This is a genomic window from Neorhizobium petrolearium (genome assembly GCF_017873175.1).
GTDB classification, from domain to species: Bacteria; Pseudomonadota; Alphaproteobacteria; order Rhizobiales; family Rhizobiaceae; genus Neorhizobium; species Neorhizobium petrolearium.
In genome coordinates, this window is the sequence record NZ_JAGGJW010000006.1 from 227924 (window position 1) to 339214 (window position 111291).

The following is a 111291-nucleotide window of genomic DNA, read 5'->3' on the forward strand; positions in this document are numbered from 1 at the left end:
GCCAATCTGGTGGCATACGAGACGCCGGAATTGCTTGGCGACGAGTGGACCGATTCCGCCGCGATGCTCGACGATCTCGAAAAGGGTGCAGCGGAATGAGAGATACGGTTCTTGCCGCTGCGGGGCCTTGCCCATGAACCGCTACCTGGCAGTCAAGCTCGGAGAAGCGCTGCTCGCCATCTGGGGTGTGGTGACCATCGTGTTCTTCGTCAGCCGCGTGCTGGGCGACCCTGCGGTGCTGCTGCTTCCGGTCGGAGCCGACCAGCAGGAGATCGACGCGCTAAGGATCTCCCTCGGCCTCGATCGGCCGATCCTCGAACAATATGCCGTTTCCATGTTCGCGATGCTGCGCGGAGATTTCGGCATCTCCTTCCAGCATACCCGCCCGGCGATGGATGTCGTCCTCGAACGCATGCCGGCGACCGTCGAGCTTGCCGGGACCGCGTTGCTGTTCGGTACGCTGATCGGTGGCGCCGCCGGCGCGGTTGCCGCCTTGAAGCGCGGCACCATCTCCGAATTCATCGTCATGATCGCGGCCCTGCTGGGGCAGGCGACACCCGTTTTCTGGCTCGGCATCATGCTGATCCTCGTCTTTTCGGTCGATCTCGGCTGGCTGCCGACCGGCGGCTCGGGCACGATCGCCCATCTGGTCCTGCCGGGGCTGACGCTTGCGGTCTTCGTCTCCGCCTCCATTGCCCGGCTTTTGCGGTCGTCGCTGCTCGACATCATGCGCGAGGACTACGTCCGCACCGCCCGCGCCAAGGGCCTCATGCCGCGCACGGTATTTTTCTGGCATATCGCCCGCAACGCGCTGATCCCGGTCGTGACGATGATCGGCATCATCGCCGGTGAATTGCTCGGCGGTTCGGTAGTCATCGAGACGGTGTTTGCCTGGCCGGGCGTCGGACGCATCATCATGCAGGCGATCCAGGCCCAGGATTTCCCGGTCATTCAGGCGGGTGTCGCTCTCGTCGCCGCTATCTTCATCCTCATCAATCTGCTGGTCGACCTGCTCTATGGCGTGCTCGATCCGCGTATCAGCCGACAATAAGGGGGGCGGTCCATGAAGTCCTTCTTCCTCGCCCTCCTGAAAAGCCGCGCCGGACTGTTCGGCTTCGTTCTCGTCGCGGTCTTCGTCCTGGCCGCGCTGCTTGCACCCTATCTCGGCCTGCCGGTCCCGACGCGCTCGAACCTCGTCGCCCGCATGGCGGCCCCTACCTGGACGGGGCTTTTTTCGCCGGGCGCCCATCCGCTCGGCACCGACGAGCTCGGTCGCGACATCCTTTCGCGCATCGTCTACGGGAGCCGGGTGACGCTGACGATCGCCACGGCCGCCGTCGTTCTCGGCGGCATCGTCGGCACGCTTCTCGGCATCGTCGCGGGCTATTATCGCGGCATGGTCGATCGTCTGCTGATGCGCATCGTCGATATCCAGCTCGCCCTGCCTCTCATGCTGCTCGCGCTTCTGGTGATCGCGGCGCTGGGGCCGTCCACCACCAACCTCGTCGTCGTGCTCGCGCTGACGAGCTGGTTGCGTTACGCGCGCATAATCCGCGGTCAGGTTCTGGCACTGCGGGAGAGGGAGTTCGTGCTCTCCGCGCATGCGATCGGGGCAGGGACCTGGCGCATCATGATCAAGCATCTCTTGCCGAACGTCCTGACGCCGGCGCTCGTGATTGCGACCCTGGAGCTCGCCCGCATCATCATCATGGATGCGGCTCTATCCTTCCTCGGCCTCGGCGTCCAGCCGCCGAACCCGAGCTGGGGCCGCATGCTGGCCGATGGCCGCGTCTACATCTCGACGGCCTGGTGGATCGTCACCTTCCCGGGCGTCGCGATCCTTTTGACCGTGCTCAGCGTCAACCTCTTGGGGGATTGGCTGCGCGACTATTTCGATCCGAAATTGAGGACCATGCGATGAACAAGATATCCCCATCCAGTCTGCCGCCTCGCGTCGGACGCCTCAAGGCGGGCATGGCGAAACAGGACGTCGATGTCATCATTTCATTCAAGCCGGAAAACAGCTTCTATTTCACTGGTTTCAACCCGATCATCTATTCGCATCCGGTGATTGCCATCCTCACGCGTGACCATGATCCGATCATGCTCGTGCATGCGCTGCGCGACGATCATGGCCGGGCGAGCGCCTGGGTACCGGACATTCGCCTTTATGGCGTATGGTCCACCAAGGTGACGATGGGGCCGAACTGGCAGGATGCGCTTGCCTCCATCCTCGGCGATCTCGGCGTTGCCGCAAAGACGGTCGGCATCGAGGAAGAGTTCGTCTCGATCCAGCGGCTCGGCCAGCTTCACAAGGCCTTGCCGGACGCGAAGTTCACCGATGTCAGCCATCTCATCGACCATTGCCGACTGATCAAGGATCCCGACGAGATCGCCCAGGCACGCATTGCCGCGAAGATCGCCGACCTTGGCATGGATACTGCGGTCGAAACGCTGGCGGCGGGCGGAACGGAGCGGGACGTCGCGGTCGCCTCGATGCACGCGATGAACAGGCTCTGGGCGGAAAACTATCCCGATGTGGAAGTCTGTGATTTCGGCTCACTGGAGGGTGGCGTTCAGAACGGCCTCTGGACCTGGGTGCTCTCCGGCCCGCGCATGTTCTTCAATTGCGACAACCCCACCCAGCGCAAGCCGCAGCGCGGCGAGGCGGTCTCTGTTCTCATCTGGACGATCGCCAACGGCATCCATGCGGAAAACGAGCGGACAGTGGCCATGGGGCCGCTGCCGGAGGTCAACAGGCGGGCGCTCGACGCCATCCTCGAGATCCGCGAGGAGGTCGATGCGATCATCAGGCCCGGGACACCCTACAGGGACCTGTTCGAGAAGACCCGTGAGGGCCTGAAGAAGCGCGGCTACGGTGCCAACATTCCCGGTCGCATCGGCCACGGAATCGGGCTCGGCGCCCATGAGCATTCCTCGCTCGACGCCAATTCTTCGTTGGTGCTGGAGCCGGGCATGATCTTCACCTTCGAGCCCAATATCCGTGTGCCCGGCGTTTGCGCCACACAGATTTCCGACACGGTTCTCATGACCGAAACCGGCCGCGAATACCTGACCCGCTCCGCCGGCGGCTACCTGGAGGTCTGAACGTCCGATGGCTCCGCTGCTCGAGGTCCGCAATCTTACCGTCGCGTTCGACACGCCATCCGGCACGGTGCATGCCGTCAACGACGTGTGCTACACCCTTGAGGAGGGCGAGACCCTTGGCATCGTCGGCGAATCCGGTTCGGGCAAGAGCGTGCATGCGCTTTCGATGGTCGGGCTGATCGCCACCCCACCGGGCCGCGTCGTCAGCGGCGAGGTGATCTTTAACGGTCGCGACCTGCTGAGACTCTCGCAACGTGAGCTTTTCGAGGTGCGCGGCAAGGAGATCGGCTTCGTCTTCCAGGACCCGATGACCTCGCTCAACCCGGTGCTGACGATCGAGCGGCAGATCGCCGAGCCGCTGCGCCGGCACTTCGGCATGACGAAGAGCCAGGCACGGGCGCGGGTGATCGAACTTCTTGAACTGGTCGGCATTCCCGATGCCGCCCGCCGCGCCCGGCAATATCCGCATGAATTTTCCGGCGGCATGCGCCAGCGGGTGATGATCGCCATCGGCATTTCCTGCAACCCGAAGCTCCTGATCGCCGACGAGGCGACGACGGCGCTCGACGTCACCGTCCAGGCGCAGATCCTCGATCTCGTCCGCGATCTGAAACGCAAGATCGGCACGACTGTCATCTGGATCACCCACGACATGGGCGTGGTCGCCGGGTTGGCCGATACAGTGCAGGTCATGTATGGCGGCCGCATCATGGAGCGTGGCCCGGTTCGTTCCGTTTTCCATGATCCGCGCAGCGCCTATACCTGGGGTCTCCTGAAATCGCTTCCCCATGGCGGCCGGCGCGGTGTCAACCGGCTCTATCAGATTCCCGGCAATCCACCCGATCTGACGAAGGAGCCGGTCGGCGATCCTTTCGCACCGCGCAATCCCTTCGCCACGGAGCGGTGCAGGTTGGAAACGCCGCCGCTTGTCGATGCTGCCGACAGCACTCCCGGCCATCAGGTGGCGGCCTGGTACGACCTGCGTGCCGAGCTTGCGCGCATGGAGGTACAGGCATGACCGAACCTCACGCCACCCCTCTCGTTTCCGTCAACCGGCTTTGCAAGACCTATGGCGGCGAAGGAAGGCTGTTTGGGGGCCGAACGGTTGCGCTCAAGGCCGTCAACAATGTCAGCTTCGACATTGCGGCCGGCGAGACGCTCGGCCTCGTTGGCGAATCCGGCTCCGGCAAGAGTACGACCGGACGCGTGCTACTTCAGCTCGAGGCACCGACAAGCGGCGACATTCTCTTCAGGAACAAGAACATCACCGGTCTTTCCAAGGCGATGCTCAAGCCCTACCGGCGCGACATGCAGATCATCTTCCAGGATCCCTATGCCTCGCTCAATCCGCGCATGACGGTCGGCGAATTCGTCGCCGAACCGCTCGACGTGCACGGGCTTGCCGGGGCGCGGTCGGAGCGGCAGGACCGGGTCGCATCGCTCTTCAAGAAGGTCGGCCTCGACCCCTCGTTCATGAAGCGCTATCCGCACGAGTTTTCCGGTGGGCAGAGGCAGCGCGTCAACATCGCCCGGGCGATTGCGCTCAATCCGGCCTTCATCGTCGCAGACGAGCCGATCACTGCGCTCGACGTGTCGATCCAGGCGCAGATCGTCAACCTGTTCCAGGACCTGCAGGACGAGCTGGGGCTGACCTACCTCTTCATCGCGCACGACTTGTCGATGATCCGCTACCTCTGCCATCGGGTCGCGGTGATGCTGCGCGGCCGTATCGTCGAGATCGGACCCTGCGAGGCGATCTTCGAGAATCCGCAGCATCCCTATACGAAGGCGCTCCTTTCGGCGATCCCGGTTCCCGATCCGGATATCGAGCGCAACCGCCGACCCATCGCTTTTGATGTCAATGCCAACCTGTCGCCCGAGGAAGCCTCGCTACGGGCGGTCGGGGATCGGCACTTCGTCCTGGGAGGTTAGCGCCATGCACCTGTTCGCGACCCATTTCGGAACCTATGAGGTCGGCTGTGACGCGAACGGGAAACCGCGGCTCCTGCCTTTCCGGCATGATCCCGATCCTTCGGAAATAGGGCTTGGCTATCTCGATCTTGCCGATCATCCCGAGCGCATCCGTGCACCCATGGTGCGGCGTTCCTGGTTGGAGAATGGCCCGCTTGCCGGCACGGGCGTTGGTCGGGGCAGGGAGGGATTCGTCGCGGTAAGCTGGGACGAAGTCGCAAGCCTGATCGCCGATGAATTGCGGCGTGTTCGCTCCACCCACGGGAACCAGGCGATCTTCGGCGGCTCCTACGGTTGGGCGAGCGCCGGCCGTTTCCATCATGCGCAAAGCCAGCTCAAGCGGCTTCTCAATCTCGCCGGCGGCTTCGCCTCTTCGGTCAACAGCTATTCCTACGGCGCGGCCGGTGTACTGCTGCCGCATATCCTGGGGAGCGACTATAAGGACGCTTGCGATACATCACCCTCCTGGAGCGACATTGCGGAGAATTGTGAATTGCTCGTCGGCTTCGGCGGCTTCCGGTTGACCAATGCGCAGGTCGAGGCGGGCGGCACCGGCAGCCACCGTGCAGTCGAATGGCTGCGCCGCTGCCAGGAAAGGGGCGTTCGCATCGTCGTGTTCAGCCCGGCGGCAAGCGATGCGCCCTTGGGCCCGAATGTCCGGCACGTCCCGATCCGCCCGAACACGGACGCGGCCGTCATGCTCGGCATGTGCCACAGGCTGTTGACCGAGGGATTGTTCGATTGCGAGTTCCTGAAGCGCTGCACCACGGGCTTCGGAGAGTTCGAAAGCTATCTGGTCGGGGAGAGGGACGGCATTGCCAAGGACGCGGCCTGGGCGTCGGCAATTTCCGGCGTACCGGCCGAGACGATCATCGAAATCGCCGAAGACCTGCACGACCATCGCAGCCTGATCAACGTTGCCTGGTCGCTGCAACGCGCCCGTTTCGGTGAACAGCCGTTCTGGGCGGCGATCACGCTTGCTTCCATGGCCGGCCATGTGGGCAGGAAGGGCTGCGGTTTCGCCTTTGGCCTGACCGCTGTCAATGCCGTCGGCCAGCCGGTACGCCGGCTGAAGGGGCCGGCGTTCGAGCAGGGAATGAATCCCGTTCGCCATTTCATCCCGGTCGCGCGCATCACCGAGCTTCTTGAAAATCCGGGCGGGCGGATCGACTACGACGGCCAGGCCCTCGAACTGCCCGATATCCGGCTTGTCTGGTGGGCAGGCGGCAATCCGTTCCATCACCATCAGGACCTCAATCGTCTTGCGGAAGCCTTCCGGCGCCCGGAAACGGTGATCGTCACCGAGAACATGTGGACTGCGACGGCGAAGATGGCGGACATCGTGCTTCCTTCGGCCTTTCCATTTGAGCGCGATGACGTCGCGGCCTCTTCGCGCGACAACTGGCTGGTCTACAGCCGGCGCGTCATGGAACCGCCGGAAGGGGTGCTCGCAGATCATGAGGCTTACTGTCTGATCGCCGATAGGCTCGGCTGCCGCGAGGCGTTTGATGAAAACCGCTGCGTCGACGACTGGCTGGCACATATCTATGAAGGTTACCGCGAGCGCTATCCCGAACTGCCCGACTTCCAGTCCTTCCGCTTGCGGGCCTTTGCGGCCCTGGACGAAGGGGAGGAGGCACCGGCGCCCGCCGATCATTTCCGCCGCTTCCGGAACAACCCCGAAGGGTCGCCGCTGAAGACGCCGAGCGGCCGCATCGAGATCGCCTCCGGCACGATCGGCAAATTCGGCTATCCCGATATCGGCTCGCATCCCGCCTGGAGGGAGCCGGAGGAATGGCTCGGTGCGCCGCTTGCGTCGCAACACCGGTTCCATCTTCTTTCGCCGCAGCCAGCGCACCGCCTGCATGGGCAGCTTGAATATGGTCCCGCCAGCCAAAGCGCCAAGCTGAAGGGGTACGAACGGTTCACGTTGAGCGCCGTGGATGCAAGGGGGCTCGCCGTCGAGGATGGCGATCTTTGCGAACTCTACAACGACCGGGGCCGCACGATCGCAGCCGTGACGATCGACGAGGGCCTGATGCCGGGCGTCGCCGTACTGCCGACCGGCGGCTGGTTCCACCCGAATGGTGACGGCGTCGATCATGGCGGCAATCCGAATACGCTGACGCCGATCACGGCCGCTTCCCGCCTGTCTCAGGCGACCGCACCGAATTCCTGCCTGGTTTCGATCCGCGCATGGCACGGACCGGGATCGGAACAACAGCATGAGGACTGAATGCATGGATCAGATTGATATCCTGTCGGGGATAAAGCCGGGTTCCGAACTGTACCGGATCCGCCGTAAGCGGCCGGACTATGTGGAAGGGACGGAACTGTGCCGTCAGACGGTGCTGGAGCCCGGCCACGGATTCGGCATCGGCCATGCCATGCGCGCAGCACTCGCCGCTCGCATGGCGCGGCTGATCGGCCGGAATGATCTGGCGCGGACCTACGACCTGATGGTGGAGGAGGCCGGTGGCGACGAGACGCTGGCGGCGATCGCTTCCGCCGCCGGACTTCCGGCGGATGCGGATATCTTCACACAGGCGCTTGTCCGCCATGCCGATCTCGTCACCAAAACGCCGCGTAACAACACCAGGGCCGATATCGAGCGTCTCGAAGCCGCCGGACTTTCGAACCCGCAGATTATCGCGCTCTCCGAGCTGATCGCCTTCGTCAATTTCGAGGCGCGGGTGATCGTCGCCCTGGAAGCGTTGGAGCCGGTGGCATGAGTGCGTCGCGTTTCAAGGTCAAGGCGCTCGCCTGGGCGCCCTATATCGAGCCGGTCGATGTGGCGACCGCCACGCAGGAGCAGCTTGCGGCCATGCAGGTGACGCCTTCCAACACCAAGGTGTCGCCCTACGTGCGCACGCTCGCGCACGACCCGGAATCCTATGTGGCACGGACGAAACTCTTCAATGCCATCATGTACGCCAAGGGAGGACTCGACCGGGCCGAACGGGAACTCGGCGCACTGGTCGCTTCCGCCGTCAACCGCTGCGTCTATTGCGCCTCCGTTCACGCGCGCCGCTACGTGGAGCTTTCCGACCGTTCCGACGTGGTCGAGGAAATCTACATGCGCGGACTCGACGGTCCGTTCGAACCGAAGATCCAGGCAATCGTCGATTTCTGCAGGACGCTGTCGGAGACGCCCTCGCATGTCGGCCAGGATCAGGTGCAGGCGCTACGCGACCACGGCCTCTCGAAAGCCGAGATCGTTGACCTCATCCATTCCGCAGCGATCTTCGGCTGGGCCAACCGCCTGATGCACACGCTTGGCCATTCCACGCCGGTTGACGGCCGATAACTTGAACAAGGAGAGTACCATGAACGCCATATCGACCGAAAATGCTCCAGCCGCGATCGGGCCCTATTCGCAGGCTGTCCGGCATGGAGATCTGCTGTTCGTCTCGGGGCAGCTTCCGATCGATCCGTCGACCGGTAATTTCAATTCTGACGATGCCGTCGAGCAGATGAAGCAATGCCTGAAGAATATTGCAGCGATTGCCGAAGCGGCCGGCACCGATCTGTCGAAGACGATCAAGACCACGATCCTGCTGACCGACCTTTCCGGATTTGCGGCGATCAACGAGGCCTATGGCGCCGCGTTCTCCGCGCCCTATCCGGCGCGTGCGACCTTCGAGGTCTCGGCCCTGCCGAAGGGCGCCAAGGTCGAGGTCGAAGCCGTCATCGCCATTCCTGCAAAGGCCTGACCCATGTCGGAGACGCAATCCTGCCCGTCCTGCCCGCCGGTGATGCGGTTGCCCGAAAGCGAGGATCGCGACTGGGCGCGGCACGCGATCGGGATATTGCAGGGCGATGGCCGCCGCTCGGCCGACACCCATCTGGTCAACCCGGTCTTCAAGGGTTTGAAGGGCATCTCGATCTACCTGAAGGATGAGTCGACCCATCCGACCGGCAGCCTGAAACACCGGCTCGCCCGTTCGCTCTTCCTCTATGGCATCTGCAATGGCCGGATCCGGAAGGGCACGACGCTGGTGGAAGCCTCGTCCGGCTCGACCGCGGTCAGTGAGGCCTATTTCGCGCATCTTCTCGAACTCCCCTTTATCGCGGTGATGCCGCGCTCGACGAGCCGCCAGAAGATCGAGGCGATCGAGCGCTTCGGCGGGCGCTGCCATTTCGTCGAAAGCCCCGGCGAGGTCTATCACGTCGCCCAGCGCCTGGCTGAGGAGGCAGGGGGCTACTATCTCGACCAGTTCACCTATGCGGAGCGGGCGACCGACTGGCGCGGCAACAACAACATCGCCGAGAGTATCTTCGAGCAGATGCAGGCGGAGCGTCATCCACAGCCGGCCTGGGTGGTGATGAGTGCTGGCACCGGTGGCACCTCGGCGACGATTGGACGCTATATCCGCTACCGGAACTTCCCGACGAGGCTTTGCGTCGTGGATGTCGAATATTCCGCCTTCTACGATGCGTATTGCTCCGGCGACGTGAACGTTACCTGCGAGAGGCCCTCGCGCATCGAGGGGATCGGACGGCCGCGGGTCGAACCGTCCTTCATTCCGGGCGTCATCGACCACATGATCAAGATCCCGGATGCGGCGTCGATTGCGGCCATGCACGTCCTGTCGGAGCGGCTGTTCCGGCGGGTTGGTGGTTCGACCGGCACCAATTTCTTCGGGTTGTGCTGGATCGCGGGCTGCATGATGGCGGCCGGGGAGGAAGGCTCGCTGGTCTCGCTGATCTGCGACAGCGGCGACCGCTACACTTCCACCTACTACAACCCCGACTGGCTGAAGGAAAACGGCATCGACATCGAGCCGCACAGGCAGATGATCGAGACCTTCCTCGATACCGGAAAATTCGATCCGCTTATTCTCAAGGATACGCGATAGAGGAAAGTCCGTTCCTTGCGAATAAGAATAAGTGAATGAAAAATAATAATATTTTTGAAACCAGAAGGAGACGGAACATGGATAGGAAACTGATATCTGCGGCGGTCGCCGCCTTTTCGCTGAGCGCCCTGATGTCGACCACGGCGCTGGCCGAGGGCAAGACGCTGACGATCGGCATCACCAATACGATCAACACTTTCGATCCGCACATGACGGCGTCGGTCGGCACCGACCTGAGCCTGCTCAGCCATATCTATCCGTCGCTCGTGCTGCGCGCGCCGGACATGAAGATCGTGCCCTCGCTGGCCACCGAATGGAAGAGCGTCGATGACCTGACCTGGCGGATCACGCTGCGTTCCGACGCGACGTTCAACGATGGGGAGAAGATCGATGCGGAAGCGGTGAAGTGGAATTTCGACCGCGTCCGCGACCCGGCGCTCAACGCCCGCATCAAGGCGTGGTTTGCGCTGATCTCCGACGTCAAGGTCGTCAGCCCGACGGAGCTGGAGATCAAGACCAGCGCGCCCTATCCGGCGATGATCGAGCAGCTCTCGATGTTCTTCCTGCTTCCGCCGAAATGGGCGGTGGCGCACAAACCGGCAACCGAGACGGCGTCGGGAGGTCCTTACGTGCTGAGTTCCGTCAAGCCGGGCGAAAGCTTCACGCTTGATGCCAATCCGAAATACTGGGGCGGGAAGCCTGACTTCGACCAGGTTGTCATCCGCGTCATCCCCGAACCGGCGAGCCGCGTCGCGGCCCTTCTTGCCGGTGAAGTCGATTTCGTGAACTCTATCCCCACCACCGAAATCCAGCGCATCAAGGACAATGGCAGCGCCCAGGCCGGCGCCGTGCCGAGCACACGCACCGTATTCATCAAGTTCAACACGACAAAGCCGCCGCTCGACAACAAACTGTTCCGCCAGGCCCTCAACTATGCGGTCGACAAGGAAGGTATCGTCAAGGCCATCTTCAACGACCAGGCCGAGATCGCCCGCTGCGAGGTGATGTCGAAGACATATTTCGGCTTCAACCCTGATCTGAAACCTTATCCCTATGACCCGGACAAGGCCGCCGAACTGCTGGAGCAGGCGGGCGGCGCCCCTTCCGAACCGATCGAGTTCGACGTTCCGAGCGGAACCTATCTCAATGGCGGGGAAGTGGTGCAGGCCGTCGCAAGCCAGCTCGAGGAGATCGGCGTCAAGACAAAGATCGTCGAGATGCAGTTCAGCGCCTACATGGACAAGTATCTGAAGACGAAGCAGCTTGCCCCTTTGAGCCTGCTCAGCCAGGCCTGGCCGACGATCGACGCCGACGGTCTCCTGACCTTGTTCGCACCGGGCAACATCTACGCCTATTGGGACAATGCCGATTTCGGCAAGGCACTGGCGGATGGCCGTTCGACCATGGACAAGCCCAAACGCCAGGAGGCCTACAAGAAGGCGACCGAGGTGATGTGCGACGAGGCGCCCGCGCTTTTCCTCTACACGCAGCCGGCAACCTTCGGGCTTTCCAAGCGCATCACCTGGACGCCGCGCGGCGACGACTGGGTCCGCGCCTTCGACATGAAGCCTGCCAATTGATGATCCCGCATCCCGCGCTCCTATGGCGCGGGATGCCTACCAGATCGAGGACAATCCATGCCGACAGTGACCCTGAACAACGCCGCCTTCGTTTACGACGATATCGGCGATCCGGATGCGGAAACCATCATCGCGCTACATGGGGGAAGGGGCATCGGCGACCGCCGCGGCGAATTCAACGCCTACAAGCCGCTGTCGGATAAGTATCGCCTGATTGCCTACGACCAGCGCGGATGCGGCGAGACCAGCATGACGCCGCCCTATACGTTCGAGCAATTGGCGGATGACGTCGAAGCCTTTCGCGTGAACCTGTGCGGCGGCCGCAAGATCATCCTGGAGGGAGGTTCTTTCGGCGGCATGATCGCACTGACCTATGCCGTCAAATATGGGCATAACCTTTCCCGGCTGATCCTGCGCGGCACGGCGGCGAGCTATCATCACGAGAACGACGCGATGGTGGTGTTCAAGGAGCGTCTCCACAAGGCGACGAGCGCCTCGCTGTCGATGCTCGACAAGATGTTTTCCGACAAGGTGAAGGACGATACGGAGCTTCGTCTCATCTGGCTCGCCCTGCAGCCGCTCTATTATGAGAAGTTCGATCCGGATGCCGCGCTGGAACGGACCCGCACCATGCACCTGCATGCGGAAACTCATAATGCGCTCTTCAAGGAACGGCTCTACGACCTGCGTGATCGCCTCAAGGACATCCCTGTGCCGACGCTGGTTATCTGCGGTGCGGAAGACTGGATCTGCCCTCCCAACCATTCCCGGTTGATCGCCGAGCGGACCCCCAGGGGCGAGCTTCTCGAAGTGCCGGGGGCGAACCATGCGGTGCATGCTGAGGCAAATGGCGTTGTCGTTGCGGCAATACGGGAGTTTCTAGAACGGACCGCAGCCTGAAGGGGGCAAGTTGATGGCCTCCCATCCATGGTGTGAAGCGGCAAGCGGCGGTATCGCCGCCAGCTGCGACCTTACTCAGGATCGCCTACATCATGTCAGCTGAGAGACGACGAAGTTAAAACTGGACAGAAGCGAGCTCCGCACCGCTCTTGACGATATTCCATTGACTTTATCCATATATCGAGTAATCTGGATACATGGAACAGGAAAAAGCCATTCTCGCTCTTGCGGCGCTGGCCCAGCCGACGCGGCTTCAGGCCTTCAATCTGCTCGTTCAGCACGAACCGGTTGGGATTCCTGCCGGCGACGTCGCGAAAATGCTGGCCGTGCCGCAGAACACCATGTCCTCGCATCTGAGCGTCCTTGCCCGTGCGGGCCTCATCCATGCCGAGCGAAGGAGCCGGTTGATGGTCTACAGGGCCGACATCGCCGCGCTGCGCGATCTGACCTTGTACCTTGTCAAGGACTGCTGCGGCGGCAGGGCTGAACTCTGCGAACCGCTGATTGCCGAACTTTCCCCCTGTTGCCCTCCGCAGAAGGTGTCATCATGACCAAGACCACATTCAACGTGCTTTTCCTTTGCACCGGAAACTCCGCCCGTTCGATCATCGCTGAAAGCATCCTGAAGAAGGATGGTGCGGGAAAGTTCAACGCGTACTCGGCAGGAAGCTATCCGAAGGGGCAGGTTCACCCGCTCGCAATCGAGACGCTTCAGGGGCATGGCTATCCGATCGAAGGCCTTCGCTCCAAGAGCTGGGATGAATTCGCAGCCCCCGGTGCGCCGGAACTCGATTTCGTCTTCACCGTCTGCGACAACGCTGCAGGCGAGGCGTGCCCGGTATGGCCTGGCCAGCCGATGACCGCTCATTGGGGGCTCGAAGATCCGGCCGCCGTGGAAGGGACGGAGGCGGAAAAGCGCGTCGCCTTCGGCCAGACCCTCCGTTACATGAAACTCCGTATCGCAGCCTTTGCCGCGCTTCCGGTCGAGAGCCTGGAGCGCATGAGCCTGAGCACGAAGCTCCGCGAGATCGGCCAGATGGAAGGCTCCACGTCGAAGAGAGCTGACGTCGCATGACCGAACCGATCGACATCGTCATCTATCACAACCCTGATTGCGGGACGTCACGAAACACACTCGCAATGATCCGGAACGCCGGCATCGAACCGCACGTCGTCGAATATCTGAAGACGCCGCCGAGCCGGGCATTGCTGATGCAGTTGATCGCGCGAATGGGGATCCCTGTCCGTAATCTTCTGCGCGAAAAGGGCACACCTTACGCCGAACTGGGGCTCCAGGATGAAACCCTGACCGACGAGCAACTCCTCGACGCGATGATGGAGCATCCCATCCTGATCAACCGCCCGATCGTGGTATCGCCGATGGGCGTCAAGCTCTGCCGTCCTTCGGAAGCGGTGCTGGACATTCTTCCGATGCCTCAAAAGGGGGCATTTTCCAAGGAGGACGGCGAAGCTGTCATCGACGCGGAAGGCCGCAGGGCTTCCTGACCCGGCTCCCGCCGCCGTCACCCCGCACGTTTCACAAAGAGGCTTTGCCATGCAGCCCGCTCGCCCTACGCTACGTCTTTCCTTCCTCGACCGCTATCTGACGGTCTGGATATTCGCCGCCATGGCTCTCGGGCTGATCCTCGGCACGGTGTTCGAAGGCCTGCCAGCCTGGCTGAACAGCATGTCCATGGGCACGACCAATATTCCGATCGCGATCGGCCTTATCCTGATGATGTATCCGCCGCTCGCAAAGGTTCGATATGAGGAACTGCACCAGATCTTTGCCGACAAGCGGATCCTGCTTCTTTCGCTCGTCCAGAACTGGATCATCGGTCCGGTCCTCATGTTCATTTTGGCCGTGGTGTTCCTGCGCGGCTACCCGGAATACATGACCGGACTGATCCTGATCGGTCTTGCGCGCTGCATCGCCATGGTGCTCGTCTGGAACCAGCTCGCGCGCGGCAACAACCAGTATGTCGCGGGTCTGGTCGCCTTTAATTCTATCTTCCAGATCCTGTTCTTCAGCGTCTACGCGTGGTTCTTCCTCTCTTTCCTTCCGCCATTGTTCGGATTGGAGGGCAGCGTGATCGACGTCTCGTTCTGGACGATCGCAGAAGCCGTCCTCATCTATCTCGGCATCCCTTTCCTGGCGGGGTACCTGTCGAGACGCATCCTGACAGCTGTCAGGGGCCGGGAGTGGTACGAGAAGGCGTTCCTTCCGAAGATCAGCCCGATCACGCTGGCCGCGCTTCTTTTCACGATCGTAGCGATGTTCAGCCTGAAAGGCGGTGACGTGGTCCGGCTGCCGTTCGACGTCGCGCTGATCGCCATCCCGCTGACCATCTATTTTCTGGTCATGTTCACGGTCAGCTTCTTCATGGCGAAGACGATCAATACGGATTACCCGCGGACCACCGCAGTCGCATTCACCGCAGCCGGAAACAACTTCGAACTGGCGATCGCCGTCGCCATCGCGGCCTTCGGTCTCGCGTCGCCGGTGGCCTTCGCCGCTGTTATCGGTCCACTGGTGGAAGTGCCGGTCCTGATCATCCTCGTTCAGTTCGCGCTCTGGTTGGGCAGGCGCTACTACGGCTCTCAGATGGATCGTGTCCCCGCCGAGTGACATCGTGGCATTCAGGCGGGACCTCTGCATTCGATTGACAAGGGCGGGCAAAATTCTCACCATCCCGACATGCCGTGCCGACAATGTGAACTTATCAAATACGCGACCAGTTCCTCGCCTTTTGCAAACATAGCAGGACCGTTCATTTACGTACTGTTTTCCGAATGCGTGGCCCGCAAGGCTCATGCTCTCGACCCTGCGGCATATGTCTTCAAACTCGGGTTCTCCGGTGGCGGGCAGGACCGGTTTCGTTCTCTGATCGAGGGATGGCGCTACAAGGGCGGGAGCACTGCACCGCTTGGCAACTGTAGGAACTGGGTGTCTATCGGCGTCTGGAAGATGAAGACGGCTGAGGCATTCGAGCGCAAGTTCATCAAGGTCGCAGTCGAGCGCCACCGGATTCTCCAACCTCACGTCTATCTTGATGGGGAAAGACCGATCGAACAGCCCCGCTCCAATGGCGAGACCGAAATCTACTGGTTCAACGACCAGGATTTCGTGGACCTGCCGCTCTATCAGGACCGGGTATGCACCGAGGAGCGGGGAAATTTCGCCGCGCTCCAAGGCATGTTCGATGCCATCAGGGAGCGCGGCGACAAATTCAGGGCGGAACTGGCCGTCCCGAAGAAATAGGCTTCTATTTCACCTTCCCGACGCCGGAATAGGTGAAGCCGTGGGCTTCGACTTCCGGACGGCGATAGACATTGCGCAGGTCGACAAGGATCGGGGTCTTCATGACGGACTTGAGGCGCTCAAGGTCGAGCGCGCGCAACTCGTTCCATTCGGTGACGAGAACCGCGACATCGGCGCCTTCGGCGGCCTGGTACGGGCCGCTCGCAAACTCGATCTCCATGAGCTGTTTGGCGTTTTCCATGCCCTCAGGATCGTAGCCGGAGACGATGGCGCCCGCATCCTTGAGTGTCTGCACGACGGCGATTGCCGGGCTGTCGCGCATGTCGTCCGTATTGGGCTTGAAGGTCAGTCCCAGCACGGCCACCTTCTTGCCCCGAACGTCGCCGCCGGCAGCGGCGATCACCTTGCGGCCCATGGCGCGCTTGCGGTTGTCGTTGATGGCAATCGTTGTCTCGATCAGGCGGACCGGGCTGTCATAGTCCTGCGCCGTCTTGGCAAGCGCCAGCGTATCCTTCGGGAAGCATGAGCCGCCATAGCCAGGGCCAGCATGCAGGAATTTCGAGCCGATGCGGCCGTCGAGGCCGATCCCGCGGGAGACATCCTGCACGTCGGCGCCGACACGCTCGCAGAGATCTGCCATCTCGTTGATGAAGGTGATCTTCATCGCCAGGAACCCGTTCGCGGCATATTTGATGAGCTCCGAGGTACGGCGGCTGGTGAAGAGTAGCGGCGACTGGTTGAGGTAGAGCGGCCGGTAGACTTCCGTCATCACCCCACGGGCGCGCTCGTCGGAAAGGCCGACGACGATACGGTCCGGACGCTTGAAGTCCTCGATGGCGGCTCCTTCGCGCAGGAATTCCGGATTGGAGACGACGGCGAAATCCGCATCCGGATTGGTTTCCCGGATGATCCGTTCGACCTCGTCGCCGGTGCCGACCGGTACTGTGGATTTCGTGACGACGACGGTGAAACCTCTCATCGCTGCGGCGATCTCGCGCGCTGCGGCATAGACGTAACCAAGGTCGGCATGGCCGTCGCCGCGGCGGGATGGGGTACCGACCGCGATGAAGACGACGTCGGCGTCGGCGACTGCCTGACCGAGATCGGTGGTGAAGGAAAGGCGCCCCGCCTTGACGTTCGATTCGACCAGCGCGTCCAATCCAGGCTCGAAGATCGGGATGACGCCCTTCTTGAGCGCCTCGATTTTTTCCACGGCTTTGTCGACGCAAACCACATCATGTCCGAAGTCCGCAAAGCAGGCTCCCGAAACCAGCCCGACATAACCCGAACCAACCATCACAATACGCATTCGCAATCCTCATCATGGTCGAGCAGAACATCTGCCCTGATTTTCAGTTTTTCCTACCGCATCCAGCTTTTATTGCAACGCATCATTCAGAGCAGGATTAATTCCACTTGGATTCCTGCCGATCAACTGAAACTGCATTTGCCGGCGCGGCGATGTCCTGCGCCGGAACATCGACCGGCTAGCAGGGTTTTTGACGTTTGCCCCAGGCGATGAAATCAGGATTGGCAAAATCCACGACGCCGGGCTCTCCGGTCTTGCCGTAGCGCAGCGGCTCGCCATTAAGGTCCATGGTCGATCCGCCGGCTGCACGCAGCACCGCATCGCCGGCTGCCGTATCCCATTCCATGGTTCGTCCAAAGCGGGGATAGAGATCGGCAGCCCCTTCCGCAAGCAGGCAGAATTTCAGTGAAGAGCCGATACAGCGGATATCCGATGCGCCGGACTGCTTGAGGAAAGTCTCGGTTTCGACGGAACTGTGGGAGCGGCTCGCGACGCAGATGGGGGGCGTTTCGACGGGCCGGGCCGAAATCTGTTCCCGGCTGCTGATTGTCAAGTCATCGCCGACGATGAGTTTCATGGCGCTCCCGTGTCCGCCGAGATAGGCGACATGCAGGGCGGGAGCATAGACCACTCCGAGCACAGGCCTGTCTTCTTCGATGAGGGCGATGTTGACGGTGAAATCCTCGTGCCTGTTGATGAATTCCTTTGTTCCATCAAGCGGATCGACCAGGATGAAAGAGCGCCCTTCGATCGAAGGCACGCGACCTGCGGCAACTGATTCCTCCGCGATCACCGGAATGTCGGGACAATCCCTGGCGAGTTCGGCGAGGATGATCCTTTCGGCTTCCTCGTCCGCCTCGGTGACCGGTGACCGGTCGGCCTTGTAACGGGTATTCGGCCCCGCCCTGTAGATATCCAGGATGGCTTTTCCCGCAAGAAACGCGGCTTTTTCGAACGTAGCCAGCATGGACATCACGATGCCCTCGAATCGCTTGAAACATTCAGGGACAGTCGGACGAGGTGCTGGCGTGTGGCATAAAGGGCGATCGCTGCAGCATTGGAGACGTTCAGTGATTTGATTGCGCCGGGCATGTCGAGCCTAGCGAGCGCCGACACGGTCTCGCGGGTCTTCTGGCGCAATCCCTTGCCTTCCGAGCCAAGCACAAGTGCAATACGGTCGCCGACAAATGTGTCTTCAAGCGGAGCCGGGCCTTCCGAATCGAGCCCAATCGTCCGGAAGCCGATCTGGTGCAGCTCGCCGATCGCATCGGCAAGGTTGGTCACCTGTATATAAGGTATGAGTTCAAGCGCGCCGGACGCCGATTTGGCGAGGACGCCGGATTCGGTCGGGCTATGTCTCTGGGTGGTGATCACCGCGCCAGCACCGAAGGCTACGGCCGAACGCATGATCGCGCCGACGTTGTGCGGGTCGGTCACCTGGTCGAGAACGAGAAGCAGCGGGCTATCCTTCAGCGCCTCCAGCCGGCGAAGCGGCAGAGGCCGGGTTTCCAGCATGACGCCCTGATGGATGGCCTCCGGGCCAAGGATCCTGTCGATATCCTGCGGCGAGACGAATTCGACCGGGAAGGGAAGGGCCGGCGCTTCGCCGATGTCGAGACGAGCGAACGCGTTCTGTGTTACCGACAGCTTGATCAGTTCACGCTCGGGGTTGTCGAGCGCGGCGCGCACGGTATGCAGGCCGTAAAGAAAGACCTGATCCGCCTGAAGCTGCGGCGGCTTCCAGTCCTTGTTGGATTTCTGCCGCCTCTGCGGCGGCGTCGGGATTTCGCCGCGTTCGCGCTTGGCGTCGCGCACGGCGCGCCTCAGCGTGGCGTAATGGCTGTCGCGGCCGGATTTGTCTTGTTTATTGTCCTTGCTCATGGTGCTTTATAGCGACGCCGATCCGTCCGGCAAAGCCCCCACGTGGTCGAGGTCCCTGTGCACAGCGGTGTATTTTTTTCGTCATTTTTCCAAAAACCTCGTGTTGACAGACGGGAGCGGGGCAGTCATATACGCGGCGCAGATCGCGGGGCACCGAAAGCACCTCGATCTGACGAGCTTGGTCAGTAGATCCAGACGGAAAACTGGAGGGATGCCCGAGTGGTTAAAGGGGACGGACTGTAAATCCGTTGGCTCAGCCTACGTTGGTTCAAATCCAACTCCCTCCACCATTCTGTCGCCGGATCGGACCACCCCGCGGGTATAGCTCAATGGTAGAGCAGCAGCCTTCCAAGCTGAATACGCGGGTTCGATTCCCGCTACCCGCTCCATATTTTCTCCCATGCCTCCTTTTAGGTGCGGTTGTTTTGTCAGGCCATGACGCCCGCTTTTCCGGGCGGCAATGTCGGTTGTCATGTGGCATCCTGAACGACGTTGCGGTATCGCCAGATCCTGAGGCAGTTCTGCCGGGATTTTTCGTGTTCCCCTTGTCCGGCCGTGCGTCGCAATTATGTCTTGCGCATTCTTATGGAAAGCCTTAAACGGCGACACCAAACCCGGGCGCCGGGTTCACCTCTTATGTTCACAGGAAGCATTCAATGGCAAAGAGCAAGTTTGAGCGGAATAAGCCGCACGTCAACATTGGCACGATTGGTCACGTTGACCATGGTAAGACGTCGTTGACGGCAGCGATTACGAAGTATTTCGGCGAGTTCAAGGCTTATGACCAGATCGACGCCGCGCCGGAAGAGAAGGCGCGCGGGATCACGATCTCGACGGCGCACGTTGAATACGAGACGCCTGCCCGCCACTATGCGCACGTCGACTGCCCCGGCCACGCCGACTATGTGAAGAACATGATCACCGGTGCTGCGCAGATGGACGGCGCGATCCTGGTTGTTTCGGCTGCCGACGGCCCGATGCCGCAGACGCGCGAACACATCCTGCTGGCCCGCCAGGTTGGCGTACCGGCGATCGTTGTGTTCCTGAACAAGGTGGACCAGGTTGACGACGCCGAGCTCCTCGAGCTGGTCGAGCTGGAAGTTCGCGAACTTCTGTCGTCTTACGACTTCCCGGGCGACGACATCCCGATCATCAAGGGTTCGGCGCTTGCCGCGCTTGAAGACAGCGACAAGAAGATCGGCGAAGACGCGATCCGCGAGCTGATGGCTGCGGTTGACTCATACATCCCGACGCCGGAGCGTCCGATCGACCAGCCGTTCCTGATGCCGATCGAAGACGTGTTCTCGATCTCGGGCCGCGGTACGGTTGTGACGGGCCGCGTCGAGCGTGGCATCATCAAGGTCGGCGAGGAAGTCGAGATCGTCGGCATCCGTCCGACGACGAAGACGACCTGCACGGGCGTCGAGATGTTCCGCAAGCTGCTCGACCAGGGCCAGGCCGGCGACAACATCGGTGCGCTGCTGCGCGGTGTCGACCGCAACGGCGTCGAGCGCGGCCAGATTCTGTGCAAGCCGGGTTCTGTGAAGCCGCACAAGAAGTTCAAGGCGGAAGCCTACATCCTGACGAAGGAAGAGGGTGGCCGTCATACGCCGTTCTTCACCAACTACCGTCCGCAGTTCTACTTCCGCACGACGGACGTGACGGGCATCGTGACGCTGCCGGAAGGCACGGAAATGGTGATGCCGGGCGACAACGTGACGGTCGACGTGGAGCTGATCGTGCCGATCGCGATGGAAGAGAAGCTGCGCTTCGCCATCCGCGAAGGCGGCCGCACCGTCGGCGCCGGCATCGTCGCATCCATCGTCGAGTGATCTTGGATCAGCTTGAATTTAAAGGCCCTGCCGGCAACGGCAGGGCCTTTTGCGTTTGAGGCTGCACCGCGATCAATCCGTTGGTTTACCCTGTGTCAGGCGGTTGTGAAGAGTTCGCTCTCATAACGGAAGCGGGCGACGTCGCGCGGCTTGCGGAAGGCGAGGGGAAGCCTGTCCTCGGTCTCCATCAGCCGGCTCGCCACATTCTCGACGCCGGCACGGATCGCCTGCCTGCCGATGAAGCCGCCGCGAACCTGTGTGGTCGCAGCAAGGGCTCGGGTGAATGCGTCGAATAGCTCCGGGTCCGGCGGCGACGGCCTTTGCCAGAAGGCGGCAAGGCTGTCCTGAAAGGTCAGGCCCGGCACGTCGTAGATCGCCGAGCCCAGCGCGATAACCGGCTTTCCCGCCGAAAGTGCCGTCAGCCCCACGGTGGAATTGACTGTCACGACGCCGGTGGATTTTTTGATCAGCGCATCCGTATCTCCGCCGTCCGCGACGAACACGCGCCCGGCCACACCGTGTCGCTCGGCGGTCATGCCGATCCGATCGGGCCAGCGCGACAGGCCGTTGTCGATCGGATGAACCTTGAACAGCAACCGGCTTCCGGCTGGCGCATGTCGCGCGAAGGACAGGATGGCCGCGTCGACGAGCCTGAAGAGGTCGCCGCCCGGTGCATGCCGGCGGATCTGGTAATCGCCGGGCAGTTGCAACGGAAACAGGAAGAAGCTTGTACCCCCATCGGTACCGGGAGCCAGGCAAGCCGCGATTGTCTTTTCCGCTTCCTGCCTGCGTGTGCGGCCGGTCAAGGCCTTCAGGATCCAGCCGCTATATTCGACCAGCGGATGGACAGGCCCATGCGTCCGGTAATGGGGGTGAACCAGCCAGCCCAGAACGACGTTCGGGATATGGAAGGCAAGGTCGTAAAGAGCATAGGTGAGGAAGCTCGATCTGTAGAGGCCTCCTGGTGAAACGGCAGGCTCGTTCGCAGCCAGCGCCTCGATTTCGCGCGGCTCTCGCGGAAATCGCGAATGGGCCGACATGCCGTCCGGTTCGATCGTCAGCCAATCGGGCCTGAGATAGCCGTGTTCGAGAATATGGACGCGAAGCCCCTCTCTTGTGCCAATCTCCGCGGCAACCGCATGGGCGGGCCGCCCGTCGCCGAGCATCACGAGGTCCGTGACATCATGATCGCGGATGTAGCAATTAAGATACACTGGCCATTCGGTTGCCCGTCCGCGAAAGAAGTTACTTTCCTTTGGCCACCAAAACACCACATCCCCGAGGCAGAAGCTGATCTTTCGGACGGAAGCGCCTTGTTTTTCAATCGCTTCCGCCAGCAGGTGGAGGAACGGCGAGGCGGGTCCCTGCAGGAACAGGAAAGTGCGTGGCGTCATGTTGCGCAACCTGTGGAAGCGATCGGGGACTTTCGGTATGGCATTGACGGAGGAACTGCCTTGGTCAAAATAGCCTTTGCATTCTTATCGACAAATTCCGCAATTGAAATTGCTTATAAACGAGTCCTGCGCGTAATGGAGTCTCCAGCAGCAATGGCTACCGAATGACCAAAGTTCTCTTTCTGCAGGGGCCTCCATCGATTTTCTGGCGCGAGCTGGCTGATGGGTTCGAGGCGCAGGGCATTGAAACGAAGCGGGTGAACTTTTCGGCCGGCGACCAGCTTTACTGGCGCAAGCGGGGCGCGATCAATTATCGCGGGACCTTGCGGGCCTGGCCGCGCTATCTCGCGGATATGATTCGCCGTGAAGGGATTACCGACATCCTCTACTACGCCGATCGGCTTCCCTATCATCGCCTGGCGGCGCGTATCGGCCGCAAGCTCGGTATCCGTTGTCATGCGGTGGAATTCGGCTATCTGAGGCCAGACTGGATCACGGTCGAGCGGAATGGCATGGGGCGATTCTCTCATTTCCCGAATGATCCAGATCATATCAGGCGCATCGCGGCGCAAGTGGATACACCAGATCTGCATGCCCTTTACGGCCACACCTTCGGTCAGGAGGCGACCAACGAAGTCGTCTATAACCTTGCGGCCTATTTCGGTCGGCTGATGTTTCCGTTCTACCGCGCAGACAAATATTATGATCCGATTTTCGACTACCTCTCGTGGGTGCCGCGCATGTTCAGGGCACGCCACGACCTGCCGGAAGGTTTCTTCGAAGACAAATTGAAGAAGAACTATCTTCTCGCCCTGCAGCTCCAGAGCGATTACCAGATCCGCGCAAATTCGCCTTACCGGCACCTGTCACAGATGCTGGAACAGGTCATTCAATCCTTCGCGCGTCATGCACCCGAAAATGGCCGGCTGGTCGTCAAGCAGCATCCTCTGGATAACGATCTGGAGGGGTGGCGTAAGGTCGTTGCCCGTCTTGCGGAACGTCACCGCGTGCAGGGCAGGGTGACCTTCATCGAGAAGGGCAATCTGTCGACGATCCTTCGGGATAGTCACGGTGTGGTCGTCGTCAATTCCACGACGGGCTTGCACAGCCTGCGGGCGGGCATTCCGACCATTGCGCTCGGCGCCGCCGTCTATGACGTACCTGGCCTGACCCACCAGGGAGGTCTTGACAGTTTCTGGCGCCACCCGGAGCCGATCGATAAGCGGCTTCTTGCCGATTTCATCAAGGCCCTGGCCGGCAGTGTGCAGGTGAAGGGCAATTTCTATCACAAGGCCGGCCGCAAGCTGGCTATCGAGGCAATCATCGCCCGCGTTTCCGGCGGACTGGTCAATCAGCCCGACGCTTATGTGGAAAGGCCGCCGCGTCTTTCCTGGCGGCGTCTCCCGCTGCTGCCCGAAAGGGGGGCGCAATCATCAGTGACAGGGTCGAGCGGCTACGATCTGCCGGGCAAGGAAATTCTCGCGGCCGGGGGAGGGCAGGCGCTTTCTCTTGCGCGATTTACCGAAGCTTCCGACGTCAGCAACAGAAAGCTGAGATAGAGCGCAGGGATATTCAAAAACGCTCTTGCAAAGCGTGACGCATCCCCTTAAAGGGAGCGCCGGGCCTGCTGGCGGGAACCGGACCTTGAAATTCCGCGATCCGTCCTGGCTGAAGGGGTATAGCTCAGTTGGTAGAGCGGCGGTCTCCAAAACCGCAGGTCGGGGGTTCGAGCCCCTCTGCCCCTGCCATTTCCAAGGCGATTGGCGCGGAACATCCGCAGCGGGATTGTTTGGAAATGGTTGCCGCCCAAAGCGGCAAAATTTCATCGGGCACTGTTTTCCCTCTTGTGTAAAGGGGAAGGGGTGTTTATGTAGGGTTCAAAACAGACACGCGGTGCGTGGGGCTGAGCGAGGTCAGCTTTACGCGCCGTAATTGCGTGGGCAATCGATGGCATCCAAAACCAATCCTGTCACGTTTCTGCGCCAAGTGCGCTCCGAGGCGTCGAAAATCCATTGGCCGTCTCGTCGCGAGACTATGATCTCCACGGCTATGGTGCTGGTTATGGTCATTTTCGCTGCGCTGTTTTTCTTCGCTGCAGATCAGCTGATGGGCTGGTTGTTACGTTTGATCCTGAACGTCAGCGTTTGATTCTTGGAGAGTGAAGATGGCGGCGCGTTGGTACATCGTCCACGCATATTCGAATTTTGAGAAGAAGGTTGCCGAGGATATCGAGAACAAGGCTCGCCAGAAGGGGCTTGAGCATCTGTTCGAAAAGATCCTTGTGCCGACCGAGAAGGTCGTGGAAGTTCGCCGCGGCCGCAAGGTCGATTCCGAGCGCAAGTTCTTCCCTGGCTATGTTTTGGTCCGTGCGAACCTGACCGACGAGGCTTATCACCTCATCAAGAATACGCCAAAGGTTACCGGCTTCCTGGGTTCTGACAACAAGCCGGTTCCGATTCCGGATTTCGAGGCTGAGCGCATCCTGGGCCAGGTACAGGAAGGCGTCGAGCGGCCGAAGTCCTCTATCAGCTTCGAGATCGGCGAGCAGGTTCGCGTCTCGGATGGTCCATTCGCATCGTTCAATGGCATCGTTCAGGATGTCGACGAGGAGCGTTCCCGCCTTAAGGTGGAGGTCTCGATCTTTGGTCGCGCGACCCCGGTCGAGCTGGAATACGGTCAGGTCGAAAAGGTCTGATGAGTTTCGAATTGGGGCTTGCCATTTGCGTGGCGGGCTTCGAGCGGCGTGTGCCGTAAGCGCGTGGGAGGGGTGGCGCCTTTAGCCGGGTGCCTCGACCGAACCACGCAACCGCAGCCGCCGGGCGAGCCCGGCATGTCGGGCCGGGCAACTGGCCCATAACGAAAGGCAGAGAGAAATGGCTAAGAAAGTAGCGGGCCAGCTCAAGCTGCAGGTCAAGGCAGGATCGGCAAACCCGTCCCCGCCAATCGGCCCGGCGCTTGGTCAGCGTGGCATCAACATCATGGAATTCTGCAAGGCGTTCAATGCCGCCACGCAGGAAATGGAAAAGGGTATGCCGATCCCGGTCGTCATCACCTATTACCAGGACAAGTCCTTCACCTTCGCAATGAAGCAGCCGCCGGTCACCTACTGGCTGAAGAAGGAAGCAAAGATCACCTCTGGCTCGAAGACTCCGGGCAAGGGTGCGAAGGTCGGTACGATCACCAAGGCGCAGGTCCGCGCAATTGCCGAAGGCAAGATGAAGGATCTGAATGCGGCCGACGTCGAAGGCGCAATGGCAATGGTCGAGGGCTCTGCCCGCTCCATGGGCCTGGAAGTGGTGGCTTAACATGGCAAAGCTTGCAAAGCGTATTCAGAAGATCCGCGAAGGCGTTGATCCGACCAAGCTCGTTGCCCTGACCGACGCCATCAAGATGGTGAAGGACCGTGCCACTGCAAAGTTCGACGAGACCGTTGAAATCGCCATGAATCTCGGCGTCGACCCGCGTCATGCCGACCAGATGGTTCGCGGCGTGGTCAATCTGCCGAACGGCACCGGCCGTGACGTTCGCGTTGCCGTCTTTGCCCGTGGCGCCAAGGCTGACGAAGCCAAGGCTGCCGGCGCTGACGTCGTCGGTGCCGAAGACCTCGTTGAAATCGTCCAGGGCGGCAAGATCGACTTCGATCGCTGCATCGCGACCCCGGATATGATGCCGCTCGTCGGTCGTCTGGGTAAGGTGCTCGGCCCCCGTGGCATGATGCCGAACCCGAAGGTCGGCACGGTTACGATGGACGTCACTGGTGCCGTCAAGGCGTCCAAGGGTGGTGCTGTCGAGTTCCGCGTCGAGAAGGCTGGTATCATCCATGCCGGCGTCGGCAAGGCTTCGTTCGACGCCAAGGCTCTGGAAGAGAACATCAAGGCTTTCGCCGATGCGGTCATCAAGGCGAAGCCGGCTGGCGCGAAGGGCAACTACGTCAAGCGCGTGGCGATTTCCTCGACCATGGGGCCAGGCGTCAAGATCGACCCGTCGACGGTAACGGTCTAAAGCATTCGCCGGGGCTTCGGTCTCGGCTACATGAATTCCCGGCCCTTCGGGGCCGGGAATTTCCGGAGAAATCCGGAATTCCTGTCCGAGATTGCAGGTGGTTTCGACCTTAATCACTTTGCCTGCATGAGACGGGTAAGAACACGAGTTTTGGAAGGGCGCCTGGGCGCCTTTCGAGTTCGGTTCGAGCCTAGTGTGCCTTGTGCCTGGAACCCGAAAGGGGACAGTGCGAGGGGACAGGATCCTCAAGCGCCCTTGGGGTCCGAGAAGAAGGATCCCTTGAGGCAAAGGCAAACCCGGTGGGGCCTGCAGGATTGCGGTCCTACCTACTGGAGACAGACAGTGGAAAGAGCGGAAAAACGCGAATTCGTCACGGAGCTGAACGAAGTCTTCAAGGCTTCCGGTTCGGTTGTCGTGGCCCACTATGCTGGTGTCACAGTTGCGCAGATGAACGACTTCCGTTCGAAGATGCGCGCTGCTGGCGGCACCGTCAAAGTCGCGAAGAACCGCCTGGCCAAGATCGCTCTTCAGGGCACGGAGTCGGAAGGGATGTCGGACCTGTTCAAGGGTCAGACGCTCATTGCTTACAGCAATGACCCGGTCGTCGCTCCGAAGGTCGTCTCGGATTTCGCCAAGACCAACGACAAGCTCGTTGTTCTCGGCGGTGCCATGGGATCGGCCACGCTCAACGCGGAAGGTGTCAAGTCGCTTGCGACCCTGCCTTCGCTGGACGAGCTGCGTGCGAAGCTGCTGGGCATGATCCAGACCCCGGCTACCCGCATCGCAGGCGTCGTTCAGGCACCGGCAGCTCAGCTTGCCCGCGTGCTTTCGGCGTATGCCAAGAAGGACGAAGCCGCTTGAGGCGGTTTTTCGCTGTTCATATCAAACCAGTTCGAACCGAACAAAAGGAACTAGAAAATGGCTGATCTCGCAAAGATCGTAGAAGACCTCTCCTCTCTCACCGTCCTGGAAGCTGCTGAGCTTTCCAAGATGCTCGAAGAAAAGTGGGGCGTTTCCGCTGCAGCTCCCGTAGCGGTTGCTGCTGCTGGCGGCGCTGCCGGCGGTGCTGCTGCTCCGGCTGAAGAAGAAAAGACCGAGTTCGACGTCATCCTCACGGATGCCGGCGCCAACAAGATCAACGTCATCAAGGAAGTCCGCGCTATCACCGGCCTCGGCCTGAAGGAAGCCAAGGACCTCGTCGAAGGCGCTCCGAAGGCTGTCAAGGAAGCCGTCTCCAAGGCTGAAGCCGCAGACCTCAAGAAGAAGCTTGAGGATGCCGGCGCCAAGGTCGACGTCAAGTAATACCGGAATGCGGCGGGAGAGGGGACCTCTCCTCTCCCGCCGATTTCCTCCGAACTGATTACCCAAGAGCCGCGAAAACGGTTCTTGGGTAATGGGTTCTCAAGAGGATGGTCCCGAACCGAACCGAGAAGGCAATCCGGCCTGGCGTGTTCGGGAAGTGGGACGAGATTGGGAATACCCATTGATCGACGGGATCGACTGGCCAGCGAACCCCGTCCGTTGCAGGCCCGGATGCAATTTTGAAGGAGCGACGATGGCTCAGACCCTTTCGTTTAATGGTCGCAGGCGCGTACGCAAGTTTTTTGGAAAAATCCCCGAAGTCACAGAGATGCCGAACCTCATCGAGGTTCAGAAGGCATCCTATGACCAGTTCCTCATGGTCGACGAACCGAAGGGCGGCCGCCCGGACGAAGGTCTGAACGCCGTCTTCAGGTCGGTCTTTCCGATCACCGATTTTTCCGGTGCCTCCATGCTGGAATTCGTGTCCTACGAATTCGAACCGCCGAAGTTCGACGTGGAAGAATGCCGCCAGCGCGACCTGACCTATGCTGCGCCTCTCAAGGTGACGCTGCGTCTCATCGTGTTCGATATCGACGAGGATACCGGCGCGAAGTCCATCAAGGACATCAAGGAACAGTCCGTCTACATGGGCGACATGCCGCTGATGACCGACAACGGTACGTTCATCGTCAACGGCACCGAACGCGTGATTGTGTCGCAGATGCACCGCTCGCCGGGCGTCTTCTTCGACCACGACAAGGGCAAGAGCCATTCTTCCGGCAAGCTGCTCTTTGCTGCCCGCGTTATCCCCTATCGCGGTTCCTGGCTCGACATCGAGTTCGACGCCAAGGACATCGTGTTCGCCCGTATCGACCGCCGCCGCAAGATCCCCGTGACGTCGCTCTTGATGGCGCTCGGCATGGACGGTGAAGACATTCTGTCAACCTTCTACACGAAGTCCTCCTATGAGCGCGACGGCGAGGGCTGGCGGATTCCGTTCCATCCGGACACCTTGAAGGGCGCGAAGGCTCTTTCCGACATGATCGACGCCGACACCGGCGAAGTGGTTGTCGAGGCCGGCAAAAAGCTCACCCCGCGTCTGCTCCGTCAGCTCTCCGAAAAGGGCCTGAAGGCGCTGAAGGCGACCAATGACGATCTCTATGGCACCTATCTTGCCGAAGACATTGTCAACCTGGAAACCGGTGAGATCTACCTGGAAGCTGGCGACGAGATCGACGAGAAGACGCTGCCGGTCATCCTGAACGCAGGTTTCGACGAGATCCCGATCCTCGGCATCGACCACATCAATGTCGGAGCCTATATCCGCAATACGCTCGCCGCCGACAAGAACGAGAACCGCCAGGACGCTCTGTTCGATATTTACCGCGTCATGCGTCCGGGTGAGCCGCCGACCATGGAATCGGCGGAAGCCATGTTCAACTCGCTGTTCTTCGATGCGGAGCGTTACGACCTCTCCGCCGTCGGCCGCGTGAAGATGAACATGCGTCTTGACCTCGAAGTCGAGGACACGGTCCGCACGCTGCGCAAGGAAGACATCCTGGCCGTGGTCAAGATGCTGGTCGAACTGCGCGACGGCAAGGGCGAGATCGACGACATCGACAACCTCGGCAACCGCCGTGTCCGTTCGGTCGGCGAGCTCATGGAGAACCAGTATCGCCTGGGTCTGCTGCGCATGGAGCGCGCCATCAAGGAGCGCATGTCGTCGATCGAGATCGATACCGTCATGCCGCAGGATCTGATCAATGCGAAGCCTGCGGCGGCTGCCGTTCGCGAATTCTTCGGTTCCTCGCAGCTGTCGCAGTTCATGGACCAGGTGAACCCGTTGTCGGAAATCACCCACAAGCGCCGTCTCTCGGCCCTTGGCCCGGGTGGTCTGACCCGTGAGCGCGCAGGCTTCGAAGTCCGCGACGTTCACCCGACCCACTACGGCCGCATTTGCCCGATCGAGACGCCGGAAGGCCCGAACATCGGTCTGATCAACTCGCTGGCCACCTTCGCCCGCGTCAACAAGTACGGATTCATCGAAAGCCCGTATCGCAAGATCGTCGACGGCAAGGTCACCAACGACGTGCTTTACCTCTCCGCCATGGAAGAGGCGAAGTATTACGTCGCGCAGGCGAACGCGCCGATGAACGATGACGGCACCTTTGCTGAAGAGTTCGTCGTTTGCCGTCATGCCGGCGAAGTGATGCTGGCTCCGCGCGACAACATCAACCTGATGGACGTTTCGCCGAAGCAGCTCGTTTCGGTGGCTGCCGCACTGATTCCGTTCCTGGAAAACGACGACGCCAACCGCGCTCTCATGGGTTCGAACATGCAGCGTCAGGCCGTGCCGCTGGTACGCGCCGAAGCTCCGTTTGTCGGCACCGGTATGGAGCCGGTCGTCGCCCGCGATTCCGGCGCTGCGATCGCCGCCCGTCGTGGCGGCGTGGTCGACCAGGTCGATGCGACCCGTATCGTTATCCGTGCCACCGAGGACCTCGATCCATCGAAGTCCGGTGTCGATATCTACCGTCTGCAGAAGTTCCAGCGTTCGAACCAGAACACCTGCGTCAACCAGCGTCCGCTGGTCGCCGTCGGCGACGTTCTGAACAAGGGTGACATCATTGCCGACGGTCCGTCGACCGATCTTGGTGACTTGGCTCTCGGTCGTAACGCGCTCGTCGCGTTCATGCCGTGGAACGGCTACAACTACGAAGACTCGATCCTGATGTCGGAACGCATCGTTGCCGACGATGTGTTCACGTCCATCCACATCGAGGAATTCGAGGTGATGGCCCGTGACACCAAGCTTGGTCCTGAAGAAATCACGCGCGACATTCCGAATGTTTCGGAAGAAGCGCTGAAGAATCTCGACGAAGCGGGAATCGTCTATATCGGCGCCGAAGTCCAGCCGGGCGACATTCTCGTCGGCAAGATCACCCCGAAGGGCGAAAGCCCGATGACGCCGGAAGAAAAGCTTCTGCGCGCCATCTTCGGCGAAAAGGCCTCTGACGTTCGTGACACCTCCATGCGCATGCCGCCGGGCACGTTCGGTACGGTCGTCGAAGTTCGCGTCTTCAACCGCCACGGCGTGGAGAAGGACGAACGTGCGATGGCGATCGAGCGCGAGGAGATCGAGCGTCTCGCCAAGGACCGGGACGACGAACAGGCGATCCTGGACCGCAACGTCTATGGTCGTCTGACAGACATGCTGCGTGGGCAGATGTCGGTTGCCGGCCCGAAGGGCTTCAAGAAGGGCGTCGAGCTTTCGAATGCCGTGATCTCGGAGTACCCGCGCTCGCAGTGGTGGATGTTCGCCGTCGAGGACGAAAAGGTCCAGGGCGAGATCGAAGCGCTGCGCGCTCAGTACGACGAATCCAAGTCGCGCCTTGAACAGCGCTTCATGGACAAGGTCGAGAAGGTCCAGCGCGGCGACGAAATGCCTCCGGGTGTCATGAAGATGGTCAAGGTCTTCGTCGCGGTGAAGCGCAAGATCCAGCCGGGCGACAAGATGGCCGGCCGTCACGGAAACAAGGGCGTTGTGTCGCGTATTGTGCCGGTCGAGGATATGCCATTCCTCGAAGACGGTACGCATGTCGACATCTGCTTGAACCCGCTTGGCGTGCCTTCGCGCATGAACGTCGGTCAGATCCTTGAAACCCATCTCGCATGGGCATGCGCAGGCATGGGCAAGAAGATCGGCGAGCTGCTCGAAGAATATCGCAAGACGATGGATATCACCGACCTGAAGCGCGAGCTGACGGACGTGTATGCCAGCGAAGCCAAGAACGAAGTCGCCAATTTTGACGACGAGTCGCTGGTAAAGCTTGCCGAGCAGTCGAAGCGCGGCGTTTCGATCGCGACGCCGGTCTTCGACGGCGCGCATGAACCGGACGTTGCTGCCATGCTGACCAAGGCCGGTCTGCATTCGTCGGGTCAGTCGGTCCTGTACGACGGCCGCACGGGCGAAGCTTTCGACCGCAAGGTCACCGTCGGCTACATGTACATGATCAAGCTGAACCACCTTGTGGACGACAAGATCCACGCGCGTTCGATCGGTCCGTACTCGCTCGTCACCCAGCAGCCGCTGGGCGGTAAGGCGCAGTTCGGTGGCCAGCGCTTCGGGGAAATGGAAGTCTGGGCTCTGGAAGCCTACGGCGCCGCCTACACCCTGCAGGAAATGCTGACCGTGAAGTCGGACGACGTGGCGGGTCGTACCAAGGTCTACGAAGCGATCGTCCGTGGCGACGACACGTTCGAGGCGGGCATTCCGGAGAGCTTCAACGTTCTCGTCAAGGAAATGCGCTCGCTGGGCCTGTCCGTGGAGCTCGAGAATTCGAAGGTCGAGCAGGCGGATGGCGGCCAGCAACTGCCCGACGCAGCCGAGTAACAACAAGAGAAGGCGCGCGCTTGAATTGGCGCGCGCCGCTCCCGCCGCTGGTCCCCGCCGGCAGGATCGGGAAACTTTCGCCGCATTCAGCGGCTACGACTACTTAAAGCATCGGACTGCCATCCCCGGAAATAGGGCCTGGGAGTTTGGACAGACCCGATCGCAAGCCGAGGGCTTCGGCCCCTAAAGGAGATAGGCATGAACCAAGAGGTCATGAATCTTTTCAATCCGCAGGTGCCTGCGCAGCACTTCGACTCGATCCGTATCTCGATCGCGTCGCCGGAGAAGATTCTCTCCTGGTCCTACGGCGAAATCAAAAAGCCGGAGACCATCAACTACCGTACGTTCAAGCCGGAACGCGACGGTCTTTTCTGCGCCCGCATCTTCGGGCCGATCAAGGACTACGAGTGCCTGTGCGGCAAGTACAAGCGCATGAAGTACAAGGGTATCATCTGCGAAAAGTGCGGCGTCGAAGTCACGCTGTCGCGCGTTCGCCGCGAGCGCATGGGCCATATCGAACTCGCCGCTCCCGTTGCCCATATCTGGTTCCTGAAGTCGCTGCCGTCTCGCATCGCCACCCTTCTCGACATGACTCTGAAGGATGTCGAGCGCGTTCTCTATTTCGAGAACTACATCGTGACGGAGCCGGGCCTTACTGCGCTGAAGGAAAACCAGCTTCTTTCCGAAGAAGAATACATGATCGCCGTCGACGAATATGGCGAGGATCAGTTCACGGCGATGATCGGCGCCGAGGCCATCTATGAAATGCTGGCTTCGATGAATCTTGAGAAGATCGCCGGCGACCTGCGTTCGGAGCTTGCCGACACCACGTCGGACCTCAAGCAGAAGAAGCTGATGAAGCGTCTGAAGATCGTCGAGAACTTCATCGAATCCGGCAATCGCCCGGAATGGATGATCATGAAGGTCGTTCCGGTGATCCCGCCGGATCTGCGCCCGCTCGTGCCCCTCGACGGCGGTCGTTTCGCAACGTCCGACTTGAACGATCTCTATCGCCGCGTCATCAACCGTAACAACCGTCTGAAGCGCCTGATCGAACTGCGCGCTCCGGGCATCATCATCCGCAACGAAAAGCGCATGCTGCAGGAATCTGTCGATGCGCTGTTCGACAACGGCCGTCGTGGCCGCGTCATCACCGGCGCCAACAAGCGTCCGCTGAAATCGCTGTCCGACATGCTGAAGGGCAAGCAGGGCCGCTTCCGCCAGAACCTGCTCGGCAAGCGCGTCGACTATTCCGGCCGTTCGGTCATCGTGACCGGTCCGGAACTGAAGCTGCACCAGTGCGGCCTGCCGAAGAAGATGGCGCTCGAACTGTTCAAGCCGTTCATCTATGCCCGCCTCGACGCCAAGGGTTACTCCTCGACCGTCAAGCAGGCGAAGAAGCTGGTCGAAAAGGAAAAGCCGGAAGTCTGGGATATCCTCGACGAGGTCATCCGCGAGCATCCGGTCCTGTTGAACCGTGCGCCGACGCTGCACCGCCTGGGCATTCAGGCCTTCGAACCGATCCTGGTTGAAGGCAAGGCGATCCAGTTGCACCCGCTCGTCTGCACGGCCTTCAACGCCGACTTCGACGGTGACCAGATGGCCGTCCACGTGCCGCTGTCGCTCGAAGCCCAGCTTGAAGCCCGCGTGCTGATGATGTCGACGAACAACATCCTGCATCCGGCGAACGGCGCCCCGATCATCGTGCCGTCGCAGGACATGGTTCTCGGCCTCTACTATCTCTCGATCATGAACCAGAACGAGCCGGGCGAGGGCATGGCCTTCTCCGACATGGGTGAACTTCACCACGCTCTGGAAAACAAGGTCGTCACGTTGCATGCCAAGATCAAAGGCCGCTTCAAGACCGTCGACGCCGAGGGCAAGCCGGTTTCGAAGATCTATGAAACGACGCCCGGCCGTATGATCATCGGTGAGCTCCTGCCGAAGAACGTCAACGTGCCGTTCGACATCTGCAACCAGGAAATGACCAAGAAGAACATCTCCAGGATGATCGACACGGTCTATCGCCACTGCGGCCAGAAGGACACGGTTATCTTCTGCGACCGCATCATGCAGCTCGGCTTCACCCATGCCTGCCGCGCCGGCATCTCCTTCGGCAAGGACGACATGATCATTCCGGATACCAAGGAGAAGATCGTCGGCGACACCGAAGCGCTGGTCAAGGAATACGAGCAGCAGTACAATGACGGCCTGATCACCCAGGGCGAGAAGTACAACAAGGTCGTCGATGCCTGGGGCAAGGCCACCGAGAAGGTCGCAGAGGACATGATGGCCCGCATCAAGGCCGTCGAGTTCGACGCCGAGACCGGTCGCCAGAAGCCGATGAACGCGATCTACATGATGTCCCACTCGGGTGCCCGCGGTTCTCCGAACCAGATGCGCCAGCTGGGCGGCATGCGCGGCCTGATGGCCAAGCCGTCGGGCGAGATCATCGAAACGCCGATCATCTCGAACTTCAAGGAAGGCCTGACCGTGAACGAGTATTTCAACTCGACCCACGGCGCCCGTAAGGGTCTCGCAGACACCGCCTTGAAGACCGCGAACTCCGGTTACCTGACCCGCCGTCTCGTCGACGTCGCGCAGGACTGCATCGTCAACATGGTCGATTGCGGCACCGAAAGCGGCCTCACCATGACGGCGATCGTTGATGCCGGCCAGGTCGTAGCTTCGCTTGGCGCCCGCATCCTGGGTCGTACCGCGTTGGACGATATCGATCATCCGGTCACGGGCGAGCGCATCGTCGATGCGGGCAAGATGATCCTTGAGCCGGATGTCATCGAGATCGAAAAGGCTGGTATCCAGTCGATCCGCATTCGCTCCGCACTGACCTGCGAAGTCCAGACGGGCGTCTGCTCGGTCTGCTACGGCCGTGACCTTGCGCGCGGTACGCCGGTCAACATGGGCGAAGCGGTCGGCGTCATCGCCGCTCAGTCGATCGGCGAGCCGGGCACACAGCTCACCATGCGTACCTTCCACCTGGGCGGTACGGCGAACGTGGTCGACCAGTCGTTCCTGGAAGCGTCTTACGAAGGCACGATCCAGATCAAGAACCGCAACATGTTGCGCAACTCCGAAGGCGTACTCGTCGCGATGGGCCGCAACATGGCGATCACCATCCTCGACGAACGTGGCGTCGAACGGTCTTCGCAGCGCGTCGCCTATGGTTCGAAGCTGTTCGTGGATGACGGCGACAAGGTCCGCCGCGGCCAGCGTCTCGCCGAATGGGATCCTTATACCCGCCCGATGATGACGGAAGTCGAAGGCACGGTTCAGTTCGAAGATGTCGTCGACGGCATCTCCGTTTCGGAATCCACCGACGAATCCACCGGCATCACCAAGCGCCAGGTCATCGACTGGCGTTCGACGCCGCGCGGCTCGGACTTGAAGCCCGCGATCGTCATCAAGGACGCTTCCGGTGCGATCGCCAAGCTGTCGCGTGGCGGCGAAGCCCGCTTCCAGCTTTCGGTCGACGCGATCCTGTCCGTCGAGCCGGGCCAGAAGGTCTCCCAGGGTGACGTTCTTGCCCGTATCCCGATGGAAAGCGCCAAGACCAAGGACATCACCGGTGGTCTGCCGCGCGTCGCCGAGCTCTTCGAAGCGCGCCGTCCGAAGGATCACGCCATCATCGCTGAGATCGATGGTACGATCCGCCTCGGTCGCGACTACAAGAACAAGCGTCGCGTTATGATCGAGCCGGCGGAAGACGGTGTCGAGCCGGTCGAATACCTGATCCCGAAAGGCAAGCCCTTCCATCTTCAGGACGGCGACTACATCGAGAAGGGCGACTACATCCTCGACGGCAACCCGGCGCCGCACGACATCCTGGCGATCAAGGGCGTGGAAGCGCTTGCTTCCTACCTCGTCAACGAAATCCAGGAAGTCTACCGGTTGCAGGGCGTTGTCATCAACGACAAGCACATCGAAGTCATCGTCCGTCAGATGCTGCAGAAGGTCGAGATCACCGATGCCGGCGACAGCCAGTACATCGTTGGCGACAATGTCGACCGGATCGAACTCGACGACGTCAACGAGCGCTTGGCGGAGGAAGGCAAGAAGCCTGCTTCGGGCGATCCGGTCCTGCTCGGCATCACCAAGGCGTCGCTGCAGACCCCGTCCTTCATCTCGGCCGCATCCTTCCAGGAAACCACCAAGGTTCTCACGGAAGCTGCGATCGCCGGCAAGATGGACACGCTGCAGGGGCTCAAGGAGAACGTCATCGTCGGCCGTCTCATCCCGGCCGGTACGGGCGGCACCATGACCCAGATCCGCCGCATCGCCACCTCGCGCGACGACCTTATCCTCGAGGAGCGCAAGAAGGGGTCGGGAGCAGCTTCGGCAACTCCGATGCTGCAGGACATGGCTGGAGAAAACACCCCGGCCGAGTGATAGGCCGGAGTGCCGATCTGTCGCACCCCATGGAATTGACGAAAGAAAGAACGCCCGGAGAAATCCGGGCGTTTTCGCGTTTTCGGGAATAGGTGAGGTTTAAAGGGTTGATCAGGGGCAAACGGGCATTATTGGAAGGTTTCTAATCTGGCCTCCGTTCGATCACGAATGGAGGCTCAAATGAATAAGTTACTGTCCTCGGTCGCCGTCTGCGTTTTGCTTGCAACGATGGCGCATGCGGCGGGTCCGTCGGTCCCCGCCGATCTTCGCGAGACGGCGCTTGAGGTGTTCAAGCCCCTGCCGTCGACCATTCCCGCGGTGAAGGACAACAGGATCACCGCGGACAAGATCGCGCTTGGCAAGGCGCTGTTCTTCGACCCGCGCGTGTCCGCCTCGGGTGTCTTTTCCTGCAACTCCTGTCACAATCTCGCGACCGGTGGCGACGATAATCTCGAAACGTCGATCGGCCACGGATGGCAGAAGGGACCGCGCAACGCGCCGACCGCACTCAACGCCGTCTTCAATATCGCGCAGTTCTGGGATGGGCGCGCCGAAGACCTGAAGGCCCAGGCCAAGGGGCCGGTCCAGGCCGGCGTCGAGATGGCCAACACACCCGATCAGGTTGTCGCGGCGCTGAAGTCGATGCCGCAATATGTCGAGTGGTTCAAGGCCGCCTTTCCGGGAGAGGCCGATCCGGTCACTTTCGACAATTTTGCCAAGGCGATCGAAGCCTTCGAGGCGACGTTGATCACACCGGCGCCTTTCGACGCCTGGCTGAACGGTGACGACGATGCCATGACCGTCGAGGCGAAGCAGGGCCTGTCGCTCTTCATGGACAAGGGCTGCGCCTCTTGCCATGCGGGCATCAACGTCGGCGGGGAGGGGTATTATCCCTTCGGACTGATCGAGAAGCCCGGGGCCGAGGTCCTGCCGGAAAACGACAAGGGGCGTTTTGCCGTCACCAATACGGCGGATGATTCCTACGTCTTTCGCGCCGCACCGCTGCGCAATATCGCGCTGACGGCACCCTATTTCCATTCAGGGAAAGTATGGGACCTGAAACAGGCGGTCGCGATCATGGGAACGGCGCAGCTTGGCGAGGAACTGAAGGGCAACGAGGTCGATCTGATCGTCGCCTTCCTGGACTCTCTGACCGGCAAGGTGCCGGAAGTGACCTATCCAATCCTTCCGCCCGAAACCGACCTAACACCGCGGCCGGTCAGCATCATACCGACTTCCAAATAAACAAGACCGGCGTTGGAGCATGCCGCCCGAAGGGGGACCGGTTCGGGACAGCATGCGCAAAATAAGCCGGCGAGGGGGGCACCCGCTGGTCCACCGCACCAGCGGGTGCCATCCATTCGGACTTCTCTATTCGAAGCGGATGATCGAGACTTCGCCTTCGAGCGCACCCTGATAGGCGGATGCATGCGGTTCTTCCGTCGGTTCGTCGGTCAAGACGCCGATCTGGTCGAGATCGGCTTCGAGGAAACCTTCCTCCGAAAGCGCGTTGAGCGCTCCGCGCACGGCGGAATCGTCGTCCGGTGCCTGCAGCATGATGTGGAGGTCGACGCCCTCGCCATCCTTTACTTCATATCCCTTGCCGATGATGATAAAGACCATCGGCCCGTCGAGATTGTTGTCGTTGTCAGCGGCCGCCATCATCATTGTCTCCAGATAAGGGAAAGACCTTTTGCCCCGAAGCGGAAGCGGGATGAAAGGTTTCCGTCCTCTTTAGTTCCATTGACTGCGATTCCCAAATACAAATGCCTGCGTAGGGCGAAAACTCACGAAACCTTGTCGGAAAACCTGCCCTTTACCCGGTAAGCCAGGGGTTTGAGGCATTATTTTCGGCGCGGCTCTTGACGGGCGGGGGGGAAAACAGTAAACGCCCCGCATCGGAAGCGATGTGAGGCTTGCCCGTTCGGGACGACTCGTTCCGGAGTACGCCTCAGACACGGTTCCATACGCACGTTGACGACACGAATGTTGCACGCATGACGCATGAGGAATGCGTCCTCTGCCTTTTGTGGTCCATCCGGAAAGCGGATCGGGCCACGTTTTGCGCATGAGGAAATGTGTGTGTCGCCGCCGGAAACGGCATCAGATTGGCCCTGACAAGGGCTTTGGAAGAAGATTTTGCAAGGGATGGTTATATGCCTACCGTAAACCAGCTGATCCGCAAGCCGCGTCAGGCACAGGTAAAGCGCAACAAGGTTCCTGCCCTGCAGGAAAACCCGCAGAAGCGCGGCGTTTGCACCCGCGTCTATACGACGACCCCGAAGAAGCCGAACTCGGCTCTGCGTAAGGTTGCCAAGATCCGCCTGACCAACGGCTTCGAAGTCATCGGCTATATCCCGGGTGAAGGTCACAACCTGCAGGAACACTCCGTCGTCATGATCCGTGGCGGCCGCGTCAAGGACTTGCCGGGCGTTCGCTATCACATCATTCGCGGCGTTCTCGATACCCAGGGTGTCAAGAACCGCAAGCAGCGCCGTTCCAAGTACGGTGCAAAGCGTCCGAAGTAGTTCGGTTTTGGTTATCCCGGCGCTGCGCGAGGTTCTCCGCGTGGTAAAGCGCCTTAACAGTTGAAGAGACGAGAAGAAGAATGTCCCGACGCCATCGTGCAGAAAAGCGTGAGATCAACCCGGATCCGAAATTCGGTGATCTCGTCGTCACGAAGTTCATGAATGCGATCATGCTTCACGGCAAGAAGTCCGTGGCTGAAAACATCGTTTACGGTGCGTTCGACGCCGTACAGGGTAAGTCCAAGGCCGATCCGCTCGGTGTTTTCCATCAGGCGCTCGATAACGTCGCGCCGCATGTTGAAGTCCGTTCGCGCCGCGTTGGTGGTGCAACCTACCAGGTTCCGGTCGATGTGCGTCCGGAGCGCCGCCAGGCCCTCGCGATCCGCTGGGTGATCGCCGCTGCCCGCAAGCGCAACGAAACCACCATGGTCGATCGTCTTTCCGGTGAACTCATGGATGCCGCCAACAACCGTGGCAGCGCCGTCAAGAAGCGTGAAGACACGCACAAGATGGCCGACGCCAACCGCGCATTCTCGCACTACCGTTGGTAATCTTCATCCGATCGAATTTCGAAAGGCAGTCCTATGGCTCGCGAGTATAAAATCGAAGACTACCGAAATTTCGGTATCATGGCGCATATCGACGCCGGCAAGACCACGACCACCGAGCGTATCCTCTATTACACCGGCAAGTCGCACAAGATCGGCGAAGTTCACGACGGCGCGGCCACGATGGACTGGATGGAGCAGGAGCAGGAGCGTGGCATCACGATCACCTCTGCCGCCACCACGACCTTCTGGAAGGGCCGTGACGGCAAGATGCGCCGCTTCAACATCATCGACACCCCCGGCCACGTCGACTTCACCATCGAAGTCGAGCGTTCGCTGCGCGTGCTCGACGGTGCGGTTGCTCTTCTCGACGCCAATGCTGGCGTTGAGCCGCAGACGGAAACCGTCTGGCGCCAGGCCGACAAGTACAACGTCCCGCGGATGATCTTCTGCAACAAGATGGACAAGACCGGCGCGGACTTCTACCGCTCCGTCGAGATGATCAAGACCCGTCTTGGTGCGACCGCCGTCGTCTGCCAGCTTCCGATCGGCGCTGAAACCGAGTTCAAGGGCGTCATCGACCTGATCGAGATGAACGCTCTCGTGTGGCGCGATGAGTCTCTCGGCGCCCAGTGGGACGTCGTTGAGATCCCGGCCGACCTGAAGGAGAAGGCTGAAGAATATCGCGAAAAGCTGATCGAGACGGTTGTCGAAATCGATGAAGCCGCGATGGAAGCCTATCTCGAAGGTGAAATGCCGGACAACGACAAGATCCGCGCACTGATCCGCCGCGGCACGATCGACGTCAAGTTCTTCCCGATGTTCTGCGGTTCCGCCTTCAAGAACAAGGGTGTTCAGCCGTTGCTCGATGCTGTCGTCGATTTCCTGCCGTCGCCGGCCGACATCCCGTCGATCAAGGGTATCGATGTCAAGACCGAAGCCGAGATCGAGCGTCATGCGGACGACAGCGAGCCGCTCTCCATGCTCGCCTTCAAGATCATGAACGACCCCTTCGTCGGTTCGCTCACCTTCTGCCGCATCTATTCAGGCAAGCTCGAAAAGGGCTCGTCGCTGATGAACACGGTGAAGGAAAAGCGTGAGCGCGTCGGCCGCATGCTGCAGATGCACTCCAACTCCCGTGAAGACATCGAAGAAGCCTTCGCAGGCGACATCGTCGCTCTCGCAGGCCTCAAGGAAACCACCACGGGCGACACGCTTTGCGATCCGTTGAAGCCGGTCATCCTGGAGCGCATGGAATTCCCCGAGCCGGTGATCCAGATCGCCATCGAGCCGAAGTCCAAGGGCGACCAGGAAAAGATGGGCCTCGCGCTCAATCGCCTTGCTGCCGAAGATCCGTCCTTCCGTGTGAAGTCGGATGAGGAATCCGGTCAGACGATCATTGCCGGCATGGGCGAACTTCACCTCGACATCATCGTCGACCGCATGCGTCGCGAGTTCAAGGTCGAAGCCAACGTCGGTGCTCCGCAGGTTGCCTATCGTGAGACGATCACGAAGCAGCACGAAGAGGACTACACGCACAAGAAGCAGTCCGGCGGTTCGGGCCAGTTCGCACGCGTCAAGATCCTGTTCGAGCCGAATCCAGAAGGCGAAGACTTCAAGTTCGAGTCGAAGATCGTCGGCGGTACGGTTCCGAAGGAATACATCCCGGGCGTCCAGAAGGGTATCGAAAGCGTGCTCTCCTCCGGTCCGCTCGCGGGCTTCCCGATGCTCGGCGTCAAGGCGACGCTTCTCGACGGTGCATACCATGACGTCGACTCGTCGGTTCTCGCCTTCGAAATCGCCTCTCGCGCCTGCTTCCGTGAAGCGGCCAAGAAGGCCGGTGCGCAGCTCCTCGAGCCGATCATGAAGGTCGAGGTGGTGACGCCGGAAGATTACGTCGGTGACGTGATCGGCGACCTGAACTCCCGCCGTGGCCAGATCCAGGGCCAGGAAGCGCGTGGCATTGCGATCGTGGTTGATGCGCATGTGCCGCTGGCGAACATGTTCAAATACGTCGACAACCTGCGCTCCATGTCGCAGGGCCGCGCTCAGTATTCGATGGTCTTCGACCATTACGCGCCGGTCCCGACCAACGTCGCTCAGGAAATCCAGGCAAAGTATTCCGGTCAGAAGTGACCGGAATAACAGGCTGAAACAGTAGAGATTTTTATCCCCGGAAGGGGACAAGAACGGAGAGCCGGAAATGGCAAAGAGCAAGTTTGAGCGGAATAAGCCGCACGTCAACATTGGCACGATTGGTCACGTTGACCATGGTAAGACGTCGTTGACGGCAGCGATTACGAAGTATTTCGGCGAGTTCAAGGCTTATGACCAGATCGACGCCGCGCCGGAAGAGAAGGCGCGCGGGATCACGATCTCGACGGCGCACGTTGAATACGAGACGCCTGCCCGCCACTATGCGCACGTCGACTGCCCCGGCCACGCCGACTATGTGAAGAACATGATCACCGGTGCTGCGCAGATGGACGGCGCGATCCTGGTTGTTTCGGCTGCCGACGGCCCGATGCCGCAGACGCGCGAACACATCCTGCTGGCCCGCCAGGTTGGCGTACCGGCGATCGTTGTGTTCCTGAACAAGGTGGACCAGGTTGACGACGCCGAGCTCCTCGAGCTGGTCGAGCTGGAAGTTCGCGAACTTCTGTCGTCTTACGACTTCCCGGGCGACGACATCCCGATCATCAAGGGTTCGGCGCTTGCCGCGCTTGAAGACAGCGACAAGAAGATCGGCGAAGACGCGATCCGCGAGCTGATGGCTGCGGTTGACTCATACATCCCGACGCCGGAGCGTCCGATCGACCAGCCGTTCCTGATGCCGATCGAAGACGTGTTCTCGATCTCGGGCCGCGGTACGGTTGTGACGGGCCGCGTCGAGCGTGGCATCATCAAGGTCGGCGAGGAAGTCGAGATCGTCGGCATCCGTCCGACGACGAAGACGACCTGCACGGGCGTCGAGATGTTCCGCAAGCTGCTCGACCAGGGCCAGGCCGGCGACAACATCGGTGCGCTGCTGCGCGGTGTCGACCGCAACGGCGTCGAGCGCGGCCAGATTCTGTGCAAGCCGGGTTCTGTGAAGCCGCACAAGAAGTTCAAGGCGGAAGCCTACATCCTGACGAAGGAAGAGGGTGGCCGTCATACGCCGTTCTTCACCAACTACCGTCCGCAGTTCTACTTCCGCACGACGGACGTGACGGGCATCGTGACGCTGCCGGAAGGCACGGAAATGGTGATGCCGGGCGACAACGTGACGGTCGACGTGGAGCTGATCGTGCCGATCGCGATGGAAGAGAAGCTGCGCTTCGCCATCCGCGAAGGCGGCCGCACCGTCGGCGCCGGCATCGTCGCATCCATCGTCGAGTGATCTTTTTAAGCAAGCGGCGGATAGCCGCTTGCTTATGACATAAAAATGTAGCAAATGGCGCGCCAGCGCGATTTGCTCCTGCTTCGCCTAGAGGCAGAAATCAAACACATAAGGTGGGCCTTAAGGGCCTGGAGACTGGAAAGGGATGCCGGTTGCGGTGTCCCCTTCGATCTTTGAAACCGGTGGTCCGCCTTAGGAAAAAGAACAACCCGTGCCGTTTCGTTTGGGCACGTGGATAACAGACAACAAGGATAACGTCGAATGAACGGCCAAAATATCCGCATTCGCCTGAAGGCGTTCGATCACCGGATTCTCGATGCTTCCACGCGCGAGATCGTGTCGACGGCGAAGCGCACCGGTGCTAGTGTCCGGGGCCCCGTTCCGCTTCCGACCCGCATCGAGAAGTTTACGGTTAACCGGTCCCCCCACATCGACAAGAAGAGCCGCGAGCAGTTCGAGATGCGCACCCACAAGCGCCTTCTCGATATCGTTGACCCGACGCCGCAGACGGTGGACGCGCTGATGAAGCTCGACCTCGCCGCCGGTGTCGATGTTGAGATCAAGCTCTGAGACCTTGGTTTCGGCCAGGGTTTCGGACTGAGTGAGAAGGATTGAACCGATGCGTTCGGGTGTAATTGCACAGAAGGTGGGAATGACCCGCGTCTATAACGACGCCGGCGAGCATATCCCGGTAACCGTATTGCGGCTGGACAACTGCCAGGTCGTCGCGCAGCGCACCGTCGAGAAGAATGGCTATACGGCTGTTCAGCTGGGCGCCGGCACGGCCAAGGTAAAGAACACCTCCAAGGCGATGCGCGGCAACTTTGCCGTCGCCAATGTCGAGCCGAAGGCGAAGCTCGTCGAGTTTCGCGTTTCCGAAGACAACATGATTGATGTCGGCACCGAACTGACGGCCGCCCATTTCCAGGCCGGCCAGTTGGTGGACGTCACCGGCACCTCGATCGGTAAGGGTTTTGCCGGTGCCATGAAGCGCCACAATTTCGGCGGTCTGCGCGCCACGCACGGTGTGTCCGTTTCGCACCGCTCGCATGGTTCGACCGGTAACAACCAGGATCCGGGCAAGGTCTGGAAGGGCAAGCGCATGGCTGGTCACATGGGCCAGACGCGTGTCACCACCCAGAACCTTGAAATCGTCTCCACCGACGAAAACCGTGGCCTGATCCTCGTCAAGGGTGCCGTTCCCGGCTCCAAGGGCTCGTGGATTGTCGTTCGCGACGCCGTCAAGTCGGCCGCGAAGTAAGGGAGCCAGCTACAATGGAATATAACGTCAAGACCCTCGAGGGAAAAGACGCCGGCAAGGTCTCCCTGTCGGATGAGATTTTCGGCCTCGATCCCCGCGAAGACATTCTGGCCCGCATGATTCGTTGGCAGCTCGCCAAGAAGCAGCAGGGCACCCACAAGTCGAAGGGCCGTTCGGAAATCGCCCGCACCGGTTCGAAGATGTACAAGCAGAAGGGTACGGGCCGCGCTCGTCACCATTCCGCTCGCGCTCCGCAGTTCCGCGGCGGCGGCAAGGCCCACGGTCCGGTCGTCCGCAGCCACGAGCATGATCTTCCGAAGAAGGTCCGTGCGCTGGCTCTGCGTCACGCTCTCTCTGCCAAGATGAAGGCTGAAGATCTGATCATCGTCGACAACCTGGTCGCCGCTGAAGCCAAGACCAAGGCTCTTGCCGGCTCCTTCGAGACGCTCGGCCTGACCAATGCGCTGTTCATCGGCGGTGCCGAACTCGACAGCAACTTCAAGCTCGCTGCCCAGAACATCCCGAATGTCGATGTTCTGCCGGTTCAGGGCATCAATGTTTACGACATCCTGCGCCGCGGCAAGCTCGTGCTTTCCAAGGCTGCTGTGGAAGCTCTAGAGGAGCGTTTCAAGTGACCGATCTTCGCCACTATGATGTGATCGTTTCTCCTGCGATCACCGAAAAGTCGACGCTGGCATCCGAACAGAACCAGGTCGTCTTCAACGTTGCCAAGACTGCTTCCAAGCCAGAGATCAAGGCTGCCGTCGAGGCGCTGTTCGGCGTGAAGGTCACGGCTGTCAACACGCTTGTCCGCAAGGGCAAGGTGAAACGGTTCCGCGGCTTCATCGGCAAGCAGAAGGACGTCAAGAAGGCTGTCGTCACCCTGGCCGAAGGTCAGACGATCGACGTCTCCACCGGTCTCTGAGGTATAAGACAATGGCATTGAAAAGCTACAATCCGACGACCCCGAGCCAGCGCCAGCTGGTCATCGTCGACCGCTCGGGCCTCTGGAAGGGCAAGCCGGTCAAGACGCTGACGGAAGGTCTTTCCAAGAGCGGTGGCCGCAACAACAACGGTCGCATCACCGCTCGCTTTATCGGCGGCGGTCACAAGCGTACCTATCGCCTGATCGACTTCAAGCGTCGTAAGTTCGACGTCGAAGGCACGGTCGAGCGTCTGGAATACGATCCGAACCGTACGGCGTTCATCGCGCTCGTGACCTACACCGACGGCGAGCAGGCCTACATTCTCGCTCCGCAGCGTCTGGCTGCCGGCGACAAGGTGATCGCTTCCAACAAGGCTGTCGATGTCAAGCCGGGCAATACCATGCCCCTGCAGTACATCCCGGTCGGCTCCATCGTTCACAACGTCGAAATGAAGCCGGGCAAGGGTGGCCAGATCGCCCGCTCTGCAGGCACCTATGTTCAGCTCGTCGGCCGTGACCAGGGCATGGCGATCCTGCGCCTCAACTCGGGCGAGCAGCGCCTGGTGCACGGCTCTTGCCTTGCATCGATCGGTGCTGTATCGAACCCCGATCATGGCAACATCAATGACGGCAAGGCCGGTCGTACCGTCTGGCGGGGCAAGCGTCCGCATAACCGCGGCGTCGTCATGAACCCGGTCGACCACCCGCACGGCGGTGGTGAAGGCCGTACCTCGGGTGGTCGCCACCCGGTGACCCCGTGGGGCAAGCCGACGAAGGGCAAGCGCACCCGTTCGAACAAGTCGACAGACAAGTTCATCATGCGCTCGCGCCACGTGAAGAAGTAAGAGAGGAAGTCGTTCAATGGCTCGTTCAGTTTGGAAAGGTCCGTTTGTTGACGGCTATCTTCTCAAGAAGGCTGAGAAGGTACGTGAAGGCGGACGCAGTGAAGTGATCAAGATGTGGAGCCGTCGCTCCACCATCCTGCCGCAGTTCGTTGGTTTGACCTTTGGCGTCTACAATGGCTCGAAGCACATCCCGGTCAGCGTCAACGAAGACATGGTCGGGCACAAGTTCGGTGAATTCGCTCCCACCCGGACCTATTATGGTCACGGCGCGGACAAGAAGGCGAAGAGGAAGTAATCATGGCGAAGGCTAAGACCGAACGCCGGCTGAAGGATAACGAGGCGCAGGCAGTTGCGCGCACGCTCCGTGTCAGCCCCCAGAAGCTGAACCTCGTTGCCGCCATGATTCGCGGCAAGAAGGTCGATCGCGCGCTCGCCGAGCTTGAGTTCTCGCGCAAGCGTATTGCCGGCACGGTGAAGAAGACGCTCGAGTCTGCGATCGCCAATGCCGAAAACAACCATGACCTCGACGTCGACTCGCTGATCGTCTCCGAAGCCTATGTCGGCAAGTCGATCGTGATGAAGCGCTTCCACGCCCGTGGCCGCGGTCGCGCCTCGCGGATCGAAAAGCCGTTTGCGCACCTGACGATCGTCGTTCGCGAAGTCGAGGAAAAAGGGGAGGCCGCATAATGGGCCAGAAAATCAATCCGATCGGTTTCCGCCTCGGCATCAACCGTACCTGGGACAGCCGCTGGTTCGCCGATAACGCCGAATACGGCCAGCTGCTCCACGAGGACCTGAAGATCCGCGCCTACCTGATGCAGGAGCTGAAGCAGGCCGGCATCGCAAAGGTTGTCATCGAGCGTCCGCACAAGAAGTGCCGCGTCACGATCCACTCGGCTCGTCCGGGCCTGATCATCGGCAAGAAGGGTGCAGACATCGAGAAGCTCCGCAAGAAGCTTTCCACGATGACCAACTCGGAAACGCACCTCAACATTGTCGAAGTGCGCAAGCCGGAAATCGACTCGACGCTGGTCGCTCAGTCGATCGCCCAGCAGCTCGAGCGCCGTGTGGCTTTCCGCCGTGCGATGAAGCGTGCTGTTCAATCGGCCATGCGTCTCGGCGCCGAAGGCATCAAAATCACCTGCGCCGGCCGTCTCGGTGGTGCGGAAATCGCCCGTACCGAATGGTATCGCGAAGGTCGCGTCCCGCTGCACACGCTGCGCGCCGACATCGATTACGGTACGGCAGAGGCCGAAACCGCATTCGGTATTTGCGGCATCAAGGTCTGGATCTTCAAGGGTGAAATCCTTGAGCACGACCCGATGGCTTCCGAACGTCGCGCGCTGGAAGGCGATGCGCAGGGTCCGGCAAGCCGTGACCGCGATCGTGGCGATCGTCGCCGCGAACGCGAAAACGCTTGATAAGCGCTGGCGAAAGATAAGCTCGGAGAAGTAAGAAAATGTTGCAGCCAAAGCGTACCAAGTACCGCAAGCAGTTCAAGGGGCGCATCAAGGGTGTGGCCAAGGGCGGCTTCGATCTGGCCTTCGGCGAATTCGGCCTGAAGTCGCAGGAGCCCAACCGCGTCAACGCCCGCGAGATCGAAGCGGCCCGCCGCGCGATCACCCGCCACATGAAGCGCGCCGGCCGCGTCTGGATCCGCGTGTTCCCGGATGTTCCGGTCACCGCCAAGCCGACCGAAGTGCGTATGGGTAAGGGCAAGGGTTCGGTCGAATACTGGGCCTGCAAGGTCAAGCCCGGCCGTATCATGTTCGAGATCGATGGTGTTCCGGAAGACACGGCGCGTGAAGCGCTTCGCCTCGGTGCCGCCAAGCTCTCGGTCAAGACGCGCTTCGTACAGCGCATCGCAGAGTAAGGAGAAGGCACGATGAAAGCCGAAGACGTACGCGGCCTCACGGCCGACCAGCTCAAGGACAAGCTTGCGGACCTCAAGAAGGAGCAGTTCAATCTGCGCTTCCAGAAGGCGACCGGCCAGCTCGAGAAGTCCTCGCGCATCAACGAAGTCCGCAAGGATATCGCCCGCGTGAAAACCATTGCCCGCCAGAAGGCGGCAGAAGCCAAGGCTTAAGGAAGAACAATATGCCGAAACGCATTCTGCAGGGCGTAGTCGTTTCCGACAAGAACGAGAAGACCGTTGTTGTCCGGGTAGAGCGCCGATTCGCGCATCCGTTGCTTCAGAAGACGGTCCGCCGTTCCAAGAAGTACAAGGCGCATGACGAGAACAACCAGTACAAGGTTGGCGACGTGGTTTCCATCGAGGAATGCGCGCCGATCTCCAAGGACAAGCGCTGGACGGTCGTTTCCGCCCAGGCTTAATTTGCAGAGAATGCAGCCAGGCCCTTGCGTCTGGCTGAAATATCTGTATGAAGCAGCGCATTGGCGCAGGACGCTCGGCAACGGGCGTTCTTTTGCTTTGAGCGCAGGGAAGGTCCCTTTCAGGGAAACCACCTTGGCAAGACCCATCCCGCGCACATCGAAATTCTGTCCATAAGCCGAAACAGGGCGTCTTTGCGCCCTTTGGTTCGGTCATTAGAAAAAGGCGACCTGACATGATTCAGATGCAAACAAACCTCGACGTGGCGGATAATTCCGGCGCACGTCGTGTCATGTGCATCAAGGTGCTGGGCGGCTCCAAGCGCAAGTACGCTTCGATCGGCGACATCATCGTCGTTTCGATCAAGGAAGCGATCCCGCGCGGCCGCGTCAAGAAGGGTGATGTGATGAAGGCGGTTGTTGTGCGTACCGCCAAGGATATCCGTCGTCCGGACGGCAGCGTCATCCGCTTCGACAACAACGCAGCGGTCCTTATCGACAACAAGAAAGAGCCGATCGGCACTCGTATCTTCGGACCGGTTCCGCGCGAACTTCGCGCCAAGAACCATATGAAGATCATCTCGCTGGCTCCGGAAGTTCTGTAAGAGGGAGCGGGACAAATGCAGAAGATTAAGAAGGGCGACAACGTCGTCGTATTGACCGGCAAGGACAAGGGTCGCACGGGCGAAGTTGTCCAGGTCCTGCCGAAGGAAGATCGTGCCGTTGTGCGTGGCGTCAACATGGTGAAGCGTCACCAGCGCCAGACCCAGACGCAGGAAGCCGGCATCATCAACAAGGAAGCATCCATTCACCTGTCGAACATTGCGATCGTCGCCAAGGACGGCAAGCCGACCCGCGTCGGTTTCCAGGTCGTCGACGGCAAGAAGGTGCGTGTGGCCAAGCGTACGGGAGATGTGATCGATGGCTGAGGCAAAGTACGAGCCGCGGCTCAAGAAGGAATACGTTTCCCGCATCCGCGCCGCGATGAAGGAACAGTTCTCTTACAAGAACGACATGATGATCCCCAGGCTGGACAAGATCGTCATCAACATGGGTGTGGGCGAGGCGACCGCTGATTCGAAGAAGCCCACCGTGGCTGCTGCCGACCTGGCGGCGATCGCCGGCCAGAAGCCGGTCATCACCAAGGCACGCAATTCGATCGCTGGCTTCAAGGTCCGCGAGAACATGCCGATCGGCGCAAAGGTCACCCTGCGCGGCGCCCGCATGTACGAATTCATGGACCGTCTGATCAACATCGCGCTGCCGCGCGTTCGCGACTTCCGCGGCCTGAACCCGAAGAGCTTTGACGGCCGTGGCAACTTCGCCATGGGCCTCAAGGAACACATTGTGTTCCCGGAGATCAACTACGACAAGGTTGATCAGATGTGGGGCATGGACATCATCGTTTGCACGACGGCGACCAACGACGACGAAGCGCGGGCTCTTCTGAAAGAGTTCAACTTCCCGTTCCGTCAGTAACCGTAACGACGAGCGTTAAAAAGGAACTCCGATATGGCGAAAACCAGCGCAGTTGAAAAGAACAAGCGCCGCCGCAAGACCGTTGCCCAGCACGCCGCCAAGCGCGCTGTCCTGAAGGCGACCATCATGAACCAGGAACTGCCGATCGAAGAGCGGTTCAAGGCCACCCTGAAGCTGGCCGAACTGCCGCGCGATGGCTCGAAGACACGTATCCGCAACCGTTGCGAAGTCACCGGTCGCCCGCGCGCTTTCTATCGCAAGCTCAAGATGTCGCGTATCGCGCTCCGTGAGCTGGGTAACCTCGGCAAGGTGCCGGGCATCGTCAAGTCGAGCTGGTAAGGAGATCGTTAGATGACCATGACTGATCCCTTGGGCGATATGCTCACCCGTATCCGCAACGGCGCTTCCCGCCGCAAGTCGACCGTGACGACGCCTGCTTCCAAGCTGCGCGCCCGCGTTTTGGACGTCCTGCAGGCTGAAGGCTACATCCGCGGTTATTCGGAAATCGATTACGGCAACGGCAAGTCCGAGCTGGAAATCGAGCTCAAGTATTACGAAGGCGCGTCGGTGATCCGTGAGATCGGCCGCGTGTCGAAGCCGGGCCGCCGGGTTTATGTCTCGGTAAAGTCCATTCCGCAGGTCGCGAACGGCCTCGGCATCACCATCCTTTCGACCCCGAAGGGCGTGATGGCCGATCACCAGGCTCGCGAACAGAACGTTGGTGGCGAGGTTCTCTGCTCGGTCTTCTAAGGCCAGGCAGGGGAACTCCATAACGAACAGACAGGATTGAAACATGTCTCGTATCGGTAAGAAGCCCGTTCAGGTTCCTGCAGGTGTTACGGCCTCTGTTGATGGCCAGAAGGTGACTGCGAAGGGCCCGAAGGGCGAGCTGTTCTTTGTCGCGAACGACGAGATCAAGCTGAAGCTCGAAGACAATGCGGTTTCGGTGACCCCGGTCAACGAAAGCAAGGATGCTCGTTCGAAGTGGGGCATGTCCCGCACGATGATCGAGAACATCTTCAAGGGTGTTAAGGACGGCTACGAGCGCAAGCTCGAAATCAACGGCGTTGGTTACCGCGCCGCGATGCAGGGCAAGAACCTGCAGCTCGCGCTCGGCTTCTCCCACGACGTTGTCTACGAGCCGCCGCAGGGCATTACCATTGCCGTGCCGAAGCCGACGGAAATCGTCGTCTCGGGCATCAATAAGCAGCAGGTCGGTCAGGTTGCCGCGGAGATCCGCGAGTACCGCGGTCCGGAGCCCTACAAGGGCAAAGGCGTCAAGTACGCTGAGGAACGGATCGTCCGCAAGGAAGGCAAGAAGAAGTAAGGATCACGCGATATGGCTAGCAGGAAAGAAGCACTTGCAAAGCGCGCGAGCCGCGTGCGCCGCCAGCTCAAGGCGGTCGCCAACGGCCGTCCGCGCCTGTCGGTTCATCGCTCGTCGAAGAACATCTATGCTCAGGTCATCGATGATGTGGCCGGCCGCACGCTTGCTGCCGCTTCCACGCTCGATGCGGGTTTGCGCTCGTCTTTGAAGACCGGCGCTGACGTTGCGGCCGCTGCCGCTGTCGGCAAGCTGGTGGCCGAGCGCGCCTCCGAAGCCGGCGTGAAGGAAGTCGTGTTCGATCGCGGCGCCTTCATTTATCACGGTCGCATCAAGGCGCTTGCCGATGCTGCCCGCGAAGGCGGTCTGAGCTTCTAAGAGTTTTCGCCCGGGCTCCTGAAATGGGGAGGCCGGGCGAAATGCGGTTTGCCGCAACCTCCGGAATATCCTTCCGGATCCAGGGCAATTCCAGGAAAGGCGCCAGGCGGCTTTCCGTCCCGAATTGCGAGGACGTAAATTGTAATCTGCCGATTGCACCCGGAAAAGAAAAAGGAAAAGGACAATGGCACAGGAAAGAAGGGGCTCGCGCGAAGATCGCCAGAGCCGTGAAGAGCGCGATAGCGAATTCGTCGACAAGCTGGTCGCGATCAACCGCGTCGCCAAGGTCGTCAAGGGCGGCCGTCGTTTCGGTTTTGCAGCTCTCGTCGTCGTCGGCGACCAGAAGGGCCGCGTCGGCTTCGGCCATGGCAAGGCGCGCGAAGTGCCGGAAGCCATCCGCAAGGCGACCGAGAGCGCGAAGCGTGATCTGATCTTCGTACCGCTGCGTGACGGCCGTACGCTGCATCATGACGTCAATGGTCGTCACGGCGCCGGCAAGGTTCTGCTGCGTGCGGCCAAGGCTGGTACCGGTATCATCGCCGGCGGTCCGATGCGCGCCGTTTTCGAGACCCTCGGCGTTCATGACGTCGTCGCCAAGTCGACCGGCTCGTCGAACCCGTACAACATGGTTCGCGCCACGTTCGACGCCCTGAAGCACCAGGTTCACCCGAAGGACATCGCAGCCCAGCGCGGCATCAAGTATGCAACGCTTCAGGCCCGCCGTGCTTCTTCCGGTGTCACCTCGGAAGAATAAGGAGAGCGGATTATGGCCAAGAAGGCAGAAGCCGCCAATAAGACGATCACGATCGAGCAGATCGGTTCGCCTATCCGCCGCCCGGAAGTCCAGCGCAAGACGCTGATCGGGCTCGGCCTCAACAAGATGCACCGGACCCGCACCCTGGAAGATACGCCTTCCGTTCGTGGCATGATCCGGGCTGTCCAGCATCTCGTCCGCATCGTCGACGAGAAGTGAGACGGAGGAATTGACCATGAAACTGAATGAGATCAAGGATAACGAAGGCGCCTCCAAGGAGCGTATCCGCGTTGGTCGCGGCATCGGCTCCGGTAAGGGCAAGACCGGCGGCCGCGGCGTGAAGGGTCAGAAGGCCCGTTCCGGCGTTGCGATCAAGGGCTTCGAAGGCGGCCAGATGCCGATCTATCGTCGCCTGCCGAAGCGCGGCTTCACCAACATCTTCGCTTCCGAATACGTTACCGTTTCGCTCGGCCGTATCCAGACCGCGATCGATGCCAAGAAGCTCGATCCCAAGGCAACGATCGATGCCGCAGCGCTCAAGGCTGCCGGCGTCATCCGCCGCCCGAAGGATGGCGTTCGCATCCTCGCGGACGGTGAACTGAAGGCAAAGGTTTCGATCGAAGTCGCCGGCGCTTCCAAGGCTGCCGTAGAGAAGATCGAAAAGGCCGGCGGTTCTGTGAAGCTGCTCGCCGCAGTCGAAGCTGCCGCGGAATAAATCGTTTGAGAATCGCCCGGTTTGAGCTTCACACCGGGCGATTTTATCTCCATATGTGAGCCTCACGATCCCGATGCGATCTGCCGGTCGCTGGGCCGGGATCACACGGAAAACAGGGTGAGGCATCCGATTGCGCCCGCAATCTCCGCGCCCGGTTTTTTGAACCAGAATTTGAGAGACTGCTTTCCGGGTCCGGCACTCTTCCCGCCGCCGGAGAATTGGTCAGGCGGAGAATTGCATGGCTTCTGCAGCGGAACAACTTGCCTCCAATCTGAATTTTTCCACCTTCGCCAAGGCGGAGGACCTCAAGAAGCGGCTGTGGTTCACCCTCGCAGCATTGCTCGTTTATCGCCTCGGCACCCATATTCCGCTTCCGGGCCTCAACCCCGAAGCCTATGCGCAGGCCTTCCGCGGCCAGGCGGGCGGCATCCTCGGCCTCTTCAACATGTTTTCGGGCGGCGCCGTGGAGCGCATGGCGATCTTCGCGCTCGGCATCATGCCCTATATCTCCGCATCGATCATCGTGCAGCTCATGACCTCTGTCGTGCCTTCGCTGGAAGCCTTGAAGAAGGAAGGCGAGCAGGGCCGCAAGATCATCAACCAGTACACCCGCTATGGAACCGTCATCCTCGGCGCGCTGCAGGCCTATGGCATTGCCGCCGGTCTTGAAAGCGGGCAGGGGATCGTGACCGAGCCAGGCTGGTTCTTCCGGCTGTCCACCGTTGTGACGCTGCTCGGCGGCACCATGTTCCTGATGTGGCTCGGTGAACAGATCACGTCTCGCGGCATCGGCAACGGCATTTCGCTGATCATCTTCTCGGGCATTGCCGCCGGTCTGCCGACTGCGCTCGCCGGCACACTCGAACTCGGCCGCACCGGTGCGCTTCCGACGGCGCTGATCCTGACCGTCATCGTGGTGGCGATCGCAGTCATTACCCTGATCGTCTTCGTCGAGCGGGCACAGCGTCGACTGCTGATCCAGTATCCGAAGCGTCAGGTCGGCAACCGCATGTTCCAGGGCGATACGTCGCACCTGCCGCTGAAGCTCAACACCTCCGGCGTCATTCCTGCGATCTTTGCCTCGTCGCTCCTGCTTCTGCCGGCGACGGCCGCAGGCTTTGCCGGCACGAGCGAGCTTCCGAACTGGGCGACCATGATCATCTCGTCGCTTGGCCATGGCCAGCCGCTGTTCATGCTGTTTTACGGCCTGCTGATCGCGTTCTTCGCCTTCTTCTACACGGCGATCGTCTTCAATCCGAAGGATACCGCCGACAATCTGAAGAAGCATGGAGGGTTCATCCCGGGCATCCGTCCGGGCGAGCGGACTGCCGAATACATCGATTATGTGCTGACCCGCATCACGGTCATCGGCGCGATTTACCTCGTTTTCGTCTGTATCCTGCCGGAATTCCTGGTGGCTCGTACAGGCGTGCCATTAGCCCTTGGTGGTACTTCGCTTTTGATCGTTGTCAGTGTAACCCTCGATACGGTTGCACAGATTCAGGGACACCTCATCGCACAGCAGTATGAGGGTCTGATCAAGAAGTCGAAATTGCGCGGAGGAAAGAGGGGACGATGAGATTGATTCTTTTGGGGCCGCCGGGCGCGGGCAAGGGGACCCAGGCCCAGCGGATCGTGGAGAAGCACGGCATACCGCAGCTCTCCACCGGAGACATGTTGCGCGCGGCGGTGGCCGCCCAGACGGAAATAGGCAAGCGCGCCAAGGCCGTCATGGATGCCGGCAACCTCGTCTCCGACGAAATCGTCAACGCGATCGTTTCCGAGCGTATCGACCAGCCGGATGCCGCGAACGGCTTCATCCTTGACGGTTTTCCGCGCACCCTGGTTCAGGCGGACGCGACCGAGCAGATGCTGGCGGCCAAGGGGTTGGATCTCTCGGTCGTCGTTGAGCTTCGTGTCGACGACCAGGAACTCATCCGCCGTGTCTCGGGCCGCTATTCCTGTGCCCAGTGCGGGACGGTCTATCACGACACGGACAAGAAGCCGGCCAAGGAAGGCGTCTGTGACAAGTGCGGATCGACGCATTTCAAGCGCCGTCCGGACGACAATGCCGAGACCATGGCCAAGCGCCTCGAGGTCTACTACAAGGAAACCTCGCCGCTGATCGGCTATTACTACGCCAAGGGCAAGCTCAAGGTGGTGGACGGAATGGCAGAGATGGACAAGGTCACTGCCGATATCGAAGAAATCCTGGCGGCGCTCTAGCGCATGTCTCCCAGAAGCGGGAACCGGTTTTGGGACAAAGACATGCGTAAAAGCCAACTGTCATCGATCTGTTAAAGAATCTTGGGCGGAGCGGTTGCATTTCAGCGCCGATTCCGCTAAAGACCGCGCCAACTCGCGACAGCTTTAAGCGATCGGCGCGGATTTCCCGAAAGGACATCCGGGACCGGTCGTTTTGACCTGTTCCGGATGACGTTTGAACTGGCGGCTGGTGAGCCGCTTTCATGGAAGAAAGTACCACTTGCCGGATGGCAACTGGAACCAAGGAGAATAGGCGTGGCACGTATCGCTGGCGTCAACATCCCGACTGCGAAGCGCGTTGTCATCGCGCTGACCTACATTCACGGGATCGGCTCGAAATTCGCTCAGGAGATCATGGACAAGGTCGGTCTCCCGGCTGACAAGCGCGTCCATCAGCTGACGGACTCCGAGATCCTTCAGATCCGCGAAACCATCGACCGTGACTATCAGGTCGAGGGTGATCTTCGTCGCGAAACCGCGATGAACATCAAGCGCCTGATGGACCTCGGCTGCTACCGCGGTCTGCGTCATCGTCGCGGCCTGCCGGTCCGCGGTCAGCGCACGCATACCAATGCCCGCACCCGCAAGGGTCCGGCCAAGGCGATCGCCGGTAAGAAGAAGTAATTTTGGGTGGGTGATGGCGGTGAGTAGGGATAGCTCTGCTCGCTGCTGGGATCGCCCACTCCAAGGTGGAGCCGCTGGAATTACGGCGGTGCAGAGATCAACGAAAGGGACAATATGGCCAAGGAAGCCACCCGCGTTCGCCGTCGCGAGCGCAAGAACATTACGTCGGGCGTTGCCCACGTCAATTCTACCTTCAACAACACGATGATCACCATCACCGACGCGCAGGGCAACGCGATTGCCTGGTCGTCGGCCGGTGCGAAGGGTTTCAAGGGTTCGCGCAAGTCGACCCCGTTCGCCGCTCAGATCGCTGCTGAAGACTGCGCCAAGAAGGCGCAGGAGCATGGCATGAAGTCGCTGGAAGTCGAGGTTTGCGGTCCGGGTTCCGGTCGTGAATCGGCTCTGCGCGCTCTCCAGGCTGCCGGCTTCATGATCACTTCGATCCGCGACGTGACCCCGATCCCGCACAATGGTTGCCGCCCGCGCAAGAAGCGCCGCGTCTGATCGTCGGAATTCAGGAGGCTGCCGCAAGGCGGCCTCTGTTGTGAACTCGGGCATGGCCGCCTGATCCTCCCTTGGGGGTTCGGCGGCTTTACCCGTATCGCCGATGGCCATCAGTTCCGGATGGGAATGGATGATCCGCTCGGCGCTCCTCATGCTCGGTTGCCACGATTGGATGGTGGTAACGAACGGAAGGTATTTGAACATGATCCAGAAGAACTGGCAGGAACTGATCAAGCCGAACAAGGTGGAATTCACCTCTTCCGGCCGTACCAAGGCAACCCTGGTTGCCGAACCGCTTGAGCGCGGCTTTGGCCTGACGCTCGGCAACGCGCTTCGCCGCGTACTTCTGTCGTCTCTGCGGGGTGCAGCCGTCACCGCCGTGCAGATCGACGGCGTGCTGCACGAGTTCTCCTCCATTCCCGGCGTTCGGGAAGATGTGACGGATATCGTGCTCAACATCAAGGAAATCGCCATCAAGATGGATGGCGACGATGCCAAGCGCATGGTCGTGCGCAAGCAGGGTCCGGGTTCGGTCACCGCTGGCGACATCCAGACGGTTGGCGACATCGAGATCCTGAACCCCGACCACGTGATTTGCACGCTCGATGAGGGTGCGGAGATCCGCATGGAATTCACGGTCAACAACGGCAAGGGCTATGTGCCTGCCGAGCGTAACCGTGCAGAAGACGCGCCGATCGGCCTGATTCCGGTCGACAGCCTGTATTCGCCGGTCAAGAAAGTGTCCTACAAGGTGGAGAACACCCGTGAAGGACAGGTTCTCGACTACGACAAGCTGACGATGACGATCGAGACCGACGGTTCCGTTTCTGGCGAGGATGCGGTCGCATTCGCAGCGCGTATCCTTCAGGATCAGCTCGGCGTTTTCGTCAACTTCGACGAGCCGCAGAAGGAAACCGAAGAGGAATCCGTCACCGAACTGGCGTTCAACCCGGCGCTCCTCAAGAAGGTGGACGAACTGGAACTTTCTGTCCGTTCGGCCAACTGCCTGAAGAACGACAACATCGTCTATATCGGCGACCTTATCCAGAAGACCGAGGCGGAAATGCTGCGCACTCCGAATTTCGGTCGCAAGTCGCTGAACGAGATCAAGGAAGTTCTGGCATCCATGGGCCTCCATCTGGGTATGGAAGTTCCCGCCTGGCCGCCGGAAAATATCGAAGACCTCGCCAAGCGCTACGAAGACCAATACTAACTAATCAGACTGCAGGCGAATGCCTGCAAGTGAAGGAGACCAGACATGCGCCACGGAAAAGCCGGCCGCAAGCTCAACCGCACCGCAAGCCATCGCAAGGCAATGTTTGCCAATATGGCTGCTTCGCTCATCACCCATGAGCAGATTGTAACCACGCTCCCGAAGGCGAAGGAAATCCGTCCGATCGTCGAGAAGCTCGTCACCCTCGGCAAGCGCGGTGACCTGCATGCTCGTCGCCAGGCGATCTCGCAGATTCAGGACCAGGATGCCGTCCGCAAGCTGTTCGACTCGATCGCTTCGCGTTACGCCAACCGCAATGGCGGCTACCTGCGTATCATGAAGGCTGGCTTCCGCCAGGGTGACAACGCCGCCATGGCCGTCATCGAGTTCGTCGAGCGTGATGTCGACGCGAAGGGCGCAGCCGACAAGGCTCGCATCGCCGCCGAAGCGGAAGCTGCCGAAGCCGCTTGAAGATCATCCGCATCGTCGGATCGGAAAGCCGGGTGGAAGCACCCGGCTTTTTTGCGTTTGCCTCCCGGCGAGGTCCGGACTGTTTGATTTGGATCAACGACGATTTTCAGGGAATGCGGTCTGCTGACGTCGTTTCCTGTGCGGCTTCGGCCGCTCAAGCTACCTGCGCTTCCTCCCCAAGGGCGCAGAAGGACCGATTTCCCGCGGTCCAACGAAGACCGGGCCTCGTGCCCGGTCTTTCCTTATCTTGCCCGGTTTTAGCGCGTTGCTTGCGCCATTTTAGGTTTGCCGCGTTTCCAGTTGAGGATCGGCCGGCGTAGCGGACGATAGGCAATCAGCAGCGCGATCAGTGCCACATGGATGAACGGTACGAAGGTGACCGATTTGACCGCAAGGACATAGTGGAATGCGCCGCCGGCGGCGATCAGGTAGATGAGCTTGTGGAGCCTGTTCCATCCCTGCTGCAGCTTGCGGATCGACCAGTTGTTGGACGTGACCGCGAGGGGGATGAGCAGCAGCAGGCAGGCAAAGCCGATTGTGATATAGGGTCGCTTGGCGATGTCGCCTCCGACCGCGCCGAGATCGAGCCTGAGGTCGAGCAGCGCATAGACCGTAAAGTGCATCAGCACGTAATAGAAGGCGAGAAGCCCGAGCGCTCGGCGATAGCGGACCCAGTTGATGCCCAGCAGATCGCGCAGCGGGGTAATGGCAAGCGTCGCGATGATGAAGCGAAGCGCCCAGATGCCGAGAAGGTGCTCGAATTCCTTCACCGGGTTGAACCCGAGCCCGCCGGTCGCGGCCAGATAGAAATACCAGAGTGCCGGGCAGAGGCCGATCCCGTAAAGCGCCCAGATGCTGGCTGAATGGTAGCGGCGGGGAAGGGTGGGAATACCGACCATGGTCAATAATTCGCCTTCAGGTCCATGCCGGAATAGAGGCTGGCCACTTCGTCCGCGTAGCCGTTGAAGGGCAATGTGGGTCGCCGGGCTGCGCCGAAGAAGCCGCCTTCGCCGATCCGCTGTTCCGTCGCCTGGCTCCAGCGCGGGTGATCTACCGCGGGATTGACGTTGGAATAGAAGCCGTATTCGCGGGCATTGGCATTCTTCCACGTGGTTTCGGGCTGTTTCTCCACGAGCGAGATCTTCACGATCGACTTGATGCTCTTGAAGCCGTACTTCCACGGAACGACGAGACGGATCGGTGCGCCGTTCTGGTTCGGCAGCGTTTCCCCGTAGAGACCGACGGCAAGGATGGTCAGCGGATGCCGCGCCTCGTCGAGGCGAAGCCCCTCGATATAGGGCCAGGGAAGCGGCTGGAAAAAGCCGCTTTGCCCCGGCATTTCCTCCGGGCGAACGACCGTTTCGAAGGCCACGTATTTGGCGCTGCCGAGCGGCTCGACCTGATCCAAAAGGGCCGAGAGCGGAAAGCCGATCCACGGTATCACCATGGACCAGCCTTCGACGCAACGCAGCCGGTAGGTGCGCTCTTCGAGCTGCATCTTCATGAGTTCGTCAAGGCCGAACTCTTTCGGCTTGCCGACCATGCCCTCGACCTTGACTGACCACGGTGTCGGCTTGAAGGCTCCGGCATTTTGCGACGGATCTTCCTTGTTGACGCCGAATTCGTAGAAATTGTTGTAGGTGGTCACCGCCTCCTTCGGCGTCAGAGGCTCGTCCACCTTGAAGGCACTGGGCGATGCTGTGAGCGGCGCGGCCAGTGCGCTGCCGGAGCCGGCGAGCATCAGTCCTGCGGCCGCCGTCCCCAGGAAGCTGCGGCGCGACATATAGATCTCCCGCGGTGTGATTTCGGACGTGGGAATATGCAGGGGACGATAGGCGGCCATGGCGAAATCTCCTCTGAGGCAAGATGTGCCTCTCTTCTTTATACGTAATGCCGATCGAAAAGGTTTCACAGCGGCGCAAAGATTACCGCAAGCCACGTTTGCGTGAAAAATCGTGTGTCCTCTTGATGGAATAAATCGGCAGGGGGAACTCTACTTCCATCTACACATTTCTTCGTGGCTGGAATGCTTAACCCTGCCGCAGGCGAGGGGATGCGGCAGGAATATGGAATGAATGGATGGATAAACGTTTTGCAGATCCGATCGAGAAGGTTGAGGCGTTGCGGCGCCTGCGCCGTCTTGCGGCGATCGCGCGGCTGATGGATACGGCGGTGCGAATTCCGGGCACCGGCATCCGGTTCGGCGCAGATTCGGTTTTCGGCCTGATTCCGGTCATAGGCGATGCGGGCGGCGCTCTGGTTGGCCTTTACATCGTCAACGAAGCCCGCCGGCTCGGTCTGCCGTCGGCAAAGCTGGTGCCGATGCTTGGCAATATCGCCGTCGACTCCGTTCTCGGCAGCGTCCCGTTGGCTGGCGACGTCTTCGACCTGTTCTTCAAATCCCACCGGCGGAACCTGCAAATCATCCTTGATCATTTTGGTGTTCATCCGGACGAGTTGCGCGAGCGATAGCAGCTCAACCGTACCGCTTTGGCCTGTCGTGATAGTGACACCTCCTGCCGTTTGCGCTAGGAAGGCCGCAAAACAAGGGCTTTTTGCGCGGACTCCGAGAAAGCGGTAGACTGTCGCATACCCGAAAGACATCGAGGACAACACCATGCCTGCTTACCGCTCCAGAACCACGACCCATGGCCGCAACATGGCCGGCGCACGCGGACTGTGGCGTGCCACCGGCATGAAGGACGGTGATTTCGGAAAGCCGATCATCGCCGTCGTCAATTCGTTTACCCAGTTCGTGCCCGGCCACGTGCATCTGAAGGACCTTGGCCAGCTCGTCGCTCGCGAGATCGAAGCGGCGGGCGGCGTCGCCAAGGAGTTTAACACGATCGCGGTCGATGACGGCATCGCCATGGGCCATGATGGCATGCTCTATTCGCTGCCTTCGCGCGAGATCATTGCCGATAGCGTCGAGTATATGGTCAATGCCCATTGCGCCGATGCCATGGTCTGCATCTCCAATTGCGACAAGATCACTCCCGGCATGCTGAATGCGGCCATGCGACTCAACATTCCGGTCGTCTTCGTCTCCGGCGGCCCGATGGAGGCCGGCAAGGTCGTCCTGCACGGAAAGAAGGTCGCGCTCGACCTGGTCGACGCCATGGTCGCGGCCGCCGACGATCAGGTTTCCGACGAGGACGTCAAGGTTATCGAGCGCTCCGCCTGTCCGACCTGCGGCTCGTGCTCGGGCATGTTTACCGCCAATTCGATGAACTGTCTGACTGAGGCACTCGGCCTGTCGCTGCCCGGCAACGGCTCGACGCTCGCCACCCATGCCGACCGCAAGCGGCTGTTCGTCGAGGCCGGCCACCTGATCGTCGATCTCGCCCGCCGCTATTACGAGCAGGAGGACGAAAGCGTCTTGCCGCGTTCGATCGCCACCAAGCAGGCTTTCGAGAACGCCATGGCGCTCGATATTGCCATGGGCGGCTCCACCAATACGGTGCTGCACATCCTGGCGGCGGCCTATGAGGGCGGCGTCGATTTCACCATGGACGATATCGACCGCCTATCGCGCAGGGTCCCGTGCCTCTCCAAGGTCGCGCCGGCCAAGAGCGACGTGCACATGGAGGACGTCCACCGCGCCGGCGGCATCATGCGCATTCTCGGCGAGCTCGATCGCGGCGGCCTGATCAACCGCGATTGCTACACGGTGCACGAGGCGACGCTTGGCGATGCCATTGACCGCTGGGACATCACCCGGACCAATTCCGAGACCGTGCGCGAATTCTTCAAGGCGGCACCCGGCGGCGTGCCGACCCAGGTCGCCTTCAGCCAGTCGTCGCGTTGGGACGAACTCGACACCGACGGCGAGAAGGGCATCATTCGCTCGGTCGACCACCCGTTCTCCAAGGATGGCGGTCTCGCCGTGCTCTACGGCAATATCGCGCTCGACGGCTGCATCGTGAAGACCGCTGGCGTTGACGAATCCATCCTGAAGTTCGCCGGACCCGCCGTCGTATTCGAAAGCCAGGACGCCGCCGTGAAGGGCATCCTCAACAATGAGGTCAAGGCCGGCGATGTGGTGGTCATCCGCTACGAGGGTCCGAAAGGCGGGCCGGGCATGCAGGAAATGCTCTATCCGACCAGCTATCTGAAATCGAAGGGCCTCGGCAAGGCCTGCGCGCTCATCACCGATGGCCGCTTTTCCGGCGGCACGTCGGGCCTGTCGATCGGCCATGCCTCGCCGGAAGCGGCCCAGGGCGGCGCAATCGGCCTGGTGCGCCAGGGCGATACGATCGAGATCGACATCCCGAACCGCACGATCAACCTGAAGGTCTCTGATACCGAACTGGCTGAGCGTCGCGCCGAGCAGGACAAGCTCGGCTGGAATCCGGAAAAGCCCCGCAAGCGCAACGTTACGACAGCCCTGAAGGCCTACGCAGCCTTCGCCGCCAGTGCCGACAAGGGCGCGGTGAGGATTTTGCCGGAATAGACGCGGCGGCGATTACTCCCGTTCCTCTTCGGAAGCGAGAATGGAATTCATCAGTTCCTCGTAATCACCGAGATGTTGGACAATGATGTCGATGAGTTCGGCCTTGGTCATGCGTCGAAGCTGTCGCATCAGGGCCTCGAACTTGTCCCGGCGCGCGATATAAACGGCGCTCGGGCGATAGGCATCCCGGGTATGGACCGTCGCCGCGAATGCGGTCGCAGCCATATGCTTGCAGGGGCCGAAGTCGGAAAAGGCGGGGCAGGTACATTGGCCGGTCAACTGGCTGTCCTTCATGACGAGCTCGACCCTGTACAGTCTCGTGCCGGCGCAGCGCGAGGTGACCTTGTCTGCCTGGAACGAGACGATCTCGACCAGCCCCTCCTCGAAATAGGCCTTGCCACGATCGATATACCGCTGATCGAAGAGAGTGCTTATATGATGTTGCTGCAGTTTCATGCGCTGGACTCGCGAGCACTGTTGGTTGGGAGATATCATGGCGAGTAGAAAAGGCATATGGGTGCGAAGTCCCGACCGACCCGTAAAGCCCGAAGCCGCCGAAAAGCGGCGGATCGACGCGGCATGTGAAGACTTCATCGACACTTTTTGAAGCCGCGTTTCCTACCGGAGATCAGGCCGACGCAATGGAACTATGTCGTCGACATTACCGGCCGCTGGTCGGGCGGCCGCTACCGGTTCGTGCAGCGCTATCGCTCGGGCATGCAGCACAACAAGGGTGAAGAGTTCGACGCGCCTTTCGCGAGGCTCGATCGTATGGGGCCAGTTCGCTTTGACCTGCATTGGTACAGGCATACGGGTCAAGTGGTGGAAGCGCCATGAGGGATTGCCCCTGTCGGAGGCACTACGCGCTCTTGAAGAGGACGGCCTGCTTCACCCACCGTGACGGTTTTGTTCAAAGCGGCCGGTTGAGGTTATTATAAACCTCATCGAACTGCTTTAACCGCTCCTGATATGCAGCGCGAATGCAATCCGCATCCCCACCGCAGGCATGGCGCCTTTTCAGCCACTCCACCTGTTCGTCCTGCATCGCGCCCCTCGATCCCATCGCAAGAAGGCCCGAGAGCAGCTCGAAAGTGGTCACCATTTTCACGTCGTCATCGTTGAGCGCGCGCGTATCGCAGATGACCTTTTCGTCCGCGGCTAGGTCCGGACGATCGCAATCGAAACTCGCGGCGGAAGCATTCCGGGGGAGCGTCGGGAGTGCCGTTGCGAACAGAAATCCGCTCAATGCGACTGTTGTGACGATATGTTTCATGCCAGCTTATCCTCGATTTCGATGCGCGGAGCCGGCAGGTCAGATCAGCCTTTGGAGGCTCCAAAGGAGCAAGATGAGGCAGAAGATCCAGATGGCAAGGATGAAGGCGAGACCGCCACGGCTGACGGGACGCTCCACCCGGCGGGCCGCCTCCATACGGAACTCCGCCATCAGTTCTTCGGGAACCAAACGGATTGCCAGCAGGATGCCGAGTGGCACGATCAGCAGGTCGTCGAGATAGCCGAGCACTGGGACGAAGTCGGGGATGAGGTCGATCGGCGAAAGCGCATAAGCTGCCACCGCGCCCGCGACGAGCTTGGCACGGAGCGGAACGCGCTCGTCGCGGGCAGCGAGCCACAGCGCCACGATGTCGCGCTTTAGGCTTTTCGCCCAACCTTTCGCCTTTGCCAAAAATCCCATGGTTTACTCTCCGTTTCGCACCTATATAGCACGGTGATCCTGATGGTTTTCGCCGTAGTTTCCGTGGTTCCGCCACCTTTCCTTTCTAGCGTCCCGCGCTACAAATCGTTCCGGATTTAGCAAAGAGGAATCATATGCTGAGCGTGCTGAAACGCGTGTCGACAGGTCTTCTCGCCCTTACCCTGCTGGCGCCTGCTGCAGCTTTCGCGCAGGAGAGCAAGGCTGTGCCGCAGAGCCGGCAGGAGATGCAACTCTCCTTCGCGCCGCTGGTCAAGCAGACGACCGGCGCTGTGGTGAACGTCTATGCGGAACGCGTCGTGCAGCGGCTCAATCCCTTTGCGGGCGATCCTTTCTTCGAGCAGTTCTTCGGCCAGCGCATGCCGAACCGCACCGAGAAACAGTCTTCGCTGGGATCGGGCGTCATCCTCTCACAGAACGGATTGGTGGTCACCAACAACCATGTCATCGAGGGTGCTGACGACATCAAGATCGCGCTTGCGGACGGCCGGGAATTTCCCTGCGATGTGGTGCTGAAGGACGCGAGCGTTGACCTTGCGGTGCTGCGCATCAAGGCCAAGGAGGATTTCCCGGTTCTGCCGATCGGCGATTCCGACGCTGTCGAGGTGGGCGACCTCGTTCTGGCGATCGGCAACCCGTTCGGCGTCGGCCAGACCGTTACGAGCGGCATCGTCTCGGCGCTGGCGCGCAATCAGGTAACCACCGGGGATTTCGGTTTCTTCATCCAGACCGACGCATCGATTAACCCCGGCAATTCCGGCGGTGCGCTGATGAATATGAATGGTGAGCTGATCGGCATCAATACCGCGATCTTCTCGCGCGGCGGCGGTTCGAACGGCGTCGGTTTTGCCATTCCGGCGAACCTCGTAAAGGTATTCCTGGCTGCCGCTGCCGAAGGCAGGACGACATTCGAACGGCCTTATGTCGGGGCGACTTTTGATGCGGTGACGTCTGATGTCGCCGAGGCTCTGGGCCTCAAGGCTGCTCGTGGCGCGCTGGTCGTCCGGGTGGTCGAAGGCGGGCCTGCCGATAGGGCAGGGCTGAAGCCGGGGGAGGTGGTGACGGCGGTCAACGGCGTCCAGGTCGAGCACCCGGATGCGCTCGGTTATCGCCTGACGACTGCGGGTCTCGGCAAGCAGGCCGCCCTGACGGTCCAGACGAGCGACGGCGAACGGCAGGTCAACCTTGCGCTCAACACTGCGCCGGAGACGACCCCCAGGGATGAGCGGCTGCTCGAAGGTCGCAACCCGTTTGCCGGCCTGAGGGTTGCCAATCTTTCACCGAGGCTTGCAACGGAACTGCATATCCCGGCGGAGAAGGCGGGCGTGGTGGTGACGGATGTGATGCGCGGCTCTCCGGCCGCCCGCTACGGCTTTGCCCCGAGGGATATTGTCATCTCCCTGAACGGCACGACCGTCACGACGACGAAGGCACTGGAAACCATGCTGGATGATGATCCGGGTTTCTGGCGGGTCGAGATTGAACGCGACGGACAGCGTATAAGGCAATTTTTTCGATGAGCAGTGATCTCTTCGCGCCAAAGGTTCCGGAAGAGGTCGCCAACCGGCGGCCGCTCGCCGATCGGCTGCGCCCGAAGACGCTCGCCGACGTCACCGGCCAGCCGCATCTGACCGGCGAAGACGGCGTTCTGCGGCGCATGATCGCTTCCGGTTCGCTTGGATCGATGATCTTCTGGGGACCGCCCGGCACCGGCAAGACGACGGTGGCCCGGCTCCTGTCCGGCGAGGCCGGGCTTGCCTTCGAACAGATCTCGGCGATCTTTTCCGGCGTTGCGGACCTGAAGAAGGTCTTCGAGGCGGCTCGCATGCGCCGCATGGACGGCCGCCAGACGCTGCTTTTCGTCGATGAGATCCACCGCTTCAACCGCGCCCAGCAGGACAGCTTTCTGCCGGTCATGGAGGACGGGACGGTCATCCTCGTCGGTGCGACGACCGAAAATCCCAGCTTTGAGCTCAATGCCGCACTTCTGTCCCGCGCCCGGGTGCTGACCTTCCGCTCGCATGACGAGGAGAGCCTGGAAGAGTTGTTGAAGCGCGCCGAGCTTGCTGAGGGCAAGCCGCTGCCGCTTGATGGCGATGCCCGCGCGAGCTTGATCCGCATGGCGGATGGCGACGGCCGCGCGGTGCTGACGCTTGCCGAAGAGGTCTGGCGTGCGGCGAGGGAAGGGGAAATCTTCGATACGGCAGGTCTCACGGAGATCGTCCAGCGCCGCGCGCCTGTGTACGACAAGGCGCAGGACGGCCATTACAATCTCATCTCCGCGCTGCACAAGTCGGTGCGCGGTTCCGATCCGGATGCGGCGCTATATTACCTTGCGCGCATGTTCGATGCCGGGGAGGATCCTCTCTATCTCGGCCGCCGGCTGGTGCGCATGGCGGTGGAGGATATCGGGCTTGCCGATCCACAGGCGCTCGTCATCGCCAACGCCGCCAAGGATGCTTACGATTATCTCGGATCACCCGAGGGCGAGCTGGCATTCGCTGAGGCCTGCGTTTATCTGGCGACCGCGCCGAAATCGAATGCGGTTTACACCGCCTTCAAGGCAGCGACACGGGCCGCCAAGGAAAACGGCTCGCTTCTGCCGCCGAAGCGCATTCTCAACGCACCGACCAAGTTGATGAAGGGCGAGGGCTACGGCGAAGGCTATCGCTACGACCATGACGAGCCGGACGCCTTCTCCGGTCAAGATTACTTCCCCGAAAAGATGGGACGGCAGACCTTCTATGATCCGCCGGAACGCGGTTTCGAGCGTGAGATCAGGAAGCGGCTCGACTGGTGGGCCAAGCTGCGAAAGGAGCGGAACGCGGAATAGGGGTGCGCACACGGCCGCGGCTCGGAACGCTCACGATGCCTGCTTCTGGCTCAGCGCATTGGCGGGGGCGGCAATAAGCTTGACGGAGGATTCCGCAAGCCCGTTATGGCCTTCCATATCAACGATCAGATGCCAATGGCCGTTTTCCGGAATGACCAGCCGGATCGGCGATCGCTTGGCGACGCCGCCGACATATTTGAAATCGAGCCGTTCGGTGAAGCGCTGGAAATTGGTGGCCGTCATCAGGCGTACGTTGTTGACCGCACTCAGCGTCACCTCGATCGTCGTGCCCGCGCGCTGCGGTTTCAGGTCGTAGTGTGTAAAGCGGAAATTCGGGGCGGCCATCCCTGCCTCATTCATGCCTGCATCGAAGTTCATCAATGCTAACGGTACGTCGTTAATGAATCGTGGAACCTTGCGGTTACCTGAGTGTTAGTTCCTGTGAAGTTCGAATTCTGCACTGGCTCGAAAGAGGTGCCGTGCCGGAGTTCAATCAGGCGGCTTTCGTCCCCTGCAGCCGCCGCACAATAATAATATTTGACCTCCTGACTTGATATCCCGCCGCCTCCTTGCGGCGGGATTTTTCTTTCGTGCAAAGAATTTTGGGATGGCTTTGTCGGCCTTACTCCCGGTTCACCGTCCTTGGGGCATCACGAACCGATCCTTTGAGGAGGAAGCCATGCCAATCAGAATGTTTGCGGCCCTTATCGCTGTCGCTGCGGCATCGATCATTCCCGCTATTGCCGCAGCGCAGGAATCCAAGCCTGCCGCGCCCCAGGCCATTGCCGTTGAGCCATCGAAGAAAGGGCATATCGAGGCAGGCGGCATCAGCTACTATTACGAGATCCGTGGCGAGGGAGAGCCGCTCCTGTTGCTGCATGGCGGTCTTGGCTCGATCGACATGTTTGCGCCGATCATGCCGGCGCTCACTGAACACCGACAAGTGATCGGCGTCGACCTTCAGGGTCATGGCCGCACGCCTCTGGGCAAGCGGCCGATCACGCTGGAAGCGATCGGCGCCGACATGGGCAAGATTGTCTCCGAACTCGGCTACGATCAGGTCGATGTGCTGGGCTATTCCATGGGCGGTGGTGTCGCTCTGCAAATGGCGGCGCAGGCGCCGGAAAAGGTACGGCGGCTCGTCAGCGCTTCTGCTCCCTTCGCCAAGAACGGTTTCTTTCCGGAAATGATCCCGCAGCAGGAATCTGTCAGCGCCGCCATGGCCGAGATGATGAAGGACACGCCGATGTTCATCTCCTACAAGGCCGTGGCACCGGACGTTTCGGAGTTCCCGCGGCTGCTCGACGCCATGGGGGACCTGATGCGTCGCGACTACGACTTTTCGGAAGCGGTTGCCAAGCTGACCATGCCGGTCATGCTGGTCTATGGCGACAGCGACATGATCCGTCCCGAACATATCGTCGAGTTCTACCAGAAACTTGGCGGCGGGTTGAAGGACGCCGGCTGGATGCGCGAGAACATGTCGAAGAACCGGCTGACGATCCTGCCCGATCTCACCCACTACGAGGCTTTCGCATCTCCGGTTATGGTTCCGGCCGTGCTGCCCTTCCTGGATGGCAAGAGCAATGCGCCGAACTGGGCGGAACAGATGAAGCAGTGACGATCCTCATCGAAACCAATGCCGGTTGGAGATCGGCATTGGTTATTCTCCAAATGCTTATGTCGATTTTTTTATCCAAAATTAGAGGAAGTTGATTCATTTTTTGAGGTTTTCGCGATCGAGCTGGACGGTGAGCGCCAGCACGGTCTCGCAGGTCGGAGTTGGGACGCCTGCGAGCTTGCCGAGCGCGACCACCATGCCGGTGAGGGGCACGATTTCCAGCGGCTTGCCGGCAATGAGGTCCTGAAGCATTGAAGTCCGGACTGGGCCGAACCCTCCGGACCGCCCCAATTCCTCCTGAACGCCGGTGCTGAAGACCGCGCCGAGCGCTTCGCCGACTGCCTTGGTTTCCGACATGACCTTGCCTATCTGTTCGACCAGCGGCGGATTTTGCATGATGGAGTTCATAAGGCCGCGGGTGAGCGCGCTGATCGGGTTGTAGGCGGCATTGCCCATCAGCTTCGTCCAGATCGCATCGCGGATGCGCTGGGTCGGGATGATGGTGAGGCCTGCGCGGCCGAGGAGATCGGCAATCGTCACGAGGTCTCTGGAAAGATCGCCGGACGGCTCTCCGAGGAAGAAGCGGCCGTCGCCGTTGAGCCGGACGGTGCCGGGCGCGATCACTTCTGCACCCTGATAGGCGACACAGCCGAGCACCCGCTCCGGCCCGACGAGCCGCCAGAGCTTGCCGTCCGGATCGAGCTCGGGAAGCTGGCGTTCCGCATGACCGCTTTCCTCGTCCCGGTGAAAATACCACCACGGAATGCCGTTGAGGATCATGATCACGCGCGTGCCGTCCTTGGTGAGTCCGGCAAGGCCTTCCGCCGCTTCGGCAAGCTGATGGCCCTTGAGACCGGTAATGACGAGGTCCTGCTTCGGCAGTTCCGAAGGATCGCTGGTGGCGGTGACCCGTACATGAAGCGGCGGGGTGTCGCTGCCGCCCTTCGCAACGGTCAAACCCTTTTCACGGATGGCCGCCAGATGCGCGCCGCGTGCCACGACGGACACGTTCACCTCTTCGCCGAGCCGGCTTGCGATCCTCGCAGCAAACGCTCCACCGAGCGCGCCCGCGCCGTAGATGCAAATATTTCTGATCGTCATGATGTTCCTCGTCTGCGCCTTGTGCAATGCGGTAGACTTAGGCCATCCGGCACCGTGAGGCGAACGAGTTTTTGTGATGAATCAATGGCGGGCACGGTTGCCTGGCAGGAGCTCCGCGCGGCGCAGCTCGTCGATAGCGGCGACCGCGGCCTCGACGGACCATCCGGCCCGCAGCGCAGCGGCGACCATCTTGACTTCAGCTTCTTCTTCAAGCGCCAGGAAAAGCGGCTCGAGTGCCTCCTGCGCCGTGAGGATGTGGTCATCCGGCGATGCGACGGACGTGGATGCGGCAGACATGGGCATGGGACGCAGTTCTCCTCTCTCTTTTTTGATCGAATCTTTACAATTGTGACGCCTGAAAAAAGTTCCTCGCGACTTGTGGAAAATTTCGCCTGCCGGCCCACACCCACGCGGAGCTTGTTCTTTCGCCAAGCCTCTGCCTTCTTGCGCAGCTAAAATACAAACTGATTCGGGGGCCGATGGGGCGACCCCGCCGGCACAGCCGATGCCAAGGAGATTGCGATGACGGACGGCAATAGACACCAGATTACCGAAATGCGGCCGAAGATCACCGTGATCGGCGTCGGCGGCGGCGGCGGCAACGCCATCAACAACATGATCGCCGAAAACCTGGAAGGCGTCGATTTCATCGCCGCCAACACGGATGCGCAGGTGCTTGCGACATCGAAGGCCTCGCGCCGCATTCAGCTCGGAGCGCATGTGACGGAGGGCCTCGGCGCCGGGTCGCTGCCGGAGATCGGCCGCGCGGCGGCGGAGGAATCGATCGACGAGATCATGGACCATCTGTCCGGCTCGCACATGTGCTTCGTGACCGCCGGCATGGGCGGCGGCACGGGAACGGGTGCCGCGCCAATCATCGCGCAGGCTGCCCGCAATGCGGGCATCCTGACCGTCGGTGTGGTGACGAAACCCTTCACCTTCGAGGGCAACCGCCGCATGAAGACGGCCGAAACCGGCATCGAGGAACTGCGCCGGGCGGCGGATACGGTGATCGTCATTCCGAACCAGAACCTTTTCCGCATCGCCGACGCAAAAACCACGTTCGCCGACGCCTTCATGACCGCTGACCGGGTTCTGTTTTCCGGTGTCGGCTGCATTACCGACCTGATCGTCAAGGAAGGTCTGATCAACCTCGATTTCGCCGACGTGAAATCGGTGATGAAGGGCATGGGACGGGCGATGATGGGTACCGGCGAAGCTTCCGGCGACCAGCGGGCGCTGACCGCCGCAGAGGCGGCGATCGCCAATCCGCTGCTCGATGAAATCTCCATGAAGGGCGCCAGAGGCGTGCTGATCTCGATCTCCGGCGGCTCCGACATGACGCTGTTTGAGGTGGACGAAGCGGCAAGCCGCATCCGCGACGAGGTCATGGACGATGCCGATATCGTCGTCGGCGCGATCTTCGACCGCAATCTCGACGGCAAGTTCCGCGTCTCGGTCGTGGCGACCGGCCTCGACGGCGGCGAGATCGCAGCCGCCCCGGAGGTTCCGGCCGGCACGCAGGCAGCCTACCGCACGCTGCAATAGGCGGCCCGGCTAATTCGAAAACAGCAGCTTGATGTAGGAGCGGTAGGCCAGAATCTGCCGCTCCAGTTGCGCCGGATCCTTAAGCGCCTTTGACATGATGATCGAGCCGTCAAAGATGCAGGAGAGCATGTTCGCCACGTCTTCAAGGTTGACCGGATCGCGTGGTGGATAGACGGCGACGATCTCTTCGATATAGCCTAGGAAACGGGCGTTCCAGGCCTTGACCGAATTGGCGTTCGTTTCATGGATGTCGCGATCGAAGAGCCGTTCCTGATAGCAGATCGAGGCGATGAGGCAGCCCGGATGCCCGCCCGGCAGGTCACGCGCCAGTTCGCTCAGGAATTTCAGCCCCAGCAGGAAGGCCTGCAGCGGGTCGTCGTTGAGTTCCCGCGCGCGGCCGAAAATCGCGTCGAAAATCCGATCGTTTTCGGCCACGTAGCGGCGCAGCATTTCGCGCGCCAGCTCGTTCTTGTCCCGGAAATGGTAGAAGAAACCGCTCTTGGTGATACCGGCTTCGGCAATCACTTCCTCGATCGAAGTCGCGGCAAAACCTTTGGCAAGCACCGCGGCCTGGGCGATCTCCATGATGCGGTCGCGGGTCGCGGCTCCCTTGCGCGTGTCCCGCGGTTCGGAAAACTTGACCAGCGGTACAGTTTCTCCCCGTCCTGAAACGGGTTCCTCAAGCATCTCTTCTCTCGGAGACATGCTAACCTCCCGATATCGCTTGGCATTTTTAGAATATCGCGCGGCTGTACCACGCGCTCACTAGAGCAGATGCCCGTTCTTCTGCGAAAAATCGGCCATTCCCCGGGAGGCCAGGAGCAATATTCGGCCGCCCATGATCTTCTTTTACCACAGGAGACGGACAATGGCCAAATATCGCCATAATCTGCCGCAGCTGAAAAGCGGCGATTTCCTTACCGATGGCGGTCTTGAAACGACGCTTGTCTTTCATCGCGGCATCGATCTTCCGGCATTCGCCGCCTTTCCACTTCTGGACGACAGGAAGGGCCGTGAGGAACTGACGGAATACTATGAGACTTATCTTGCGATCGCCCGCGAGCGAGGCCTCGGCTTCATCCTCGATACGCCCACCTGGCGGGCGAATGCCGACTGGGGACCGCAGCTCGGTTACGATATCGAGACGCTCCGAGAGATCAACATACGCTCGGTCGACTTCATCGCGAAACTGCGCAGGGCCTGGGAAAAGCCCGGCGCGCCGGTCGTCCTGAACGGTGTCATCGGTCCGCGCGGCGATGGCTACAGGGACGGCAACATGGACCCGCTGGCCGCCAAGGACTATCACGCCTTCCAGGCGGAAGCCTTTGCCGCGAGCCAGGCGGACATGATCTCGGCGATCACGATGAACAATATCGGCGAGGCGGTCGGCATCACCCGCGCCGCGAAACGCGCCGGCATGCCCTGCGTCGTCTCCTTCACCGTCGAAACGGACGGCAGGCTCGTCAACGGTAAGACGCTGCAGGCAGCGATCGAGGAGACGGACGCGGCAACCGACGGATATGCGACCTATTACATGGTCAACTGCGCCCATCCGAGCCATTTCGAGGACGCGCTTTCCCGCGGGGATGCCTGGGTGAAGCGGATCGCCGGCATCCGCGCCAACGCGTCGGTGAAAAGCCATCAGGAGCTCGATGAGGCGCCGGAGCTCGACATCGGCGATCCGCTCGACCTTGGCGCCCGCTACCGGACGCTTCGGAAGAATCATCCGGGAATGCGGGTGCTCGGAGGCTGCTGCGGCACGGATCACCGGCATCTCCAGGCGATCTGCGACGCCTGCCTTCCGGCCGCGGCGGCCTGAAGGGGAGGGCCGCCGATGTCGAAGAGAGGTTTGATGGGGGCAATCATCGGTGTGGCCGGCTACTGGTCGAAGTCGCCCTCTATGAGGGATGACACCGACAGCGAACGCGCCCGGGCAAAGCTTCGCAACCGCTTCCTGTTTGACGAGCATCTTCTTCGCGATATCGGCTTCCGCGAGGAAGTCTCCAGGTTCCACCGCAAGCGCTTTCCGGGTTTTTAGGCCCGCCGAGCCGTTTCGACCAGCACCTTCCGGAGGTTTTGCCTTCGGAAGGTATTTTCGTCTTTTCATTGTCATTGACCGAGGATATAGCTCGCCGCCCATTTCATCAGCGCGAGGAGCACGAGCATGGACGCGAAAACTGTCGCCGCCCACTGGGAAGGCAATGCCGAGACCTGGACGATCTATTCGCGGGCAGGGCACGACAAGTACCGGGATGCGCTGAATACGCCGGCTTTTCTGGAAATGCTGCCGCCGGTCGCAGGCTTGAAGGGGCTCGACCTTGGCTGCGGGGAGGGGACGAACACCCGCGCCGTCGCAAGGCTCGGCGCAAAGATGACTGGCCTCGATATTGCGCCGACCTTTCTGCGTTACGGTCGCGAGACCGAGGAGCAGGATCCGCTCGGCATCGATTATGTGCTCGGCGACGGCCAGACGATCGGTTTTCCGGATGCAAGCTTCGATTTCGTCACCGCCTTCATGTCGATGATGGACATGGCCGACCAGCAGGGCGTGCTGAAGGAGGTGACGCGGGTGCTGAAACCCGGCGGATTCCTGCAATTCTCGATCCTGCACCCCTGTTTCGTGCCGCCGACACGCAGGAACATCCGCGACGAACGGGGCGAGGCGGTGGCCGTCCAGGTGGCCGATTATTTCGACGAGACCGAGGGACGCATAGAGCGATGGCTGTTTTCGGACATCCCGGCCGAGGAACGGGCGAGGCTGACGCCATTTTCGATCCCCCGCTTCCACCGCACGCTGTCGACCTGGGTGTCGATGATCGTCGGCGCGGGGCTTGTCATCGAAGCCTTTGGCGAGCCGATGGCCTCAGAGGAGGTGGCCGCGGCCGAACCGGTGGTGGCCGACACCCGCGTGGCGCCGATCTTTCTGCATATCCGTGCAGTCAGGCCGTAGGACGAAGATGAGCCTTCCTTTAGAGACTCCTCGGGCCTACTATTTTGTCTTCGGCCATTGTTTTCCATCTTTTTTTCTCGATTGGTCTCATCGGAATTTCGGCTCCGGTGAATGTGGGACATTTTGCGGGCGACATGGCTCTCGCGACGGTCAAAGCCCGCGTTGATCGGCTGCCTACCGTTCTTCTGACCTTGACGGCGGGGATAGTCCGAGGTGAATGTTGAATGCCAATCGGATCCGAGCGCGTAAGTTGCAGCTACGAGTGAAGGTGCGACGCAGACCATGGACACAGGTATTTTGGTGACGGACGACAATGACGGCCTCGGCCATCTTCCGGACCGCAAGCAGCGGGAGCTTTCGCGCGCCTTGAAAATCATCTTCGAGGAATTCGAGGCGGCACAGCAGTCGAAGCTTTCCGAAAAGAAGAGAGCCGGGCGGATCTTGAAGGTCATTCTCTTCGGTTCCTATAGCCGCGGCGACTGGGTGGAAGATCGCAAGAGCGGTTACAGGTCCGATTTCGATATCCTCGTTGTCGTCAATATCAAAAGCGTCGGAGAGGACAATGATCTGTGGCACGATGTGTCGGATCATTTCCTGCGCGAATTGACGATCACCAAGACGATCGAGACGCCGGTCAACATCATCGTTCACACACTACAGGACGTGAACGACCAGCTGGCACGCGGCAGGCCTTTCTTTATCGACCTCATCCGCGACGGCATTCTGCTCTATGAAAAGGAAGGGCATCCGTTCGTGGCACCGAAGCCGCTCAGAGAGGAAGAGGCGAAGGAAGAAGCACAAAAGTACTTTGAAAAGTGGTTTATGCAGGCCACCCAGTTTTTTGTAACCGGGCAAGAACATACTCTGCGTCAATGGCAGGCAATGGCAGCTTTCAATTTGCATCAAGCCGCCGAAGCTTTCTATCACTGCGTCCTGCTTGTCCTGACCCTCTACTCGCCAAAGTCGCATCGCCTGAAATTCCTACGCTCTTCGGCTGAACGGATCGACGCGCGCCTGATCGAGGCATGGCCACGAGACACCAAATTCGCCCGCCGCTGTTTCGAGCGGCTCGATCGCGCCTACGTCGATGCGCGATATTCGCCGCATTACGAGATCACGGAGGAAGAGCTGGAATGGCTGATCGAGCGCATAAAGGTTCTGCAGGCGCTCGTCCGGATAAGCTGCGAAGAGCGCCTCGTAAAAATGCCGTAGCGTGCGCCGAGAAAGTGCACGCTGAGGCGAGATTGCTACGGCAAGATTGACACGTTGCAAAGCGAGCATGTGACGTTTCGTAAAGCGTCCGCCAAGCGGCATGAGATGTCGCATTCCTTGATACGAGCCGATACCGACCGGCCCCCTCTTTGATCCTTCGTTGATCTCACCACAACTCTGTAATCCGAGCATCCACGCCAGCTTATCGGCGGAGCCTGCCAGCGCAGGCGAAATTCAAGCTGCCGCGACTGATGCTTCCGATAGCCGCTGGCAGTGCCTTCCCCTGCCCGCCAGAAAGGGGCGTGAGGCGCGCTCGCGTAATCGTTACTCCGGTGGCATCGCTTGCTTGCTCCAGCTGAGGCTTCGGTTAAGGAAGTGTTTATAGATTCATGAAAATGAGAGGGAGCCGCCGTTGATGCGGCGTCGCTGTACGGGAAGTCTGAGGACGGGCGGGACGGCCGCGCAGCGCTTGTAACCTGAGTAAATTTGCTTGCGCTTTTTGATCCGCAGGCGCTGTACGGAGTAAAGCATACCATGAACGCGAAGCCCTTCGCCCTGGCGTTGATCGCCGCATTTTCCACCACGCCCGTCTGGGCTGCCGACCTGACGTCCTATTCCGAACCACCGGCCTATAACGAGCCGGCGACGCCGTCCTCCGGCTGGGGCGGTGCCTATGTCGGTGGCGATCTCGGCATGTCGTCCCGCAAGCTCAACCCCTTCGACGGCGACAAGGGCCTGGTTCTCGGCGTCCATGGCGGCTACAACATGGACTTGGATTCCGGCGTCATCGGCGGCGAAATCGAGGCTTCCCATCTGGGCAACGTAAAAAGCCGCGTTCCGGGTGGCAATATCAAGGAACAGGGCCGCGTAGCCGCGAAGGCCAAGGCCGGTGTCGGCATCAACCAGACGCTCGTCTATGGCACCGCAGGCGTCGCGCTCACCAGCTTTGGCGATCATCGGGGCACCGATGGTCCCGATGGCTGGAAGCCGGGCTGGATCGTCGGCGCCGGCATCGAGCAGAAGCTTTCCGACAATCTTTCGGCCCGGTTCGAATACAACTATACCATGACCAACGATGTCCGCAGCACCACCGGCGGCGTCAGCTCGAAGACCGACGTGCGCGACCAGGTGCTCAAGGCCGGCGTGAACTACCGGTTCTGAGCCGAGGCCTTCGCTTCCGGTCCGGGTCGAAGGCGGATTTCGGGGATTGAAAGATGACGGCGCTGCATGCCTGAACGGGGATGCAGCGCCGCTAGTTTTGTGCATCAGTCCTCGATAACGGGTTCGGTGGCCGCTTGTGCGGTCATATCCTCGCGGACTTCGTCAATCTTGCCGACCGCAGGGCCGACGCCCAGAACATCCTGCGCCCATGACAATGTCTCGTCACTCACCGGCGCACCGGAAAAATCTTCCAGCGCATCGCGCAGCGCCAGTTCGCCAAGCGCGGGGTCCGTCAGGGCCGGATCCATGCCATTGGCGAGCTCATATTCCGCATAGGCCGTCACATAGGCTGAAAGCGAGGCCATGCGCGGATCGCTGGTGTTGAGATAGGCGTGATAGTTCCGCTGCAGCGAGTTGAGACCGGCGAGCGTGGATGCTGCCGGCTTCGATGTCGGCACGGGCACCGTTTTCGAAACCTGATGGGGCGTATCCTTCTTGACCCGTTCCTTGCCGGAACCGCGATCGGCGGATGCCGAGCGGCTTTTAATCGAATTGCTGCGATCCGAGGCATTGTCACGGCCTCCGCCATGGCCACGATCACTCCCGCGATCGCTCCCATGACCGCCGCCATTGCCACCACCGTTTCCGCCGCCGTTCCCGCCCCCGTTTCCACCGCCACCGCCGTCACCGCCTTTGGCGAATGCGATGTCGGCAAATCCGGCCACACCTCCGCCGACGGAAACTGCCACGAGCCCCATGGCCACGATGCTGTTCTTCAGGACGTTCTTCAGCTTCATCGCTTTCCTCCACACGCTCCTTGCGAAAACGAATCGACGCTCATCGCTTCGCGCCTCCATTCCGTTACGTAAGTCTGGCGCAGCGGTCGGGACAAATCCATGGGCATGGGACCAAATATCCAGATCTCGGGACCAAGGTCGGGCCCCGGGAGGACTTTGGTCTGATGGGAGAGGGGTTTTGCCAAGCCTATCTCATCAAAAGGAAGTTCGGCGGCAGGCTCGAAGATTGCCTTCTCAGGAGCGCGCTCAGGCCGTTGCCAGGCCTGCTGCCCGCCCGATCGCTTGCCGTTCGCTCCACGCATGACGAGACGGCCTGTTCGCGTTATCATCCCGGCTGCCATTTTCCGGTCGGGAGGAGAAAATGCGACACCTGCCCAAGCCAAGTTCGTATCTTCCTGCATGTTGCGCGCTTCTGATGGCGTTCGCTGGTATCGTCGGAGGTGCTGCATCCGGCTTCGCCGATGCTGCGGAACCGGTCACTCTTGCGACCACCGGTTTCGATTTCAGGGACACGTCCGGAGAAGCCAGGGACCAGCGTGCCGAGCACGTGAAGCGGCTGAAGGTGCTGGGAACTGCGCTGCAGGAAGGCCTCTCCACCAGCGGGAGGATGAATGTCGTCCCGCTGATCTGTGGGGTCGGCGAATGCACGGCAAGAACCGCCGGACTGGAAGCGCTATCCGTCCAGGCGAGAGAAGCCGGGGCAAGATACCTGCTGGTCGGAGAGGTTCAGAAAATGAGTACGCTGGTCGGCGGGGTGAAATTCGCGGTGCTCGACCTGGTCAGCAACAAGCCGACCTGCGACCGGTTTCTGAGCTACCGGGGCGATACCGATGAGGCCTGGCGGCGCGCCGGGGCATTTGCGGCACAGGACATCGAAAAACGCTGCCTGCCGGAGTAGGGGCGGGGCATGCAGTCGTCGGGCGAGATTGTTTTAAGCCGCGCCCATTGCCAACGCTCTTGCCGTGCCTTCCGGATTGACGGCGATGACCTTGAGATCGGCCTTGACGGGACCAAGCCAAGCCAAAGGAGAAACGAGATGAGAACGACAACAATTCCAGCCGCGGTCCTGCTGGCCGCGGCAATCGCCGTCGGAAGTGCAGGCTTCGCCCTCGCGCAGACAAGCGGAGCGGATCCGCATCATCCGGCGGACTCGTCGCAGGCGGCCTCGCCCTCGGGAACAGAGGGCGTGACCGGACAGGGGCAGGGGACGCCGGGCTCCGACATGATGCCGGGTGGAATGATGGGGCGGGGCATGATGATGCAGCCCGGCATGATGAGGGGCATGCCGCCGATGGGCATGCGCGGGCAGATGATGAAGATCATGTTCGCGATCGCCGACACCGACGGGGACGGTGCCCTGTCCTTCGAGGAGGTGACGGCGGTCCACAAGCGGATTTTCGACAGCGTTGATGCGAACAAGGACGGCAAGGTAACGCCCGAGGAGATGCAGGCGTTCTGGCGGCAATAAGTGCCGCACCGGCGACTGCGGGATCGGCGACCCGCACCCCCGTATTGTGGAACAAGCGCCACAAGCCACCAGCTAAGTGACTGCGAGTACCGCTCCAGTGTCGTACTGACGCACGAAATCTACCCGAGTCCCGTTCCAGTGATAGCAGTAGTGCCGCCCTTGGACGGGAACAGGGATGGCATCCGGCCAGAAGATGCCGATACAGCGTTGACCAGGCTTTCGAACGCTGTTCCACAGGAGGCCATCGCTTCCAGCCGCCCGAAGACTACGTCCCTCAACTTGCGAAGCGGTGTAATCGTCCGGATGCAGAACGTCAGGCACCGCGTTCACGTCGTCAAGTACCCGGTCAACGCTGCCCACCAGGACACGAAAGTCCGATGTCCATCCTGGAGGCTGGGGCGTCGAACTCATGAATTTCTGTTGGTGATGGATTGTCTCGGCCAGCGCGACGTCTTCACTCTCGCCTGCATAGTAGATGCCATAGCTTCCATCCGTGAAGCGTCCTGGCCGCCCTGTTGAGCAATGGACGAATGGGGCCATTACGTAACTCGCGCCGGGGCCAGAAACGCGACGGTTGGCGGGCACCTTGCCTAGATCGCCTACTTCAAAACGAATCCGCGGATTGGTTTTTGCCTCGACGGCAACAAGGGCCTCCCAGTCGCGGGGATCGGCGATGTCCTCGAACAAATCGATGGGTGGGTAGATCGATCGAATGATGCGGTAGGTCTTTGGCCAGCGCACCTGGGAACGGACAGCAAGGCCACTTACCAAGCGCTGCGCTCCGCATCGAGCCATTCACGCATCACGGCAAGATCAGAAAGCTCGCCTTGCAGCATCACGTCCAGCGCCGACTTGCCGCCAAAGGCCGTATTTGGCGCTTTGATCCACTCATATCCCCTTGTCGGATCCTTAAACAGATGTCGCACCCCCTTATGGATACCCATCAGGTGAGCCATCCGCATTTTCAGGTCTCGATCAATACGTCCGACGCTGCCTTCTTTCCAACGTGCCCACGTTCGAGCTGACAAACCGCCAAGCAAGGTGCAAGCCTGGGCGTCTGTGAGCTTCCAGGCGTTGAAGAGGTTCACGGTGGTACGAGCAAGCGCCCCTGCTTCCTCATCGGTGATTTCCGTTGAGGTTCGGTTGAAGGGAGTTGAAGCAATGGGTTGAAGTTGCATGGCATCCTCTCTTTTTGGCGGAAGATTAGCATGTTTATGCCAATTGGCAAGCTCCAGTTGCTTTCGAACGGGCCACATCACATCGACAGTGATGGGCTACCTACCTTCTTACCGAGGGCGTGTCCTTAAACTTCTTCACGATTTCACCCGCCCCTGATGGGCGATGGTTAGTTCAATCTGGATTAATTTTAAAGCTGCGTTCCAGAGTTGAACGGAACTTTTTCAGCCTGCGGATAGCGATGCTGCGAGGCTCTGCGGGCGTCGACGAGAATCTGACCACCAAGGTAGAGCCCGATCCGAACGAAGGTCGAGTGGCTCGGCTATGCTGACCACATTCCCTGTCGATGCCTGCAGGAAGAACCGCGTGCCATCGTCCGGGATCCCGAGCGCCGAGAGGCCACCGGATGCTCCAGCTACGGTGTCGAGCGCAATACGGTTGTCGTAGATTTCCGGCCGGCGCGATGTCGTCACCGTGTGACCATGGACGACGATCGGACCGAAGTCGAATCGCTTTCAAGGAAATCCGCGCGGATCGTGCGCAAGTCCTTCGTGGTCTGCTTCTCAATCGCGACGCCGGGTCGAAGGCCGGCGTGGACACACCCGGAAGCTTGGGAGGGAAGACCGATAGGAGCACCATGCGCAACATCCTGCTCGTGCAGTCCAATCCCTATCTCGGAGAGATCCTCAAGGCGAGCTTCCAGCGTGAAGGGTTCAGTGCAATGCTGCTGGGATCTGTCAGTGAAATCCCCCGGAGTGCCGCCGAGACCGTTACGGATCTCGTAGTCCTCGATGAGACGTTCGCCATGGGCGGTATCGATATCTTTACAGACATCAGGCTCGCGACCTCCGCGCCCATTCTCGTTCTTGCGTGCAGAGGCGGAACGGCAATGGGCGGGGATCGCGGACGACGTGCTTGCGGCTCCATTCGCCGTTCAGGAACTTCTTGCACGGAGCAGCACGCTCGTGGGCAGGGGGCCGCTGCGTCGGACAGTCTTCGCGGCCGGGGATATTTCAATGAACCTCGAGATGCACCGGGTGACCAGGGGAGCACGTGTCATTCATCTGGGGCCCACCGAGTTCAGACTCCTGCAGCTCTTTCTTGCCGAGCCCCAGAGACTGTGGTCCCGTGCCGCGATCGTCGATAAGGTGTGGTCACCGGGCAGGGACGAGCGTAACGTCGACGTTGCTGTGAAGAAGCTACGCGCCGCCTTGAACCGGAAAGGGGAGAGTGATGCCATTCGCACGGTCCGCGGGGCGGGATACGGCATGGCGTAAGCCGCCGGACGCACTTGCCTTCGGCTGTTCAGCCTCCGGCAGCCTTGCCAAGATTGACGCGCTTCGACAGCTCATCCACGGTCTCCTTGCGCTCGCTGTAACGGTCCGTGAGGTATGGCGACACGTCCCTTGTAAGGAGCGTGAACTTGACCAGTTCCTCGCAGACGTCGACGACCCGGTCGTAGTAAGACGATGGCTTCATCCTGCCATCCTGATCGAACTCGAGGAAGGCCTTGGCGACGGACGACTGGTTGGGAATGGTGATCATCCGCATCCACCGACCCAGCACCCGGAGCTGGTTGACCGCGTTGAAGGACTGGGACCCGCCACTGACCTGCATCACCGCGAGCGTCTTTCCCTGCGTGGGCCGGACTGACCCGATCGAAAGCGGTATCCAGTCGATTTGCGTCTTCATGATCCCGCTCATCGATCCGTGCCGCTCGGGGGAAATCCAGACCTGACCTTCCGACCACTCGGAAAGTGAGCGCAACTCCTGGACCTTCGGGTGGCTCACCGGCTCCTCGTCCGGAAGTGGAAGTCCGCGTGGATCGAAGATCTTCACCTCACACCCAAAGTGCTCGAGGAGGCGCCGCGTCTCGTGCGCCAACAGTCGGCTGTAGGAGGTTTCCCGGAGCGAACCGTAGAGGATCAGGATGCGGGGCTTATGGGTGGACATCGGCGGACGGAGGGCTTCTGCATCAGGGAGCATCAGATGCTCGTCGACGGCGGCGGGGAGGCTTGTCATTTCGTGTCTCCGTGGTCTTGTGCAGCAGCGTTGCTGTTCATGCCTGCTGGGATGGAAGTTGTTCCTGATCGACTGGAAGGCCTCGGCAGCATTCCTTCAGGAGGAATGATACGAGGTTGCCGATGGCGTCGAAGCGGGCGCTGTAGATGAGCGATCTGCTGTCGCGCCGCATCGAGATCAGGCCCGCGTGCTCCAGCTCCTTCAGATGGAAGCTGATATTGGAAGGGGAGGTGCCCAGTATCTCGGCGATCCTGCCAGCGGCCAGGCCGTCAGCGCCAGCGACGACCAGCGTGCGAACTACGTTCAGCCTGGTCTCCTGTGAAAGTGCCGCAAAGGCGGCTAGCGCCTGCTTGTCATCCATGATTCAATATCCGTTGAAATCTAATAATGCAGATATATCACGGGACGGCTTGGCGCAAGGAGGAGTCCTGCCATCCGAAACTCTTTACACCTTCTGCTTGATTCCTGTTTTGTTCCATGGGCCATTTTCCGCCGACTTTTTCGGGTCGGCGGAATGGTTTTTCTAAAAGGCTCGAGGTAGGCGCGAACTTACCCTTTTTTCCTGAGACGTATTTCTAGCGGCCGCTCAAACGCAAATCACGGGCTTAGACGCATTTCTTCGGGCGCGGGACATCCAGTAGATTTGATCAAGAGCACCCACTTGTAGCTCCGCACGTGTCGCATTTCTCGCAGGTGCCGTTTCTTACCATAGTGAAATTCTGGCACTCGGAGCACATGTTGCCCGTATATCCCTGGGCGATGGAGCGCATGCGGCGTTCGTTCTCCACCTTCTTGGCTTCGGTCTTCGCGGTTGCGGCTTCGTCGGCTGCAGCATCGGAGAAGAGGCCGGAGGTCGCCTGCTGTTCCTCTGCCAGTTCCTCGACGATCTCTTCGGCAAGCTCCCGGGCGCGTTCCTCGTAGTCCCGCTTGAAGGAAACCACTTCCGACGTGGAGATGGCGGCGGTCGGCTCCAGCTTGCGGGCCGCAGCGCCGGCAAAGGCGGTGACGGTCGCGCCGGCCGAAGCCCGCGCCGGCGCTGCGGTCGCGGCACCCTTGGCTTCGGAGGCGGCCGGGCGCTCGCCGCCGATCTTCGGCACCAGCGTGGGCTTGTATCCTCGGGTCAGGCCCTTGGAGACGATGTCCGCCTTGCCTTCCGAGACACCCCGGCCGAGCGCGGTGTTGGAAAAGTCCGACGTGTCCACATGGGCGAGATCGTGGCGGCCGAGATAGGAAATCGCGAGTTCGCGGAACACGTAGTCGAGGATCGACGTGGCGTTCTTGATCGCGTCATTGCCCGTGACGATGCCGGCCGGCTCGAACTTCGTGAACGTGAAGGCGTCGACATATTCCTCGAGCGGCACGCCATATTGCAGGCCGAGCGAGACAGAGATCGCGAAATTGTTGATGAAGGCGCGCAGCGCCGAACCTTCCTTGTTCATGTCGAGGAAGATTTCGCCGAGACGCCCGTCGTCATATTCGCCGGTGCGCAGGAAGATCGTGTGGCCGCCGATCTTGGCCTTCTGGGTGTAACCCTTGCGGCGGGCGGGCAGTTTTTCCTGGGTACGGACGACCTTTTCGATGATCCGCTCGACGATCTTCTCCGTGACCTGCACGGCTTGGGCGGCAGCCGGCTGGCTGAGCAGTTCCTCGATCGCGTCGTCCGCATCGTCCTCATCGATCAGCGAGGAGTTGAGCGGCTGCGACAGCTTGGAACCGTCGCGATAGAGCGCGTTCGCCTTCAATGCGAGCTTCCAAGAGAGCATGTAGGCCGCGCCGCAGTCCGCGACGGTCGCGTCGTTTGGCATGTTGATCGTCTTGGAGATTGCACCCGAGATGAACGGCTGGGCGGCCGCCATCATGCGGATGTGGCTTTCGACCGAAAGGTAACGCTTGCCGATCTTGCCGCAGGGATTGGCGCAATCGAAGACCGGCAGATGCTCGGCTTTCAGGAACGGCGCGCCTTCCAGCGTCATCGCGCCGCAGACATGGATGTTGGCGGCCTCGATGTCCTTCTTCGCAAAACCGAGATGTTCGAGCAGGTTGAAGCTGACGTCGGAAAGCTGTGCGTCGGTGACCTTCAGCGTGTCTTTCAGGAAGTCGGCGCCGAGCGTCCACTGGTTGAAGACGAACTTGATGTCGAAGGCCTGCTTCAGCGCTGCATTGACCGCTTCGATCTTTTCCGCGGTGAAACCCTTCGCAGCAAGCGTGGAGGGGTTGATGGCGGGCGCCTGGTTGAGGTTGCCGTGACCGACCGCATAGGCCTCGATCTCGGCGATCTGCGCTTCGGAATAGCCGAGCGTGCGCAGCGCCTCGGGTACTGCGCGGTTGATGATCTTCCAGTAGCCGCCGCCGGCGAGCTTCTTGAACTTGACGAGCGCGAAATCGGGCTCGATGCCGGTCGTGTCGCAATCCATGACGAGGCCGATCGTACCGGTCGGGGCGATGACCGAGACCTGCGCGTTGCGGTAGCCGTGCTGTTCGCCGAGTTCGAGCGCCTTGTCCCAGGCGGCCTTGGCATGGGCCGCGAGATCCTGGTCCGGGTTGTCGGAATGGACGAGCGCGACCGGGTTGACCGACAGCGCCTCATAACCCGAGGTTTCGCCATGGGCCGCGCGGCGATGGTTGCGGATGACGCGCAGCATGTTGTCGCGGTTCGGCGCAAAGTTCGGGAAGGGGCCGAGCTCGGCGGCCATTTCAGCCGACGTGGCGTAGGAAATGCCGGTCATGATCGCGGTGAGCGAGCCGGCGATGGCGCGGCCTTCCGCCGAGTCATAGGGAATGCCGGTGGACATCAGCAGACCGCCGATATTCGCATAGCCAAGGCCGAGCGTGCGGTATTCGTAGGAGAGTTCGGCGATGCGCTTCGACGGGAACTGCGCCATCATGACGGAGATTTCGAGCACGATCGTCCAAAGACGCGTCGCATGTTCGTAGTCGGCGATATTGATGCGCTTGGTGGAGGCATCCTTGAAGGCGAGCAGGTTCATCGAGGCGAGGTTGCAGGCCGTATCGTCGAGGAACATGTATTCCGAGCACGGGTTCGAGCCGCGGATCGGGCCGCCGGCCGGCGACGTGTGCCAGTCGTTCATCGTCGTGTTGAAGTGGATGCCCGGATCGGCGGACGCCCAGGCGGCATAGGAGATCTGCTCCCAGAGGTCCTTAGCCTTCAGCGTCTTCATCACGCGGCCGTCCTTGCGGGCGGTGAGGTTCCAGTCGCCGTCGTTTTCGACAGCGCGCAGGAAGTCATCCTTCAACGAGACGGAGTTGTTGGAATTCTGGCCGGAGACGGTGAGATAGGCTTCCGAATCCCAGTCCGTGTCATAGGTCTTGAACTCCATGTCCTTGTAGCCCTGGCGGGCGAACTGGATGACGCGGCCGATATAGTTTTCCGGAACCTGATCCTTCTTGGCGGCGCGGATCTCGCGCTTCAGCGCCGGGTTCTTCAACGGATCGAAGCAATCCTCGCCGGTGCCGCCTTCGCAATTGACGCAGGCCTTCATGATCGCCTTCAGATGCCTGGCGACGATCTTCGAGCCGGTGACCAGCGCCGCCACCTTCTGCTCTTCCTTGACCTTCCAGTTGATATATTCCTCGATATCCGGATGGTCGATGTCGACGACGACCATCTTGGCGGCGCGGCGCGTCGTGCCGCCCGACTTGATGGCGCCGGCGGCGCGGTCGCCGATCTTCAAAAAGCTCATCAGGCCGGAGGAGCGGCCGCCGCCGGAAAGCTTTTCGCCTTCGCCGCGCAGCATGGAGAAGTTGGAGCCGGTGCCGGAACCGTATTTGAAGAGGCGCGCTTCCCGCACCCACAGATCCATGATGCCGCCTTCGTTGACGAGGTCGTCCTCGACCGACTGGATGAAGCAGGCATGCGGCTGCGGATGTTCATAGGCCGACTTCGACTTGGTGAGCTTGCTGGTGAACGGGTCGACGTAGAAATGGCCCTGGCCGGGGCCGTCGATGCCATAGGCCCAGAAAAGGCCGGTGTTGAACCACTGCGGGGAATTGGGCGCGACGCGCTGGGTGGCGAGCATGTAGGCAAGCTCGTCCATGAAGGCGCTCGCATCTTCCTCCGACGAGAAATAGCCACCCTTCCAGCCCCAATAGGTCCACGTTCCGGCAAGACGGGAGAAAACCTGACGCGCATCGGTCTCGGAGCCGTACTGCTCGTCCTTCGGCAGCGCCTTCATCGCTTCCGTGTCGGGGACCGAACGCCAGAGGAACGAGGGAACGTCGTTTTCCTCGACCTTCTTCAGGATCTTCGGGACGCCGGCCTTGCGGAAATATTTCTGCGCCAGAACGTCGGTCGCGACCTGGGAGAACTGCGCCGGCACGTCGATGTCGGCGGCCCTGAAGACGATGGAACCGTCGGGATTCTTGATCTCGCTGACGGCCTTGCGGAATTCGATTTCCGCATAGGCGCCCTGGCCTGACTTGGTGAAACGACGTTCGATGCGCATTGCCTTAATCCCTCGTCTGTTGGCCCTTGCTCAGGGGCGCAAATATCCGCTCCCGCTGCACGCCATCATGTGCAGCCGGTTGAAATTCCATCCAGGTGAATCATCGTGGATGCCTACCTGTATATTGCGATGGATGCTGGCTGCAAACACTAAATATAGTATTAACAGGTTCTTTTTGCCAGTCCCAATCGCAGTTTTGGCGAGCAAATCCGGATGCGCACGAAAGCCTTCTGGCAGGCCGGGTCTTCACCGCCGATCTGCCATCTGTCGTTTCCGTCCAACTCGAAAAGGAACCGGCCTCGTTATCCCCGGTCCAGTCGCCGCCGCAACATGAGGAACACTGTCGGACGACACGAGAGATTCGTCAAGGCGTAGATTGCTACGGTTTTATAACCACAAGATATTGTGCTTTGCCGCTGTGGATAACGGGGAGAAAAAATAATCGAGGAATCTCAAGGTATTGCGAGGATGGCTTGAAGCTTGCGTACCGGCGTCCGGCGAATTTTTTCACGCTCGGACGCTTCGCGGGCCTGCGGCTGAGCTGGATTTGCAGGAATCCGGCGTACCATATTGAGGCATCTGGGAGATTTTCCACCCGCTAGGAATAGCAGAGCCCGCGCGGCCTGCGGCAGGGCGGGTTCTCGACAGGGCGTTAGAACTCGGGCAGGCGGGGAGAATCAGCCTTTGGCGCCTTTGGCGATCGGCTCCTGATAGGTGAAGCCCATGTCCCAGGGAAAATAGATCCAGGTGTCCTGGCTGACCTCGGTCACGAACGTATCGACAGTCGGAACGCCCTTGGGCTTGGCGTAGACGCAGGCGAAGTGCGCCTTGGGCAACATGGCGCGCACTTCGGAAGCCGTCTTGCCCGTATCGGTCAGGTCGTCGACGACGAGCACGCCGGCGCCTTCGTTTTTGGTGAGCTCGGGAGTGATTCCCTTGAGCAGGGCCATTTCGCCCTGGTTGACGTAGTCGTGGTAGGAGGCGACGCAGACGGTCTCGATCAGGCGGATGTTGAGTTCGCGCGAGATGATCGCCGCCGGCACGAGGCCGCCGCGGGTGATGCAGACGATGGCGCGGAACTCCTGGTTAAGACCGGCGAGCCGCCAGGCAAGCGCCCGGGCGTCGCGGTGGAATTGATCCCAGGAGACGGGGAATGCTTTTTCAGGAAGTGACATGGTTCAGCCAATCAGCGAGAGCTTTCGTTGGCTCTCGCTAATAGCGGCAATGCCGGCTTCCTGGCAAGTCGGCGATTCGCGGCTGTGGACTGCAAAGTGGTCGATGGGAACGGTGCAGGTGACGAGTGTCGCACACGCGACGGCTTCCGGCTTTGGAACGAGCCCGCTCGCGCGAGAGGGGCGCGGGCTTTCAGGCTTGCGCCTTGTTAACGGCACCGGTGAAGCCTTGGATCATGGATTGGAAGTCGCCATTGTTCGTCCCCAGGCCTCATAGCGCCGCGTGCTCTCCGGTCAGCTGAATTCGACCACGTTTTGATTTCGACAGCCTCGTCGTCTGACAGCAAAACGGGATGTGCTGCCTCAAGGCAGGACGCGATCCGGCCCATGCGGTTCCGACGGCAATTATTTCCGCTCTTGCAAAGGCTTTCTAATCGGAAGGACTTGGCTTGCTGCCTCCAGGCGCTCGGCCTGTTTTCTCGGCGCCTTCAGATCAAAGAGCCGCCATTAGCCGTCATTTCCACTCCTCGTATATTACCGGAGGCGTGCAAAGCTGGCCGGGTCGTCTTCAGGCAGTAAAGGGGCCGCTATCACGGGGGTTCAGCCAACCTCATGCTATACCGCCGAGGCAGACGTATTTTAGCTCCAGGAATTCCTCGATTCCGTAGCGCGACCCTTCGCGTCCGAGGCCGGAGAGCTTGACGCCTCCGAACGGGGCTTCGGCGGTTGAGATCAGGCCTGTGTTCACACCGACCATGCCATACTCGAGAGCTTCTGCGACCCGGAATACCCGTGCCATGTCCTTTGCGAAGAAATACGATGCTAGACCAAATTCGGTATCATTGGCCTGTCGAATGACGTCTGCCTCGTCCCGGAAGCGGAACAGCGGGGCGACCGGTCCGAAAGTTTCCTCCCGCGCGACCGCCATATCCGCCGTGACATCAGCGAGCACTGTGGGCTCGTAGAAAGCCTTCCCGAGTGGAAGCCGCTTCCCCCCGGTGATGGTGCGGGCCCCCTTGTTCAGGGCGTCCGCCACATGTTCTTCGACCTTCTCCAGTGCCGCCTGGTCGATCAGCGGCCCAAGGATGACACCTTCGTCAAAGCCGTTACCCGTGACGAGCTTACCGACCGCGCCAGCTAGCTTGTCCGCGAACGCGTCATAGACGCCGTCCTGTACGTATATGCGGTTCGCCAGAGATGATCCACTCTATGTCTTCGGCGACCACCGCCAGCAGAGCCTCCCTGTAGCCGCAGCCGATCGCGGCGAAGAAGTCCTCACGGTGTGAATGTTCTTCTCGATACTCATTGGAATTTCTCCATTTTGCACGGATCGGATCGCGCTCGATCCGATCCGTGCATCCCGGTGCACCCGGTGGGCACGTCGTGTTCGTCAATCGAACTTGACCAGGTCCTTGAAGATCAGTTGACCCCAGCTATTGCCGCGCGCTTGGACCAACAGTCCGCCTTCAGCGAGCCGACCAAGCTTGATCGGCGAAAAGCCGAGATTTTCTGCAAGCGCACCAATTTCCGCCGCCGCGTCTGACCGCCAATGGCTAAAGAGATCAAGAACATTGGCGGCGGACGTTTGTTGAAGACGTTGCCCATGATCCGGGGGAATTGATGGATGTCATCACGGAGATCGCCGCATTCCTGATGCCACGCGGTTGTAGCTGCGAGCCAGGACAAATGCGCGGCTTGGTCTTACCGTCGGATTGTGAAAGGGGCGACCGTCGAACATTGGCCAGACGATCAATCTAGCCGCGGGATAAAGCGCACTCGCTCAGTCGCTAAGCATCGGCCTCCCGAATGCAGCGGAAGCGTCGCACCTGCGACGGGGGAGTGCAATTTACGCGCATAACGCTGTTCCAGGCGGCCGACCGGTGCTGCGATGAGCGCTCGCTTGTAGATGCGAAGAACGCCCGCTCATTCTGTAAGGTTCTTCTCAACCTTTCGACGGATTTCGGCGCGATTCCTAGTATTGACTCTGTTCATGAGATGAGCGGCGATATTGCCGCCGCACTCCTCCGAAAGGTCTTTTGTGCTGTAACCCTCCGCCTTAGCCTGATCGCGCAGGATGGCGGCTTGCTGCTCGAAATCCGACAACTTATTGGAGAATTCCGGAGAAGTTGCCATCTCCTCGTATTTATCGTCGAGCCAATCGTTGATCGTTTTCATTTTTCACCTGTAGTTTCTGTATGTTGCGGGGGCAGCGTGACGTCCAACCGATGCCTGATATTGGCTGGCTAACAGCTTCGCCCCGAGTTTCCCCGACAATCGCCCCGTCATCGCCGACGGGGCGGTCGCCAAAGAACGGGCACCGTTAGCGGCAGGCGCGACGCGGGCCGGAGTAGGGTTGATAGGTATTGTCCGAAGCCCTGTAGGAACGGTAGCGCGAGGCGCAACTGCTGCTATCCTGGCGTTGCGAAGCGATCGCTCCGCCGATAATGGCGCCTGCAGCCAGGCCCCCGATAATCGCGCCGGCATTGTTGCGGCGATCGCGACGGTCATATCGGCGATCGTCGCTGTAACGCTTACGCCGATCTCTTTCGCGATAGTAACGACGGTCGTTGCGCCTATCGTCGTAGACACGATATTGAATTTCCTGAGCGTCCGAACTCACGAACGTTGCCGATGAAACGATGGCGGGGAGCGCTTGGGCCGGTGCGATGCCGGCAAACCCCGTCATGAGTGAAACCACTACTACCATCAATTTTTTCATCACATTTTTCCTTGTTATGACTAATATATGGTGACGAATTCAATTTTTGGTAGTGGTAACTCGACCTTTAGTTGTTTTTTTGTCGTGCCTGAAACGCTCCAGCCTTAGCCCCCCGGTTATAATGAAAAGGAGTTTGTTAAGTATCCGCACTAATGATCCGGGATGGTTGCCCTGGCTTGTAATTGACGCGTTGCCGCCCCATATAAACTCTTGATGGCATCCTTGAACGGGCGCTGCTGTTGAGGGTTTATCCCTGGCCCCAAAAGAGGAGGACGACATGTCTTCCACGGCCAACCATCTACGATCTTGGTACTATGAGGGCTTGGCACCGAAAGCGTGTGCCGGCTTGAGCGTGGGTATCCTCCTCTACATTCTGGGGAGCGGTTTTCTGTGGTCATAGTTCTTTCTGCCAAAACGGCATCCGTCAATGATGACATCCTGCGTCGAGTCCTGAAAAAGGGGCGCTATGCGACACTGGATCTGAAGGCGCGCATCGGAGCCGATCATTCCGAAGAGGTGGTCATCGTTCAACGCATTCTGGACGGCATGATTTCGCCGGAAAACTATCCGCCCTCACCAAAGACGCGAAAACGCAGCCGCCGAGGCGAAATCGCATCATGGGAGAATGAGGGCGGGTCAATTGATCCCAAGGCCAGGGAGTAGCGGATATGCTGACAGGCCCCTGGAGTAGCCCGGTTTGGATCGGTGACAGCTCGATCAATAGCCCGTTGCAGGCACATGGCTTCATGCTGCACGGATGGCCGAATGCCGAAAACTTGACGTTTTCCGCGGCCCACCTCGCCATACTGGCGGCGCTCGACGGTCGTCAGTCGGCAGAGGAAGCACGGACGCGATTTGTCGCCGCGGTCCTGGATGCGGAACTGGATCGCCGGGGCTCAAGGCCATGACGACCCGAACCAGTGTCGAGGCAGTGATTTTCCACAACAGCTTCCGGCTTCCCGGAATGGACCGCGATCATCCGCCAGGCGTTTTCGAGGTCCAGATCACGGAAGAGCCTCTAAACTTGACGTGGGAAGCGTATCATCGAACGATGACCCTGATGCTGACGTCCGGTGGGATCATTGAAGCGATAGACGTCACGGCCGAAGATCTCGAAGCGGCTCTTGCGGCGGATGCTCCTCATAGCTGATTGAGACGGATAAAGGATTTCGGGCACGGGGATTCGGATATTCAAACCAGTCGGCCTCGATGACTTCTCGGCAATTAGCATCGGTTTGCAATATGCGCAGAAGTCTCCGAAATGGCGTTATAGCCAAGGCATATTCCGTGAGCGGGGGGAGCAATTTTGGAACCTGCCCGCTGAGCAGCCAGATGTCTCAATCATATTTTAGAGTGTTCTTCAGATCTCTCAGCTCTTCCCGCGGGTCGATCTCGTGGCTTCCACTGGTCTCGGCCCGGGTGGCCGCCTCTCTATAGCCGATATTTGTCTCGGCGATCACCTTGTTGAGCTCGGAAATCTGTCCTTGCAGTTCATAAGGCATGCAAGTGCAGGTTATGGTGTCTCCCACACTAACGGCCTTACGCCTCATCATGTCGACTTTTGTCTGCCATGCCTCGTTGAACATGTCGGACCAGGCCGTTGGTGCTGCAGCCGAGAGGCTCAGTACCATGCTCGTCAGTGGCCCTTCGTTGACAAGACCGGACGCCGCATCGCTCAGTTCAACAATCTTGATGTCCTGGAATTCTGTCATGTTGCGCACCTCCGTTAACATCAGATCATGATCTCGCCACCGGTGACGGGAATGACCGCGCCGGTCATGTGACTTCCCAGCTCGGAGGCCAGGAGTGCATAGGCACCCGCCAGTTCGGCAGGTTGGCCAGCGCGGCCGAGCAACGTCTGCTCGCCGAATTTAGCCGCCTTTTCCGCAGGCATGGTCGACGGAATGAGCGGGGTCCAGATCGGACCGGGAGCAACGGCATTCACGCGAATACCCTTCTCCGCGACCATTTCGGCAAGCCCGGCGGTGAAGTTCGAGAGCGCACCCTTGGTGGATGCGTAAGCCAGGAGCTGCGGCGACGGCTGCCGCGACTGGATCGACGTCGTATTGATGATCGCGCTTCCTGGCTTCATATGCGGAATCGCCGCCTTCGACAGAAAGAAGGGCGCGTAGATATTGGTTTTGAAGGTCTCGTCCCATTCAGCGGCAGTGATATCCGCGATATCCGCATAGGTGCGCTGGAATGCGGCGTTGTTCACCAGGATGTCGAGATGCCCGAGCTCATCGACAGCGCGTTGGACCAACGCTTTGCAATGGTCTTCCGATTTGATATCGCCGGCAACGACAACAGCCTTGCTGCCGGCTTCCTTGACCCATTTCGCGGTGTCGGCGGCACCCTCGTCTTCGCTGAGATAGGAAATCAGGATGTCGGCGTCTTCTCGTGCGAAGGCAATCGCCACAGCCTTTCCGATACCGGAATCGGCACCGGTGATGAGCGCAACCTTGCCTTCCAGCTTGCCATTGCCCTTATAGGAGTGTTCCCAATGGTCGGGGATCGGTTGCATCAGCTTGGTCTCGCCGGGTGGGTCCTGATGTTGAGCGGGGTGCGGGGGAGTCGGTCTGCGGGTGTCGGTCAAAGGTTTAAAATCTCCAGCTCAGGACCAAGCGACGACTAAAGGGCAGAGCAAGCCGCCCGGAAGGCCACCTGCTCTGCGATATCCGGCAGCTTAACTGGCTTTTTTCTGCGAGCCCTTCGGATTAGCCGAAGCTTCACCGAGCGCCGTCAGCTTTTGGTCGGTTGCGATCTCTTCCTGTAGATTAGCGTCGAGGAGCGGGATTGCCTTCTGAAGGCCAAGCTGGCCGGCCCAGGATTTCAACGTACCGTAGCGCGCGATCTCGTAGTGTTCCACGGCCTGCGCCGCGGAGATCAGACCCGCGTCGAGTGTCGCTGTTCCCTTGTATTCCTCCATGATCTCCTCGCCTTCGGCAAGGATACCCTGGATAGCTTCGCAGGTCTTGCCACGCGCCGACTTGCCGAGAAGCTCGAAGATCTGCTCCAGACGTTCGATCTGGCCCTGGGTTTCGTCACGGTGTTGCAGAAAGCCGGCTTTGCCCTCTTCAGACTGCGCGGCACGCGCCATTTTCGGGAGTGCCTTCAGAATCTGTTTTTCGGCGAAGTAGATGTCTTTGAGAGTATCGAGGAAGAGATCATCAAGAGTTTTTTCGGTAGCCATCTTTGAAATCCGATCAATTGTTGGAAAGCAGTGGCGACTTAACCTTTGATCGCCTTTAAAGTTCCGGATGCTGCCGAAAGTATTTTCCCCACACACCATGAGCGTCCCGCAGTGCGCAGCTCAGTTAATCGTGTGTGCGGTGCAGCAACGTATTGGAAGTCGGCGCGTTAACGATCGCGCATCGCCGCCCTGGCGGATGTAAAAGGATAATTCAATGCGATCCATGTCCGATACACTAGCCCGACTTGCAAAACTGCGGGCCGTGCAGCAACCCGCCTGGCCGTCGACATCGAAACTGGTTGATCTCGGCACCTTCGGCTCCAATCCTGGCATGCTCGAGGCCAAAATTCACGTCCCATCGGAGCTGGCAGAGCGTCCCGGCATGGTGGTCGTTCTTCATGGGTGCACCCAGACTGCGGCAGCCTATGAGCACGGCTCAGGATGGTCCCGCCTCGCCGACGAATACGGTTTCGTCGTGCTCTATCCGCAGCAGACGACACAGAACAACGCGAATACCTGCTTCAATTGGATCGTGCCGGGAGATATTCGTCGCGGTGAAGGCGAAGCCCTGTCCATCCGCCAGATGATCGACACCGCGATGAAATTTCATCACATCGATCCCGCCCGCATCTTCGTGACCGGATTGTCGGCGGGAGGCGCGATGGCGAATGTGATGCTTGCGACCTATCCGGAAGTCTTCGCGGGGGGAGCGGTCATCGCTGGTCTGCCGTATGGCTGCATCAGCACGGTGCCGGAAGCGTTCAACCGCATGCGCGGCCATGGGCTGCCAGGCCGTGCAAAGCTTCAGAGCCGGCTTCGCCTAGCCTCGGATCATGACGGACCCTGGCCGGCGATATCCGTCTGGCATGGAACGGGCGACAATACCGTGGTGCCGTCGAATGGTCAGTCCATCGTGACGCAATGGCAGGGTGTGCATGGGGTGGATCCCGGCGATGCCAGCATCCACATGGGGGAGGGCATACAATTATATCGCGGAAGAACCCCCAAGGCATTGTTGCCATAGAACACATCGCGATTGCAGGCATGGGGCACGGAACGCCGATCGATGTCGCCGGAGGATACGGCAGAAGCGCACCATATATGCTCGACGTCGGGTTTTCCTCGACACTCCATTCCGCGCGCTCCTGGGGATTGACGCCTTCTTTCGAAAAGCGGAATCCAAGAACCGTCGATATCGTCCCGAGCGGGACCACTTCATTATCCCCCAAAGTGGTGAGGCCTCAGGCGGAAGCGGGCGGAATCCAGAAGATCATCGAAGACGCTCTCCGGTCGGCCGGGCTGATGAAATGATCACAGCGTACGCCTTGAGTACGCATGTCCGTGGCGGCGCATTCACTTAACGCTTGGCTGGCTTGCCTTCGCGGGGCTCGGTAGATGCGTCAACGGCCGCTTCATCACCGGGGTGACTCTTGTCCTTACCGGGATTTTGATACGGCTGCTGGTCATGCTTTTTCGTGGCCTGCAGGTCAGACTTTGGGTCGTCCGGCATTGCGTATCCTCTTCCCGGCGGGACCGGCTGGAGCTTTACCCAGCCGGCACATCAATCAGCGCTTATCCTGCTGACCTTGACGCCGGTCATCAGGCTTCGCTTTGACGCCGGACTTGTCGTCAGGACGGCTCTTGTCCTGGCCGGACTTCCTATCGTCCTGCTGGCCGGGCTGCGGAGTGCTAGGCATTTGCTTTACTCCTCGTCGCGAATTGCGACAAATACCCAACAACCTTGTGAGCCACTTGTTCCGAGGCATCCCGGCAAGCGTGACATTCGGCGTGCAGGTGAAGATGGTCGCTGCGTGGGAACGTTCAAAATTGCGGGCGGAAGAACTTCCTCAGGGTTCCGGATGTGAATATCGCTGCTCAGCAGCGCCCCTTCTTCGTCACATATGCGGATACTCCAAGCGCTAATGGTTCTGGACGGCGGATGCGCGCGGCCGCTAGTTGTAAAATGGCGTCGTGCGCTTCATCCTCAGCGCTACTTAATTGATCATGCTCCGTTCGCTCGGGAGATCGAGGGGGCGCGGTAAAATCGCGGTCTTCTCTGTTGGCTGCATGCGGACCGTCATTCGCTTGAACACCTTGTCGGCGGCTTCGTCGTCGCTTAGTTGTAAGCGACCGACCGAGTGAACTGGAAACCCCTATGCCCGGTGTGAACGATGCGCGGGCAGGTGCTAGGCGACGGCAAGACTGATTGGTCATGATATTCCTTGGTAAGCCAATCGAACAGATTATGGGGGCGGGCGCCCTTCTTCTGCTTGCGCTTGGTTGCGCTCTTGTCCTTCAGCCTTTCCTCTCAGCGATCCTGTGGGCGGCGATCATATGTTTCTCAACATGGCCCATCTACCAGAGGTGCGAGCGGGTCGTCGGCGGCAATAAAAGCCTGGCGGCCGCCGTGATGACGCTACTGGTTGCCCTCGTTCTCGTCGCACCGTTCGCCGTGATGGTGCCGACGTTAACAGACAGCGTAGGCAATCTGCTCACGGCGGTGAATCAAGTTCTCGAGCAGGGGCCTCCAGCCCCACCGCGTTGGGTCGCAGGACTCCCGGTCATTGGCGAGAACGTGGCCGCCTATTGGGAGAGCTTCGCCCACGATGCGCCCGCGTTCGTTATTGAACTCAAGAAACTGATCGGGCCTGCCACAAACCTGGCAGTAGCCAGCGGAGCGATACTTGGCGCCGGGCTCCTGGAACTTGGGCTGAGTGTGTTCATCGCCTTTTTCCTCTTCCTTCATGGTCGGCAGATGGCAGCCTACGTGCGCGCAGTCGGCGAAAGATTCGCCGGCCCCCGATCCCGAAAACTCCTCATGGTTGTCGGCGCGACCGTCAAAGGCGTCATTTACGGCTTGATCGGCACGGCCCTCGCCCAGGCCGCCCTGGCCGGCATTGGTTTCTGGATCGCCGGTGTGCCTCAAGCGCTATTGCTTGGTTTCCTGACGTTCGTCCTGTCGTTCGTGCCTGCGGGGCCCCCGCTTGTGTGGGGCTCGGTAGCACTATGGTTTTTTGCCCAGGGGGCCGTTTGGTGGGGCCTGTTCGTCGCAGCATGGGGCCTGCTCCTCGTCAGCAGCATCGACAACGTCCTCAGGCCCTATGTTCTCGGCAAGACCAACAGTCTGCCCGTGCTGTTCGGTCTTTTCGGATTTCTTGGTGGTGTCATCGCCTTTGGCTTTATCGGAGTATTTCTAGGCCCCACGCTGCTGGCGGTCGCCTACAGCCTCTTCCTGGAGTGGCACGCGGCCGAGGTCCAGGGCAACAAACACTCCACGTCGGCGCCTCCGGACACTGATTGACTCATTTTGGGCCGTGGCCTAGTCAAGCCCCCAGCGGGTCAATATTCGGCGCTGACTTATATGTGGAACGGCCCGGTTGGCAAGGTTTTTCAGCGTAAATCGCCGCTGGACGGTGCAGTCATATGTTCGGCCTATCAGCGCGGTCGAGATAGCTGAGTTCTTCTCTCCGATGAGATTTCCGGGAAAAAGGGGTGACTTAAAGACTGCGTTGGCGGGATGTTCTGGCGGATGTATGGCTGCATCCGGATCGACTTTGCGGTCCACGCCTGCCGGGGTTCAGATTGGGCAGTCACCATAAAGTGCTTCAATAAAATGAGTTTACCCTTCCATCCGTGATATGGTCCGTTGGCGCAGCCTCACTAGAACAATGCGTGAGCTTGCGCCGCCCCGGGGAAGGCTTTCGCTGTGCGAGCCTCCGGTCCCGAAGGGACAACCATCATGGACAAAGTTACAGAGCATCCTGAAGGCGCCCTCAATCTCGCCCTCGCCGTGGTCGCATCTTCAAGCGCCCCTCTTTTGCTGCTCGATGGCGACTTGACGATCATCGCCGCCAGCACCTCATTCTACCGCGAGTTTCAAATCGATGCCGAAGCCGCGCCGCGCCGGAAACTTTCGGAACTGGGAAACGGAGAGTGGGACAGGCGGCAATTGTCGTCCCTTCTGCAGGCGACGGCCTCTGGCAGCGCCAGTATCGATGCTTATGAAATGGAACTGAAACTGAAAGGCCAAACGCCGCGCCAGCTCGTGCTGAATGCCCAAAAGCTCGAATACGGTGATGGTAATTTAGGGCATGTCAGGCTGCTGGTTTCGGTGCTTGACGTCACCGATGCCCGGCTTGCCGAGAAACTCAAGGATGATCTCGTCCGGGAGAAAGCGATCCTTCTGCAGGAGGTCCAGCATCGCGTTGCCAACAGCCTGCAGATCATCGCAAGCATATTGTTGCAAAGCGCGCGCAGGGTGCAATCCGAAGAGACCCGCACCCACCTTCAGTCGGCACATCGCCGGGTGATGTCGATCGCGGCTCTTCAGCGGCAGCTTGCTGCCTCCAGACTTGAGGACGTCGAACTACGCCCCTACATGACGGAGCTATGCAAAAGCCTCGGCGCATCGATGATCATGGACCCTGATGAGCTTTCCATCGAGGTCAATGTTGATGACAGCGTCATCACCGCCAACGTCTCGCTCAGCCTTGGTCTCATCGTCACGGAGTTGGTCATTAATGCCCTCAAGCACGCTTTCCCTGCTCATCGAAGCGGAAAGATCGTCGTAGATTATCATTCGAACGATGCCAGATGGGCGATGTCGGTCAGCGATAACGGCGTTGGAATACCGTCCGATCCAGATAGTGCGAAGCCCGGACTAGGGACGGGCCTCGTCGAGGCAATGGCAAGACAGCTCAATGCGGAGTTCCGGGTTGAGGAGGCAAATCCCGGAACGCGAGCATCGATCACGCACGGGTGAACGGGGCGACTTCCGGGCGCAAGCCGACTGAATGATCTCAGGGATAGATAGACAGGCCGATGAACAGGCTCATGGTAAACCCGATGCCGCACAAAAGAGCCGTCCCGGTCATCCGCCCCCAACTCGCCTGCGCCGGCAGGTCCGCGAGATCGAGCTTCACCAGGACGGCGACGGTGCCAAGGACGCCGACCAGGTTGCCAAGAAAAAGCCCGGCCGCAACGCCAAGGGTGAGGGGCTCCGAGAAGATGGCGAGGGACGTTTCCGCGAAGGATATGCCGGCGTTTGCGAAGCCGAAGATCGGCACGATGATAAACGCGACTGGCTTATCGAGGTGATGCTCCAGGTTGTGCAGAGGGGACTCCGCATGTGAGGCCTCGCACGCAAGCTCGTGCACGAATTGGATCTGTTGGAGACGCGCCTTGGCGGGGGATAGCTTTCTAAAATACGGTCTGTTTCTCGTCCCCCGCCTCGGGCTAATAGACTGCCTGAACCGGCTTGTCTGCCGCATAGAGGGGTAGCCCGGCGCAGCTATCTCGGTCGCATCTCGGATTCGGCGCAAGCGGCGAGGAAATCCTCGCGCATGAGCAGCACATGAAGGCGTCGATAGCCGAAGCGGCGGCGTTCATGCGCCAACGCCTTCATTCATTCGCTCGCGAAGCCCCTGATCGTCGCTGCGTCTGGTTTCGTAACGGATCGTCATGCCGCAAAAACCGATGGCTTTACACGCCCGCCGTTCGCTCATCCCATGTTCGTTCATCAGATGCGCAACAGCTTTCCGCTTTGCTGCGGGCGTCACCACTTCTTTCCCAAAAGATCTTTCAAAGCAGCATTATCGAGCATGGCATCCGCCAGAAGCCGCTTCAGCTTCGTGTTTTCGTCCTCCAGCGCCTTCAGCCGCTTGGCTTCCGACACCTCCATGCCGCCGAACTTGGCTTTCCATTTATAGATGCTGGCATCGCTGACGCCGTGCTTGCGGCAAAGCTCCGAGACCGACGTGCCCGCCTCGTGCTCCTTCAGAATGCCGATGATCTGTTCGTCTGTGAAACGGTTGCGCTTCATTCTCTGGTCCTCTCAATGGGCCAGAGCTTACTTCAAAATGGATTATTTCAACGGGGGCAAGGTCAGCGTCCATCGCGGCCTGCCGTACGTTGAGCTTGGTTTTAAGCGCGAGCACATCCTTCAACAGGGTGCAGCGGATGCAGCATCAAGTGCCACCTCCCAGCTGTAGCATTGCCCGCGCGTCCGCCATGCCGCGGCTTGCGTCCCGATTGCCGGTTGCCGCCACCGCTTCAAAAATTCTCAATGCGTCCCGAGGCTTGTCGAGATTCATGTAGCTGTAGCCGCGCAGGACCATCAGGTCAGCCGATTCCGGCTGCAGTTCGGACCTCTGGTCGAGATAAAGCAGGGCCTCCCTGTAACGTCCGGCGTCGAAGGCGGAAATTGCATAATCGGCCAGGATTGCAACCTGAAGCTCGACAGCCCTTTGCGAGCTCTGCGGAGCCTTTGTGGCGGCCACTGCAGCTCTGTTTGTGAGACCGAGCCTGAGATAAGCGAGGCTCTGCCCATAGGCAGCGTCCTCGCGGACGCGCTGCGTACGACTTTGAAGTGCAACCTCAAACGCGGTAGCTGCCTCGAGCGGTCGGTTGAGGTCCATGAGACACCATCCGCGCGCAAGCGCCTGATCGGAAGAGAGGCCTGCTGTCTGAGCAGTCGTCGAACAGCCGGTCGCACCTTGGGTCTCGACCGGCCCTGCTTCCCTACGGATGATGGTCGCTTTCGGAGGGGGGGCGCCTGGGCTGGCCGAAGGGGTGGCCTGTATCGATGTTCCGCTGGAAGCGGGCGGTCTTGTGGAAGCGGAAGACGACGCGCGGGCCGTCAGCAGAGCCAGATTGGTTATGCGTTCGGAGCGCCCAGCCCAAGCGCGTTGAATCGCCTGTACGCCGGCCCTGTCGTTGATCTGCTGTTTCGTGATGGCAAGCCCGTAGGCCGAGGGTTCGTCATCCGGTTTCCATTGCAAGGCCGTCTCGAACCAGCGTATGGCCGTTTGCGGCTGGCCCAGCGTACGGGCATACCACCCCAGCTGTTGCGCAGTCGGTACATATTTCTCCCGGATGACAGCCGCAGCCACCCGTTGCAAGACAGGTTCCGGAACTGAAGGCAGCGGATCACCGGAAAGGAGATTGGCGGTGGCTGCCAGATAGGTCGCCTTTGCTTCCTCGGAAGCGTTCCTCCAACCGTACATGACTTCTTCGGCTTCGGCTGCAGCATTTCGGGCAATCAGCGCAAGGGCAAGCCCTTGCGCTGCCGCGGCAGAATTTTCCCTCTCCCGTGAGGCGCGAAACCATCGTTCGGCTTCCGCCATATCGTTGCGGCGAAGATAGTACCAGCCCAGCAGCAGAGAGTCCGATGCGCGCCGCTCCCGGGCAGCCAGATCCCGGACACGCTCCAGATATTGCGGGTCGATTGTAAGCTCTGGTTTTTCGCCGGCTTCGCCCACGAACCGGCGAGCCAGCTCGTCGCGAACTCCATCGAACTCGCGACTGTCGGATTGACCGGTCTGTTCGAGAGCGAGGAGAGCCTGAATGGAATCATAGGGCAGGAGTTCGGCTGCCTTCTCGATCGTCGCCGATCGTTCCTGAGGATTGGAGCAGTTCTTCAGGATGTAGGTATAGGCATCCACACCTCTTTGTTGGCGATCCGTCCGGATGAAGGCTTCGGCAATACGCCACAGTACGTCCACGTCGCCGCAATTGAGAAGGCTCGAAGTGGCAGCTCCAATCTCGATGACGGTTGAATATTGCTTGAGATTTGACGCATTCACCAGCCGGACACGCGATTCCGCGACCTTAAGCCTTTCCAGAAGGTCGGGGGGGGGGGCGCCACCCGCTCTCCGTTGCCAGCCTTTCGGCGATGGCCTTGCGCACTTCTGCGTAATGCCCTTCCGAATAAAGCTGCCACATGTCTTCCAGTTGCCGGTCGCGATTTTCCGGAACGGCGAGCGGGTCTGCAGGAGGTGTCCAGTTCGGGTAAAGAGTGCGTAAGCGGGCGATCTCCGCCTCAAGCCTGGCCCGGTCTCCCCGTGCCGCAAAATACCGCAGAGCGCTTTCGTCGATCTCCGGTTCGATTGGCTGCTCTGGGGCGGACTGGCCGGTTCTATCTTCTCCGGTCGGGGGCGGTTGAACCTGAGAGACAAGCGGGGCAGGGGAGGAATCGGTGCCCTGTTGGCTTGATCGCGGAGGCAGTTGCGTCGCGCGAATCCGCTCTGCAATCGTCCCGGCATCGGGATTGTGCTCGTTTTGGGCAAGGTGGTTTCCTCTGGGGGCTGCGGAAGCGCTCAAGACGGTCCGAGACTGGGCGAAGATATCATCAACGTCGGTGCCGCCGATCGACGTCACGACACCCCCCGATATCGCCGCAATCAACAAAAAAGCCCATGACAGCTTCAAAGACACTCCGGATGCCTTTCCCTGACGAATGCGAGGGCCAACAGCTGCAGCGTGGACGGATAATACAGGATTGGCTCGAACTGCTGGACCGAGGCTGGCAACTTTGTCCCGTTGAGTACACAGCCTATAAGATGGTTAATAATTTGATAACCTGGGTCGCTCAGCGGTTCCTTGGTCCAGCCTGTTTCCAGATCGATCGTCGATATGGTTCCTCCTTCGTCGGTCATGCCTTGAGAGAGGCGAGTGAGCAGATCCCTGTCGTATATATTCCCCCTCATGAGATAGAGCGGTATCCTCACGGCATTATAGCCGAATTCCTGCGGAAAACCGACGGCGGGCTTTGGCTTGTGAGCAAGACTCTCCCATTCCGCCGGAAGCCTTCGTGGACCGAACTGCGAGACACGCAGCAATGCCAGCCCATCCTCGGACAGCTTGGCCCAATCGTCGGAAGGCGCGAGCAGTGCCATCACCGGCAGGGCTTCGAAAATCCAATAGGATGGATTTACAACCGGAGCATCGTCTCGCTCACCTGCGCCGAATCCTGCTGCGGCCGGTAGAAGAACGGTTTGTCCTCCGACGTCCACAATAGTGTGCGACAGCAGACTGTTGGCGATCTTTGCTGCCTGTTCCACATAGTCGAGCCGATGCCACGAAGAGCCTGCGAGCGCCAAGGCATAAGCGATCAGAATGTCGCCATCGGTCGCGTTGTTGCTGTCGGTAACATGAGGGGTCGCGGCAGGATCCCATTTCCAGGCCGCCAGACCGTCATCGCGCACAAGGAGTTCGGTGCGGGTGAAAGACCAGATCTGCTCGAAATCCGCGCGATTATTGGCGAGGAAGGATAGAAGCAAACCGTATCCCTGTCCCTCGCTGTGGCTGATGTCGCCGTTGGCATTGTCGACGATCCGGCCGTTCCCAATCAGAAACCTGGCTTTATACGCGGACCAGAATTCATTGGAGACATACGGCTGTTGCGCCGCCGCCGAAGTGAACGAAACTGCAAGGGCGAACATGCCTATGATGATCCATCGGCGCCGGTCCTTCATCTGTTCCTCCCAAAGGAGGACAAGAGAGCTGCCGTTGACAGTCCCAGAAGGACAGCCAAGGCCACGAGCGCCAATGAATAGAAGAGAATATTGTTTGAAAGCCAGTTGGCCGCGATCAGGCGGTAGTTTCCGAGCGATGGGCTGACCGTCTGAAGAAAAGTGAAGCGTGATGCGGTCAAAGACGCAACTTTCTGGGTCTTACCCTCATAGGTCGTGATTCGCCCTGCAACCTGTTGCCAATTCTGTTGACGCGAGAGAGCCTCGGTGCCCTCTCGAAGCTCCTCGGGGTTTCGGGCGCTGATCACAGTCCAGGAGCCGTTTCCATCGGTGCTTTGGCCTTGCGCGAGAATAAAGGTATCGTTGCTTGAAGGACGAAATATCTGCTCCGGCTGCGGCAGAAGCTGGAGCGAACTCAGTGATATGTTGAAATTACGATTCAGCCATTCCTGAAATCGAGCAATTTGGTCGCGCCAGATGCTTCCCCGGACTTGCGTGCGCCATTTTTCGAATGTCGCCATCGTGTCCTCGTTCCGGACAGGCGCTCCGGCGACACGCCACGTGGCAACGCTTTCCGGCGCGATATTGACTTGAGATAGCACCGTCGAGGGTATTTGTGAGATCGATCCTGCAAAAAGAGCATCGCGGTTGCCAATGGCACCCGCGGAGGCAACGGGTTCGACGGCGATCGGGTGTCCCCCTACGAATGCAAGACGCGATAGAAATGTCGAGGTGGCTGCGAGCGTGTTGGCGTCGAAGCGATCCATCCAGAGCATGATTGGGTCCGTTCTGCGGCTGTAGGGAAAAGCCGCCCCTGAAAGCGCCTCCAGGTTGGGATTCCGGCCGATCCGCGCAAATCGCGGCATGTTGAATTCGGAACTGTCGAAAAGCGCGAAGCGGGGTTCAGTGGAAGCTGTGCTGCCGGGAATGCAGGCATCATCTTCGTCGGTGAGCAGAATGGCCTCAAGCGAGACGGTGTTGAGGCCGGGCTTGAAGTGGCGAAGCGTCATTCGGATGGGGAGATGCCGAAAAAGGCCTCCGTTGTCGGATGTGATCGGCAAGTTGGTGGCGACGTTTCCGTTCACATATACATCGAGATGACTACCAGGCCGGACATTCGCTGCAAACGCTGCATCGATCAGCAAAGATGCTTCGCCGTAGGCGCTGGCATAGAAATCAGACGGAACCGCTATGGTGAAGCTGGTGCGGAACCGGCGGCCCGAAAATTCCGTGGTCTTCAACCCCAATTGAGAGAAGGAGAGCTTCTCCCCGCCGAAGAGAAGCGGCGCATCGGGGGCTGCCCAGCGCTGCGTGGCAATGACATCGCGCCGGATTTCGGGAAGGCGGTCCGTGGGCGCAACTATGGTCTCGACAGCTGCACCGATCGCATTCCAGGAAGGCCCCGTAAGCAGAAGCACCTGCTCATCGCTGTTGGGATCCTTAACCAGGGCTGCTATTGCCGCGGATCCTGCCGACGGTGGGAGCGCGGGAAAAACGGGCTGCAACTCAGCGACCGTACCAATAATCACACCGAATTTGCCCGGGCCAAGTGCTCCTAGACGGTCGGAGTGGAAGGAGAAGAGCTGGTTTGGCATTCCGGACAGAAGCGACAAGCCTTGTGCGAGCCGAAGCAATGATTTGGTGGGGCCTGCTTGCCCCGCAGCGGGGACGAGAAACTGGAATTCAGTATTGCCGTTTGCATCACCGCCCACAGCCCGGACTGCCTCGGTCACCGACGGCGCGGGAGTGGGGATGCCGGCAAATTCAAGAAAGGTTTGCGAAGGGTCGACATTGGTCCAGAGGTCATAGGTAGATCGTATATCGCAATCCGTCCGATGACGTTGAGTCGCGCGAAACTCGACAAGATTTCCGCCGGGATGAAGGACGTTGGGCGGGACGTCAACCACAAGTCCATTCGGACCGTTTGGCGAGCTGATTCGTTGTCGCACTATCTCGCGTTCGTTGATCGACACCGTCAGCAATGAGGCTTCCGGAGCAACGACGATTGCGTTCTGATATTGGAGATTGAGCTTTGCCGGCGATGCGGCCTGTTCTTCCGTCAGGTAAATCGACCAGGAGCGGCGGTCGTACTCTCCTGCCAGGGCGAGATCGGACGCCGGGACAAGGTACCGGCGGCTTCTGTCTTGTTCCCGTGCATCGGCGGCGGGTCGAGGTGTGGCGTCGGAAGGCGCTGGCGCATGTCTCTGAGGAGCGGATGTCCGATCCTGAGGGACCGGAGGGCGGGAAAGATCGGGAAATACCAAGGGGGGAGGGGCAGGCGGCTCTGGCGGCCGTTCGCCCGACATGTCGAAGGGCGCGGGCTGGGCGTCCGAAATCCGCACGACAGCGAGAAGAGCTGTCAGAGCGAGCGCCAGGCATGCAAGGGAGCGGTTCATTGGCTGTTGCCCCCACCAGGTTTACCATCGCGCCTCCGCGTTATTCCAAGGAGGAAATATAGCAATCCCCGATGGGTCTGGTAGATGGATAACCCAAGAAACCAGATCGTTCCGCGCAGAAGCCCGGGATTGCGGCGTCGGCTCTGTTGAAATTCGGCCCATTGGGCGGAGTTGGCAAAAATCAGATCCGCAATCCAACGATGGTCCAGCGGCCCCTTCGGCTGGTACTGGCAGCCGAGCATCGTCGCATCTCCTGAAGGTTCGACCCGTCTAATAACGAGGGGAAGCATGGCAGGTTCTCCTCCGCCATGGGGTTGAAATCTGATCGCGGCCTCCGCAGAGAGATCAGATTGGGATAGAGCACGGTTAAAGACCTGGAGACGGGTGCCTCCGACGGAAACATCCTCGATGGACGCGGGATGCCAGGTCCCACCCATGCCGAATTCGCAGCGGCGGCGGACTTTTACTCGCCTGGATGACGAAGGTTCTCCGCGTTCGGAGACCACCCCGAGCGCGCAGCCGGCAAGAATAAGATTGAGCAGATTCCAGCCGCCGACAACCAGCGTGACATCCGCCTTGTAAGGCTCTGTGTAGACACGATAGACGGTAATTCCCAGAGCAATGGCCAAAGCGGCGAAGATGACGAAGAAGGGCCGGCTGATTTCCGAGAGCCGGCTGACCGCAACCGACTCGTCCTTGGCGGTGACCTTGAAGGTTGGTTTACGCGGATTGACCATGACCGAAATAACGGCGGGCAACAGATGCACGGTCTGGACATATTCGTAGAGCTCCGAGATCCACGGCCAGCGGAATGATCCGTAAAGATAATTCTGCATCATCAGATTCACGAGCATATAAGCGAGCGTATAGGCCAGAAACTCGCCTCCGGAGGCTGTAAATATCTGCAGATCCAACAGAAGGTAGAAAAGCGGCGCGAAGAGAAAGATCGTGCGTGGAAAGGGAAATAGCCAGAACAATGTCGATGACATGTAACAGAGCCGCTGAGGAAAGGATAAGCCGCGCTTCAAAAGCGGGAAGCGGAAGCGAAGAATTTGCATCATTCCCTGCGCCCAACGGCTTCGCTGGCCGATAAAGCTCGCGAATGTGGCCGGCTGCAGACCGGCAATCAACGGTTTGTCGACATAGACACTATTCCATCCGGCGCTGTGAAGCGCCAGCGCTGTCTCGCAGTCTTCCGTGATGCTGATCCCGCTGAACCCTTCTGTGGTTTCCAGCGCACGGCGACTGAGTACAGCGGCCGAACCGCAGAAGAAGGCGGCGTTCCACTTATCAAGCCCCCTCTGGATGATGCCGTAGAACATCTCGTTTTCGCTCGGCATCCAGTCGAATGTGCGGAGGTTTCGCTCCAGAGGATCCGGGTTGATGAAAAAGTGCGGCGTCTGGACCAGGAAAAGCTTCGGATCATCCGCAAAATAGCCCACCGTCTCCAGTAGAAAATCGCGCGCGGGGGCGTGATCTGCATCGAAAACGGCGACCAGTTCTCCCTTCGAGTGTTTCAGGCCGTTGTTGAGATTGCCTGCTTTGGCATGCTGGTTGTGGGCGCGGGTCAGGTAGTTGACCTCAAGTTTGTCGCAGAGAGTGCTCAGGATTTGGTTACGGGCTATTGCCGCTTCGGCTTCGCGCACATCCGGCGAGTTCTGCTTCTGCAAGGTCCCTCCGTCGTCCAGTAGCCAGACCGTCAGCTTGTCGGCCGGATAATCCATGGCTTTTGCCGCAGCGAGCGTATTGGTCAACAGTGTGACATCCTCGTTATAGGAGGGAACGAAGACATCGACAGACGGATAGAGTTTCCTTGCCGTGACGCGGGACGGGCGGGACGCCATGGGCATGGCGACGATGAAAAGGCTCAGCGCCAGCATCATGACGCTGTACATCTCGGCGAGGTAGAGAAGCAGGCCGGGGATGAAGTTCTCGGGCTGGTTCACGGGAGGAAGAGTTTCGGTCGTGCGCCAGTAGACATAGCGCAGGACGATGGCGGTGCCGAACGCGAGGGCTATCAGACGCCAGACCCCGCCAGCCTTCAGAATCTTGATGATGGCCATGAGCGAAACGACAGTGGTGCTGGCGATGAGCTGGGTCTGAAGATTGACCGGAAGCGTGATCAATCCGATTACGCAAACCGTGATGACTGCCCACAAAATGATGCTTTGCACCTTACGCATTAGCATTCCTCTGGCAGAAAGTCGGCACGAAAACGTGCCGGATACGCCATTATTTCCGGCACGCCGCTGTCATGGCTGCGGTGCCTACGCAATCAGGTGAAGGAACAGTGGTTCCCGTCGCCTCAGTTGAACTGGAGCCGCCGGATACGCCCGCTCCCAGTTCCGGCAGTGGAACACGTGGCCCGGTTGGAGCTGCCGCTTCGGCCTCCGGCTGAGAAACCCGCTCCACCGCCTTGCGACGAGCGGGAGGGGGCTGGGAGATGGCCTGTGACATGCCGTAGTCGAAGGAAATGGATCTCCGGGAAAACTCGCCTTCCGGATAAATCGGTTGGCCGGTACGGCCGAGCATTTCATCTGCGCCGGCTGCGTCACCATAGGGATTCCACATCGTACCCTTGAACGTTCCGACGATGGTGAAGCCATACATTGTATTCAGCATCTGCCGCGCCGTCGCGTGACTGTCGCAGAGCCTGAGCCTTACCTGAATCATGCCGAACCCTCGGCCTATGCCGGAGGATGTGCTGGGGGAACGGATCTGTTGCCAGGCAAACAGGCAGGTGTCACCGTTTTGAGCTCGTCCGGACGCATAGCCGAACGGACCGTAGGTATTCTGGAGAAAGGTTGCCGCACGGACCATTCGGACGCCCGGCGCAGCGCGGGCAATCTCGCGCCGGAGATCGCTTTCGTTGATGGTCCTGAAAGTCGCGCCGGGGACGTCCGGGGTGGACCCTTGAGGGCCGAAGAAATGGACTCTCAGGTAGTTCTGCCCCGGAATTCTCGACGAGGTCGATAGTGCCACGGTTTGCTCGACGCCGTTACCCCGTGTGCGCTCCACCACTCCCACGATTGCCGGACCGCCCGGAGGCGGCATTATGAGGGCTTTCTCGCTGGGTACAAGCTGCGGTCCCGATGGGTGTCCGACGCTGCCGGTCGTGCTGCATGCTGAAAGTGTAGCCGTGGCGCCCAGCCCGGTAACAATCCACAAAACGCGCACAATTGAAATCGGCAATGTCGTTTTCCCTAGATAACCTCGGCAATTCGGGCGGGGAATTTTGCATTCAACGACGCGGGACTATTAGAATTCAATAAACAAGGAATATGCTTAACGGGTCGTTAATATTCCCGAACAGGCATTTTGGATGATTTCTCCACAGATTGTTGCCGGCTTTGGAGGCCACGGACGGGAAACTCTGTTCGGTTTTCCGCACTGTGTCGAAGTCCGTTACCGACCACTCGGGCTTGCGGCGACAGTCTGATTGCGACCTTGTGACTTGGCTTTCAGCAGCGCAGCATCAGCGCGCGCCAGCAGCGTCTCCACCGACCCCTCCATCGGAGCGGCTGCTACTCCCAAGGAGATCGAGACACTCCCGATGATCCGGCCTGAATGCGAGAGCACGCCGCTGCTGACCTTTCCCCGCAGCTCTTCGGCCAACTGAAACCCCTCCGCTTCGCTAAGGCGAGGAAGCAGTATTGTGAACTCTTCGCCGCCAAAGCGGAACGCATGGCCGGATTGTCCGACGATGTCGCGCAACACATGTGCAACATATTGCATCACCATATCACCCGCGTCATGGCCGAACTCGTCGTTGAAGCGTTTGAAATGATCGATATCAATCATCAGACATGCAAGCGGTTGATCTGCCAAGTCTCGGCTGTACCTCTCCAATGTCTCGTCCAGGAAGCGGCGGTTGAACAGACCCGTAAGCGGGTCCCGTGCGGCGAGAGCGGTAAGTTTCTCACGGAGTTGAAGATTAGCGATTGCAAGACCAACATTCTCGGCAATCAGCTCCAGATAAAGACGGCTGCTTTCCAGACGAAGCGCCTCATCCCCACGGTCTTCAAGATAGAGAAGGCCAATCGTATCGCCCTGAGCCGTCAATGGGACACAAAGGGCAGTCACTTCCGCCCTGTCGAGATGGAGACAGGAAACGTCAGCGCCGTCTCCTCCGCTTGCATGGGGACGACCGCGCCGTAGACCCCAGCACGCTGACGCCGGGAAGGTGACCTCGGAATGATGAGGGTCGAGCCATGCGCTCGCACGTGTCAGGGACACCTGGCTTCCATCGAGAACGTAGAGGCCACCGGCGATGTTGGGGAAAATCTGAGGAGCGAAGCGAGCGACGATATCGGCGAGCTCCGCTCCGTTTGCACATGCCTGCAGGCGATGCATCATCTGCAGGATAAGGTCCTTAGTGCGCTGATCCGCTCTCCTTTCAGCGTCGAGCCGCTCCCGTTCGATGCCGTTGGCGCGGAATACCTGGATGGCTTGGTTCATCTCGCCGATTTCATCGCGCCGCGGGTCGGGGGGAACATCGACTGTATAGTCCTGTTTCGCCAGCCTGCCGACGATGCCGGTCATGCGCACAAGCGGCACGGCGACCCTTCGCCTTAAGATGAAGTAGAGAACGCCGAGGAAAAGCAGCCCTGTTATCGCGAGCATGATCTTGGCAACAAGGCCCCACCAGTCGCTGCGTACCCGTGCCGCCTGGAGCTGCATACCCGTGCGTGTCGCGGTCAAATCCCGGAAATGGGTAACGGTGTCGAGAAGCGTAGCCTGCAGTCTTTCGTGCTCTGGCCCAAAGAGCATATCTTGGGCGCGGCTCCTGTCCCCGCGCCGGAAGGCCTCGATTGCCGCAACCTCGATCTTGTCCAATTCCTCCGCTTCCGTGTTGATCTCCTGCAGCGCCCCGGCCTCCGTCGGTGACAGACCTTGAGAAGCGAGCTTGGCTGCAACGGCCTCGCGCCGCCGCTCGTCTTCCTCTTCAGCGCGAAACGCTTGCAGATGCCGATTTTCACCGCGCATGACATAGAGCCTGGCCTCATCGCTTCTGACTTCGGCTTCGAGCGCAAGCTCCTCCGCCAATGTGTCAAGGGCTAGGTGCTCCTCGACGGCAAGCCGCTCCTGTACGGCGCAGCGCGACGACATGATGAAGGCAGCGCCTGAAAGGGCCGTGAGAACGACCGTGATGCCATAGGCCCAGTTGGTGATCGTGCTTATTCTCATACATGTAAGATATAGGTCGCTCGTTGAAGGAGCATTAAAGAGAACTCTCACATCCGGACCCCAGAAATAGCCGGCAGAGCGGGGATGTCAGGTTAAGCGCTACAGCTACGGATCGGGCATGCTGCGGAGTGACCAGGCGGCAATTCCGGCGACACCCTTCCAATGGGCCACCGCTGCAAGGCGATGCAGATGGGTGGCGAAAGCTGAGTGCTGAAATCGTGCTGGGACGAAGAGATTTCGAACGGTGGAGAAGATGCTGACGAAACGTTGCAGTCCGCCTGGCGAGCGAAATCGCTGCATCACCTGCTCGTTTCCGTAGAGGAAGATGCGAGTTTTCGGCGCGGTTGTTCAGCCCCTTGTGTGATCGATGCTCGATCGTGGGCATCAACTGTCGAAGGGCCGCACCATAAGAGCGAAGCTTGTCGGTGACGATACGTTTCGGTTGACATCCCTGCTTCTTCATCAACCGGATCAGCAGGCGCTTGGCGGCCTTGGTGTTGCGGCGAGCCTGGACGATTTCGTCGAGAACATAGCCGTCCTGATCCACAGCGCGCCACAGCCAGTGTTTCCGGCCACCGATCATCACGACCACCTCGTCCAGATGCCAGATATCATTCAGACTTGGCGGTTTCCGACGCGAGCGAGCGGCATAGTCCGGGCCGAATTTCTTTGCCCAGCATCGGATTGTCTCATAGGAAACGATAGTGCCGCGCTCCAACAACATTTCCTCGACCAGACGCAGGCTCAATGGAAACCGGAAATACAGCCGGACCGCATGGGCGATCACAGCGGGAGGAAAATGATGGCGCTTGTAGCTAACTGGCTCTTGCTCATCACCGCGAAATAGCGGCAAACTTTTCAGCCCAAGTTAACCTGACATCACCATCCGCCTTGGTGGCGATCCTCTACGGCGAGCCGGAGGTTCTTCGCGTTCGGCAGCGGCAACGGACTGCCACTCAAAAACGGAGTTTTTTGCGAAGTCAGTCCGTATCGTTTAAGGGAAGGCTATGAACACACACTTGAAAATGCTCTGATGCAAAGGACCATGCCACGAGGCACAATGGCTATTGAAGGTCAGGCCTTTCCATCGGGCATCACGAGCGGCAAATAGTG

General features: G+C 60.1%; 114 protein-coding genes, 3 tRNA genes and 7 pseudogenes (2 of these 124 only partly in view). 84 read left to right on the forward strand and 40 right to left on the reverse strand.

Annotated elements, in window-relative coordinates; genetic code table 11:
• The 18 genes from J2046_RS13530 to J2046_RS13615 all read left to right on the forward strand — a co-directional run.
• On the forward strand, positions 1–99 hold the end of the coding sequence (locus tag J2046_RS13530) for an NAD(P)-binding domain-containing protein (RefSeq protein WP_411828501.1). The gene continues 1389 nt to the left of window position 1, outside the view; only the last 99 of its 1488 coding nucleotides appear in the window; the start codon falls outside the window, past its left edge; it ends in the stop codon at positions 97–99.
• 34 nt (positions 100–133) lie between these two features.
• Positions 134–1051 (forward strand): ABC transporter permease, encoded by a 918-nt coding sequence (locus J2046_RS13535; RefSeq protein ID WP_210052565.1) that lies wholly within the window; start codon positions 134–136, stop codon positions 1049–1051.
• Positions 1052–1063: 12 nt separating this feature from the next.
• Positions 1064–1921, forward strand: a complete 858-nt coding sequence (locus tag J2046_RS13540; protein ID WP_210052566.1) for an ABC transporter permease — start codon at positions 1064–1066, stop codon at positions 1919–1921.
• Positions 1918–3108, forward strand: a complete 1191-nt coding sequence (locus J2046_RS13545; RefSeq protein WP_210052568.1) for a M24 family metallopeptidase — start codon at positions 1918–1920, stop codon at positions 3106–3108. Before J2046_RS13540 ends, J2046_RS13545 begins: the two co-directional genes overlap by 4 nt.
• 7 nt (positions 3109–3115) lie before the next feature.
• A complete protein-coding gene (locus J2046_RS13550) occupies positions 3116–4126 on the forward strand; it encodes an ABC transporter ATP-binding protein (RefSeq protein ID WP_210052570.1) in 1011 nt (336 codons plus the stop codon).
• Entirely contained in the window at positions 4123–5040 is a 918-nt protein-coding gene (locus J2046_RS13555; RefSeq protein ID WP_210052572.1) for an ABC transporter ATP-binding protein, read from the forward strand. The genes J2046_RS13550 and J2046_RS13555 overlap by 4 nt, the downstream gene beginning before the upstream one ends.
• 4 nt (positions 5041–5044) lie before the next feature.
• Positions 5045–7315, forward strand: coding sequence for a molybdopterin-dependent oxidoreductase (locus J2046_RS13560; protein ID WP_210052574.1), 2271 nt, complete (start codon positions 5045–5047; stop codon positions 7313–7315).
• Between the two features lie 4 nt (positions 7316–7319).
• Complete coding sequence (locus J2046_RS13565) at positions 7320–7811, forward strand: CMD domain-containing protein (RefSeq protein ID WP_210052577.1); 492 nt, start codon at positions 7320–7322, stop codon at positions 7809–7811.
• On the forward strand, positions 7808–8386 hold the full coding sequence (locus tag J2046_RS13570; RefSeq protein WP_210052579.1) for a peroxidase-related enzyme: 579 nt from the start codon (positions 7808–7810) through the stop codon (positions 8384–8386). Before J2046_RS13565 ends, J2046_RS13570 begins: the two co-directional genes overlap by 4 nt.
• 19 nt (positions 8387–8405) lie before the next feature.
• Positions 8406–8792 (forward strand): RidA family protein, encoded by a 387-nt coding sequence (locus J2046_RS13575; RefSeq protein ID WP_037150271.1) that lies wholly within the window; start codon positions 8406–8408, stop codon positions 8790–8792.
• A 3-nt stretch (positions 8793–8795) separates the two neighbouring features.
• Positions 8796–9938, forward strand: a complete 1143-nt coding sequence (locus J2046_RS13580; protein WP_210052581.1) for a PLP-dependent cysteine synthase family protein — start codon at positions 8796–8798, stop codon at positions 9936–9938.
• A gap of 77 nt (positions 9939–10015) precedes the next feature.
• Positions 10016–11518 carry an ABC transporter substrate-binding protein gene (locus tag J2046_RS13585; protein WP_210052583.1) on the forward strand — a complete coding sequence of 501 codons (1503 nt, stop codon included), beginning with the start codon at positions 10016–10018 and terminating at the stop codon, positions 11516–11518.
• A 57-nt stretch (positions 11519–11575) separates the two neighbouring features.
• Positions 11576–12418 carry an alpha/beta fold hydrolase gene (locus J2046_RS13590; RefSeq protein WP_210052585.1) on the forward strand — a complete coding sequence of 281 codons (843 nt, stop codon included), beginning with the start codon at positions 11576–11578 and terminating at the stop codon, positions 12416–12418.
• Between the two features lie 197 nt (positions 12419–12615).
• Positions 12616–12969 carry an ArsR/SmtB family transcription factor gene (locus J2046_RS13595; protein WP_210052588.1) on the forward strand — a complete coding sequence of 118 codons (354 nt, stop codon included), beginning with the start codon at positions 12616–12618 and terminating at the stop codon, positions 12967–12969.
• Entirely contained in the window at positions 12966–13493 is a 528-nt protein-coding gene (locus J2046_RS13600; RefSeq protein ID WP_210052590.1) for an arsenate reductase ArsC, read from the forward strand. The genes J2046_RS13595 and J2046_RS13600 overlap by 4 nt, the downstream gene beginning before the upstream one ends.
• Positions 13490–13924: an arsenate reductase (glutaredoxin) gene (gene arsC, locus J2046_RS13605; protein ID WP_210052591.1), complete on the forward strand. Its 435-nt coding sequence runs from the start codon at positions 13490–13492 to the stop codon at positions 13922–13924. The genes J2046_RS13600 and arsC overlap by 4 nt, the downstream gene beginning before the upstream one ends.
• Before the next feature lie 49 nt (positions 13925–13973).
• Positions 13974–15047 carry an ACR3 family arsenite efflux transporter gene (gene arsB / locus J2046_RS13610; RefSeq protein ID WP_210052593.1) on the forward strand — a complete coding sequence of 358 codons (1074 nt, stop codon included), beginning with the start codon at positions 13974–13976 and terminating at the stop codon, positions 15045–15047.
• Positions 15048–15365: 318 nt separating this feature from the next.
• On the forward strand, positions 15366–15680 hold the full coding sequence (locus tag J2046_RS13615) for a hypothetical protein (RefSeq protein WP_210052595.1): 315 nt from the start codon (positions 15366–15368) through the stop codon (positions 15678–15680).
• 4 nt (positions 15681–15684) lie between these two features.
• Here the strand turns inward: J2046_RS13615 and J2046_RS13620 are convergent, their stop codons facing one another.
• From J2046_RS13620 to rlmB, 3 genes are all read right to left on the reverse strand, one after another.
• Entirely contained in the window at positions 15685–16989 is a 1305-nt protein-coding gene (locus J2046_RS13620; protein ID WP_210052597.1) for a UDP-glucose dehydrogenase family protein, read from the reverse strand.
• A 178-nt stretch (positions 16990–17167) separates the two neighbouring features.
• The gene (gene cysQ / locus J2046_RS13625; RefSeq protein ID WP_210052818.1) at positions 17168–17956 is read right to left on the reverse strand and encodes a 3'(2'),5'-bisphosphate nucleotidase CysQ; all 789 of its coding nucleotides are present in this window, start codon (positions 17954–17956) and stop codon (positions 17168–17170) included.
• Positions 17957–17961: 5 nt separating this feature from the next.
• Complete coding sequence (rlmB, locus tag J2046_RS13630; protein ID WP_210052599.1) at positions 17962–18870, reverse strand: 23S rRNA (guanosine(2251)-2'-O)-methyltransferase RlmB; 909 nt, start codon at positions 18868–18870, stop codon at positions 17962–17964.
• Positions 18871–19075: 205 nt separating this feature from the next.
• Between rlmB and J2046_RS13635 the strand changes: the two genes are divergently transcribed.
• From J2046_RS13635 to tuf (J2046_RS13645), 3 genes are all read left to right on the forward strand, one after another.
• Positions 19076–19160, forward strand: a tRNA-Tyr gene (locus tag J2046_RS13635).
• Positions 19161–19185: 25 nt separating this feature from the next.
• Positions 19186–19259 (forward strand) — tRNA-Gly (locus J2046_RS13640).
• Between the two features lie 267 nt (positions 19260–19526).
• Positions 19527–20702, forward strand: coding sequence for an elongation factor Tu (gene tuf, locus J2046_RS13645; RefSeq protein ID WP_210052601.1), 1176 nt, complete (start codon positions 19527–19529; stop codon positions 20700–20702).
• Positions 20703–20797: 95 nt separating this feature from the next.
• On the opposite strand, the gene J2046_RS13650 is transcribed toward tuf (J2046_RS13645), so the two are convergent.
• Positions 20798–21868, reverse strand: coding sequence for a capsular biosynthesis protein (locus tag J2046_RS13650; RefSeq protein WP_233469747.1), 1071 nt, complete (start codon positions 21866–21868; stop codon positions 20798–20800).
• An 18-nt stretch (positions 21869–21886) separates the two neighbouring features.
• On the opposite strand from J2046_RS13650, the gene J2046_RS33835 reads away from it, so the two are divergent.
• The 12 genes from J2046_RS33835 to J2046_RS13705 all read left to right on the forward strand — a co-directional run bounded on the left by J2046_RS33835 (position 21887) and on the right by J2046_RS13705 (position 37445).
• Positions 21887–22264: a hypothetical protein gene (locus J2046_RS33835; protein ID WP_233469748.1), complete on the forward strand. Its 378-nt coding sequence runs from the start codon at positions 21887–21889 to the stop codon at positions 22262–22264.
• On the forward strand, positions 22261–23655 hold the full coding sequence (locus tag J2046_RS13655) for a capsule biosynthesis protein (RefSeq protein ID WP_210052605.1): 1395 nt from the start codon (positions 22261–22263) through the stop codon (positions 23653–23655). Before J2046_RS33835 ends, J2046_RS13655 begins: the two co-directional genes overlap by 4 nt.
• A 113-nt stretch (positions 23656–23768) precedes the next feature.
• A tRNA-Trp gene (locus J2046_RS13660) sits at positions 23769–23844 on the forward strand.
• A 199-nt stretch (positions 23845–24043) separates the two neighbouring features.
• A complete protein-coding gene (secE, locus tag J2046_RS13665) occupies positions 24044–24244 on the forward strand; it encodes a preprotein translocase subunit SecE (RefSeq protein ID WP_037151073.1) in 201 nt (66 codons plus the stop codon).
• 16 nt (positions 24245–24260) lie between these two features.
• Positions 24261–24791: a transcription termination/antitermination protein NusG gene (gene nusG / locus J2046_RS13670; RefSeq protein ID WP_037151067.1), complete on the forward strand. Its 531-nt coding sequence runs from the start codon at positions 24261–24263 to the stop codon at positions 24789–24791.
• Positions 24792–24969: 178 nt separating this feature from the next.
• On the forward strand, positions 24970–25401 hold the full coding sequence (rplK, locus tag J2046_RS13675; protein WP_037151064.1) for a 50S ribosomal protein L11: 432 nt from the start codon (positions 24970–24972) through the stop codon (positions 25399–25401).
• A 1-nt stretch (position 25402) separates the two neighbouring features.
• Positions 25403–26098: a 50S ribosomal protein L1 gene (rplA, locus tag J2046_RS13680; protein ID WP_210052607.1), complete on the forward strand. Its 696-nt coding sequence runs from the start codon at positions 25403–25405 to the stop codon at positions 26096–26098.
• A 342-nt stretch (positions 26099–26440) separates the two neighbouring features.
• The gene (rplJ, locus tag J2046_RS13685; protein ID WP_210052609.1) at positions 26441–26959 is read left to right on the forward strand and encodes a 50S ribosomal protein L10; all 519 of its coding nucleotides are present in this window, start codon (positions 26441–26443) and stop codon (positions 26957–26959) included.
• Between the two features lie 57 nt (positions 26960–27016).
• Entirely contained in the window at positions 27017–27400 is a 384-nt protein-coding gene (gene rplL / locus J2046_RS13690; RefSeq protein ID WP_210052611.1) for a 50S ribosomal protein L7/L12, read from the forward strand.
• Positions 27401–27653: 253 nt separating this feature from the next.
• Positions 27654–31793: a DNA-directed RNA polymerase subunit beta gene (rpoB, locus tag J2046_RS13695; RefSeq protein ID WP_210052613.1), complete on the forward strand. Its 4140-nt coding sequence runs from the start codon at positions 27654–27656 to the stop codon at positions 31791–31793.
• Positions 31794–31991: 198 nt separating this feature from the next.
• Positions 31992–36200, forward strand: a complete 4209-nt coding sequence (rpoC, locus tag J2046_RS13700) for a DNA-directed RNA polymerase subunit beta' (RefSeq protein WP_210052615.1) — start codon at positions 31992–31994, stop codon at positions 36198–36200.
• Between the two features lie 180 nt (positions 36201–36380).
• Positions 36381–37445 carry a cytochrome-c peroxidase gene (locus J2046_RS13705; protein ID WP_210052617.1) on the forward strand — a complete coding sequence of 355 codons (1065 nt, stop codon included), beginning with the start codon at positions 36381–36383 and terminating at the stop codon, positions 37443–37445.
• A gap of 126 nt (positions 37446–37571) precedes the next feature.
• On the opposite strand, the gene J2046_RS13710 is transcribed toward J2046_RS13705, so the two are convergent.
• Positions 37572–37865 (reverse strand): transcriptional regulator, encoded by a 294-nt coding sequence (locus J2046_RS13710; RefSeq protein ID WP_210052619.1) that lies wholly within the window; start codon positions 37863–37865, stop codon positions 37572–37574.
• A 491-nt stretch (positions 37866–38356) separates the two neighbouring features.
• Here J2046_RS13710 and rpsL point away from each other — a divergent pair, with 491 nt between their 5' ends.
• The 31 genes from rpsL (at position 38357) to rplQ (ending at position 57744) form a co-directional block, all read left to right on the forward strand.
• Entirely contained in the window at positions 38357–38728 is a 372-nt protein-coding gene (gene rpsL / locus J2046_RS13715) for a 30S ribosomal protein S12 (protein WP_003507760.1), read from the forward strand.
• A gap of 80 nt (positions 38729–38808) precedes the next feature.
• Positions 38809–39279, forward strand: coding sequence for a 30S ribosomal protein S7 (gene rpsG / locus J2046_RS13720; protein ID WP_210052621.1), 471 nt, complete (start codon positions 38809–38811; stop codon positions 39277–39279).
• Between the two features lie 33 nt (positions 39280–39312).
• Positions 39313–41412, forward strand: coding sequence for an elongation factor G (gene fusA / locus J2046_RS13725; protein ID WP_210052623.1), 2100 nt, complete (start codon positions 39313–39315; stop codon positions 41410–41412).
• 67 nt (positions 41413–41479) lie between these two features.
• Positions 41480–42655, forward strand: coding sequence for an elongation factor Tu (tuf, locus tag J2046_RS13730; RefSeq protein WP_210052601.1), 1176 nt, complete (start codon positions 41480–41482; stop codon positions 42653–42655).
• A 261-nt stretch (positions 42656–42916) separates the two neighbouring features.
• Positions 42917–43225: a 30S ribosomal protein S10 gene (rpsJ, locus tag J2046_RS13735; protein WP_003547547.1), complete on the forward strand. Its 309-nt coding sequence runs from the start codon at positions 42917–42919 to the stop codon at positions 43223–43225.
• A gap of 49 nt (positions 43226–43274) precedes the next feature.
• Entirely contained in the window at positions 43275–43916 is a 642-nt protein-coding gene (gene rplC / locus J2046_RS13740; RefSeq protein ID WP_037151085.1) for a 50S ribosomal protein L3, read from the forward strand.
• A gap of 14 nt (positions 43917–43930) precedes the next feature.
• Entirely contained in the window at positions 43931–44551 is a 621-nt protein-coding gene (rplD, locus tag J2046_RS13745; protein ID WP_210052625.1) for a 50S ribosomal protein L4, read from the forward strand.
• The gene (locus tag J2046_RS13750; RefSeq protein ID WP_037151093.1) at positions 44548–44841 is read left to right on the forward strand and encodes a 50S ribosomal protein L23; all 294 of its coding nucleotides are present in this window, start codon (positions 44548–44550) and stop codon (positions 44839–44841) included. The genes rplD and J2046_RS13750 overlap by 4 nt, the downstream gene beginning before the upstream one ends.
• A gap of 11 nt (positions 44842–44852) precedes the next feature.
• The gene (rplB, locus tag J2046_RS13755) at positions 44853–45686 is read left to right on the forward strand and encodes a 50S ribosomal protein L2 (RefSeq protein WP_037151096.1); all 834 of its coding nucleotides are present in this window, start codon (positions 44853–44855) and stop codon (positions 45684–45686) included.
• A 16-nt stretch (positions 45687–45702) separates the two neighbouring features.
• A complete protein-coding gene (rpsS, locus tag J2046_RS13760) occupies positions 45703–45981 on the forward strand; it encodes a 30S ribosomal protein S19 (protein ID WP_029620128.1) in 279 nt (92 codons plus the stop codon).
• 2 nt (positions 45982–45983) lie between these two features.
• Positions 45984–46373, forward strand: coding sequence for a 50S ribosomal protein L22 (rplV, locus tag J2046_RS13765; protein ID WP_037151099.1), 390 nt, complete (start codon positions 45984–45986; stop codon positions 46371–46373).
• Positions 46373–47107 (forward strand): 30S ribosomal protein S3, encoded by a 735-nt coding sequence (rpsC, locus tag J2046_RS13770; RefSeq protein WP_037151102.1) that lies wholly within the window; start codon positions 46373–46375, stop codon positions 47105–47107. Before rplV ends, rpsC begins: the two co-directional genes overlap by 1 nt.
• Before the next feature lie 38 nt (positions 47108–47145).
• Positions 47146–47559, forward strand: coding sequence for a 50S ribosomal protein L16 (gene rplP, locus J2046_RS13775; RefSeq protein ID WP_037151105.1), 414 nt, complete (start codon positions 47146–47148; stop codon positions 47557–47559).
• A gap of 12 nt (positions 47560–47571) precedes the next feature.
• On the forward strand, positions 47572–47772 hold the full coding sequence (gene rpmC / locus J2046_RS13780) for a 50S ribosomal protein L29 (RefSeq protein ID WP_037151107.1): 201 nt from the start codon (positions 47572–47574) through the stop codon (positions 47770–47772).
• A gap of 11 nt (positions 47773–47783) precedes the next feature.
• Complete coding sequence (gene rpsQ, locus J2046_RS13785; protein ID WP_003495195.1) at positions 47784–48020, forward strand: 30S ribosomal protein S17; 237 nt, start codon at positions 47784–47786, stop codon at positions 48018–48020.
• A 233-nt stretch (positions 48021–48253) separates the two neighbouring features.
• Complete coding sequence (gene rplN, locus J2046_RS13790) at positions 48254–48622, forward strand: 50S ribosomal protein L14 (protein ID WP_007770138.1); 369 nt, start codon at positions 48254–48256, stop codon at positions 48620–48622.
• Positions 48623–48637: 15 nt separating this feature from the next.
• Positions 48638–48946 carry a 50S ribosomal protein L24 gene (gene rplX, locus J2046_RS13795; RefSeq protein WP_037151108.1) on the forward strand — a complete coding sequence of 103 codons (309 nt, stop codon included), beginning with the start codon at positions 48638–48640 and terminating at the stop codon, positions 48944–48946.
• Entirely contained in the window at positions 48939–49496 is a 558-nt protein-coding gene (gene rplE, locus J2046_RS13800) for a 50S ribosomal protein L5 (RefSeq protein WP_037151110.1), read from the forward strand. The genes rplX and rplE overlap by 8 nt, the downstream gene beginning before the upstream one ends.
• Before the next feature lie 33 nt (positions 49497–49529).
• Positions 49530–49835: a 30S ribosomal protein S14 gene (gene rpsN, locus J2046_RS13805; RefSeq protein WP_037151122.1), complete on the forward strand. Its 306-nt coding sequence runs from the start codon at positions 49530–49532 to the stop codon at positions 49833–49835.
• 12 nt (positions 49836–49847) lie between these two features.
• On the forward strand, positions 49848–50246 hold the full coding sequence (gene rpsH, locus J2046_RS13810) for a 30S ribosomal protein S8 (RefSeq protein ID WP_037151125.1): 399 nt from the start codon (positions 49848–49850) through the stop codon (positions 50244–50246).
• A gap of 43 nt (positions 50247–50289) precedes the next feature.
• Entirely contained in the window at positions 50290–50823 is a 534-nt protein-coding gene (gene rplF / locus J2046_RS13815; RefSeq protein WP_210052627.1) for a 50S ribosomal protein L6, read from the forward strand.
• A 12-nt stretch (positions 50824–50835) separates the two neighbouring features.
• Positions 50836–51198 carry a 50S ribosomal protein L18 gene (rplR, locus tag J2046_RS13820; protein ID WP_210052629.1) on the forward strand — a complete coding sequence of 121 codons (363 nt, stop codon included), beginning with the start codon at positions 50836–50838 and terminating at the stop codon, positions 51196–51198.
• 184 nt (positions 51199–51382) lie between these two features.
• Positions 51383–51952: a 30S ribosomal protein S5 gene (rpsE, locus tag J2046_RS13825; RefSeq protein ID WP_210052631.1), complete on the forward strand. Its 570-nt coding sequence runs from the start codon at positions 51383–51385 to the stop codon at positions 51950–51952.
• A gap of 12 nt (positions 51953–51964) precedes the next feature.
• Positions 51965–52171: a 50S ribosomal protein L30 gene (gene rpmD / locus J2046_RS13830; RefSeq protein WP_037151137.1), complete on the forward strand. Its 207-nt coding sequence runs from the start codon at positions 51965–51967 to the stop codon at positions 52169–52171.
• Positions 52172–52187: 16 nt separating this feature from the next.
• A complete protein-coding gene (rplO, locus tag J2046_RS13835; RefSeq protein ID WP_037151140.1) occupies positions 52188–52667 on the forward strand; it encodes a 50S ribosomal protein L15 in 480 nt (159 codons plus the stop codon).
• A gap of 238 nt (positions 52668–52905) precedes the next feature.
• Positions 52906–54246 carry a preprotein translocase subunit SecY gene (gene secY / locus J2046_RS13840; RefSeq protein WP_210052634.1) on the forward strand — a complete coding sequence of 447 codons (1341 nt, stop codon included), beginning with the start codon at positions 52906–52908 and terminating at the stop codon, positions 54244–54246.
• Positions 54243–54893 carry an adenylate kinase gene (locus J2046_RS13845; RefSeq protein WP_210052636.1) on the forward strand — a complete coding sequence of 217 codons (651 nt, stop codon included), beginning with the start codon at positions 54243–54245 and terminating at the stop codon, positions 54891–54893. Before secY ends, J2046_RS13845 begins: the two co-directional genes overlap by 4 nt.
• A 294-nt stretch (positions 54894–55187) precedes the next feature.
• Entirely contained in the window at positions 55188–55556 is a 369-nt protein-coding gene (rpsM, locus tag J2046_RS13850) for a 30S ribosomal protein S13 (protein ID WP_037151149.1), read from the forward strand.
• Positions 55557–55670: 114 nt separating this feature from the next.
• Positions 55671–56060 (forward strand): 30S ribosomal protein S11, encoded by a 390-nt coding sequence (gene rpsK / locus J2046_RS13855; RefSeq protein WP_007766864.1) that lies wholly within the window; start codon positions 55671–55673, stop codon positions 56058–56060.
• Between the two features lie 202 nt (positions 56061–56262).
• Positions 56263–57273: a DNA-directed RNA polymerase subunit alpha gene (locus J2046_RS13860; RefSeq protein WP_210052639.1), complete on the forward strand. Its 1011-nt coding sequence runs from the start codon at positions 56263–56265 to the stop codon at positions 57271–57273.
• Between the two features lie 45 nt (positions 57274–57318).
• Positions 57319–57744 carry a 50S ribosomal protein L17 gene (gene rplQ, locus J2046_RS13865; RefSeq protein WP_210052641.1) on the forward strand — a complete coding sequence of 142 codons (426 nt, stop codon included), beginning with the start codon at positions 57319–57321 and terminating at the stop codon, positions 57742–57744.
• A 257-nt stretch (positions 57745–58001) separates the two neighbouring features.
• Here rplQ and msrQ read toward each other — a convergent pair whose 3' ends face one another.
• Together msrQ and msrP are read right to left on the reverse strand one after the other, a co-directional pair.
• Complete coding sequence (gene msrQ / locus J2046_RS13870; RefSeq protein WP_210052642.1) at positions 58002–58643, reverse strand: protein-methionine-sulfoxide reductase heme-binding subunit MsrQ; 642 nt, start codon at positions 58641–58643, stop codon at positions 58002–58004.
• A gap of 2 nt (positions 58644–58645) precedes the next feature.
• Positions 58646–59587, reverse strand: a complete 942-nt coding sequence (gene msrP / locus J2046_RS13875) for a protein-methionine-sulfoxide reductase catalytic subunit MsrP (protein WP_210052644.1) — start codon at positions 59585–59587, stop codon at positions 58646–58648.
• A gap of 236 nt (positions 59588–59823) precedes the next feature.
• Between msrP and J2046_RS13880 the strand changes: the two genes are divergently transcribed.
• Together J2046_RS13880 and ilvD are read left to right on the forward strand one after the other, a co-directional pair.
• Positions 59824–60216 carry a DUF4112 domain-containing protein gene (locus J2046_RS13880; protein ID WP_037151164.1) on the forward strand — a complete coding sequence of 131 codons (393 nt, stop codon included), beginning with the start codon at positions 59824–59826 and terminating at the stop codon, positions 60214–60216.
• A gap of 145 nt (positions 60217–60361) precedes the next feature.
• Positions 60362–62197: a dihydroxy-acid dehydratase gene (ilvD, locus tag J2046_RS13885; RefSeq protein WP_210052646.1), complete on the forward strand. Its 1836-nt coding sequence runs from the start codon at positions 60362–60364 to the stop codon at positions 62195–62197.
• A gap of 12 nt (positions 62198–62209) precedes the next feature.
• Here ilvD and J2046_RS13890 read toward each other — a convergent pair whose 3' ends face one another.
• On the reverse strand, positions 62210–62653 hold the full coding sequence (locus tag J2046_RS13890) for an SWIM zinc finger family protein (RefSeq protein ID WP_210052647.1): 444 nt from the start codon (positions 62651–62653) through the stop codon (positions 62210–62212).
• A gap of 147 nt (positions 62654–62800) precedes the next feature.
• Between J2046_RS13890 and J2046_RS33840 the strand changes: the two genes are divergently transcribed.
• Positions 62801–63034: a DUF3024 domain-containing protein gene (locus J2046_RS33840; protein WP_233469750.1), complete on the forward strand. Its 234-nt coding sequence runs from the start codon at positions 62801–62803 to the stop codon at positions 63032–63034.
• A 73-nt stretch (positions 63035–63107) separates the two neighbouring features.
• On the opposite strand, the gene J2046_RS13900 is transcribed toward J2046_RS33840, so the two are convergent.
• Both J2046_RS13900 and J2046_RS13905 read right to left on the reverse strand, forming a co-directional pair.
• Positions 63108–63470 (reverse strand): lysozyme inhibitor LprI family protein, encoded by a 363-nt coding sequence (locus tag J2046_RS13900; protein WP_233469751.1) that lies wholly within the window; start codon positions 63468–63470, stop codon positions 63108–63110.
• Positions 63471–63509: 39 nt separating this feature from the next.
• On the reverse strand, positions 63510–63890 hold the full coding sequence (locus J2046_RS13905; protein WP_210052649.1) for a YkvA family protein: 381 nt from the start codon (positions 63888–63890) through the stop codon (positions 63510–63512).
• 134 nt (positions 63891–64024) lie between these two features.
• Here J2046_RS13905 and J2046_RS13910 point away from each other — a divergent pair, with 134 nt between their 5' ends.
• A complete protein-coding gene (locus tag J2046_RS13910; RefSeq protein ID WP_210052651.1) occupies positions 64025–65428 on the forward strand; it encodes a DegQ family serine endoprotease in 1404 nt (467 codons plus the stop codon).
• Positions 65425–66741, forward strand: a complete 1317-nt coding sequence (locus J2046_RS13915; RefSeq protein WP_210052653.1) for a replication-associated recombination protein A — start codon at positions 65425–65427, stop codon at positions 66739–66741. The genes J2046_RS13910 and J2046_RS13915 overlap by 4 nt, the downstream gene beginning before the upstream one ends.
• A gap of 30 nt (positions 66742–66771) precedes the next feature.
• On the opposite strand, the gene J2046_RS13920 is transcribed toward J2046_RS13915, so the two are convergent.
• Positions 66772–67086 carry a DUF1883 domain-containing protein gene (locus J2046_RS13920; protein ID WP_037151261.1) on the reverse strand — a complete coding sequence of 105 codons (315 nt, stop codon included), beginning with the start codon at positions 67084–67086 and terminating at the stop codon, positions 66772–66774.
• A gap of 334 nt (positions 67087–67420) precedes the next feature.
• Here J2046_RS13920 and J2046_RS13925 point away from each other — a divergent pair, with 334 nt between their 5' ends.
• A complete protein-coding gene (locus tag J2046_RS13925) occupies positions 67421–68362 on the forward strand; it encodes an alpha/beta fold hydrolase (protein WP_233469752.1) in 942 nt (313 codons plus the stop codon).
• 96 nt (positions 68363–68458) lie between these two features.
• Here J2046_RS13925 and J2046_RS13930 read toward each other — a convergent pair whose 3' ends face one another.
• On the reverse strand, positions 68459–69463 hold the full coding sequence (locus J2046_RS13930) for a ketopantoate reductase family protein (protein ID WP_210052655.1): 1005 nt from the start codon (positions 69461–69463) through the stop codon (positions 68459–68461).
• An 81-nt stretch (positions 69464–69544) separates the two neighbouring features.
• Positions 69545–69766 (reverse strand): hypothetical protein, encoded by a 222-nt coding sequence (locus J2046_RS13935; protein WP_210052656.1) that lies wholly within the window; start codon positions 69764–69766, stop codon positions 69545–69547.
• Between the two features lie 219 nt (positions 69767–69985).
• On the opposite strand from J2046_RS13935, the gene ftsZ reads away from it, so the two are divergent.
• On the forward strand, positions 69986–71011 hold the full coding sequence (ftsZ, locus tag J2046_RS13940) for a cell division protein FtsZ (protein WP_037151188.1): 1026 nt from the start codon (positions 69986–69988) through the stop codon (positions 71009–71011).
• A gap of 9 nt (positions 71012–71020) precedes the next feature.
• On the opposite strand, the gene J2046_RS13945 is transcribed toward ftsZ, so the two are convergent.
• Complete coding sequence (locus J2046_RS13945) at positions 71021–71596, reverse strand: TetR/AcrR family transcriptional regulator (RefSeq protein ID WP_233469777.1); 576 nt, start codon at positions 71594–71596, stop codon at positions 71021–71023.
• 283 nt (positions 71597–71879) lie between these two features.
• Here J2046_RS13945 and J2046_RS13950 point away from each other — a divergent pair, with 283 nt between their 5' ends.
• The 5 genes from J2046_RS13950 to J2046_RS13970 all read left to right on the forward strand — a co-directional run bounded on the left by J2046_RS13950 (position 71880) and on the right by J2046_RS13970 (position 76334).
• Positions 71880–72830, forward strand: coding sequence for a homocysteine S-methyltransferase family protein (locus J2046_RS13950; RefSeq protein ID WP_210052661.1), 951 nt, complete (start codon positions 71880–71882; stop codon positions 72828–72830).
• Positions 72831–72845: 15 nt separating this feature from the next.
• The gene (locus tag J2046_RS13955) at positions 72846–73049 is read left to right on the forward strand and encodes a hypothetical protein (RefSeq protein WP_210052663.1); all 204 of its coding nucleotides are present in this window, start codon (positions 72846–72848) and stop codon (positions 73047–73049) included.
• Between the two features lie 126 nt (positions 73050–73175).
• Positions 73176–73961 carry a class I SAM-dependent methyltransferase gene (locus J2046_RS13960; protein ID WP_210052665.1) on the forward strand — a complete coding sequence of 262 codons (786 nt, stop codon included), beginning with the start codon at positions 73176–73178 and terminating at the stop codon, positions 73959–73961.
• 282 nt (positions 73962–74243) lie between these two features.
• Positions 74244–75173 (forward strand): HEPN domain-containing protein, encoded by a 930-nt coding sequence (locus tag J2046_RS13965; protein ID WP_210052667.1) that lies wholly within the window; start codon positions 74244–74246, stop codon positions 75171–75173.
• 534 nt (positions 75174–75707) lie between these two features.
• On the forward strand, positions 75708–76334 hold the full coding sequence (locus tag J2046_RS13970) for an outer membrane protein (protein ID WP_210052669.1): 627 nt from the start codon (positions 75708–75710) through the stop codon (positions 76332–76334).
• A gap of 104 nt (positions 76335–76438) precedes the next feature.
• Here J2046_RS13970 and J2046_RS13975 read toward each other — a convergent pair whose 3' ends face one another.
• Entirely contained in the window at positions 76439–77131 is a 693-nt protein-coding gene (locus J2046_RS13975) for a hypothetical protein (RefSeq protein WP_210052671.1), read from the reverse strand.
• Positions 77128–77532 (reverse strand): hypothetical protein, encoded by a 405-nt coding sequence (locus tag J2046_RS13980; protein ID WP_210052673.1) that lies wholly within the window; start codon positions 77530–77532, stop codon positions 77128–77130. The genes J2046_RS13975 and J2046_RS13980 overlap by 4 nt, the downstream gene beginning before the upstream one ends.
• A 14-nt stretch (positions 77533–77546) precedes the next feature.
• Here J2046_RS13980 and J2046_RS13985 point away from each other — a divergent pair, with 14 nt between their 5' ends.
• Positions 77547–78029: a DUF2380 domain-containing protein gene (locus tag J2046_RS13985; RefSeq protein ID WP_210052675.1), complete on the forward strand. Its 483-nt coding sequence runs from the start codon at positions 77547–77549 to the stop codon at positions 78027–78029.
• Positions 78030–78167: 138 nt separating this feature from the next.
• Complete coding sequence (locus tag J2046_RS13990; RefSeq protein WP_210052677.1) at positions 78168–78599, forward strand: EF-hand domain-containing protein; 432 nt, start codon at positions 78168–78170, stop codon at positions 78597–78599.
• A gap of 72 nt (positions 78600–78671) precedes the next feature.
• On the opposite strand, the gene J2046_RS13995 is transcribed toward J2046_RS13990, so the two are convergent.
• Together J2046_RS13995 and J2046_RS14000 are read right to left on the reverse strand one after the other, a co-directional pair.
• Positions 78672–79370, reverse strand: a complete 699-nt coding sequence (locus tag J2046_RS13995; RefSeq protein ID WP_210052679.1) for an RES family NAD+ phosphorylase — start codon at positions 79368–79370, stop codon at positions 78672–78674.
• Positions 79364–79777: an MbcA/ParS/Xre antitoxin family protein gene (locus J2046_RS14000; protein WP_037151210.1), complete on the reverse strand. Its 414-nt coding sequence runs from the start codon at positions 79775–79777 to the stop codon at positions 79364–79366. Before J2046_RS14000 ends, J2046_RS13995 begins: the two co-directional genes overlap by 7 nt.
• Before the next feature lie 1014 nt (positions 79778–80791).
• Here J2046_RS14000 and J2046_RS14005 point away from each other — a divergent pair.
• Complete coding sequence (locus J2046_RS14005) at positions 80792–81052, forward strand: winged helix-turn-helix domain-containing protein (protein WP_210052682.1); 261 nt, start codon at positions 80792–80794, stop codon at positions 81050–81052.
• A gap of 28 nt (positions 81053–81080) precedes the next feature.
• Here J2046_RS14005 and arsH read toward each other — a convergent pair whose 3' ends face one another.
• From arsH to J2046_RS14045, 8 genes and pseudogenes are all read right to left on the reverse strand, one after another.
• Positions 81081–81797, reverse strand: coding sequence for an arsenical resistance protein ArsH (gene arsH / locus J2046_RS14010; protein WP_210052683.1), 717 nt, complete (start codon positions 81795–81797; stop codon positions 81081–81083).
• Between the two features lie 37 nt (positions 81798–81834).
• Positions 81835–82158, reverse strand: a complete 324-nt coding sequence (locus J2046_RS14015; RefSeq protein ID WP_210052686.1) for an ArsR/SmtB family transcription factor — start codon at positions 82156–82158, stop codon at positions 81835–81837.
• Positions 82159–82444: 286 nt separating this feature from the next.
• On the reverse strand, positions 82445–86260 hold the full coding sequence (locus tag J2046_RS14020) for a vitamin B12-dependent ribonucleotide reductase (protein WP_210052689.1): 3816 nt from the start codon (positions 86258–86260) through the stop codon (positions 82445–82447).
• Between the two features lie 677 nt (positions 86261–86937).
• Positions 86938–87435: a xanthine phosphoribosyltransferase gene (gpt, locus tag J2046_RS14025; RefSeq protein WP_210052691.1), complete on the reverse strand. Its 498-nt coding sequence runs from the start codon at positions 87433–87435 to the stop codon at positions 86938–86940.
• Between the two features lie 607 nt (positions 87436–88042).
• Positions 88043–88624: pseudogene (locus tag J2046_RS14030) on the reverse strand (aldehyde dehydrogenase family protein); the annotation flags it as partial.
• 198 nt (positions 88625–88822) lie between these two features.
• Positions 88823–88969, reverse strand: a pseudogene (locus J2046_RS14035) (NADP oxidoreductase coenzyme); the annotation flags it as partial.
• A 386-nt stretch (positions 88970–89355) separates the two neighbouring features.
• A complete protein-coding gene (locus J2046_RS14040) occupies positions 89356–89607 on the reverse strand; it encodes a hypothetical protein (protein WP_210052692.1) in 252 nt (83 codons plus the stop codon).
• A gap of 145 nt (positions 89608–89752) precedes the next feature.
• Positions 89753–90151 carry a BA14K family protein gene (locus tag J2046_RS14045; protein WP_210052694.1) on the reverse strand — a complete coding sequence of 133 codons (399 nt, stop codon included), beginning with the start codon at positions 90149–90151 and terminating at the stop codon, positions 89753–89755.
• A gap of 668 nt (positions 90152–90819) precedes the next feature.
• Between J2046_RS14045 and J2046_RS14050 the strand changes: the two genes are divergently transcribed.
• Together J2046_RS14050 and J2046_RS14055 are read left to right on the forward strand one after the other, a co-directional pair.
• Positions 90820–91059: a DUF982 domain-containing protein gene (locus J2046_RS14050; protein ID WP_210052696.1), complete on the forward strand. Its 240-nt coding sequence runs from the start codon at positions 90820–90822 to the stop codon at positions 91057–91059.
• Positions 91056–91301: a hypothetical protein gene (locus J2046_RS14055; protein WP_210052698.1), complete on the forward strand. Its 246-nt coding sequence runs from the start codon at positions 91056–91058 to the stop codon at positions 91299–91301. The genes J2046_RS14050 and J2046_RS14055 overlap by 4 nt, the downstream gene beginning before the upstream one ends.
• 187 nt (positions 91302–91488) lie before the next feature.
• Here J2046_RS14055 and J2046_RS14060 read toward each other — a convergent pair whose 3' ends face one another.
• The 3 genes from J2046_RS14060 to J2046_RS14070 all read right to left on the reverse strand — a co-directional run bounded on the left by J2046_RS14060 (position 91489) and on the right by J2046_RS14070 (position 93344).
• Positions 91489–91863: a hypothetical protein gene (locus tag J2046_RS14060; protein ID WP_210052701.1), complete on the reverse strand. Its 375-nt coding sequence runs from the start codon at positions 91861–91863 to the stop codon at positions 91489–91491.
• Between the two features lie 20 nt (positions 91864–91883).
• Positions 91884–92747, reverse strand: a complete 864-nt coding sequence (locus J2046_RS14065) for an SDR family oxidoreductase (protein ID WP_210052702.1) — start codon at positions 92745–92747, stop codon at positions 91884–91886.
• Between the two features lie 90 nt (positions 92748–92837).
• On the reverse strand, positions 92838–93344 hold the full coding sequence (locus J2046_RS14070; RefSeq protein WP_210052705.1) for a YciE/YciF ferroxidase family protein: 507 nt from the start codon (positions 93342–93344) through the stop codon (positions 92838–92840).
• A gap of 214 nt (positions 93345–93558) precedes the next feature.
• Here J2046_RS14070 and J2046_RS14075 point away from each other — a divergent pair.
• Positions 93559–94655, forward strand: a pseudogene (locus tag J2046_RS14075) (extracellular catalytic domain type 1 short-chain-length polyhydroxyalkanoate depolymerase).
• Positions 94656–94909: 254 nt separating this feature from the next.
• Here J2046_RS14075 and J2046_RS34135 read toward each other — a convergent pair.
• Positions 94910–95041 carry a hypothetical protein gene (locus tag J2046_RS34135; RefSeq protein ID WP_267950841.1) on the reverse strand — a complete coding sequence of 44 codons (132 nt, stop codon included), beginning with the start codon at positions 95039–95041 and terminating at the stop codon, positions 94910–94912.
• Between the two features lie 515 nt (positions 95042–95556).
• Here J2046_RS34135 and J2046_RS14080 point away from each other — a divergent pair.
• Together J2046_RS14080 and J2046_RS14085 are read left to right on the forward strand one after the other, a co-directional pair.
• Positions 95557–96645 carry an AI-2E family transporter gene (locus tag J2046_RS14080; protein WP_210052707.1) on the forward strand — a complete coding sequence of 363 codons (1089 nt, stop codon included), beginning with the start codon at positions 95557–95559 and terminating at the stop codon, positions 96643–96645.
• Positions 96646–97083: 438 nt separating this feature from the next.
• Positions 97084–98106, forward strand: a complete 1023-nt coding sequence (locus J2046_RS14085; protein ID WP_210052709.1) for a sensor histidine kinase — start codon at positions 97084–97086, stop codon at positions 98104–98106.
• A 52-nt stretch (positions 98107–98158) separates the two neighbouring features.
• On the opposite strand, the pseudogene J2046_RS14090 reads toward J2046_RS14085, so the two are convergent.
• From J2046_RS14090 to J2046_RS14135, 10 genes and pseudogenes are all read right to left on the reverse strand, one after another.
• A pseudogene (locus J2046_RS14090) lies at positions 98159–98488 on the reverse strand (Na+/H+ antiporter NhaA); the annotation flags it as partial.
• A 185-nt stretch (positions 98489–98673) separates the two neighbouring features.
• Positions 98674–99165: pseudogene (locus J2046_RS14095) on the reverse strand (transposase); the annotation flags it as partial.
• A 145-nt stretch (positions 99166–99310) separates the two neighbouring features.
• Positions 99311–101444: pseudogene (locus tag J2046_RS14100) on the reverse strand (tetratricopeptide repeat protein).
• Between the two features lie 104 nt (positions 101445–101548).
• A complete protein-coding gene (locus J2046_RS14105; RefSeq protein WP_411828497.1) occupies positions 101549–102598 on the reverse strand; it encodes a glycosyl hydrolase family 8 in 1050 nt (349 codons plus the stop codon).
• On the reverse strand, positions 102595–104991 hold the full coding sequence (locus tag J2046_RS14110; protein WP_210052714.1) for a cellulose biosynthesis cyclic di-GMP-binding regulatory protein BcsB: 2397 nt from the start codon (positions 104989–104991) through the stop codon (positions 102595–102597). Before J2046_RS14110 ends, J2046_RS14105 begins: the two co-directional genes overlap by 4 nt.
• Complete coding sequence (gene bcsA / locus J2046_RS14115) at positions 104988–107174, reverse strand: UDP-forming cellulose synthase catalytic subunit (protein WP_210052716.1); 2187 nt, start codon at positions 107172–107174, stop codon at positions 104988–104990. The genes J2046_RS14110 and bcsA overlap by 4 nt, the downstream gene beginning before the upstream one ends.
• Positions 107175–107223: 49 nt before the next feature.
• The gene (gene bcsN / locus J2046_RS14120; protein ID WP_411828502.1) at positions 107224–108168 is read right to left on the reverse strand and encodes a cellulose biosynthesis protein BcsN; all 945 of its coding nucleotides are present in this window, start codon (positions 108166–108168) and stop codon (positions 107224–107226) included.
• Positions 108169–108396: 228 nt separating this feature from the next.
• Positions 108397–110178, reverse strand: coding sequence for a diguanylate cyclase (locus J2046_RS14125; RefSeq protein WP_210052720.1), 1782 nt, complete (start codon positions 110176–110178; stop codon positions 108397–108399).
• A 105-nt stretch (positions 110179–110283) separates the two neighbouring features.
• A pseudogene (locus J2046_RS14130) lies at positions 110284–111031 on the reverse strand (IS6 family transposase).
• Between the two features lie 221 nt (positions 111032–111252).
• On the reverse strand, positions 111253–111291 hold the 3' portion of the coding sequence (locus tag J2046_RS14135; RefSeq protein ID WP_210052721.1) for a nitrilase-related carbon-nitrogen hydrolase. It continues 1698 nt past the right edge of the window; only the last 39 of its 1737 coding nucleotides appear in the window; its start codon lies off the right edge, out of view; the stop codon is at positions 111253–111255.

What these genes read in the sequence shown, in the direction of transcription:
- J2046_RS13705 (WP_210052617.1), top strand. Translation starts at nt 36,381, where the DNA reads ATGAATAAGTTACTGTCCTCGGTCGCCGTCTGCGTTTTGCTTGCAACG.
- J2046_RS14070 (WP_210052705.1), bottom strand. Translation starts at nt 93,344, where the DNA reads ATGGCTACCGAAAAAACTCTTGATGATCTCTTCCTCGATACTCTCAAA.
- rpsK (WP_007766864.1), top strand. Translation starts at nt 55,671, where the DNA reads ATGGCCAAGGAAGCCACCCGCGTTCGCCGTCGCGAGCGCAAGAACATT.
- ftsZ (WP_037151188.1), top strand. Translation starts at nt 69,986, where the DNA reads ATGACGGACGGCAATAGACACCAGATTACCGAAATGCGGCCGAAGATC.
- rplB (WP_037151096.1), top strand. Translation starts at nt 44,853, where the DNA reads ATGGCATTGAAAAGCTACAATCCGACGACCCCGAGCCAGCGCCAGCTG.
- nusG (WP_037151067.1), top strand. Translation starts at nt 24,261, where the DNA reads ATGGCGGCGCGTTGGTACATCGTCCACGCATATTCGAATTTTGAGAAG.
- rpoC (WP_210052615.1), top strand. Translation starts at nt 31,992, where the DNA reads ATGAACCAAGAGGTCATGAATCTTTTCAATCCGCAGGTGCCTGCGCAG.
- rpsN (WP_037151122.1), top strand. Translation starts at nt 49,530, where the DNA reads ATGGCGAAAACCAGCGCAGTTGAAAAGAACAAGCGCCGCCGCAAGACC.
- J2046_RS13595 (WP_210052588.1), top strand. Translation starts at nt 12,616, where the DNA reads ATGGAACAGGAAAAAGCCATTCTCGCTCTTGCGGCGCTGGCCCAGCCG.
- J2046_RS13965 (WP_210052667.1), top strand. Translation starts at nt 74,244, where the DNA reads ATGGACACAGGTATTTTGGTGACGGACGACAATGACGGCCTCGGCCAT.
- rpsJ (WP_003547547.1), top strand. Translation starts at nt 42,917, where the DNA reads ATGAACGGCCAAAATATCCGCATTCGCCTGAAGGCGTTCGATCACCGG.
- cysQ (WP_210052818.1), bottom strand. Translation starts at nt 17,956, where the DNA reads ATGCTGGCTACGTTCGAAAAAGCCGCGTTTCTTGCGGGAAAAGCCATC.
- J2046_RS13590 (WP_210052585.1), top strand. Translation starts at nt 11,576, where the DNA reads ATGCCGACAGTGACCCTGAACAACGCCGCCTTCGTTTACGACGATATC.
- secE (WP_037151073.1), top strand. Translation starts at nt 24,044, where the DNA reads ATGGCATCCAAAACCAATCCTGTCACGTTTCTGCGCCAAGTGCGCTCC.
- gpt (WP_210052691.1), bottom strand. Translation starts at nt 87,435, where the DNA reads ATGTCACTTCCTGAAAAAGCATTCCCCGTCTCCTGGGATCAATTCCAC.
- rpsH (WP_037151125.1), top strand. Translation starts at nt 49,848, where the DNA reads ATGACCATGACTGATCCCTTGGGCGATATGCTCACCCGTATCCGCAAC.
- J2046_RS13985 (WP_210052675.1), top strand. Translation starts at nt 77,547, where the DNA reads ATGGCGTTCGCTGGTATCGTCGGAGGTGCTGCATCCGGCTTCGCCGAT.
- J2046_RS13555 (WP_210052572.1), top strand. Translation starts at nt 4,123, where the DNA reads ATGACCGAACCTCACGCCACCCCTCTCGTTTCCGTCAACCGGCTTTGC.
- J2046_RS13580 (WP_210052581.1), top strand. Translation starts at nt 8,796, where the DNA reads ATGTCGGAGACGCAATCCTGCCCGTCCTGCCCGCCGGTGATGCGGTTG.
- rpmD (WP_037151137.1), top strand. Translation starts at nt 51,965, where the DNA reads ATGGCCAAGAAGGCAGAAGCCGCCAATAAGACGATCACGATCGAGCAG.
- J2046_RS14015 (WP_210052686.1), bottom strand. Translation starts at nt 82,158, where the DNA reads ATGGATGACAAGCAGGCGCTAGCCGCCTTTGCGGCACTTTCACAGGAG.
- arsC (WP_210052591.1), top strand. Translation starts at nt 13,490, where the DNA reads ATGACCGAACCGATCGACATCGTCATCTATCACAACCCTGATTGCGGG.
- J2046_RS13880 (WP_037151164.1), top strand. Translation starts at nt 59,824, where the DNA reads ATGGATAAACGTTTTGCAGATCCGATCGAGAAGGTTGAGGCGTTGCGG.
- J2046_RS13620 (WP_210052597.1), bottom strand. Translation starts at nt 16,989, where the DNA reads ATGCGTATTGTGATGGTTGGTTCGGGTTATGTCGGGCTGGTTTCGGGA.
- rplL (WP_210052611.1), top strand. Translation starts at nt 27,017, where the DNA reads ATGGCTGATCTCGCAAAGATCGTAGAAGACCTCTCCTCTCTCACCGTC.
- J2046_RS14085 (WP_210052709.1), top strand. Translation starts at nt 97,084, where the DNA reads ATGGACAAAGTTACAGAGCATCCTGAAGGCGCCCTCAATCTCGCCCTC.
- J2046_RS13910 (WP_210052651.1), top strand. Translation starts at nt 64,025, where the DNA reads ATGCTGAGCGTGCTGAAACGCGTGTCGACAGGTCTTCTCGCCCTTACC.
- bcsA (WP_210052716.1), bottom strand. Translation starts at nt 107,174, where the DNA reads ATGCGTAAGGTGCAAAGCATCATTTTGTGGGCAGTCATCACGGTTTGC.
- J2046_RS13565 (WP_210052577.1), top strand. Translation starts at nt 7,320, where the DNA reads ATGGATCAGATTGATATCCTGTCGGGGATAAAGCCGGGTTCCGAACTG.
- J2046_RS13980 (WP_210052673.1), bottom strand. Translation starts at nt 77,532, where the DNA reads ATGCAGGAAGATACGAACTTGGCTTGGGCAGGTGTCGCATTTTCTCCT.
- J2046_RS14110 (WP_210052714.1), bottom strand. Translation starts at nt 104,991, where the DNA reads ATGAACCGCTCCCTTGCATGCCTGGCGCTCGCTCTGACAGCTCTTCTC.
- J2046_RS13945 (WP_233469777.1), bottom strand. Translation starts at nt 71,596, where the DNA reads ATGGAGATCGCCCAGGCCGCGGTGCTTGCCAAAGGTTTTGCCGCGACT.
- J2046_RS13535 (WP_210052565.1), top strand. Translation starts at nt 134, where the DNA reads ATGAACCGCTACCTGGCAGTCAAGCTCGGAGAAGCGCTGCTCGCCATC.
- msrP (WP_210052644.1), bottom strand. Translation starts at nt 59,587, where the DNA reads ATGGCCGCCTATCGTCCCCTGCATATTCCCACGTCCGAAATCACACCG.
- J2046_RS13655 (WP_210052605.1), top strand. Translation starts at nt 22,261, where the DNA reads ATGACCAAAGTTCTCTTTCTGCAGGGGCCTCCATCGATTTTCTGGCGC.
- J2046_RS13650 (WP_233469747.1), bottom strand. Translation starts at nt 21,868, where the DNA reads ATGCTCGGCGACGGGCGGCCCGCCCATGCGGTTGCCGCGGAGATTGGC.
- rplE (WP_037151110.1), top strand. Translation starts at nt 48,939, where the DNA reads ATGGCTGAGGCAAAGTACGAGCCGCGGCTCAAGAAGGAATACGTTTCC.
- rplC (WP_037151085.1), top strand. Translation starts at nt 43,275, where the DNA reads ATGCGTTCGGGTGTAATTGCACAGAAGGTGGGAATGACCCGCGTCTAT.
- J2046_RS13915 (WP_210052653.1), top strand. Translation starts at nt 65,425, where the DNA reads ATGAGCAGTGATCTCTTCGCGCCAAAGGTTCCGGAAGAGGTCGCCAAC.
- J2046_RS13955 (WP_210052663.1), top strand. Translation starts at nt 72,846, where the DNA reads ATGTCGAAGAGAGGTTTGATGGGGGCAATCATCGGTGTGGCCGGCTAC.
- msrQ (WP_210052642.1), bottom strand. Translation starts at nt 58,643, where the DNA reads ATGGTCGGTATTCCCACCCTTCCCCGCCGCTACCATTCAGCCAGCATC.
- rplN (WP_007770138.1), top strand. Translation starts at nt 48,254, where the DNA reads ATGATTCAGATGCAAACAAACCTCGACGTGGCGGATAATTCCGGCGCA.
- J2046_RS13960 (WP_210052665.1), top strand. Translation starts at nt 73,176, where the DNA reads ATGGACGCGAAAACTGTCGCCGCCCACTGGGAAGGCAATGCCGAGACC.
- J2046_RS34135 (WP_267950841.1), bottom strand. Translation starts at nt 95,041, where the DNA reads ATGCCTAGCACTCCGCAGCCCGGCCAGCAGGACGATAGGAAGTCCGGC.
- J2046_RS33835 (WP_233469748.1), top strand. Translation starts at nt 21,887, where the DNA reads ATGATCGCGGATGTAGCAATTAAGATACACTGGCCATTCGGTTGCCCG.
- J2046_RS13990 (WP_210052677.1), top strand. Translation starts at nt 78,168, where the DNA reads ATGAGAACGACAACAATTCCAGCCGCGGTCCTGCTGGCCGCGGCAATC.
- J2046_RS13935 (WP_210052656.1), bottom strand. Translation starts at nt 69,766, where the DNA reads ATGCCCATGTCTGCCGCATCCACGTCCGTCGCATCGCCGGATGACCAC.
- J2046_RS13575 (WP_037150271.1), top strand. Translation starts at nt 8,406, where the DNA reads ATGAACGCCATATCGACCGAAAATGCTCCAGCCGCGATCGGGCCCTAT.
- rpoB (WP_210052613.1), top strand. Translation starts at nt 27,654, where the DNA reads ATGGCTCAGACCCTTTCGTTTAATGGTCGCAGGCGCGTACGCAAGTTT.
- rplR (WP_210052629.1), top strand. Translation starts at nt 50,836, where the DNA reads ATGGCTAGCAGGAAAGAAGCACTTGCAAAGCGCGCGAGCCGCGTGCGC.
- tuf (WP_210052601.1), top strand. Translation starts at nt 19,527, where the DNA reads ATGGCAAAGAGCAAGTTTGAGCGGAATAAGCCGCACGTCAACATTGGC.
- J2046_RS13970 (WP_210052669.1), top strand. Translation starts at nt 75,708, where the DNA reads ATGAACGCGAAGCCCTTCGCCCTGGCGTTGATCGCCGCATTTTCCACC.
- rplP (WP_037151105.1), top strand. Translation starts at nt 47,146, where the DNA reads ATGTTGCAGCCAAAGCGTACCAAGTACCGCAAGCAGTTCAAGGGGCGC.
- rplO (WP_037151140.1), top strand. Translation starts at nt 52,188, where the DNA reads ATGAAACTGAATGAGATCAAGGATAACGAAGGCGCCTCCAAGGAGCGT.
- J2046_RS14060 (WP_210052701.1), bottom strand. Translation starts at nt 91,863, where the DNA reads ATGACAGAATTCCAGGACATCAAGATTGTTGAACTGAGCGATGCGGCG.
- J2046_RS14000 (WP_037151210.1), bottom strand. Translation starts at nt 79,777, where the DNA reads ATGCAACTTCAACCCATTGCTTCAACTCCCTTCAACCGAACCTCAACG.
- J2046_RS14040 (WP_210052692.1), bottom strand. Translation starts at nt 89,607, where the DNA reads ATGAAAACGATCAACGATTGGCTCGACGATAAATACGAGGAGATGGCA.
- rlmB (WP_210052599.1), bottom strand. Translation starts at nt 18,870, where the DNA reads ATGAGCAAGGACAATAAACAAGACAAATCCGGCCGCGACAGCCATTAC.
- J2046_RS14105 (WP_411828497.1), bottom strand. Translation starts at nt 102,598, where the DNA reads ATGAAGGACCGGCGCCGATGGATCATCATAGGCATGTTCGCCCTTGCA.
- J2046_RS14055 (WP_210052698.1), top strand. Translation starts at nt 91,056, where the DNA reads ATGACGACCCGAACCAGTGTCGAGGCAGTGATTTTCCACAACAGCTTC.
- J2046_RS13600 (WP_210052590.1), top strand. Translation starts at nt 12,966, where the DNA reads ATGACCAAGACCACATTCAACGTGCTTTTCCTTTGCACCGGAAACTCC.
- rpmC (WP_037151107.1), top strand. Translation starts at nt 47,572, where the DNA reads ATGAAAGCCGAAGACGTACGCGGCCTCACGGCCGACCAGCTCAAGGAC.
- rpsS (WP_029620128.1), top strand. Translation starts at nt 45,703, where the DNA reads ATGGCTCGTTCAGTTTGGAAAGGTCCGTTTGTTGACGGCTATCTTCTC.
- arsH (WP_210052683.1), bottom strand. Translation starts at nt 81,797, where the DNA reads ATGACAAGCCTCCCCGCCGCCGTCGACGAGCATCTGATGCTCCCTGAT.
- tuf (WP_210052601.1), top strand. Translation starts at nt 41,480, where the DNA reads ATGGCAAAGAGCAAGTTTGAGCGGAATAAGCCGCACGTCAACATTGGC.
- J2046_RS13570 (WP_210052579.1), top strand. Translation starts at nt 7,808, where the DNA reads ATGAGTGCGTCGCGTTTCAAGGTCAAGGCGCTCGCCTGGGCGCCCTAT.
- ilvD (WP_210052646.1), top strand. Translation starts at nt 60,362, where the DNA reads ATGCCTGCTTACCGCTCCAGAACCACGACCCATGGCCGCAACATGGCC.
- J2046_RS14020 (WP_210052689.1), bottom strand. Translation starts at nt 86,260, where the DNA reads ATGCGCATCGAACGTCGTTTCACCAAGTCAGGCCAGGGCGCCTATGCG.
- rplV (WP_037151099.1), top strand. Translation starts at nt 45,984, where the DNA reads ATGGCGAAGGCTAAGACCGAACGCCGGCTGAAGGATAACGAGGCGCAG.
- J2046_RS13560 (WP_210052574.1), top strand. Translation starts at nt 5,045, where the DNA reads ATGCACCTGTTCGCGACCCATTTCGGAACCTATGAGGTCGGCTGTGAC.
- J2046_RS13890 (WP_210052647.1), bottom strand. Translation starts at nt 62,653, where the DNA reads ATGAAACTGCAGCAACATCATATAAGCACTCTCTTCGATCAGCGGTAT.
- J2046_RS13900 (WP_233469751.1), bottom strand. Translation starts at nt 63,470, where the DNA reads ATGAAACATATCGTCACAACAGTCGCATTGAGCGGATTTCTGTTCGCA.
- rplA (WP_210052607.1), top strand. Translation starts at nt 25,403, where the DNA reads ATGGCAAAGCTTGCAAAGCGTATTCAGAAGATCCGCGAAGGCGTTGAT.
- rpsL (WP_003507760.1), top strand. Translation starts at nt 38,357, where the DNA reads ATGCCTACCGTAAACCAGCTGATCCGCAAGCCGCGTCAGGCACAGGTA.
- J2046_RS13930 (WP_210052655.1), bottom strand. Translation starts at nt 69,463, where the DNA reads ATGACGATCAGAAATATTTGCATCTACGGCGCGGGCGCGCTCGGTGGA.
- J2046_RS13975 (WP_210052671.1), bottom strand. Translation starts at nt 77,131, where the DNA reads ATGAAGCTGAAGAACGTCCTGAAGAACAGCATCGTGGCCATGGGGCTC.
- rplQ (WP_210052641.1), top strand. Translation starts at nt 57,319, where the DNA reads ATGCGCCACGGAAAAGCCGGCCGCAAGCTCAACCGCACCGCAAGCCAT.
- rpsE (WP_210052631.1), top strand. Translation starts at nt 51,383, where the DNA reads ATGGCACAGGAAAGAAGGGGCTCGCGCGAAGATCGCCAGAGCCGTGAA.
- J2046_RS13920 (WP_037151261.1), bottom strand. Translation starts at nt 67,086, where the DNA reads ATGGCCGCCCCGAATTTCCGCTTTACACACTACGACCTGAAACCGCAG.
- J2046_RS13545 (WP_210052568.1), top strand. Translation starts at nt 1,918, where the DNA reads ATGAACAAGATATCCCCATCCAGTCTGCCGCCTCGCGTCGGACGCCTC.
- rplD (WP_210052625.1), top strand. Translation starts at nt 43,931, where the DNA reads ATGGAATATAACGTCAAGACCCTCGAGGGAAAAGACGCCGGCAAGGTC.
- J2046_RS13860 (WP_210052639.1), top strand. Translation starts at nt 56,263, where the DNA reads ATGATCCAGAAGAACTGGCAGGAACTGATCAAGCCGAACAAGGTGGAA.
- J2046_RS13925 (WP_233469752.1), top strand. Translation starts at nt 67,421, where the DNA reads ATGCCAATCAGAATGTTTGCGGCCCTTATCGCTGTCGCTGCGGCATCG.
- secY (WP_210052634.1), top strand. Translation starts at nt 52,906, where the DNA reads ATGGCTTCTGCAGCGGAACAACTTGCCTCCAATCTGAATTTTTCCACC.
- rplK (WP_037151064.1), top strand. Translation starts at nt 24,970, where the DNA reads ATGGCTAAGAAAGTAGCGGGCCAGCTCAAGCTGCAGGTCAAGGCAGGA.
- J2046_RS13550 (WP_210052570.1), top strand. Translation starts at nt 3,116, where the DNA reads ATGGCTCCGCTGCTCGAGGTCCGCAATCTTACCGTCGCGTTCGACACG.
- J2046_RS14125 (WP_210052720.1), bottom strand. Translation starts at nt 110,178, where the DNA reads ATGAGAATAAGCACGATCACCAACTGGGCCTATGGCATCACGGTCGTT.
- J2046_RS13950 (WP_210052661.1), top strand. Translation starts at nt 71,880, where the DNA reads ATGGCCAAATATCGCCATAATCTGCCGCAGCTGAAAAGCGGCGATTTC.
- J2046_RS14045 (WP_210052694.1), bottom strand. Translation starts at nt 90,151, where the DNA reads ATGAAAAAATTGATGGTAGTAGTGGTTTCACTCATGACGGGGTTTGCC.
- J2046_RS13540 (WP_210052566.1), top strand. Translation starts at nt 1,064, where the DNA reads ATGAAGTCCTTCTTCCTCGCCCTCCTGAAAAGCCGCGCCGGACTGTTC.
- J2046_RS13845 (WP_210052636.1), top strand. Translation starts at nt 54,243, where the DNA reads ATGAGATTGATTCTTTTGGGGCCGCCGGGCGCGGGCAAGGGGACCCAG.
- J2046_RS14080 (WP_210052707.1), top strand. Translation starts at nt 95,557, where the DNA reads ATGATATTCCTTGGTAAGCCAATCGAACAGATTATGGGGGCGGGCGCC.
- rpsG (WP_210052621.1), top strand. Translation starts at nt 38,809, where the DNA reads ATGTCCCGACGCCATCGTGCAGAAAAGCGTGAGATCAACCCGGATCCG.
- J2046_RS13585 (WP_210052583.1), top strand. Translation starts at nt 10,016, where the DNA reads ATGGATAGGAAACTGATATCTGCGGCGGTCGCCGCCTTTTCGCTGAGC.
- J2046_RS13710 (WP_210052619.1), bottom strand. Translation starts at nt 37,865, where the DNA reads ATGATGGCGGCCGCTGACAACGACAACAATCTCGACGGGCCGATGGTC.
- rpsQ (WP_003495195.1), top strand. Translation starts at nt 47,784, where the DNA reads ATGCCGAAACGCATTCTGCAGGGCGTAGTCGTTTCCGACAAGAACGAG.
- arsB (WP_210052593.1), top strand. Translation starts at nt 13,974, where the DNA reads ATGCAGCCCGCTCGCCCTACGCTACGTCTTTCCTTCCTCGACCGCTAT.
- J2046_RS13905 (WP_210052649.1), bottom strand. Translation starts at nt 63,890, where the DNA reads ATGGGATTTTTGGCAAAGGCGAAAGGTTGGGCGAAAAGCCTAAAGCGC.
- rplF (WP_210052627.1), top strand. Translation starts at nt 50,290, where the DNA reads ATGTCTCGTATCGGTAAGAAGCCCGTTCAGGTTCCTGCAGGTGTTACG.
- rpsC (WP_037151102.1), top strand. Translation starts at nt 46,373, where the DNA reads ATGGGCCAGAAAATCAATCCGATCGGTTTCCGCCTCGGCATCAACCGT.
- J2046_RS14005 (WP_210052682.1), top strand. Translation starts at nt 80,792, where the DNA reads ATGAACCTCGAGATGCACCGGGTGACCAGGGGAGCACGTGTCATTCAT.
- fusA (WP_210052623.1), top strand. Translation starts at nt 39,313, where the DNA reads ATGGCTCGCGAGTATAAAATCGAAGACTACCGAAATTTCGGTATCATG.
- J2046_RS14050 (WP_210052696.1), top strand. Translation starts at nt 90,820, where the DNA reads ATGCTGACAGGCCCCTGGAGTAGCCCGGTTTGGATCGGTGACAGCTCG.
- rplX (WP_037151108.1), top strand. Translation starts at nt 48,638, where the DNA reads ATGCAGAAGATTAAGAAGGGCGACAACGTCGTCGTATTGACCGGCAAG.